The 115,343-nt window shown below is 55.3% G+C and carries 103 protein-coding genes, 1 pseudogene, 1 riboswitch and 1 other annotated feature (2 of these 106 running past the window's edge); of the genes and pseudogenes, 66 read left to right on the forward strand and 38 right to left on the reverse strand.

Annotation, left to right across the window (positions count from 1 at the left end; translation table 11 throughout):
• Together sltY and trpR are read left to right on the forward strand one after the other, a co-directional pair.
• Window positions 1-1,440, forward strand: partial view of a murein transglycosylase gene (sltY, locus tag ACMVME_RS11395; RefSeq protein ID WP_014168547.1) — the 3' portion only. It extends 498 nt beyond the left edge of the window; only the last 1,440 of its 1,938 coding nucleotides appear in the window; its start codon lies off the left edge, out of view; the stop codon is at window positions 1,438-1,440.
• A gap of 55 nt (window positions 1,441-1,495) precedes the next feature.
• Window positions 1,496-1,825, forward strand: coding sequence for a trp operon repressor (gene trpR, locus ACMVME_RS11400; protein ID WP_020885267.1), 330 nt, complete (start codon window positions 1,496-1,498; stop codon window positions 1,823-1,825).
• Here trpR and yjjX read toward each other — a convergent pair.
• The gene (yjjX, locus tag ACMVME_RS11405) at window positions 1,816-2,331 is read right to left on the reverse strand and encodes an inosine/xanthosine triphosphatase (RefSeq protein ID WP_014168549.1); all 516 of its coding nucleotides are present in this window, start codon (window positions 2,329-2,331) and stop codon (window positions 1,816-1,818) included. The two genes, trpR and yjjX, sit on opposite strands and share 10 nt — an antisense overlap.
• 50 nt (window positions 2,332-2,381) lie before the next feature.
• Here yjjX and gpmB point away from each other — a divergent pair, with 50 nt between their 5' ends.
• Window positions 2,382-3,029: a 2,3-diphosphoglycerate-dependent phosphoglycerate mutase GpmB gene (gpmB, locus tag ACMVME_RS11410; RefSeq protein ID WP_014168550.1), complete on the forward strand. Its 648-nt coding sequence runs from the start codon at window positions 2,382-2,384 to the stop codon at window positions 3,027-3,029.
• On the opposite strand, the gene robA is transcribed toward gpmB, so the two are convergent.
• Window positions 3,026-3,895: an MDR efflux pump AcrAB transcriptional activator RobA gene (gene robA, locus ACMVME_RS11415; protein WP_014168551.1), complete on the reverse strand. Its 870-nt coding sequence runs from the start codon at window positions 3,893-3,895 to the stop codon at window positions 3,026-3,028. The two genes, gpmB and robA, sit on opposite strands and share 4 nt — an antisense overlap.
• 211 nt (window positions 3,896-4,106) lie before the next feature.
• Here robA and creA point away from each other — a divergent pair, with 211 nt between their 5' ends.
• The 4 genes from creA to creD are packed head-to-tail and all read left to right on the forward strand — an operon-like array spanning window position 4,107 to window position 8,114.
• Window positions 4,107-4,577, forward strand: a complete 471-nt coding sequence (gene creA / locus ACMVME_RS11420; RefSeq protein ID WP_014168552.1) for a protein CreA — start codon at window positions 4,107-4,109, stop codon at window positions 4,575-4,577.
• A gap of 14 nt (window positions 4,578-4,591) precedes the next feature.
• Window positions 4,592-5,281, forward strand: coding sequence for a two-component system response regulator CreB (creB, locus tag ACMVME_RS11425; RefSeq protein WP_014168553.1), 690 nt, complete (start codon window positions 4,592-4,594; stop codon window positions 5,279-5,281).
• A complete protein-coding gene (creC, locus tag ACMVME_RS11430) occupies window positions 5,281-6,705 on the forward strand; it encodes a two-component system sensor histidine kinase CreC (protein ID WP_068795226.1) in 1,425 nt (474 codons plus the stop codon). Before creB ends, creC begins: the two co-directional genes overlap by 1 nt.
• A 56-nt stretch (window positions 6,706-6,761) precedes the next feature.
• Window positions 6,762-8,114 (forward strand): cell envelope integrity protein CreD, encoded by a 1,353-nt coding sequence (gene creD / locus ACMVME_RS11435; RefSeq protein WP_068795225.1) that lies wholly within the window; start codon window positions 6,762-6,764, stop codon window positions 8,112-8,114.
• Window positions 8,115-8,158: 44 nt separating this feature from the next.
• Here creD and arcA read toward each other — a convergent pair whose 3' ends face one another.
• Window positions 8,159-8,875, reverse strand: a complete 717-nt coding sequence (gene arcA / locus ACMVME_RS11440; RefSeq protein WP_003856501.1) for a two-component system response regulator ArcA — start codon at window positions 8,873-8,875, stop codon at window positions 8,159-8,161.
• A gap of 95 nt (window positions 8,876-8,970) precedes the next feature.
• Between arcA and yjjY the strand changes: the two genes are divergently transcribed.
• The 7 genes from yjjY (at window position 8,971) to ACMVME_RS11475 (ending at window position 15,752) form a co-directional block, all read left to right on the forward strand.
• Window positions 8,971-9,111 carry a protein YjjY gene (gene yjjY, locus ACMVME_RS11445; RefSeq protein WP_001541509.1) on the forward strand — a complete coding sequence of 47 codons (141 nt, stop codon included), beginning with the start codon at window positions 8,971-8,973 and terminating at the stop codon, window positions 9,109-9,111.
• Between the two features lie 399 nt (window positions 9,112-9,510).
• A complete protein-coding gene (locus ACMVME_RS11450) occupies window positions 9,511-10,197 on the forward strand; it encodes a tRNA/rRNA methyltransferase (RefSeq protein ID WP_068795224.1) in 687 nt (228 codons plus the stop codon).
• Window positions 10,198-10,408: 211 nt separating this feature from the next.
• Window positions 10,409-10,477 carry a thr operon leader peptide gene (gene thrL / locus ACMVME_RS11455; protein ID WP_015572623.1) on the forward strand — a complete coding sequence of 23 codons (69 nt, stop codon included), beginning with the start codon at window positions 10,409-10,411 and terminating at the stop codon, window positions 10,475-10,477.
• Window positions 10,416-10,533 (forward strand) — a sequence feature (Thr leader region). (Overlaps the previous gene by 62 nt.)
• Before the next feature lie 24 nt (window positions 10,534-10,557).
• The gene (gene thrA / locus ACMVME_RS11460) at window positions 10,558-13,020 is read left to right on the forward strand and encodes a bifunctional aspartate kinase/homoserine dehydrogenase I (protein WP_014168557.1); all 2,463 of its coding nucleotides are present in this window, start codon (window positions 10,558-10,560) and stop codon (window positions 13,018-13,020) included.
• A gap of 1 nt (window position 13,021) precedes the next feature.
• Window positions 13,022-13,951 carry a homoserine kinase gene (gene thrB / locus ACMVME_RS11465; RefSeq protein ID WP_014168558.1) on the forward strand — a complete coding sequence of 310 codons (930 nt, stop codon included), beginning with the start codon at window positions 13,022-13,024 and terminating at the stop codon, window positions 13,949-13,951.
• A 3-nt stretch (window positions 13,952-13,954) separates the two neighbouring features.
• A complete protein-coding gene (gene thrC, locus ACMVME_RS11470; RefSeq protein WP_025205477.1) occupies window positions 13,955-15,241 on the forward strand; it encodes a threonine synthase in 1,287 nt (428 codons plus the stop codon).
• 211 nt (window positions 15,242-15,452) lie between these two features.
• Window positions 15,453-15,752 (forward strand): DUF2502 domain-containing protein, encoded by a 300-nt coding sequence (locus ACMVME_RS11475; protein ID WP_020882537.1) that lies wholly within the window; start codon window positions 15,453-15,455, stop codon window positions 15,750-15,752.
• A 31-nt stretch (window positions 15,753-15,783) separates the two neighbouring features.
• Here ACMVME_RS11475 and yaaA read toward each other — a convergent pair whose 3' ends face one another.
• Window positions 15,784-16,557, reverse strand: coding sequence for a peroxide stress protein YaaA (gene yaaA, locus ACMVME_RS11480; protein WP_025205476.1), 774 nt, complete (start codon window positions 16,555-16,557; stop codon window positions 15,784-15,786).
• Between the two features lie 66 nt (window positions 16,558-16,623).
• A complete protein-coding gene (locus ACMVME_RS11485; RefSeq protein ID WP_032681687.1) occupies window positions 16,624-18,054 on the reverse strand; it encodes an alanine/glycine:cation symporter family protein in 1,431 nt (476 codons plus the stop codon).
• A 262-nt stretch (window positions 18,055-18,316) separates the two neighbouring features.
• Between ACMVME_RS11485 and tal the strand changes: the two genes are divergently transcribed.
• The 3 genes from tal to ACMVME_RS11500 all read left to right on the forward strand — a co-directional run bounded on the left by tal (window position 18,317) and on the right by ACMVME_RS11500 (window position 21,414).
• Window positions 18,317-19,270 (forward strand): transaldolase, encoded by a 954-nt coding sequence (gene tal / locus ACMVME_RS11490; RefSeq protein ID WP_014168563.1) that lies wholly within the window; start codon window positions 18,317-18,319, stop codon window positions 19,268-19,270.
• A 111-nt stretch (window positions 19,271-19,381) separates the two neighbouring features.
• Window positions 19,382-19,969 (forward strand): molybdopterin adenylyltransferase, encoded by a 588-nt coding sequence (mog, locus tag ACMVME_RS11495; RefSeq protein WP_020882540.1) that lies wholly within the window; start codon window positions 19,382-19,384, stop codon window positions 19,967-19,969.
• A gap of 122 nt (window positions 19,970-20,091) precedes the next feature.
• Window positions 20,092-21,414: an MFS transporter gene (locus ACMVME_RS11500; RefSeq protein WP_068795223.1), complete on the forward strand. Its 1,323-nt coding sequence runs from the start codon at window positions 20,092-20,094 to the stop codon at window positions 21,412-21,414.
• On the opposite strand, the gene satP is transcribed toward ACMVME_RS11500, so the two are convergent.
• On the reverse strand, window positions 21,391-21,957 hold the full coding sequence (gene satP, locus ACMVME_RS11505) for an acetate uptake transporter (RefSeq protein WP_020882542.1): 567 nt from the start codon (window positions 21,955-21,957) through the stop codon (window positions 21,391-21,393). The genes ACMVME_RS11500 and satP overlap by 24 nt on opposite strands.
• Before the next feature lie 297 nt (window positions 21,958-22,254).
• Here satP and dnaK point away from each other — a divergent pair, with 297 nt between their 5' ends.
• From dnaK to nhaR, 4 genes are all read left to right on the forward strand, one after another.
• The gene (gene dnaK, locus ACMVME_RS11510) at window positions 22,255-24,168 is read left to right on the forward strand and encodes a molecular chaperone DnaK (RefSeq protein WP_014168568.1); all 1,914 of its coding nucleotides are present in this window, start codon (window positions 22,255-22,257) and stop codon (window positions 24,166-24,168) included.
• Between the two features lie 87 nt (window positions 24,169-24,255).
• Entirely contained in the window at window positions 24,256-25,401 is a 1,146-nt protein-coding gene (gene dnaJ, locus ACMVME_RS11515) for a molecular chaperone DnaJ (protein WP_020882543.1), read from the forward strand.
• 182 nt (window positions 25,402-25,583) lie between these two features.
• A complete protein-coding gene (gene nhaA, locus ACMVME_RS11520; protein ID WP_014168571.1) occupies window positions 25,584-26,759 on the forward strand; it encodes a Na+/H+ antiporter NhaA in 1,176 nt (391 codons plus the stop codon).
• Between the two features lie 57 nt (window positions 26,760-26,816).
• Window positions 26,817-27,716: a transcriptional activator NhaR gene (gene nhaR / locus ACMVME_RS11525; protein ID WP_014168572.1), complete on the forward strand. Its 900-nt coding sequence runs from the start codon at window positions 26,817-26,819 to the stop codon at window positions 27,714-27,716.
• 59 nt (window positions 27,717-27,775) lie between these two features.
• Here the strand turns inward: nhaR and rpsT are convergent, their stop codons facing one another.
• Window positions 27,776-28,039 carry a 30S ribosomal protein S20 gene (gene rpsT, locus ACMVME_RS11530; protein WP_008502037.1) on the reverse strand — a complete coding sequence of 88 codons (264 nt, stop codon included), beginning with the start codon at window positions 28,037-28,039 and terminating at the stop codon, window positions 27,776-27,778.
• A 102-nt stretch (window positions 28,040-28,141) separates the two neighbouring features.
• Here rpsT and ACMVME_RS11535 point away from each other — a divergent pair.
• The 8 genes and pseudogenes from ACMVME_RS11535 (at window position 28,142) to ACMVME_RS11570 (ending at window position 35,627) form a co-directional block, all read left to right on the forward strand.
• Window positions 28,142-28,360 (forward strand): annotated as a pseudogene (locus ACMVME_RS11535) (DUF2575 domain-containing protein).
• A 7-nt stretch (window positions 28,361-28,367) separates the two neighbouring features.
• Entirely contained in the window at window positions 28,368-29,306 is a 939-nt protein-coding gene (ribF, locus tag ACMVME_RS11540) for a bifunctional riboflavin kinase/FAD synthetase (protein ID WP_014168574.1), read from the forward strand.
• A 34-nt stretch (window positions 29,307-29,340) separates the two neighbouring features.
• Window positions 29,341-32,157: an isoleucine--tRNA ligase gene (gene ileS, locus ACMVME_RS11545; protein ID WP_068795221.1), complete on the forward strand. Its 2,817-nt coding sequence runs from the start codon at window positions 29,341-29,343 to the stop codon at window positions 32,155-32,157.
• The gene (lspA, locus tag ACMVME_RS11550; RefSeq protein WP_020882545.1) at window positions 32,157-32,657 is read left to right on the forward strand and encodes a signal peptidase II; all 501 of its coding nucleotides are present in this window, start codon (window positions 32,157-32,159) and stop codon (window positions 32,655-32,657) included. Before ileS ends, lspA begins: the two co-directional genes overlap by 1 nt.
• Before the next feature lie 92 nt (window positions 32,658-32,749).
• The gene (gene fkpB, locus ACMVME_RS11555; RefSeq protein ID WP_020882546.1) at window positions 32,750-33,199 is read left to right on the forward strand and encodes an FKBP-type peptidyl-prolyl cis-trans isomerase; all 450 of its coding nucleotides are present in this window, start codon (window positions 32,750-32,752) and stop codon (window positions 33,197-33,199) included.
• A gap of 1 nt (window position 33,200) precedes the next feature.
• A complete protein-coding gene (gene ispH / locus ACMVME_RS11560; RefSeq protein WP_020882547.1) occupies window positions 33,201-34,151 on the forward strand; it encodes a 4-hydroxy-3-methylbut-2-enyl diphosphate reductase in 951 nt (316 codons plus the stop codon).
• Window positions 34,152-34,309: 158 nt separating this feature from the next.
• Window positions 34,310-34,864, forward strand: a complete 555-nt coding sequence (locus ACMVME_RS11565; protein WP_068795220.1) for a glucose-6-phosphate isomerase family protein — start codon at window positions 34,310-34,312, stop codon at window positions 34,862-34,864.
• Window positions 34,857-35,627, forward strand: coding sequence for a glucose-6-phosphate isomerase family protein (locus ACMVME_RS11570; protein WP_020882549.1), 771 nt, complete (start codon window positions 34,857-34,859; stop codon window positions 35,625-35,627). The genes ACMVME_RS11565 and ACMVME_RS11570 overlap by 8 nt, the downstream gene beginning before the upstream one ends.
• A gap of 26 nt (window positions 35,628-35,653) precedes the next feature.
• Here ACMVME_RS11570 and ACMVME_RS11575 read toward each other — a convergent pair whose 3' ends face one another.
• From ACMVME_RS11575 to ACMVME_RS11595, 5 genes are read right to left on the reverse strand one after another with little or no spacing between them, the layout of a single operon-like run.
• Window positions 35,654-36,472 (reverse strand): PTS system mannose/fructose/sorbose family transporter subunit IID, encoded by an 819-nt coding sequence (locus tag ACMVME_RS11575; protein WP_040018597.1) that lies wholly within the window; start codon window positions 36,470-36,472, stop codon window positions 35,654-35,656.
• Window positions 36,472-37,269: a PTS mannose/fructose/sorbose/N-acetylgalactosamine transporter subunit IIC gene (locus ACMVME_RS11580; RefSeq protein ID WP_025205460.1), complete on the reverse strand. Its 798-nt coding sequence runs from the start codon at window positions 37,267-37,269 to the stop codon at window positions 36,472-36,474. Before ACMVME_RS11580 ends, ACMVME_RS11575 begins: the two co-directional genes overlap by 1 nt.
• Window positions 37,270-37,279: 10 nt before the next feature.
• Window positions 37,280-37,774, reverse strand: coding sequence for a PTS system mannose/fructose/N-acetylgalactosamine-transporter subunit IIB (locus ACMVME_RS11585; RefSeq protein ID WP_047955032.1), 495 nt, complete (start codon window positions 37,772-37,774; stop codon window positions 37,280-37,282).
• 9 nt (window positions 37,775-37,783) lie between these two features.
• Window positions 37,784-38,212: a PTS sugar transporter subunit IIA gene (locus ACMVME_RS11590; protein WP_068795219.1), complete on the reverse strand. Its 429-nt coding sequence runs from the start codon at window positions 38,210-38,212 to the stop codon at window positions 37,784-37,786.
• A gap of 2 nt (window positions 38,213-38,214) precedes the next feature.
• Window positions 38,215-39,957 carry a class I mannose-6-phosphate isomerase gene (locus tag ACMVME_RS11595; protein WP_068795218.1) on the reverse strand — a complete coding sequence of 581 codons (1,743 nt, stop codon included), beginning with the start codon at window positions 39,955-39,957 and terminating at the stop codon, window positions 38,215-38,217.
• Window positions 39,958-40,145: 188 nt separating this feature from the next.
• Here ACMVME_RS11595 and ACMVME_RS11600 point away from each other — a divergent pair, with 188 nt between their 5' ends.
• The 8 genes from ACMVME_RS11600 (at window position 40,146) to folA (ending at window position 50,414) form a co-directional block, all read left to right on the forward strand.
• Window positions 40,146-41,153 carry a LacI family DNA-binding transcriptional regulator gene (locus ACMVME_RS11600; RefSeq protein ID WP_020882554.1) on the forward strand — a complete coding sequence of 336 codons (1,008 nt, stop codon included), beginning with the start codon at window positions 40,146-40,148 and terminating at the stop codon, window positions 41,151-41,153.
• 133 nt (window positions 41,154-41,286) lie between these two features.
• Window positions 41,287-42,108: a 4-hydroxy-tetrahydrodipicolinate reductase gene (gene dapB, locus ACMVME_RS11605; protein ID WP_047955034.1), complete on the forward strand. Its 822-nt coding sequence runs from the start codon at window positions 41,287-41,289 to the stop codon at window positions 42,106-42,108.
• 454 nt (window positions 42,109-42,562) lie between these two features.
• Complete coding sequence (gene carA, locus ACMVME_RS11610) at window positions 42,563-43,711, forward strand: glutamine-hydrolyzing carbamoyl-phosphate synthase small subunit (protein WP_020882556.1); 1,149 nt, start codon at window positions 42,563-42,565, stop codon at window positions 43,709-43,711.
• Window positions 43,712-43,729: 18 nt separating this feature from the next.
• Complete coding sequence (gene carB, locus ACMVME_RS11615) at window positions 43,730-46,954, forward strand: carbamoyl-phosphate synthase large subunit (RefSeq protein WP_014168589.1); 3,225 nt, start codon at window positions 43,730-43,732, stop codon at window positions 46,952-46,954.
• A gap of 138 nt (window positions 46,955-47,092) precedes the next feature.
• Entirely contained in the window at window positions 47,093-47,326 is a 234-nt protein-coding gene (locus tag ACMVME_RS11620) for a YgdI/YgdR family lipoprotein (protein ID WP_010427047.1), read from the forward strand.
• A gap of 105 nt (window positions 47,327-47,431) precedes the next feature.
• Window positions 47,432-47,962 (forward strand): glutathione-regulated potassium-efflux system oxidoreductase KefF, encoded by a 531-nt coding sequence (gene kefF, locus ACMVME_RS11625; RefSeq protein ID WP_020882557.1) that lies wholly within the window; start codon window positions 47,432-47,434, stop codon window positions 47,960-47,962.
• Entirely contained in the window at window positions 47,955-49,820 is a 1,866-nt protein-coding gene (gene kefC, locus ACMVME_RS11630; RefSeq protein WP_020882558.1) for a glutathione-regulated potassium-efflux system protein KefC, read from the forward strand. The genes kefF and kefC overlap by 8 nt, the downstream gene beginning before the upstream one ends.
• Before the next feature lie 114 nt (window positions 49,821-49,934).
• On the forward strand, window positions 49,935-50,414 hold the full coding sequence (gene folA / locus ACMVME_RS11635; protein WP_008502023.1) for a type 3 dihydrofolate reductase: 480 nt from the start codon (window positions 49,935-49,937) through the stop codon (window positions 50,412-50,414).
• 39 nt (window positions 50,415-50,453) lie between these two features.
• Here the strand turns inward: folA and apaH are convergent, their stop codons facing one another.
• Genes apaH through lptD form a run of 6 tightly spaced genes read right to left on the reverse strand, consistent with a single transcriptional unit; the run spans window position 50,454 to window position 57,183 of the window.
• The gene (gene apaH / locus ACMVME_RS11640) at window positions 50,454-51,302 is read right to left on the reverse strand and encodes a bis(5'-nucleosyl)-tetraphosphatase (symmetrical) ApaH (protein WP_014168593.1); all 849 of its coding nucleotides are present in this window, start codon (window positions 51,300-51,302) and stop codon (window positions 50,454-50,456) included.
• 4 nt (window positions 51,303-51,306) lie between these two features.
• Window positions 51,307-51,684, reverse strand: coding sequence for a Co2+/Mg2+ efflux protein ApaG (gene apaG, locus ACMVME_RS11645; RefSeq protein WP_014168594.1), 378 nt, complete (start codon window positions 51,682-51,684; stop codon window positions 51,307-51,309).
• 3 nt (window positions 51,685-51,687) lie between these two features.
• Window positions 51,688-52,509, reverse strand: coding sequence for a 16S rRNA (adenine(1518)-N(6)/adenine(1519)-N(6))-dimethyltransferase RsmA (gene rsmA / locus ACMVME_RS11650; protein WP_014168595.1), 822 nt, complete (start codon window positions 52,507-52,509; stop codon window positions 51,688-51,690).
• Entirely contained in the window at window positions 52,506-53,492 is a 987-nt protein-coding gene (pdxA, locus tag ACMVME_RS11655) for a 4-hydroxythreonine-4-phosphate dehydrogenase PdxA (RefSeq protein ID WP_047356970.1), read from the reverse strand. The genes rsmA and pdxA overlap by 4 nt, the downstream gene beginning before the upstream one ends.
• Entirely contained in the window at window positions 53,492-54,778 is a 1,287-nt protein-coding gene (gene surA, locus ACMVME_RS11660) for a peptidylprolyl isomerase SurA (protein ID WP_014168597.1), read from the reverse strand. Before surA ends, pdxA begins: the two co-directional genes overlap by 1 nt.
• Window positions 54,779-54,831: 53 nt before the next feature.
• Window positions 54,832-57,183 (reverse strand): LPS assembly protein LptD, encoded by a 2,352-nt coding sequence (gene lptD, locus ACMVME_RS11665; protein ID WP_049023061.1) that lies wholly within the window; start codon window positions 57,181-57,183, stop codon window positions 54,832-54,834.
• 239 nt (window positions 57,184-57,422) lie between these two features.
• On the opposite strand from lptD, the gene djlA reads away from it, so the two are divergent.
• The gene (gene djlA / locus ACMVME_RS11670) at window positions 57,423-58,238 is read left to right on the forward strand and encodes a co-chaperone DjlA (protein WP_014168599.1); all 816 of its coding nucleotides are present in this window, start codon (window positions 57,423-57,425) and stop codon (window positions 58,236-58,238) included.
• A gap of 30 nt (window positions 58,239-58,268) precedes the next feature.
• On the opposite strand, the gene rluA is transcribed toward djlA, so the two are convergent.
• The 6 genes from rluA to araB form a co-directional block, all read right to left on the reverse strand.
• Entirely contained in the window at window positions 58,269-58,928 is a 660-nt protein-coding gene (rluA, locus tag ACMVME_RS11675) for a bifunctional tRNA pseudouridine(32) synthase/23S rRNA pseudouridine(746) synthase RluA (protein ID WP_068795217.1), read from the reverse strand.
• 12 nt (window positions 58,929-58,940) lie between these two features.
• Window positions 58,941-61,847 (reverse strand): RNA polymerase-associated protein RapA, encoded by a 2,907-nt coding sequence (gene rapA / locus ACMVME_RS11680; RefSeq protein ID WP_068795216.1) that lies wholly within the window; start codon window positions 61,845-61,847, stop codon window positions 58,941-58,943.
• Window positions 61,848-61,975: 128 nt separating this feature from the next.
• Entirely contained in the window at window positions 61,976-64,333 is a 2,358-nt protein-coding gene (gene polB, locus ACMVME_RS11685; protein ID WP_068795215.1) for a DNA polymerase II, read from the reverse strand.
• Between the two features lie 74 nt (window positions 64,334-64,407).
• Entirely contained in the window at window positions 64,408-65,103 is a 696-nt protein-coding gene (gene araD, locus ACMVME_RS11690) for an L-ribulose-5-phosphate 4-epimerase (RefSeq protein ID WP_414743438.1), read from the reverse strand.
• Between the two features lie 52 nt (window positions 65,104-65,155).
• Window positions 65,156-66,658, reverse strand: a complete 1,503-nt coding sequence (gene araA, locus ACMVME_RS11695; protein WP_014168604.1) for an L-arabinose isomerase — start codon at window positions 66,656-66,658, stop codon at window positions 65,156-65,158.
• Between the two features lie 10 nt (window positions 66,659-66,668).
• Complete coding sequence (araB, locus tag ACMVME_RS11700; protein WP_044867129.1) at window positions 66,669-68,378, reverse strand: ribulokinase; 1,710 nt, start codon at window positions 68,376-68,378, stop codon at window positions 66,669-66,671.
• 336 nt (window positions 68,379-68,714) lie between these two features.
• Between araB and araC the strand changes: the two genes are divergently transcribed.
• Both araC and ACMVME_RS11710 read left to right on the forward strand, forming a co-directional pair.
• Window positions 68,715-69,560 (forward strand): arabinose operon transcriptional regulator AraC, encoded by an 846-nt coding sequence (gene araC / locus ACMVME_RS11705; RefSeq protein WP_025205437.1) that lies wholly within the window; start codon window positions 68,715-68,717, stop codon window positions 69,558-69,560.
• 128 nt (window positions 69,561-69,688) lie between these two features.
• Window positions 69,689-70,456, forward strand: a complete 768-nt coding sequence (locus tag ACMVME_RS11710) for a DedA family protein (protein ID WP_014168607.1) — start codon at window positions 69,689-69,691, stop codon at window positions 70,454-70,456.
• Between the two features lie 27 nt (window positions 70,457-70,483).
• On the opposite strand, the gene thiQ is transcribed toward ACMVME_RS11710, so the two are convergent.
• From thiQ to sgrR, 4 genes are all read right to left on the reverse strand, one after another.
• Window positions 70,484-71,185, reverse strand: coding sequence for a thiamine ABC transporter ATP-binding protein ThiQ (thiQ, locus tag ACMVME_RS11715; RefSeq protein ID WP_063156939.1), 702 nt, complete (start codon window positions 71,183-71,185; stop codon window positions 70,484-70,486).
• Entirely contained in the window at window positions 71,169-72,779 is a 1,611-nt protein-coding gene (thiP, locus tag ACMVME_RS11720; protein ID WP_063156938.1) for a thiamine/thiamine pyrophosphate ABC transporter permease ThiP, read from the reverse strand. The genes thiQ and thiP overlap by 17 nt, the downstream gene beginning before the upstream one ends.
• On the reverse strand, window positions 72,755-73,738 hold the full coding sequence (gene thiB / locus ACMVME_RS11725; protein ID WP_063156937.1) for a thiamine ABC transporter substrate binding subunit: 984 nt from the start codon (window positions 73,736-73,738) through the stop codon (window positions 72,755-72,757). The genes thiP and thiB overlap by 25 nt, the downstream gene beginning before the upstream one ends.
• Before the next feature lie 31 nt (window positions 73,739-73,769).
• Window positions 73,770-73,870, reverse strand: a riboswitch (TPP riboswitch).
• Window positions 73,871-73,906: 36 nt separating this feature from the next.
• Complete coding sequence (sgrR, locus tag ACMVME_RS11730; RefSeq protein ID WP_047743405.1) at window positions 73,907-75,562, reverse strand: HTH-type transcriptional regulator SgrR; 1,656 nt, start codon at window positions 75,560-75,562, stop codon at window positions 73,907-73,909.
• A gap of 88 nt (window positions 75,563-75,650) precedes the next feature.
• On the opposite strand from sgrR, the gene sgrT reads away from it, so the two are divergent.
• Together sgrT and ACMVME_RS11740 are read left to right on the forward strand one after the other, a co-directional pair.
• Window positions 75,651-75,803: a glucose uptake inhibitor SgrT gene (sgrT, locus tag ACMVME_RS11735; protein ID WP_014168612.1), complete on the forward strand. Its 153-nt coding sequence runs from the start codon at window positions 75,651-75,653 to the stop codon at window positions 75,801-75,803.
• A 119-nt stretch (window positions 75,804-75,922) separates the two neighbouring features.
• Entirely contained in the window at window positions 75,923-77,101 is a 1,179-nt protein-coding gene (locus ACMVME_RS11740; RefSeq protein WP_032679619.1) for a sugar efflux transporter, read from the forward strand.
• Window positions 77,102-77,303: 202 nt separating this feature from the next.
• On the opposite strand, the gene leuD is transcribed toward ACMVME_RS11740, so the two are convergent.
• The 5 genes from leuD to leuL all read right to left on the reverse strand — a co-directional run bounded on the left by leuD (window position 77,304) and on the right by leuL (window position 82,163).
• The gene (leuD, locus tag ACMVME_RS11745; RefSeq protein ID WP_014168614.1) at window positions 77,304-77,909 is read right to left on the reverse strand and encodes a 3-isopropylmalate dehydratase small subunit; all 606 of its coding nucleotides are present in this window, start codon (window positions 77,907-77,909) and stop codon (window positions 77,304-77,306) included.
• Between the two features lie 10 nt (window positions 77,910-77,919).
• Window positions 77,920-79,320: a 3-isopropylmalate dehydratase large subunit gene (leuC, locus tag ACMVME_RS11750; RefSeq protein WP_068795214.1), complete on the reverse strand. Its 1,401-nt coding sequence runs from the start codon at window positions 79,318-79,320 to the stop codon at window positions 77,920-77,922.
• Between the two features lie 2 nt (window positions 79,321-79,322).
• On the reverse strand, window positions 79,323-80,414 hold the full coding sequence (gene leuB, locus ACMVME_RS11755) for a 3-isopropylmalate dehydrogenase (RefSeq protein ID WP_020882572.1): 1,092 nt from the start codon (window positions 80,412-80,414) through the stop codon (window positions 79,323-79,325).
• Window positions 80,414-81,985, reverse strand: coding sequence for a 2-isopropylmalate synthase (gene leuA / locus ACMVME_RS11760; RefSeq protein ID WP_068795213.1), 1,572 nt, complete (start codon window positions 81,983-81,985; stop codon window positions 80,414-80,416). The genes leuB and leuA overlap by 1 nt, the downstream gene beginning before the upstream one ends.
• 91 nt (window positions 81,986-82,076) lie before the next feature.
• Window positions 82,077-82,163 (reverse strand): leu operon leader peptide, encoded by an 87-nt coding sequence (leuL, locus tag ACMVME_RS11765; protein WP_134179374.1) that lies wholly within the window; start codon window positions 82,161-82,163, stop codon window positions 82,077-82,079.
• Between the two features lie 635 nt (window positions 82,164-82,798).
• On the opposite strand from leuL, the gene leuO reads away from it, so the two are divergent.
• From leuO to mutT, 23 genes are all read left to right on the forward strand, one after another.
• Complete coding sequence (leuO, locus tag ACMVME_RS11770) at window positions 82,799-83,743, forward strand: transcriptional regulator LeuO (protein WP_414743444.1); 945 nt, start codon at window positions 82,799-82,801, stop codon at window positions 83,741-83,743.
• A gap of 380 nt (window positions 83,744-84,123) precedes the next feature.
• Complete coding sequence (gene ilvI, locus ACMVME_RS11775; protein WP_068795212.1) at window positions 84,124-85,848, forward strand: acetolactate synthase 3 large subunit; 1,725 nt, start codon at window positions 84,124-84,126, stop codon at window positions 85,846-85,848.
• 1 nt (window position 85,849) lies between these two features.
• Entirely contained in the window at window positions 85,850-86,341 is a 492-nt protein-coding gene (gene ilvN / locus ACMVME_RS11780) for an acetolactate synthase small subunit (protein WP_003856371.1), read from the forward strand.
• A 179-nt stretch (window positions 86,342-86,520) separates the two neighbouring features.
• Window positions 86,521-87,528, forward strand: coding sequence for a catabolite repressor/activator (gene cra, locus ACMVME_RS11785; protein WP_014168621.1), 1,008 nt, complete (start codon window positions 86,521-86,523; stop codon window positions 87,526-87,528).
• Between the two features lie 598 nt (window positions 87,529-88,126).
• On the forward strand, window positions 88,127-88,585 hold the full coding sequence (gene mraZ / locus ACMVME_RS11790) for a division/cell wall cluster transcriptional repressor MraZ (protein WP_025205427.1): 459 nt from the start codon (window positions 88,127-88,129) through the stop codon (window positions 88,583-88,585).
• 2 nt (window positions 88,586-88,587) lie between these two features.
• On the forward strand, window positions 88,588-89,529 hold the full coding sequence (gene rsmH / locus ACMVME_RS11795) for a 16S rRNA (cytosine(1402)-N(4))-methyltransferase RsmH (protein WP_068795211.1): 942 nt from the start codon (window positions 88,588-88,590) through the stop codon (window positions 89,527-89,529).
• Window positions 89,526-89,891, forward strand: a complete 366-nt coding sequence (ftsL, locus tag ACMVME_RS11800; RefSeq protein WP_008501989.1) for a cell division protein FtsL — start codon at window positions 89,526-89,528, stop codon at window positions 89,889-89,891. Before rsmH ends, ftsL begins: the two co-directional genes overlap by 4 nt.
• Window positions 89,892-89,906: 15 nt before the next feature.
• On the forward strand, window positions 89,907-91,673 hold the full coding sequence (locus ACMVME_RS11805) for a peptidoglycan glycosyltransferase FtsI (protein WP_014168624.1): 1,767 nt from the start codon (window positions 89,907-89,909) through the stop codon (window positions 91,671-91,673).
• Window positions 91,660-93,147: a UDP-N-acetylmuramoyl-L-alanyl-D-glutamate--2,6-diaminopimelate ligase gene (gene murE / locus ACMVME_RS11810; RefSeq protein WP_032679622.1), complete on the forward strand. Its 1,488-nt coding sequence runs from the start codon at window positions 91,660-91,662 to the stop codon at window positions 93,145-93,147. The genes ACMVME_RS11805 and murE overlap by 14 nt, the downstream gene beginning before the upstream one ends.
• Window positions 93,144-94,502 carry a UDP-N-acetylmuramoyl-tripeptide--D-alanyl-D-alanine ligase gene (gene murF, locus ACMVME_RS11815; protein ID WP_068795210.1) on the forward strand — a complete coding sequence of 453 codons (1,359 nt, stop codon included), beginning with the start codon at window positions 93,144-93,146 and terminating at the stop codon, window positions 94,500-94,502. Before murE ends, murF begins: the two co-directional genes overlap by 4 nt.
• Complete coding sequence (mraY, locus tag ACMVME_RS11820) at window positions 94,496-95,578, forward strand: phospho-N-acetylmuramoyl-pentapeptide-transferase (protein WP_008501985.1); 1,083 nt, start codon at window positions 94,496-94,498, stop codon at window positions 95,576-95,578. Before murF ends, mraY begins: the two co-directional genes overlap by 7 nt.
• 2 nt (window positions 95,579-95,580) lie before the next feature.
• Window positions 95,581-96,897 (forward strand): UDP-N-acetylmuramoyl-L-alanine--D-glutamate ligase, encoded by a 1,317-nt coding sequence (murD, locus tag ACMVME_RS11825; protein WP_025205419.1) that lies wholly within the window; start codon window positions 95,581-95,583, stop codon window positions 96,895-96,897.
• Complete coding sequence (gene ftsW / locus ACMVME_RS11830; protein ID WP_014168628.1) at window positions 96,897-98,141, forward strand: cell division protein FtsW; 1,245 nt, start codon at window positions 96,897-96,899, stop codon at window positions 98,139-98,141. The genes murD and ftsW overlap by 1 nt, the downstream gene beginning before the upstream one ends.
• A complete protein-coding gene (gene murG, locus ACMVME_RS11835; protein WP_020882577.1) occupies window positions 98,138-99,202 on the forward strand; it encodes an undecaprenyldiphospho-muramoylpentapeptide beta-N-acetylglucosaminyltransferase in 1,065 nt (354 codons plus the stop codon). The genes ftsW and murG overlap by 4 nt, the downstream gene beginning before the upstream one ends.
• A 58-nt stretch (window positions 99,203-99,260) precedes the next feature.
• The gene (gene murC / locus ACMVME_RS11840) at window positions 99,261-100,736 is read left to right on the forward strand and encodes a UDP-N-acetylmuramate--L-alanine ligase (protein WP_014168630.1); all 1,476 of its coding nucleotides are present in this window, start codon (window positions 99,261-99,263) and stop codon (window positions 100,734-100,736) included.
• The gene (locus tag ACMVME_RS11845; RefSeq protein ID WP_068795209.1) at window positions 100,729-101,649 is read left to right on the forward strand and encodes a D-alanine--D-alanine ligase; all 921 of its coding nucleotides are present in this window, start codon (window positions 100,729-100,731) and stop codon (window positions 101,647-101,649) included. The genes murC and ACMVME_RS11845 overlap by 8 nt, the downstream gene beginning before the upstream one ends.
• A 1-nt stretch (window position 101,650) precedes the next feature.
• Window positions 101,651-102,493 (forward strand): cell division protein FtsQ, encoded by an 843-nt coding sequence (gene ftsQ, locus ACMVME_RS11850; RefSeq protein ID WP_014168632.1) that lies wholly within the window; start codon window positions 101,651-101,653, stop codon window positions 102,491-102,493.
• Window positions 102,490-103,746 (forward strand): cell division protein FtsA, encoded by a 1,257-nt coding sequence (gene ftsA, locus ACMVME_RS11855; RefSeq protein ID WP_006173845.1) that lies wholly within the window; start codon window positions 102,490-102,492, stop codon window positions 103,744-103,746. Before ftsQ ends, ftsA begins: the two co-directional genes overlap by 4 nt.
• Before the next feature lie 63 nt (window positions 103,747-103,809).
• On the forward strand, window positions 103,810-104,961 hold the full coding sequence (ftsZ, locus tag ACMVME_RS11860; RefSeq protein WP_008501978.1) for a cell division protein FtsZ: 1,152 nt from the start codon (window positions 103,810-103,812) through the stop codon (window positions 104,959-104,961).
• Window positions 104,962-105,062: 101 nt separating this feature from the next.
• Window positions 105,063-105,980 (forward strand): UDP-3-O-acyl-N-acetylglucosamine deacetylase, encoded by a 918-nt coding sequence (gene lpxC, locus ACMVME_RS11865; protein ID WP_014168633.1) that lies wholly within the window; start codon window positions 105,063-105,065, stop codon window positions 105,978-105,980.
• A 283-nt stretch (window positions 105,981-106,263) separates the two neighbouring features.
• On the forward strand, window positions 106,264-106,767 hold the full coding sequence (gene secM / locus ACMVME_RS11870; protein WP_072126512.1) for a secA translation cis-regulator SecM: 504 nt from the start codon (window positions 106,264-106,266) through the stop codon (window positions 106,765-106,767).
• Between the two features lie 60 nt (window positions 106,768-106,827).
• Window positions 106,828-109,533: a preprotein translocase subunit SecA gene (gene secA, locus ACMVME_RS11875; RefSeq protein WP_014168636.1), complete on the forward strand. Its 2,706-nt coding sequence runs from the start codon at window positions 106,828-106,830 to the stop codon at window positions 109,531-109,533.
• A 57-nt stretch (window positions 109,534-109,590) separates the two neighbouring features.
• Window positions 109,591-109,983, forward strand: coding sequence for an 8-oxo-dGTP diphosphatase MutT (mutT, locus tag ACMVME_RS11880; protein ID WP_414743439.1), 393 nt, complete (start codon window positions 109,591-109,593; stop codon window positions 109,981-109,983).
• Window position 109,984: 1 nt separating this feature from the next.
• Here mutT and yacG read toward each other — a convergent pair whose 3' ends face one another.
• From yacG to coaE, 3 genes are read right to left on the reverse strand one after another with little or no spacing between them, the layout of a single operon-like run.
• Complete coding sequence (gene yacG / locus ACMVME_RS11885; protein ID WP_020882580.1) at window positions 109,985-110,179, reverse strand: DNA gyrase inhibitor YacG; 195 nt, start codon at window positions 110,177-110,179, stop codon at window positions 109,985-109,987.
• A gap of 9 nt (window positions 110,180-110,188) precedes the next feature.
• Window positions 110,189-110,932 (reverse strand): cell division protein ZapD, encoded by a 744-nt coding sequence (gene zapD / locus ACMVME_RS11890; RefSeq protein WP_014168639.1) that lies wholly within the window; start codon window positions 110,930-110,932, stop codon window positions 110,189-110,191.
• On the reverse strand, window positions 110,932-111,552 hold the full coding sequence (coaE, locus tag ACMVME_RS11895; RefSeq protein ID WP_068795208.1) for a dephospho-CoA kinase: 621 nt from the start codon (window positions 111,550-111,552) through the stop codon (window positions 110,932-110,934). Before coaE ends, zapD begins: the two co-directional genes overlap by 1 nt.
• A 228-nt stretch (window positions 111,553-111,780) precedes the next feature.
• Here coaE and ACMVME_RS11900 point away from each other — a divergent pair, with 228 nt between their 5' ends.
• Window positions 111,781-112,824, forward strand: a complete 1,044-nt coding sequence (locus ACMVME_RS11900) for a GMP reductase (RefSeq protein WP_032679625.1) — start codon at window positions 111,781-111,783, stop codon at window positions 112,822-112,824.
• 33 nt (window positions 112,825-112,857) lie between these two features.
• On the opposite strand, the gene hofC is transcribed toward ACMVME_RS11900, so the two are convergent.
• Both hofC and gspE read right to left on the reverse strand, forming a co-directional pair.
• Complete coding sequence (gene hofC, locus ACMVME_RS11905) at window positions 112,858-114,042, reverse strand: protein transport protein HofC (protein ID WP_049023071.1); 1,185 nt, start codon at window positions 114,040-114,042, stop codon at window positions 112,858-112,860.
• Window positions 114,032-115,343, reverse strand: partial view of a type II secretion system protein GspE gene (gspE, locus tag ACMVME_RS11910; RefSeq protein WP_041162424.1) — the 3' portion only. It continues 71 nt past the right edge of the window; 1,312 of the gene's 1,383 nt are visible here — the last part of the coding sequence; the start codon falls outside the window, past its right edge; its stop codon occupies window positions 114,032-114,034. The genes hofC and gspE overlap by 11 nt, the downstream gene beginning before the upstream one ends.

Raw genomic sequence — 115,343 nt, forward strand, 5'->3', positions numbered from 1 at the left:
GATTCCCTCTTTGGCGCATGGCGTGCGTCAGGTAAGCAGGATCCGCTGGCGTACCTTGAACGTATTCGCCTGGCGATGAAAGCCGGAAACACGCGGCTGGTTACCACGCTTGCGGGACAAATGCCGTCTGATTATCAGACGATCTCAACCGCCGTCATCGCCCTGGCGAACGATCCGAACAGCGTACTGACCTTTGCCCGCAGCACCGGCGCGACCGATTTTACCCGCCAGATGGCCGCAGTGGCTTTTGCCAGCGTGGCGCGTGACGACGTGGAAAATGCGCGGCTGATGATCCCGCAGCTGGTGCAGGCGCAGCAGCTCAATGAAGATCAAACTCAGGAGCTGCGCGACATTGTGGCGTGGCGACTGATGAGCACCGATGTAACCGACGAGCAGGCGCGCTGGCGAGACGATGCGATTATGCGTTCGAACTCCACGTCGCTGGTGGAGCGCCGCGTGCGTATGGCGCTGGGGACGGGCGATCGCCGGGGGCTGAACACCTGGCTTGCGCGTCTGCCAATGGACGCCAAAGAGAAAGACGAATGGCGTTACTGGCAGGCGGATCTGCTGATGGAGCGCGGGCGTGACGATGAAGCCAAAGAGATCCTTCATGCGCTGATGCAGCAGCGTGGGTTCTATCCGATGGCGGCCGCACAGCGTTTGGGTGAGGAGTACACGTTCCGCATTGATAAAGCCCCTGCTAACGCCAACCCGGCGTTGACTCAGGGGCCAGAAATGGCGCGCGTTCGCGAGCTGATGTACTGGAACATGGACAATACCGCCCGTAGCGAATGGGCGAATCTGGTGACCAGCCGTACGACCGATGAGAAGGCACAGCTTGCCCGCTATGCCTTTGATAACCACTGGTGGGATCTGAGCGTGCAGGCAACGATCGCTGGCAAGCTGTGGGATCATCTCGAAGAGCGTTTCCCACTGGCCTATAAAGATCTGTTTGAGCGCTACACCAGCGGTAAAGACATTCCGCAAAGCTACGCCATGGCCATTGCCCGCCAGGAGAGTGCGTGGAACCCGAAAGTCCGTTCTCCGGTCGGGGCCAGCGGCCTGATGCAGGTGATGCCGGGAACCGCGACGCACACGGTGAAGATGTTTAACATCCCGGGATACAGCAGCCCGTCACAGCTGCTGGATCCGGAGACCAACATCAATATCGGTACCAGCTACCTGCAGTATGTTTATCAGCAGTTCGGCAATAACCGCATCTTCTCCTCGGCGGCGTATAACGCAGGCCCGGGCCGCGTGCGCACCTGGCTTGGCAACAGCGCCGGGCGCATTGACGCCGTCGCGTTTGTGGAAAGTATTCCGTTCTCGGAAACCCGCGGCTACGTGAAGAACGTATTGGCTTATGACGCCTACTATCGCTATTTCATGGGACAAAAAGATACCCTGATGAGCGATGCTGAGTGGCAGAGACGTTACTGATGGGGGCGGGTTGTGTTATGCTGTACTCGTTAATGAGTACAACAGGCGGCATAACATGACCCAGCATTCCCCGTATTCCTCGGCAATGGCCGAACAACGTCATCAGGAGTGGCTTCGTTTTGTGGAGTTGCTCCGCCAGTCTTATGACCAGGATCTGCATTTGCCTTTATTGCAGCTGATGCTGACGCCGGATGAGCGTGAAGCCCTGGGCACACGCGTGCGGATCATCGAAGAGCTGTTGCGCGGTGAGATGAGCCAGCGTGAGCTCAAAAATGAGCTGGGCGCGGGTATCGCAACGATCACCCGCGGATCGAACAGCCTGAAATCCGCACCGGTGGAGCTGCGTCAGTGGCTGGAGTCTGTGCTGCTGGGCGCTCAGCGATAAATCGCGTTATGGAACGGGCTCAGGGCCAGAATCACCGCCTGGTGGTAAACGCCTGAACGCGTTAGTGCGCCAGCGGTAAAGACGCCAATCGCGCCTTCTTTGCGGCCAATTTCATCGATGCCGGTGTACTGAGACATCACCGGCCCGAGCGCTTCACCCGCGGATACTTTTTCCAGAATGATTTTTGGCAGCGGCAGGGTTGCTGAACGCGCTTCTCCACGCTGTTCACGGTTCTCGATGACCACCCAGCTGAACGTCGCGCCTTCGTCGATACCCGCTTCAATTGCCACCCAGAAGTCAGCATCCGGTGCGGCAGCCCTGGCGTTTGCCACGCGATTTCGTGCGCCAGCGCGCGTTTCCTCGCTGCCAAATGGCTGTTCAGGCACGCCGCTCTCGACGCCGATGGCATCAATATGGCAGGATCCTTCGCCGAAAATCTCTTCGAATGCCCTTAGAATTGCCTGAATTTTGGCAGGATTGGTGGTAGCAGAGACAACATGGTGCATAATTAAGCTCGATTCAAAAAAAACTCATCGCAGTATAACGGAAAAAAAGCATGTTACAGGTATACCTTGTTCGCCACGGTGAGACGCAGTGGAACGCCGAGCGACGTATTCAAGGCCAGTCAGACAGTCCTCTTACTGAAAAGGGTGTGCAGCAGGCGTGGCAGGTGGCAGAACGCGCCAGAACGCTGGGCATTACGCATGTTATCACCAGCGACTTAGGTCGCACACAGCAGACGGCGCGCATCATTGCCGATGCCTGTGGTTGTGATGTCATGATCGAGCCGCGTCTGCGCGAGCTGGATATGGGCGTGCTGGAAAAACGGCATATTGATACGCTGACGGAAACGGAAGAGGGCTGGCGTCGCACGCTGGTCAACGGCACCGAAGATGGCCGTATTCCGGAAGGCGAATCCATGCAGGAGCTGAGCGTGCGTATGCATGCCGCGCTGGCGGAATGCCTGAAGCTTCCGGCCGGGAGCCGTCCGCTGCTGGTGAGTCACGGTATTGCGCTGGGCTGCCTGGTGAGCACGATTCTGGGGTTACCTGCGTATGCAGAGCGCCGTTTGCGTCTGCGCAACTGCTCTATTTCCCGTATCGACTATCAGGAAAGCGCGTGGCTGGCGTCAGGTTGGGTCGTAGAGATGGCAGGGGACATTTCGCATCTTGATGCCCCTGCACTTGACGAACTTCAGCGTTAACGACGTATCGGAATTAAGAATTCCATACGCAGATTGATTGGGCCTTCTTCCGGTTTAGCATCGCTTGCCGGATAGTAGCGCTCAATATCCTGACCTTTACGGCGATTCAGGTTCAGCATTGGCATGCAGGTTCCGTAAACGGTCAGGATAAATTCCTGTACACCCGTTCCCAGCCCTTCATAAGCGAACATCACGTATTCGCCGCCTTCCAGCACCACGGGCTTTGAACCCTGAATATAGCCATTCGCCAGCTCTGGCGTTAACGCGGTGGTGTAGAACACCTCCTGCTCGTCGTCTTTTTCCTGGCTTGGGTGCGTTTCGTTGAGACCATACAGGATGGGCGGGATCGCCGGTGCATGGCTCAGGAAGTCGCGCCAGAACTGAACGCGCATCTGATGACGGAATTCGGAAATCTGCTCCAGCGAACAGGAGTAGCTTTGCGTCGTACCAATCAGGTGCGTTTCTGGCAGGGTGATAAATTCATATTTCGGCATTGCAAACTCGCCCAGACGCAGCGGCGGACGCATGCCAAACGAGCTCCAGTCAGGCGAGCGGCGATAGAGCGCTGGCGTTAACGAGAACTGTTTTTTAAAGGCGCGGGTAAAGGTTTGCTGCGAGTCGAAACGATATTGCAGTGCAATATCCAGAATCGGCCGCGCGGTCAGGCGTAATGCCACCGCTGATTTTGACAGACGACGTGCGCGGATATAGGCCCCGATAGCATGACCGGTGACATCCTTGAACATCCTTTGCAGATGCCACTTGGAATAGCCTGCTTTAGCCGCCACATTATCCAGTGACAAAGGCTGGTCGAGATGACCTTCCAGCCAGGTGAGCAGGTCGCGAATAATTCCAGCCTGATCCATATACTATCCTCATCCTTAAAACAGCAGGTGCCTGATAACAGGTTAGCGGATAATAGCATTTTTTGATGTTTTAGCATTCAGTGTTTTTTTTGCTCATTAATGCCTTTTGTTCCTCGTTTTGGGTGAATATATTCTAATCCTGTGATCTTGCTACATTTTTGTCTACAGTGTTGAATAATCGCTCAGCGTAATTCTTAAAAATGGTAACAATATGAAATACAAGACTTTGATCTTCACTGCCCTGATGTTGACGGTGGGGCACGCCGCGCAGGCGGAACAGATTGGTTCTGTCGATACCGTTTTCAAAGTGTTCGGCCCGGACCACAAGATTGTGGTGGAGGCGTTTGACGATCCGGACGTGAAAAACGTCACCTGCTACGTTAGTCGGGCGAAAACCGGGGGCATTAAAGGCGGGCTTGGGCTGGCTGAAGATACCTCCGATGCGGCAATCTCCTGCCAGCAGGTCGGTCCTGTGGAGCTGAGTGACAAAATCAAAAACGGCAAAGCGCAGGGCGACGTGGTTTTCCAGAAACGGACCTCGCTAGTGTTTAAAAAGCTGCAGGTGGTGCGTTTTTATGATGCCAAACGCAACACGCTCGCCTATCTGGCCTATTCCGACAAAGTGGTTGAAGGTTCACCGAAAAACGCCATCAGCGCCGTGCCGATCATGCCGTGGCACTAATTCAGGGATGAATCATGCAGCAACCTCTGGTCTGGCTGGTTGAGGACGAAATCAGTATCGCCGACACGCTACTCTACATGCTTCAGCAGGAGGGGTTTGCGGTGAAGGCTTTCGGGCGTGGGTTACCGGTACTGGAAGAGGCGCGGCGGCAGGTCCCCGCGCTGGCGATTCTGGATGTCGGGTTGCCTGACATCAGCGGCTTTGAACTCTGCCGTCAGCTTCTGGCGCAGCATCCGTCACTGCCGATCCTCTTCCTGACGGCGCGAAGTGACGAGGTGGATAAGCTGCTCGGGCTGGAGATGGGCGCGGATGATTATGTCGCTAAACCCTTCTCCCCGCGTGAAGTCTGTGCCCGGGTGAGGACTATTCTACGGCGGTTACAAAAATCCACCGCCCCCGCCGAGATCGTGCGTATCGGGCAGTTTGAACTGAACGAACCCGCCGCCAGAATCAGCTGGTATGGGGAGCCTTTACCGCTCACGCGCTACGAGTTCCTGCTGCTCAAAACATTGTTGCAGGCGCCGGGCCGGGTCTTTTCTCGCCAGCAGCTTATGGACAAAGTGTGGGGCGAAGACGGCGATAGCTTCGATCGTACCGTGGATACGCATATCAAAACCTTGCGCGCCAAGCTGCGCGCGGTCAATGACGGGCTTTCGCCCATCAGTACCCATCGCGGGATGGGTTACAGTCTGGGGCTTTATTAATGCGTATTGGCATGCGTCTGCTGCTGGGCTATTTCCTGATTGTCGCTATCGCCGCGTGGTTTGTGCTGTCTATCTTCGTGCAGGAGGTCAAGCCCGGCGTGCGCAGAGCCACCGAAGGCACGCTGATTGACACCGCGACCCTTCTGGCGGAAGTGGGGCGAGACGACCTGCTCGCAGGCAATCCGCAGCAGGGCAAGCTGGCTCAGGCCTTTTCACGGCTCCATCAGCGGCCGTTTCGCGCCAACATTGGCGGCATTCATAAAGTCCGCAACGAGTACCACGTCTACATGACCGACGCCACGGGCAAGGTGGTGTTTGATTCGGCGGGCCTGGCGGTAGGAAAAGACTACTCCCGCTGGAATGACGTCTGGCTGACGCTTCGCGGGGAATATGGCGCGCGCAGCACCCAGAGCAACCCTGACGATCCGGAAAGTACGGTGATGTATGTTGCCGCACCGGTCATGGACAGGGGCAACATTATCGGCGTGCTGTCGGTCGGAAAACCTAACAGCGCCATGGCACCGGTTATTCACCGTAGCGAGCGGCGGATCCTGTGGGCGGGTGGGGCGCTGCTCGGCATTGCCCTGCTGATTGGTCTGCTGGTGGCGGGATGGATCAATCGTTCCATTGGCAGATTGTCGCGCTACGCCGATGCGGTGACCACGGACACGCCTCTCCCGCTGCCTAACCCCGGCAGCAGTGAGCTACGAAAGCTGGCGCAGGCGCTGGAAAATATGCGCATTCGCCTCGAGGGTAAGAATTACATCGAGCATTATGTGCATGCGCTTACTCACGAACTCAAAAGCCCGCTGGCGGCGATCCGCGGCGCGGCAGAGATCCTTAATGAGCAGCCGCCGCCGGCGGTGGCCGCGCGGTTTATCGATAATATTCTGGTGCAAAACGCGCGTATGCAGTCGCTGGTGGAAAAACTGCTCTCTCAGGCGCGTCTTGAAAACCGGGTAGAGATAGAGCCGGAGAGCGTGAGTATCAGCACGCTGTTTTCACGGCTTGCGGATTCACGCTCCGCCGTTATCACGGCGAAAAATATCATCCTGACCTGCCAGCCCACTTCGCTGCAGGTGCAGGGTGACCCCGAGCTGCTTGAACAGGCGCTGGGCAATTTGCTGGATAATGCCATCGATTTTACTCCACAGGGCGGGACGCTTCAGCTGGCTGCCGAGGAGACGCCAACCGAGATTCGGCTTACCGTAAGCGACAGCGGAAGCGGGATCCCGGACTATGCCATGGCGCGTATTTTTGAACGTTTTTACTCGCTCCCTCGCGAGAACGGGTTGAAAAGCAGCGGGCTGGGTCTGGCATTCGTGCAGGAGGTGGCGCGTCTGCATCAGGGGGACATTGCTCTGCATAACCAACCAGAAGGCGGCGTGAAAGCCACGCTGACACTTCACCGTCACTTCACATAACTTCAAACTGGCCCCACATAGCCCCGGTACGCTCTCCTCATCACAAAGGAGACGTAATGATGAAATCCCCCCTGTTCTGGAAAGTAAGCACCCTGCTGGGGTGCATTCTGCTGTTGTTAGTCCCGCTCTTTATGGTCAGTAACCTGATTTCGGAGCGTGAGAGCTACCGTAACGATGTTGAACACTCGCTTCGCCAAAGCACCAGCGGGCCGCAAAAGCTGGTAGGGCCGCTGATTGCCATTCCTGTCACCGAGGTTTTTTACAAACTTGAGGATGAGAAAAAGGTCGAATACAAAAAAAGCTACCTGCACTTTATCCTGCCGGAATCTCTGCTCGTTGAGGGAAATCAGCACGTGGAGTCCAGAAGCATCGGTATTTATGACGGGCAAATCTGGAACACCGATCTCAAAATAAAAGCGCAGTTTTCGACGGAGAAAATGGCGCAGCTGAAGGGCGAAACCATGACGCTGGGGCAACCATTCCTGGTGATTGGCGTGGGTGATGCCCGGGGCATTGGTACGGTGAAGGTCGCAAAAATCAACGGTGAGGCGCTCAGCGTAGAACCGGGAACCGGCGTGTATGGCACACTTGCCGGTATTCATATTCCGCTGAGTGATAAAGCCCTTGAGCCGAAAACGCTCGCCCTTGATATGTCGTTTAACCTGGCGGGGACGGGCAGTTTTGCGGTGGTGCCTGTCGGGCGTAATAGCGAAATGACGCTGAGCAGTAACTGGCCGCACCCGGGATTTATGGGATACTACTTGCCTGTTAAGCATCAGATTAGCGAGTCTGGTTTCCAGGCAAACTGGCAGAGCAGCTGGTTTGCTAACAACATGCAAAGCTGGTTCGCCGAGGGCGAGTCACCGGAGTGGAGTTCTATCCCGGCCTTTAGCGTGACGGTTGCCACGCCAGCGGATCAGTACCAACTAACAGACCGCGCGATCAAGTACGCTATTTTACTGATTGCCCTGACGTTTATGGCCTTCTTCGTGTTCGAAACCCTCACCGGATTGCGTCTGCACCCAATGCAGTATCTGCTGGTGGGGTTGTCGCTGGTCCTCTTCTATCTCGTCTTACTTGCCCTGTCTGAGCATGTCGGGTTTACGCCGGCCTGGATTATGGCAAGCCTTGTCGGCGCGATGATGAATGGTGTGTACCTGCAGGCGGTACTGAAAAGCTGGAGGCGAAGCGGGGTGTTTATTCTGGCGCTGCTGGGGCTGGATGTCGTGATGTGGTTCCTGCTGCGTTCTGAGGACAGCGCGTTGCTGCTGGGAGCTGCCGTACTGGCGATGGCACTGTTTGCGGTCATGTACCTGACGCGTCACCTTGACTGGTATTCACTCTCTCAGCCGAAGCGTCCTGTCCCCCCCGTTGAATCTGATGCGGATACGATGCGAGTCTGGAAATAAAAAACGGCGCGAAAGCGCCGTTTTTTTTTACTTCAGTTGCCGGATTACTCCTGCAGGTCGCCGCAGAAACGATAACCTTCACCGTGAATAGTGGCGATAATTTCCGGCGTATCAGGCGTAGATTCGAAATGTTTACGGATACGACGGATGGTCACGTCTACGGTACGGTCGTGCGGCTTCAGCTCACGGCCGGTCATTTTCTTCAGCAGTTCTGCACGGGACTGAATTTTGCCCGGATTTTCACAGAAGTGCAGCATCGCGCGGAATTCACTGCGCGGCAGTTTATACTGCTCACCGTTCGGGCTAATCAGTGAACGGCTATTGATATCAAGTTCCCAGCCGTTGAACTTGTAGCTGTCTACGCTACGACGCTCTTCGCTGACCGTGCCCAGGTTCATGGTGCGGGACAGCAGGTTGCGTGCACGAATGGTTAACTCGCGTGGATTAAACGGTTTAGTGATGTAGTCATCCGCACCGATTTCCAGGCCAAGGATTTTATCAACTTCGTTATCACGGCCTGTCAGGAACATTAACGCGACGTTCGCCTGTTCACGCAGTTCGCGCGCCAGAAGAAGGCCGTTTTTGCCCGGCAGGTTGATATCCATGATCACCAGGTTGATATCATTTTCAGAAAGGATCTGATGCATCTCTGCGCCATCGGTCGCTTCAAAGACATCGTAGCCTTCTGCTTCGAAAATGCTCTTTAACGTGTTGCGTGTTACCAACTCGTCTTCAACGATAAGAATGTGCGGGGTCTGCATGTTTGCTACCTAAATTGCCAACTAAATCGAAACAGGAAGTACAAAAGTCCCTGACCTGCCTGATGCATGTCGCAAATTAACATGACCGGCCTAACGTGACTAAAGTACGTAATTGCGTTCTTGATGCACTTTCCATCAACGTCAACAACATCATTAGCTTGGTCGTGGGTACTTTCCCTTTGGACCCGACAGTGTCAAAAACGGCTGTCATCCTAACCATTTTAACAGCAACATAACAGGCTAAGTGACACCAGACACCCAATAAAACTACGCTTCGTTGACATATATCAAGTTCAATTGTAGCACGTTAACAGTTTGATGAAATCATCGTAGCCGAATGCTAGCCTTTGTCACAATTTTTCAATAAACCAACTAGTTGCGTACCTTGATTTATAAACGATACGAATCCAATCAGAAAAGAGTATTCATGAGGTCATTACCATTATAAAACATAAGGATAATAGCCTTCTGTTAACATTCTAACTGATTGTTCAGCCACAAAATAGTTTAGCGTTTTTAATTTGTTCTGAAACGCTATTTCGGTGATTTGTGTTGCATTTTTGTAAATTCGCGCCGCGTAATATGTTGAAGTGCATCACATTTTTACCCGCTAACTGATTAAAAAGAGAGCATAAATGCATCTGTCGATTGTACTGGTCGCCCCAGCCAGAGCCGAAAATATAGGCGCTGCGGCGCGTGCCATGAAGACCATGGGGTTTACCGATCTTCGCATCGTGGACAGCCAGGCGCACCTCGAGCCCGCGGCCCGTTGGGTGGCGCACGGTTCAGGGGATATTCTCGATAATATAACCACTTACGACACGCTCGCCGCTGCGCTGCACGACATTTCTTTTACCGTGGCGACCACGGCACGCAGCCGGGCAAAGTTCCACTATTACGCCACGCCGGCGGAACTGGTGCCGATGTTAACGGAGAAAAGCCAGTGGCTGACGAAGGCCGCGCTGGTCTTTGGGCGGGAAGATTCCGGTCTGACGAACGAGGAGCTGGCGTTGGCGGACGTCCTGACCGGTGCGCCGATGGTGGCGGATTATCCGTCGCTAAATTTAGGCCAGGCGGTAATGGTGTATTGCTATCAATTAGCCTCCCTAATACAAATTCCTCAACCCCAGGCTGAAGGGGCAGATGAAAACCAGCTGGCCGCGCTGCGCGCTCGCGTTGACCAACTGTTATTACAACTCGGTGTCGAGGAAGATCAAAAAATGGCGGACTGGCTGCATCAGCGACTTGGGCGTCTTGAGCAGCGAGACACGGCAATGTTGCACCGTTTGCTGCATGATATTGAAAAAAAATTGGCCGAGTAAAATGCTGTCATAAGTTTTTACTATGGCGTATCCGTCTGTCTGGGTGGGGTGCGTCTGGGGGAATCGGATGAAAATAAATCTGCAAGCAGCGGGACGTAAGAGCGTCCCGAATTGTGATCAAATTAAAAATTCATTGACTTAAGGTGCCCAATCCTTTAACCCTAAAAGAATACAGCACAGACAGATAATAATGACAGAGTACACAACATCCATGAAACGCATCAGCATCACCACCATTACAACAACCATCATCATTACCACAGGAAATGATGCGGGCTGACGCGTACAGGAAAAACAGAAAAAAGCCCGCACCCAAACAGTGCGGGCTTTTTTTTCGGCTAAAGGAAACGAGGTAGAACCATGCGAGTGTTGAAGTTCGGCGGTACATCAGTGGCAAATGCAGAACGTTTTCTGCGTGTTGCCGATATCCTGGAGAGCAACGCCAGGCAGGGGCAGGTCGCGACCGTGCTCTCTGCCCCGGCAAAAATCACCAACCACCTGGTGGCGATGATTGAAAAGACCATCGGTGGCCAGGATGCACTCCCGAACTTGAGCGACGCCGAGCGTATCTTCGCTGAGCTGCTGCAGGGACTGGCGGAGGCGCAGCCGGGTTTCCCGCTCGCACAGCTGAAATCCTTTGTTGAGCAAGAGTTCGCCCAAATCAAACACGTGCTGCACGGTATCAGCCTTTTAGGTCAGTGCCCGGACAGCATCAACGCGGCGTTAATCTGCCGTGGTGAAAAATTGTCGATTGCCATCATGGCGGGCCTGCTGGAAGCGCGTGGCCACAATGTGTCGGTTATCGATCCCGTTGAAAAACTGCTGGCAGTGGGTCACTACCTCGAGTCTACCGTTGATATAGCCGAATCAACCCGCCGCATTGCCGCGAGCAAAATTCCGTCTGACCATATGATCCTGATGGCGGGCTTCACCGCCGGAAACGAGAAGGGTGAACTTGTCGTACTGGGCCGTAACGGCTCCGACTACTCTGCTGCCGTGCTGGCAGCCTGTTTGCGCGCCGACTGTTGTGAGATCTGGACTGACGTCGACGGTGTATACACCTGCGATCCGCGCCAGGTACCGGACGCCAGGCTGCTGAAGTCGATGTCATACCAGGAAGCGATGGAGCTTTCCTACTTCGGCGCTAAAGTTCTTCACCCTCGCACCATCTCTCCCATTGCCCAGTTCCAGATCCCTTGCCTGATTAAAAACACCGGTAACCCGCAAGCGCCAGGCACGCTGATTGGTGCCAGTACCGATGAAGACGGCCTGCCGGTGAAAGGCATTTCTAACCTGAACAATATGGCCATGTTCAGCGTTTCCGGCCCGGGAATGAAAGGCATGGTCGGTATGGCGGCCCGCGTTTTCGCGGCCATGTCCCGCAACGGTATCTCGGTTGTGCTGATCACTCAGTCCTCTTCTGAATACAGCATCAGCTTCTGCGTACCGCAGGGGGATTGCCTGCGCGCCCGTCGTGCGCTGGAAGAAGAGTTTTACCTTGAGCTGAAAGAAGAGCTGCTGGAGCCGCTTTCTATCCAGGAACGCCTGGCGGTTATCTCGGTGGTGGGCGACGGTATGCGTACGCTGCGCGGTATCTCGGCCAAATTCTTTGCCGCGCTGGCCAGGGCCAACATCAACATTGTGGCCATTGCCCAGGGGTCATCTGAGCGTTCAATCTCGGTGGTCGTTGACAACGACGATGCGACAACCGGCGTTCGCGTGGTTCATCAGATGCTGTTCAACACCGATCAGGTGATCGAGCTGTTCCTGATTGGCGTGGGCGGTGTGGGTGGCGCGCTGCTGGAGCAGGTGAAGCGTCAGCAGGAGTGGTTGAAGAAAAAGCACATTGATCTGCGCGTGTGCGGTATCGCGAACTCAAAAGCGCTGCTGACCAACGTTCATGGCCTGAACCTGGAAAACTGGCAGGCTGAGCTGAATGATGCCAAAGAGCCCTTTAATCTGGGCCGGTTAATCCGTCTGGTGAAAGAGTATCACCTGCTTAACCCGGTCATTGTCGATTGTACCTCGAACCAGGCGGTGGCCGATCAGTACGCCGATTTCCTGCGCGAAGGTTTCCACGTGGTGACGCCAAACAAAAAGGCCAACACCTCGTCGATGGATTACTATCACCAGCTGCGTCTGGCGGCGAGCAAGTCACGGCGTAAGTTCCTCTACGACACCAACGTGGGCGCGGGCCTGCCGGTGATCGAGAACCTGCAAAACCTGCTGAACGCGGGGGATGAACTGCAGCGTTTCTCCGGCATTCTTTCCGGCTCGCTGTCGTTTATCTTCGGCAAGCTGGATGAGGGCATGAGCCTGTCGGAAGCGACCCGTGCCGCGCGTGAACTGGGGTACACCGAGCCGGATCCGCGAGACGATCTCTCCGGTATGGATGTGGCGCGTAAGTTGCTCATACTGGTGCGTGAAACGGGCCGTGAGCTGGAGCTTTCCGATATCGTGATTGAGCCTGTTCTGCCTGCCGGGTTTGACGACAGCGGTGACGTGAACACCTTTATGGCCAATTTAGCGCAGCTAGACGACGCCTTTGCCGCACGCGTTGCGAAAGCCCGTGATGAAGGTAAGGTATTGCGCTATGTTGGCAATATTGAAGACGATGGTATGTGCCGCGTGAAGATTGCTGAAGTGGATGGCAACGACCCGCTGTTCAAAGTAAAAAACGGCGAAAACGCCCTCGCGTTTTACAGCCACTATTATCAGCCACTGCCGCTGGTGCTTCGCGGCTATGGCGCAGGGAATGATGTTACCGCGGCGGGTGTATTTGCCGATTTGCTGCGTACCCTGTCATGGAAGTTAGGAGTTTAACATGGTGAAAGTTTATGCCCCGGCTTCCAGCGCCAACATGAGCGTCGGATTTGATGTGCTGGGTGCGGCGGTGACGCCGGTGGATGGTTCGCTGCTGGGCGATACGGTAACGGTTGAAGCGGCAGAGAGCTTTAGCCTGAATAACGTGGGCCGCTTCGCCAGCAAACTGCCGACAGACCCGCGCGAGAATATCGTTTATCAGTGCTGGGAGCGGTTCTGTCAGGAGATCGGCAAAAATGTGCCGGTCGCCATGACGCTGGAAAAAAGTATGCCGATTGGCTCTGGTCTGGGTTCCAGCGCTTGCTCCGTGGTCGCCGGGCTGGTGGCCATGAATGAGCACTGCGGCAAGCCACTGAATAATAACCGTCTGCTCGGGTTAATGGGCGAGCTGGAAGGGCGCATCTCCGGCAGCATTCATTATGACAACGTCGCCCCCTGCTTCCTCGGCGGTATGCAGCTGATGATTGAAGAAAATGGCATCATCAGCCAGCAGGTGCCAGGGTTTGATGAGTGGCTGTGGGTGCTGGCCTATCCCGGCATTAAGGTATCCACCGCTGAAGCGCGTGCGATCCTGCCTGCGCAGTATCGTCGTCAGGACTGTATCGCTCACGGACGTCATCTGGCCGGCTTTATTCACGCCTGCTACACCCGTCAGCCGCAGCTGGCAGCAAAATTAATGAAAGACGTTATCGCCGAGCCGTACCGCACTAAGCTGCTGCCTGGCTTTAACGAGGCGCGACAGGCGTCAATGGATACCGGCGCACTGGCGTGCGGTATCTCCGGCTCCGGCCCGACGCTGTTCGCCCTGTGTGATAAGCCAGACACGGCGCAGCGCGTGGCGGACTGGCTCTCTAAACACTACCTGCAAAATCAGGAAGGCTTTGTTCATATTTGCCGTCTGGACACGGCTGGCGCACGAGTACTGGGATAACGAATGAAACTCTACAACCTTAAAGATCATAACGAGCAGGTCAGCTTCGCGCAGGCGGTGACTCAGGGACTGGGCAAAAATCAGGGGCTGTTCTTCCCCCATGACCTGCCGGAATTTCAGCTGACCGACATTGATGAACTGCTGAAGCAGGATTTTGTCACCCGCAGCACTAAAATTCTCTCTGCCTTTATCGGCGATGAAATCCCGCAGGAGCTGCTGGAAGAGCGCGTGCGTGCAGCGTTCGCTTTCCCGGCACCGGTTAAGCAGGTTGAGCCGGATGTCGGCTGCCTTGAGCTGTTCCACGGTCCAACCCTGGCGTTTAAAGACTTCGGTGGCCGCTTTATGGCGCAGATGCTGACTCACATCAGCGGCGACAAACCGGTAACGATTCTGACAGCGACCTCCGGCGATACCGGTGCGGCCGTTGCCCATGCGTTCTATGGTCTGAAGAACGTTCGCGTGGTGATCCTCTACCCGAAAGGCAAAATCAGTCCGCTGCAGGAAAAACTGTTCTGTACGCTCGGGGGCAACATTGAAACCGTGGCGATTGACGGCGATTTCGATGCCTGCCAGGCGCTGGTCAAGCAGGCCTTCGATGATGAAGAGCTGAAAGTGGCGCTGGGTCTGAACTCGGCGAACTCCATTAACATCAGCCGTCTGCTGGCGCAGATCTGCTACTACTTCGAAGCGGTTGCACAACTGCCACAGGAGGCGCGCAATCAGCTGGTCGTCTCCGTACCAAGCGGCAACTTTGGTGACCTGACGGCGGGCCTGCTGGCGAAATCGCTCGGCCTGCCGGTAAAACGCTTTATCGCCGCCACTAACGCCAACGACACCGTGCCGCGCTTCCTGAAAGACGGTAAATGGGCGCCGAACGCCACGCAGGCGACGCTTTCGAATGCGATGGACGTAAGCCAGCCGAACAACTGGCCGCGTGTGGAAGAGCTGTTCCGCCGTAAGGTCTGGCGTCTGGGCGATCTGGGTTATGCCGCGGTGACGGATGAGACCACCAAAGCCACCATGCGTGAGCTGAAAGCGGTGGGGTACACCTCTGAACCGCATGCGGCGATCGCCTACCGTGCGCTGCGCGATCAGCTGAATCCGGGGGAGTATGGCCTGTTCCTGGGAACGGCTCATCCGGCGAAGTTCAAAGAGAGCGTGGAAGTGATTCTGGGTGAAACGCTGCCGCTGCCAAAAGAGCTGGCCGAGCGTGCGGATCTGCCGCTGCTTTCGCATGAACTGCCCGCGGATTTCGCCGCGCTGCGTAAGTTGATGATGACGCGCGGATAACGGTTCTGTCACCCTATGCAGGCCGGGTAAGGTGAAACTTACCCGGCTTTTTTTATGGAGAAATTAAGGAGAAAAATAGCAGTAAAAAAGCAGAAATTCCCAATAAATGCGGTCACTTAGCGATTAGGATTGCAGAGAATAACATCCCCCGTCCTCCTCACGTATTCTCCTTACATCGGCCCACATCGGGTAAATGAATAAGGAGTCACCTATGTCTAAACTGAAACCTGCTCTGCTGGTGCTTTCAATGATGCTGGTCGCTCCGATGGCGGTTCAGGCCTCTGAAATCACCCTCGTCCCTGCGGTAAAACTGCAGATTGGCGATCAGGATAATCGTGGTCACTACTGGGATGGTGGCCGCTGGCGCGACCATGACTGGTGGAAGGCTCACTATGACTGGCGCGATAATCACTGGCGCCCACATGACGAGCATCACGATCGTCATCATGATGACCACCATCACGATCGTCACGACGACCCGCGTCCTGGCCCGGACTGGAAACACCATTAATGCAAAACCCCGCCATCTGGCGGGGTTTGTTTTACTGCTCGTGGCGCTTAAACACCAGTTCGCCTTTTCCCGACGCTTCTTCATCGAAGAAGTAGCCTTCGCTGTTGAAGCCAGTCAGTTGCTCCGGCTTCGTCAGGCGGTTCTGAATGATGTAGCGGCTCATCAGCCCACGCGCTTTTTTGGCGTAGAAGCTGATGACCTTGAACTTGCCGTTTTTCTCATCGAGGAAAACGGGCTTGATAATTTCCGCATCCAGCTTTTTCGGCTTCACCGATTTGTAGTATTCATCGGAGGCCAGATTGATCACCACATTATCGCCCTGAGCACGCAGCGCAGCGTTCAGTTTGTCGGTGATGATATCGCCCCAGAAATGGTACAGATCTTTGCCTTTAGGGTTTTCCAGGCGGATACCCATCTCCAGACGATACGGCTGCATCAGATCCAACGGGCGCAGCACGCCGTACAGACCTGACAACATGCGCAGATGCTGCTGGGCGAAGTCGAAATCGGCTTCGCTAAAATCTTCCGCCTGCAGGCCGGTATACACATCACCTTTAAACGCCAGAAGCGCCTGGCGGGCGTTGTTCGGCGTGAAGTCCGGGTGCCACTCGTGGAAACGGGTCGCGTTAAGATCCGCCAGTTTGTCGCTGATGCTCATCAGCGAGGCAATTTGTGGCGCAGAGAGCTTACGCGCGACGTGAATCAGCTGTTGCGAATAGTCCAGCAGTTCAGGCTGGGTATAGCGCTCGGTGGCGAGCGGGCTCTGGTAATCGAGCGTTTTAGCAGGTGAAATCAGAATCAGCATATCCAGTCCTTGCAGGAAATTTAGAGCGACTTTAGCAAAAAATCGCCCTCAATTGATCGATAGCTGTTATTGCCGTGGCAAATCATCCCAGGTGCCAGGCGCAATTTGCGCCTGGATGTCGGGATAGCGCGAGGCATCAAAGACCGGCGGTACGCCCAGTTTGCGCTGACGAAGATAGTCCCGTGCGATAAGCGTAACCACGGGTGAGAGCAGCAGGATCGCCGTCAGGTTAGTGATGGCCATGAGCGCCATAAAGACATCCGCCAGTTGCCAGACCAGCGGCATGCTGAGCAGCGAACCTGCTAACACCATCAGTATCACCCCGAGGCGCAGCAGCGTGATCATACGGCGGGAGTCCACTTTCAGGAAAATAAGGTTATTTTCGGCGTAGAGGTAATTCACAACAATCGAGCTGAAGGCGAATAACAGCAGGATGAGCGAGACAAACCCGGCTCCCCAGCCGCCCGTCAGATTCACGAGTGCCTGCTGAAGCAGTTGTATGCCGGCTGTTTCCGATGAGTGAGGTACCGGGCCAGCCAGCAGCAGGATCATGGCGCTGGCGGAACAGATAATAATGGTGTCCGTAAAAACGCCAATCATCTGAACAATGCCTTGTGCCGCCGGGTGGGGCGGCCAGGACGCGGCGGCGGCTGCGGCATTGGGCGTTGATCCCATACCGGCTTCATTGGAGAACATTCCGCGCTGAAAGCCCGACATCAGCGCCTGGCTGAACGTATAGCCCAGTGCGCCCGATGCCGCCTCGCGCCAGCCAAATGCGCTTTTGAAGATGGTTGCAATCACTTCCGGCACCTGCTCGATATGCCGTGCGGCGACGAACAGGCTGGCGGCAACCCACAGCAGCGCCATGACCGGTACCAACCACTGCATCAGGCGGGCGACACCTTTTAGGCCGGTCGAAATGGTCAGCAGGATACAGAGGGCTAAAACAAGCCCGGTGATCCACTCCGGACACGCAAAGGCATAGCGCAAGGCATGGGCGACAGAATTCGCCTGAACGGTATTGAAAATCAGACCGTAGGCGAGCAGTAAAAACAGCGAAAACAGCACGCCCATCCAGCGCATTCCTAAGCCACGCGCCATGTACCAGGCCGGGCCGCCGCGAAACTGTCCGTTTTTATCTTTTTCTTTGTAGAGTTGGGCGAGGGCGCTTTCGGCAAAGGAGGTGGCCATCCCGATAAGGGCCGTGACCCACATCCAGAAAACAGCGCCCGGGCCACCGGCGCTGATGGCCAGTGCCACCCCTGCCATATTACCGCTGCCGAGGCGTGCTGCAATGCTGGTGCAGAGGGCCTGGAAAGAGGTTAATCCGCCCGGCTGGGGCGTGACGCTGTTTTTCAGACTTCTGCCAAATTTGCGAATATAACGAAACTGGATAAACCCGCTGCGTAGCGTAAACCAAATACCTGCACCCAGCAGCAGGTATATCATTATCGAACCCCAAAGGACTTCATTAATAAAGAAAAGGAAATCAGGCATTAACGTCCCTCTTGTTGATGCCAAAATGAATATGTAAGCGCTACCACTGATTGGACATGCTGTTACTTAGCAGCCTGTTAATATTCTGAGTTTATCATACTCTGTCTAAGCGCACTGTCTGCGGTTGCGCTACCCCTCCGTCGTGTTATCATCAGGGCAGACCGGTTACATCCCCCTAACAAGTAAACCTGTCATTTTTCCGCTGCAGGCATGCTGTCGGTAGCGTGAATTATCCAGGGCACGTTAAAAGAGAAACACTATCATGACGGATAAATTGACCTCCCTTCGTCAGTTCACCACTGTCGTAGCTGACACCGGAGATATCGCGGCAATGAAGCTGTACCAGCCGCAGGATGCCACCACCAACCCTTCTCTGATCCTTAACGCCGCACAGATCCCTGAGTATCGCAAACTGATTGACGACGCAGTGACCTGGGCGAAAGCACAGAGCAACGACCGCGCGCAGCAGGTTGTTGATGCCACTGATAAACTGGCCGTGAACATTGGTCTGGAAATTCTGAAACTGGTTCCTGGCCGCATCTCTACCGAAGTTGACGCACGTCTCTCCTACGACACCGAAGCGTCTATCGCCAAAGCAAAACGTCTGATCAAAATGTACAACGATGCCGGCATCAGCAATGACCGCATCCTGATCAAACTGGCGTCAACCTGGCAGGGTATTCGTGCAGCTGAACAGCTGGAAAAAGACGGTATCAACTGTAACCTGACGCTGCTGTTCTCCTTCGCACAGGCGCGTGCATGTGCGGAAGCCGGCGTATACCTGATTTCTCCATTCGTTGGCCGTATTCTGGACTGGTACAAAGCCAACACGGATAAGAAAGAGTACGCGGCATCTGAAGATCCAGGCGTCGTTTCCGTGACCGAAATCTACGAATACTACAAACAGCACGGTTATGAGACTGTGGTGATGGGCGCAAGCTTCCGTAACGTAGGTGAAATCATCGAACTGGCTGGCTGTGACCGCCTGACCATCGCCCCGGCACTGCTGAAAGAGCTGGCTGAAAGCGAAGGTGCTATCGAGCGTAAACTGTCCTACACCGGTGAAGTGAAAGCGCGTCCGGAGCGCATCACTGAATCTGAGTTCCTGTGGCAGCATAACCAGGATCCAATGGCTGTAGATAAACTGGCGGACGGTATCCGTAAGTTTGCTATCGACCAGGAAAAACTGGAAAAAATGATCGGCGACCTGCTGTAATCATTCTGCGTGACCGGGTCCCCGGTCACGCTACTTCTTTCGTACTCTGTCTGAATTTCCCCTCTGCGTGTATCATTCCCTTTAATCAGTACTTTTTTGAATGGAATGGATATGAATACCTTACGCATCGGCTTAGTGTCGATTTCTGACCGCGCCTCCAGCGGTGTTTATCAGGATAAAGGCATCCCCGCGCTGGAAGAATGGCTGGGCAGTGCGTTGACAACCCCCTTTGAGATCCAGACCCGCCTGATCCCTGACGAACAGCCAATTATCGAACAGACACTCTGTGAGCTGGTGGATGAGATGAGCTGCCACCTGGTATTGACCACGGGAGGCACCGGGCCCGCGCGCCGGGACGTCACTCCGGATGCCACGCTGGCGGTTGCCGATCGTGAGATGCCTGGCTTCGGTGAGCAGATGCGCCAGATCAGTCTACACTTTGTCCCGACGGCGATCCTCTCCCGTCAGGTCGGGGTAATCCGCAAGCAGGCATTGATTCTGAATTTGCCGGGCCAGCCGAAGTCCATCAAAGAGACGCTTGAAGGACTGAAAGCGGAAGATGGCAGCGTGATCGTGCACGGGATTTTTGCAAGTGTACCGTATTGTATACAGTTGCTTGACGGTCCGTATGTGGAGACCGATGAGAAAGTGGTAGCAGCTTTTCGTCCGAAAAACGCTCGTCGCGAGACAATCTCCTGAAATTAATCAATATGTGACATTAGCTGAAGCGACGGTGGCGTGGTAAGGGTTTTACGGTATAGTAATTTTTTCTTTACGTTTGCTGTAAAAATAAATCCACAACACAAGCCGAATGGTTCGCTATGTCACATAACACCCGACCTCTGAATCGACAGGACTATAAAACCCTCACGCTCGCGGCCTTAGGCGGTGCGCTGGAGTTTTACGACTTTATCATCTTCGTCTTCTTCGCCGCCGTGGTGGGGGAGCTTTTCTTCCCGGCAGATATCCCGGAGTGGTTGCGCCAGGTGCAAACCTTCGGCATTTTTGCCGCCGGGTATCTGGCACGACCGCTGGGTGGCATTGTGATGGCCCACTTTGGTGACCTGGTCGGGCGTAAGAAGATGTTCACGCTCAGCATTTTACTGATGGCCGTGCCGACGCTGGCCATTGGTCTGCTGCCCACTTACGCCTCAATGGGCATTGTTGCTCCGCTGCTGCTGTTGCTGATGCGCATTCTTCAGGGGGCGGCAATTGGCGGCGAAGTGCCGGGGGCCTGGGTGTTTGTGGCGGAGCATGTGCCGGCGCGCCGCATCGGCATCGCCTGTGGAACCTTAACGGCGGGGCTGACTGTCGGTATCCTCCTCGGTTCAGTGGTGGCCACTATCGTGAATACCAGCATGACGCAACAGGCGGTTCACGACTGGGGATGGCGCGTACCGTTCCTGCTCGGCGGGGCGTTTGGCCTGGTGGCGATGTATCTTCGCCGCTGGCTGCAGGAGACACCCATTTTCCTTGAGATGCAGCAGCGCAAGGCGCTGGCGCAGGAGTTGCCGGTAAAAGCCGTGGTGGTGCGCCACCGAAGCGCGGTTGTGGTGTCGATGCTGCTCACCTGGCTGCTGTCGGCGGGCATCGTGGTCGTTATCTTAATGTCTCCGGTATGGCTGCAAAAGCAGTACGGTTTTGCGCCGGCGGTAACGTTGCAGGCAAACAGTATCGCCACCATTATGCTCTGCTTTGGCTGTCTGGCCGCGGGGCTGGCCGTTGATCGTATCGGTGCCGGCCTGACTTTCATCATCGGCAGCCTGCTGCTGGCTGCGTCGAGCTGGGCGTTTTACCACCTGGCAGGCAGCCATCCTCAACAGCTGTTCCTGCTCTACGGTACGGTCGGGCTGTGCGTGGGGGTTGTCGGTGCAGTGCCGTATGTGATGGTGCGAGCTTTTCCGCCAGAGGTCCGCTTCACCGGGATCTCTTTTTCCTATAACGTCTCTTACGCCATCTTTGGCGGGCTGACGCCGATTGCGGTCACGGTGTTGATGGGAGTATCCCCGATGGCACCCGCCTGGTATGTGCTCGCGCTGTCGGTGATGGGGCTGGTGTTAGGCATTTGGCTTCGGCAGAAACAGGGATGTCGTGCCCGCGAGGCGGACACGACAGATGGATCAGTGTTTTTCACCAATCGGTAGAATGGTGCGGTCAAACTGCTCGTTCAGCACTTCACCCATTGCCAGGTAGATAGCGCTTGCGCCGCACACCAGACCAATCCAGCCGGCAATATGCACGATGCTTTCGTTATCCACGAGGTGGCCGATCGCCAGCAGGGCGAACAGCACGGTCAGGCTCAGGAAAACAAACTGCAGTGCGCGGTTACCTTTCAGGGTGCCGAAGAACATAAACAGCGTGAAGACGCCCCACAGACCAAGGTAAACGCCCAGGAAATGTGCGTTTGCCGCGTCTGCCAGGCCCATTTTAGGCATCAGCAGGATCGCGACCAGGGTCAGCCAGAAAGAACCATAAGAGGTAAATGCGGTTAAGCCGAAGGTGTTGCCTTTCTTATATTCCAGCAGGCCCGCGAAGATTTGCGCGATACCGCCGTAAAAAATGCCCATCGCCAGGATAATGCCATCCATCGGGAACATCCCGATGTTGTGCAGGTTCAGCAGGATAGTGGTCATGCCAAAACCCATCAGGCCCAGCGGAGCCGGATTAGCCAACTTAGTGTTGCCCATAAGTCCTCAAAAAAATCATCATTAATATGGTGAAATGGTTAAACCCGCGTCAGTTCTCCCTGACGGGGCGCGGCATCATAATGGGCGCAATCAATGCCGTCTATGATCTCATCAGGGTGAAATTAAAAATTTTTTTTACCGTTCCCCCTTGATGGACGCTGGCGCGACCCCATCTTGTAGTCAACCGCAGTGTGTGGACCTGAAAAAAATCAATTGTGGGCAGTTGAAAAAGCACGTTCTGCCCTTATTACAGGTACACAACCACATGTTGACTGAATTTTAAGTGGAGACGTTTAGATGGGTAAAATTATTGGTATCGACCTGGGTACTACCAACTCTTGTGTAGCGATTATGGATGGCACTACCGCACGCGTGCTGGAGAACGCCGAGGGCGATCGCACCACGCCTTCTATCATTGCTTATACCCAGGATGGTGAAACTCTGGTTGGTCAGCCGGCTAAACGTCAGGCAGTGACAAACCCGCAAAATACCCTGTTTGCGATTAAACGCCTGATTGGCCGCCGCTTCCAGGACGAAGAAGTTCAGCGTGACGTTTCTATCATGCCTTACAAAATCATCGCAGCAGATAACGGCGATGCATGGCTTGATGTGAAAGGCACCAAAACGGCACCACCGCAGATCTCTGCGGAAGTGCTGAAAAAAATGAAGAAAACCGCAGAAGATTACCTGGGTGAACCGGTAACTGAAGCTGTTATCACCGTTCCTGCTTACTTCAACGATGCTCAGCGTCAGGCAACGAAAGATGCTGGCCGTATTGCAGGTCTGGAAGTAAAACGTATCATCAACGAACCAACCGCAGCGGCACTGGCTTACGGTCTGGATAAAGAAGTTGGCAACCGTACTATCGCGGTTTACGACCTGGGTGGTGGTACTTTCGATATCTCTATTATCGAAATCGACGAAGTTGATGGCGAAAAAACCTTCGAAGTTCTGGCAACCAACGGTGATACCCACCTGGGTGGTGAAGACTTCGATACCCGTCTGATCAACTACCTCGTTGACGAGTTTAAGAAAGATCAGGGCATTGACCTGCGTAACGACCCGCTGGCAATGCAGCGCCTGAAAGAAGCCGCTGAGAAAGCGAAGATCGAACTGTCTTCCGCTCAGCAGACCGACGTGAACCTGCCGTATATCACTGCAGACGCGACCGGTCCTAAACACATGAACATTAAAGTGACCCGTGCGAAACTGGAAAGCCTGGTAGAAGACCTGGTGAACCGTTCCATCGAGCCACTGAAAGTCGCTCTGCAGGATGCTGGACTGTCCGTGTCTGATATCAACGACGTTATCCTCGTCGGTGGCCAGACCCGTATGCCAATGGTTCAGAAGAAAGTGGCTGAATTCTTTGGTAAAGAGCCACGTAAAGACGTTAACCCGGACGAAGCAGTGGCTATCGGTGCTGCCGTTCAGGGTGGTGTGTTGACGGGTGATGTGAAAGACGTTCTGCTGCTGGACGTTACCCCGCTGTCTCTGGGTATCGAAACCATGGGCGGTGTGATGACGGCGCTTATCACCAAAAACACCACTATCCCTACTAAGCACAGCCAGGTGTTCTCTACTGCTGAAGACAACCAGTCTGCAGTAACCATCCATGTGCTGCAGGGTGAGCGTAAGCGTGCGGCGGATAACAAGTCACTGGGTCAGTTCAACCTGGATGGCATCAACCCGGCGCCACGCGGTATGCCGCAGATCGAAGTAACCTTCGATATCGATGCTGACGGTATCCTGCACGTTTCCGCGAAAGACAAAAACAGCGGTAAAGAGCAGAAGATCACCATTAAGGCCTCTTCCGGTCTGAACGAAGAAGAGATCCAGAAAATGGTTCGTGAAGCAGAAGCGAACGCGGAATCTGACCGTAAGTTCGAAGAGCTGGTTCAGACCCGCAACCAGGGCGACCATCTGCTGCACAGCACCCGTAAGCAGGTTGAAGAAGCCGGCGATAAACTGCCAGCTGAAGACAAAACGGCTATCGAAGCTGCACTGAGCGCGCTGGAAACGTCTCTGAAAGGCGAAGACAAAGCGGATATCGAAGCGAAGATGCAGGAGCTGGCACAGGCTTCTCAGAAGCTGATGGAAATCGCTCAGCAGCAGCACGCCCAACAGCAGGCTGGCGCTGACGCTTCTCAGAACAACGCGAAAGACGACGACGTTGTCGACGCTGAGTTCGAAGAAGTGAAAGACAAAAAATAATCGCCCTGATGCAGGGTAATTAATCGGCACGGGCGTAGGAGAACTCTCCACGCCCGTGCTCGCATGTTAAGGGGCTTAAAAAAACCAATGGCAAAGCAAGACTATTACGAGATTTTAGGCGTTCCGAAAACTGCGGAAGAGCGTGAAATCAAAAAGGCGTATAAGCGCCTGGCCATGAAATTCCACCCGGACCGCAACCAGGGTGACAAAGAGGCTGAAGCCAAATTTAAAGAGATCAAAGAAGCCTACGAAGTCCTGACCGATGCACAGAAACGTGCGGCCTATGACCAGTACGGCCACGCAGCCTTCGAACAAGGCGGCATGGGCGGCGGTGGATTCGGTGGCGGCGGCTTTGGCGGCGGCGCTGACTTCAGCGATATCTTTGGCGATGTTTTCGGCGACATTTTTGGCGGCGGTCGTGGCCGTCAGCGCGCGGCGCGCGGCGCCGACCTGCGCTACAACATGGATCTGACGCTGGAAGAGGCCGTACGTGGCGTCACCAAAGAGATCCGTATTCCGACGCTGGAAGAGTGTGACGTTTGCCACGGCAGCGGCGCGAAAGCAGGCACCCAGCCGCAAACCTGTCCAACCTGTCACGGTTCCGGTCAGGTGCAGATGCGTCAGGGCTTCTTCGCCGTGCAGCAGGCGTGTCCGCACTGTCATGGTCGCGGTACGCTGATTAAAGACCCCTGCACAAAATGCCACGGTCATGGTCGCGTTGAGAAAACCAAGACGCTGTCCGTTAAAATCCCGGCAGGCGTGGACACGGGCGACCGTATCCGTCTGGCAGGTGAAGGTGAGGCCGGCGAGCACGGTGCACCGGCAGGCGATCTGTACGTTCAGGTTCAGGTCAAGCAGCACGCCATCTTTGAGCGTGAAGGCAACAACCTGTACTGTGAAGTGCCCATCAACTTCGCCATGGCGGCACTCGGTGGCGAAATTGAAGTGCCAACGCTTGATGGTCGCGTCAATCTGAAGGTTCCAGGCGAAACCCAGACCGGCAAGCTGTTCCGCATGCGTGGTAAAGGTGTTAAATCCGTTCGCGGTGGTGCGCAGGGCGACCTGCTGTGCCGCGTGGTGGTTGAAACCCCGGTTGGCCTGAACGACAAGCAGAAACAGCTGCTGAAAGAGCTGCAGGAAAGTTTTGGCGGCCCGACGGGTGAGAAAAACAGCCCGCGCTCCAAAAGCTTCTTCGATGGCGTCAAAAAATTCTTCGACGATTTGACCCGCTGATCCGTTAGCTGGTGTTCATCTCAAAAAGCCCGGAAGCGATTTCGGGCTTTTTCTTTTTGTAGCTGTCCTCATGGCTATCATTCGGTAAAACTGAATATATACTCAACATTAATCTGCTTTTGCCGAGCTGTTTGGCCTGGTATTATGGTTTTACCGAAGTATTGCTGTAAGAGAGAGCCTACGTGAAATTAATACACCGTTTTTTTAGCAGTGAAGCATCAGGCGGCATCATCCTGATTATTGCCGCTGCGGCCGCGATGGCGCTGGCCAATATGGGGTTCACACGCGACTTTTACCACGCGTTTCTGGAAACTCCCGTCGAGCTAAAAGTCGGGGCGCTGGAAATTAACAAGAACATGCTGCTGTGGATCAACGATGCACTGATGGCCGTGTTTTTCCTGCTGGTAGGACTGGAGGTTAAGCGTGAGCTGGTCCTGGGCTCGCTTGCCAGCCGTCAGCGTGCTGCGTTCCCGGTGATTGCCGCATTCGGGGGGATGGTCATTCCGGCGTTGCTCTTCCTGGCGTTCACCTGGCAGGATCCGGTATCGCGTCATGGCTGGGCTATTCCGGCAGCAACGGATATCGCGTTTGCCCTGGGTGTGCTGGCCTTGTTGGGAAGCCGCGTGCCGGTGGCACTGAAAATCTTCCTGATGGCGCTGGCGATCATTGATGACCTGGGCGCGATTGTCATTATTGCGCTGTTCTACACCAGCGACCTGTCGATCCTGTCGTTGAGCGTTGCCGCAGGAGCGATTGCGGTACTGGCGCTGTTGAACATTTGCAACGTGCGTCGCATCGGGATCTACGTGCTGGTGGGGATGGTGCTGTGGACCGCGGTACTGAAATCAGGCGTGCACGCTACGCTCGCTGGGGTCATCGTCGGCTTCTTCGTTCCGCTTAAGCCGCAGGAGGGGAAATCGCCTGCCAAACAGCTGGAGCATGTACTGCACCCGTGGGTCGCCTTTATGATCCTGCCGCTGTTTGCTTTCGCTAATGCAGGCGTTTCGCTGGAAGGGGTAACCCTTGAGGGACTGACCTCAATGTTGCCGCTGGGCATTATTGCCGGACTGTTTATTGGTAAGCCGCTGGGTATTAGCCTGTTCTGCTGGCTCGCGCTGAAGCTGAAGCTGGCGTCACTGCCGCACGGTACCACGTTTAAACAGATCATGGCGGTGGGCGTGCTGTGTGGCATTGGGTTTACCATGTCGATCTTTATCTCAACGCTGGCTTTTGGTGCCCATGCGCCTGAGCTTATCGTCTGGGCGAAGCTGGGTATCCTTATCGGATCGTTACTGGCCGCAGTCACTGGCTATACCTTATTGAAGGTCAAACTGTCCGGACCGGTCGTTCAGGCATAACAGGAAACCGGGAGAAGAACACCTTCTCCCGCTACACGATCAGGGAGCGAAGACACGATGTCTCATTTGAATTACAACCACCTTTACTACTTCTGGCACGTCTATAAGCAGGGCTCGGTCGTGGGGGCGGCAGAGGCGCTCTACCTGACGCCGCAGACCATCACCGGGCAAATCAAAGCGCTGGAAGAGCGGCTGCAGGGCAAGCTCTTTAAGCGCAAGGGCCGTGGGATTGAGCCAAGTGAGCTGGGCGAACTGGTTTTCCGCTACGCGGATAAGATGTTCACCTTAAGCCAGGAGATGCTGGATATCGTTAACTACCGCAAAGAGTCAAACCTGCTCTTTGACGTCGGCGTGGCGGATGCGTTGTCAAAACGGCTGGTCAGCGGCGTGCTGGATGCGGCGGTGGTCGAAGATGAGCAAATCCACCTGCGCTGTTTTGAGTCCACGCACGAGATGCTGCTGGAGCAGCTGAGCCAGCATAAGCTGGATATGATTATCTCGGACTGCCCGATCGACTCTACGCAGCAGGAAGGGCTGTTCTCGGTGAAGATTGGCGAATGCGGGGTCAGCTTCTGGTGCATTAACCCGCCGCCGGAAAAACCGTTTCCTGCCTGTCTGGAGGAGCGTCGTTTGCTGGTGCCAGGCCGGCGTTCCATGCTTGGGCGCAAACTGCTGAACTGGTTTAACTCTCAGGGACTGAAGGTGGAGATCCTCGGCGAGTTTGACGATGCGGCGCTAATGAAAGCCTTCGGGGAGGCGCATAACGCCATCTTCGTTGCACCGACGCTGTACGTGCACGATCTCTATTCAGATAACAAGATTACGGAGATTGGCCGGGTCGATAACGTGATGGAGGAGTATCACGCGATATTTGCAGAAAGGATGATTCAACATCCGGCGGTACAGCGCATCTGTAACCGCGACTACTCGGCGCTGTTTACGCCACCGGCAATCTGAAGATATAAAAAAACCCGCGTTAAGCGGGTTCTTTTAAAACAAGCAACAACAAGTGGCGATTAAGCCAGTTTGTTGATCTGCGCGGTCAGGTTTGCTTTATGACGCGCTGCTTTGTTTTTGTGGATCAGACCTTTAGCAGCCTGACGATCCACGATTGGTTGCATTTCATTAAATGCGTTCTGCGCAGCAGCTTTGTCGCCAGCTTCGATAGCTGCGTATACTTTCTTGATGAAAGTACGCATCATAGAGCGACGGCTTGCATTGTGCTTACGAGCCTTTTCAGACTGGATAGCACGTTTCTTAGCTGATTTGATATTAGCCAAGGTCCAACTCCCAAATATGATCTATGTGGACAATTCAAAGGCCGAGGAATATGCCCTCTATACCTTCTTTTGTCAATGGATTTGTGCAAATAAGCGCCGTTGATTGGCGACGCTACGTTACGTAGTGATGGCGCAGGATTCTACCAGCTTGTCGCTCGTGAATACAGCTTTTCGGCACAAAAAACGCAGTTCACGGGCAGATTTTTTTGCTGTGAAAGGTCAGCCTGATGAAATCATTACGGCTTTCTGTTTTGCGCGAACAATCGCCGGTTAACCTTAACCGCTGTACAAGGTATACTTTGGCGATTTTCACTGTTTTGAGCCAGACATGAAGCTGATACGCGGCATACATAATCTCAGCAGAGCACCGCACGGGTGCGTGCTGACCATTGGTAATTTCGACGGCGTGCATCGTGGTCATCAGGCGCTGCTGCAGGGATTGCGTAAAGAAGGGGAGGCGCGTGGCCTGCCCGTTGTAGTGATGATTTTTGAGCCGCAGCCGCTGGAGCTGTTTGCCGGCGATAAATCACCGGCTCGCCTCACTCGCCTGCGCGAGAAGTTGCGCTACCTGGCAGAGTCCGGGGTGGACTACGTATTGTGCGTGCGTTTCGATCGCCGCTTTGCCGCGCTCACAGCACAAAATTTCGTCAGTGACCTGCTGGTCAGGCGCCTTGGCGTGCAGTTTCTGGCCGTGGGGGATGATTTCCGCTTTGGCGCTGGTCGTCAGGGCGATTTCTTGCTATTACAGAAGGCTGGCCTCGAGTACGGCTTTGATGTCACCAGCGCAATGACCTTTTGCGAAGGCGGCGTCCGGGTTAGCAGCACTGCGGTGCGTCAGGCGCTGGCCAACGATGAACTGGATACGGCGGAAACGCTGCTGGGACATCCGTTTAGCATTTCAGGTCGTGTGGTCCATGGCGATGCGCTGGGCCGCACCATAGGTTTCCCGACGGCGAATATACCGCTACGTCGTCAGGTCTCCCCGGTTAAAGGGGTATATGCGGTGGAAGTGGCTGGTCTGGGCGATAAACCGTATTTCGGTGTCGCCAATATTGGCACACGTCCTACAGTCGCTGGTGTCCGTCAACAATTAGAAGTGCACCTGCTGGACGTTGTAATGGACCTTTATGGTCGCCATATAGATGTGATACTGCGTAAAAAAATACGCAATGAGCAGCGATTTGCTTCGCTGGATGAACTAAAGGCGCAAATCGCGCGAGATGAATTAACGGCCCGCGAGTTTTTTGGGCGAGTAAACCCGGCTTAAATGCCTACGTGAAAAATACGGAACCGAGAATCTGATGAGTGACTATAAATCAACCCTGAATTTGCCGGAAACAGGGTTCCCGATGCGCGGCGATCTCGCCAAGCGCGAACCGGGAATGCTGGCGCGTTGGACCGATGATGACCTGTACGGCATCATCCGTGCAGCCAAAAAAGGCAAAAAAACCTTCATTCTGCATGATGGCCCTCCATATGCGAATGGCAGCATTCATATTGGTCACTCTGTAAACAAGATTCTGAAAGACATTATCGTGAAGTCCAAAGGCCTCGCGGGATATGACTCGCCTTACGTTCCGGGCTGGGACTGCCATGGTCTGCCAATTGAACTGAAAGTTGAGCAAGAGTTTGGTAAGCCGGGTGAGAAGTTCACCGCGGCAGAATTCCGCGCAAAATGTCGCGAATACGCGGCTACGCAGGTTGACGGTCAGCGTCAGGACTTTATCCGCCTGGGCGTGCTGGGTGACTGGTCACGTCCGTACCTGACCATGGACTTCAAAACCGAAGCCAACATCATCCGTGCGCTGGGTAAAATCATCGGTAACGGCCATCTGCACAAAGGCGCGAAGCCGGTGCACTGGTGCGTGGACTGCCGTTCTGCGCTGGCAGAAGCGGAAGTGGAGTATTACGACAAAACCTCTCCGTCTATCGACGTGGCCTTCCACGCGGTCGATCAGGAGGCGGTGAAAGCCAAATTTGGCGTGACCTCTGTCAACGGCCCCATCTCGCTGGTTATCTGGACCACCACCCCGTGGACACTGCCAGCAAACCGCGCGATCTCCCTGTCCGGCGAGTTCGAGTACGCGCTGGTGCAGGTTGATGGTCAGGCGCTGATCCTGGCGAAAGATCTGGTCGAAAGCGTGCTGAAACGCGCGAACATCGCCGACTACACCGTGCTGGGCACCGTGAAAGGTGACGCGCTGGAGCTGATGCGCTTCAAACACCCGTTCCTGGGCTTCGATGTGCCGGCGATTCTGGGCGATCATGTGACGCTGGATGCGGGTACCGGTGCGGTACATACCGCCGGTGGCCACGGTCCTGACGACTACAGCATCAGCCTGAAATACGGTCTTGAAATCGCTAACCCGGTGGGTCCTGACGGCTCTTACCTGCCTGGCACCTACCCGGCGCTGGACGGTATCAACGTCTTCAAAGCGAACGACATCATCGTTGACATGCTGCGCACCAGCGGCGCGCTGCTGCACGTTGAGAAAATGCAGCACAGCTATCCGTGCTGCTGGCGTCACAAATCTCCGATCATCTTCCGTGCGACCCCACAGTGGTTCATCAGCATGGATCAGAAAGGCCTGCGCGAGCAGTCCCTGAAAGAGATCAAAGGCGTGCAGTGGATCCCGGACTGGGGTCAGGCGCGTATCGAATCCATGGTCGCTAACCGTCCTGACTGGTGTATCTCCCGTCAGCGTACCTGGGGCGTGCCAATGTCTCTGTTCGTGCACAAAGAGACACAGGAACTGCACCCGAACACCCTGGCGCTGATGGAAGAAGTCGCGAAGCGTGTTGAAGTTGACGGCATTCAGGCATGGTGGGATCTCGATTCCCGCGACATCCTGGGCGCTGATGCAGACAACTACGAGAAAGTGCCTGATACCCTGGACGTGTGGTTTGACTCCGGTTCAACGCACGCGTCTGTTGTTGACGTGCGTCCGGAATTTGCCGGCCACGCGGCAGATATGTATCTGGAAGGTTCTGACCAACACCGTGGCTGGTTCATGTCATCGCTGATGATTTCCACCGCCATGAAAGGTAAAGCACCGTATCGCCAGGTGCTGACCCACGGTTTCACCGTGGATGGTCAGGGCCGTAAGATGTCTAAATCGATCGGTAACACCGTCTCTCCGCAGGACGTGATGAACAAACTGGGCGCGGACATTCTGCGTCTGTGGGTTGCTTCTACCGACTATACCGGCGAAATGGCGGTGTCGGACGAGATCCTGAAACGTGCTGCCGACAGCTATCGTCGTATCCGTAACACTGCGCGCTTCCTGCTGGCGAACCTGAACGGGTTCGATCCGCTAAAAGATATGGTGAAACCGGAAGAGATGGTGGTGCTGGATCGCTGGGCGGTAGGCTGCGCGAAAGCGGCACAGGAAGATATCCTGAAGGCTTACGAATCTTATGATTTCCACGAAGTGGTGCAGCGCCTGATGCGCTTCTGCTCCATCGAGATGGGCTCGTTCTACCTCGACATCATCAAAGACCGCCAGTACACCGCGAAAGCGGACAGTGTGGCGCGTCGTAGCTGCCAGACTGCGCTGTTCCACATCGCAGAAGCGCTGGTTCGCTGGATGGCACCGATCATGTCCTTCACCGCAGATGAAATCTGGGGTTACCTGCCAGGCGACCGTGAGAAGTATGTCTTCACCGGCGAGTGGTATGAAGGTCTGTTCGATCTCTCCAGCACCGAAGCGATGAACGATGCCTTCTGGGACGAGCTGCTGAAAGTGCGTGGCGAAGTGAACAAGGTTATCGAGCAGGCGCGTGCTGACAAGAAAGTCGGCGGCTCGCTGGAAGCGGCAGTTACCCTGTACGCCGAGCCAGAGCTGGCGGCGAAACTGACGGCGCTGGGCGATGAATTACGATTTGTCCTGTTGACCTCCGGTGCGAAAGTTGCGGATTATGCCCAGGCGTCTGCTGATGCACAGCAGAGCGAACTGCTCAAAGGACTGAAAGTCGCACTGAGCAAAGCCGAAGGTGATAAATGCCCGCGTTGCTGGCATTACACCACTGATGTCGGCCAGGTGGCGGAACACGCAGATATCTGCGGACGCTGTGTCAGCAACGTCGCCGGTGACGGCGAGAAACGTAAGTTTGCCTGATGAGTAAAACTCTCTGTTCAACAGGACTGCGCTGGCTGTGGCTGGTGGTGGTAGTGCTGATTATCGATCTGGGTAGCAAGTTCCTGATCCTCCAGAATTTTGCTCTGGGGGAGACGGTGTCGCTGTTCCCGTCGCTTAACCTGCATTACGCACGTAACTACGGTGCGGCGTTTAGTTTCCTTGCTGACAGCGGTGGCTGGCAGCGCTGGTTCTTTGCAGGTATCGCTATCGGTATCTGTGTGGTGCTATCGCTGCTGATGTACCGTTCGAAGGCAACACAAAAGCTAAATAACATCGCCTATGCGCTGATTATCGGTGGCGCGCTGGGCAACCTGTTTGATCGCCTGTGGCACGGCTTTGTGGTCGATATGATCGACTTCTATGTCGGCGACTGGCACTTCGCGACCTTTAACCTCGCCGACAGCGCAATTTGCATCGGCGCGGCGTTAATCGTGCTGGAAGGCTTCTTGCCGAACGCGGCCGCGAAGAAACAGGCTTAAATGTAAATGCCGGGTGGCGCATGCGCCCCCGGCCTACAGAATGTCTGGCCTGCCGTCTCTTACCGGTGGGTCAAAACAAGCGAGCAATTTGCATGTCTAAATCCGTACAGAGCAACAGCGCGGTTCTCGTTCATTTCACGCTGAAACTGGATGATGGCTCCACGGCTGAATCCACCCGCAATAACGGCAAACCCGCCCTGTTTCGTCTCGGCGACACCTCCCTGTCTGAAGGTCTTGAGCAACAGCTGCTTGGCCTGAAAGAAGGCGAGAAAAAGGCATTTTCGCTGGAGCCGGATGCCGCGTTTGGCGTGCCAAGCCCGGACCTTGTTCAGTACTTCTCGCGCCGCGAGTTTATGGATGCAGGTGAGCCGGAAATCGGGGCGATCATGCTCTTTACCGCTATGGATGGCAGCGAAATGCCTGGCGTGATCCGCGAAATCAATGGTGACTCCATCACCGTTGACTTCAACCATCCGCTTGCCGGGCGCACCGTCCATTTTGATATTGAAGTGCTGGAGATCGATCCGGTACTGGAGGCCTGAAATGCAGATCCTGTTGGCTAACCCGCGCGGCTTTTGCGCCGGTGTAGACCGCGCTATCAGCATTGTTGAAAACGCGCTCGAGATTTACGGCGCGCCGATTTATGTGCGTCACGAAGTGGTGCATAACCGTTATGTCGTCGACAGCCTGCGCGAGCGTGGCGCGATCTTCATTGAGCAGATCAGCGAAGTGCCTGACGGCGCGATCCTGATTTTCTCCGCACACGGGGTTTCTCAGGCGGTGCGTAACGAAGCGAAAAGCCGCGATCTGACCGTGTTCGACGCCACCTGCCCATTAGTGACCAAAGTGCATATGGAAGTGGCGCGCGCCAGCCGTCGTGGTGAAGAGTCGATCCTGATTGGCCATGCCGGCCACCCGGAAGTCGAAGGTACCATGGGCCAGTACAGCAACCCGGAAGGGGGGATGTACCTGGTGGAGTCGCCGGAAGATGTGTTTACGCTGAACGTCAAAAATGAAACGCGTCTCTCGTTTATGACCCAGACGACGCTCTCCGTTGACGATACGTCGGACGTGATTGACGCCCTGCGCCAGCGCTTCCCGAAAATCGTCGGCCCGCGTAAGGACGACATTTGCTACGCCACCACCAATCGCCAGGAAGCGGTGCGTGCTCTGGCTGAACAGGCGGACGTGGTGCTGGTTGTCGGTTCGAAAAATTCCTCTAACTCCAATCGTCTGGCTGAACTTGCGCAGCGAATGGGGAAAGCGGCCTATCTGATTGATGATTCCAGCGATATCCAGGAAGCATGGGTGAAAAACGTGGCCTGTGTCGGGGTAACCGCCGGCGCCTCGGCTCCGGATATCCTGGTGCAGAACGTGATTTCCCGTCTGCAGGAACTGGGCGGCGGCGAAGCGGTCCCGCTGGAAGGACGCGAAGAGAATATTGTTTTCGAGGTCCCGAAAGAGCTGCGTATCGACGCACGCGAAGTCGAGTAAGTTTCCTCGCGCATGACCCGAATGCCGGCCACGTCAGTGGCCGGCATTTTTATTGCTGATTAACTGTGATTCACCTGACACATTGCGCCTTTGATGCGCAGGTTAATCATTTAAATTGTTATGCTGGGCGGGTTGTTCTCCTCGGGCCGGAGAAGACGATGACTTCAGATATTATCCTGCCGCCTCTGGTGGCCTGGGCCAGTGGAACACTTGCCCGCGGCGCACTTATTCTTAAATCCACACGCCTTGCCGATCTCAATGGTTTGTTTGCCGATCGAGACGCCTGGGCACAATGCGATCCGCATCAGACGGTGTATGACGTCGAAATGCTGGAATCGCCTGCACAGGAAGGGGCGTTGTTTGTCGGCGTTACCCATTTACTTGCAGGTAAAATTGGCCGGGAATTCTTTATGACCCGCGGCCATTTTCATCAACGTCGTGAACAGGGCGAAGTCTATTTTGGACTGCGGGGAAGTGGCCTGCTTTTACTCCAGACGACATCCGGCGAAACCCGTCTGGAGTGCGTGATGCCGGGATCCGTCCATATTATTGCGCCTTTTACCGCCCACCGTTTAATCAATACCGGTGAGACCACGCTCTCTTCACTCGCGGTCTGGCCCGCCGTCGCCGGACACGACTATGCCGCGTTACCCCACGGTTTTGCCGTGCGGGTATTGGCCACTGACGGTGGCTGGGAGGTTCAGAATGGATAACTTTGGGCTCGACATGACCATCACCCGGCACCCGCTGGGGTTCAGCTACGGTGAGGACGTCACTGGCCCGATGCCAGAGATCCGTAAGCTTGATGAGATCCGCGCGTCGTTACGGGACCCTGACTGCTCAGGGCCGGAAGACGTTTATGCTATCGCGATGGATGTCGCCCGTCTGGCAGACCGGCAGGAGCTGAAAAAACGCATGCTGCTGTTTGGGGTCGTGACTTACGCGACGGGAACGCTGGGTGAAGAGCCGATCCGCAGCCAGGGGCATGTTCACCGTAAAAGCCGTCACAGCGGCTGGTCTCCGCCCGAGCTGTATGAAATCTGGCAGGGGCGCGCCATTATCTATATGCAGGAGTATGTTGCGGACGATCCCGGGCGCTGTTTCGCCGTACTGGCCGGGCCGGGCGAAAAGGTGCTGGTTCCGCCTGGCTGGGGGCATGCCACTATCTCTGCCTCGCCGGATGAACCGCTGACTTTCGGTGCGTGGTGCGACAGGGAATATGGTTTTGAATATGATGCCGTGCGGGCGCGTAAAGGACTGGCCTGGTATCCGCTGCTGCAGGGGAGCCATATCATCTGGCAGCACAACACGCATTATCTGCCGGGGCGGCTACAGATGATCACACCGCGTCGCTACAGCGAATTCGGCCTGACGGATGAGCCTGTCTATACGCAATTTATTGCCGATCCTGCTCGCTTTCAGTTTATCTCTCGCCCGGATAAAGTGGCCGAACTGTGGCATAACTTCCACCCATAAAAAACCGGGGCATTGCCCCGGCTGTCTTATCCGGCAAACAGACCTGATGCGACGCCCAGCGCCGCCAGCGCAAGCAACACAATCATGGCCCTGACCGGGGAGACGCCACGTTTTGCCATCAGATACCAGGTGCCCAGAACCACCAGAAGCGGTAATAACTGCGGGAAGATACCGTCAAGCATCTGCTGAACATGGATGTTAACCCCGTCACGGGTGATAAATTCCAGTCCGGTGCCCAGCTTAACGTAGCTTGCCGCCACGCCGCCCATCACAAATACACCCAGCAGAGACAAAGCTTCGCGCAGTCGCGTTGACTTGCTGCTCACCAGCATCTCGACCGATCCTGAGCCCATCTGGTAGCCTTTCAGAAACAGAAACCAGGATCCCGGGATAATGATGGCCAGCCAGGCGACGGTGTAGAACAACGGGCCAAGAACATTTCCTCCGGCGGCAAGCGCCATACCGATGCTCAGTAAAATGGGGATCAGCATGCCGGGGATCATTGAGTCACCAATCCCCGCGATTGGTCCCATCAGCCCCACCTTCAGGGTATTGATCGTTTCGCCATCAATGGGCTCGCCGTTGGCTTTTTTCTCTTCCAGCCCAAGCGCCATACCGTTTACGATGGCACCGATCTGCGGCTCCGTGTTGTAAAACGAGGCGTGTCTGCGCAGCATCTCGGTGCGCTGGGCGGCATCCGGGTAGAGTTTTTTGGCGACCGGTAACATGCTCAGACAGAAGCCGAACGATTCCAGACGCTCGAAGCTCATCGAAGAGAGGTTATGCATCATCCACGCTCGCCAGCAGCGGCGCAGATCTTTTCGGGTCAGTTTACGGTCTTCCATCAGAATTCATCCTCATCGTCGGCGGGCCTACCCGGCGTGACAGCCTGCGGCGCTTCCGGCTTGTAGTTGTAATGAATTAACGCCAGCAGGGCGCCCACAATCACCAGTGCCACCATGTTGAGCTTCAGGAACACAATGCATATGAAGCCCACCAGGAAGTAGATCAGCATGCTGTAGCTTTTGATGATCTGCTTAAGCAGGATGGCGATCCCAACGGCCGGTAAGATGCCCCCCAGCACGTTCATGGTCGAAAGCACGATGCCGGGCAGACTGTCCATAAACCCGCTGATGTACTGCGCGCCAAAATAGACGGCGATAAACGTCGGCACAAAGCGCAGAACAAAGTTCATCACCTGCGGCCAGACCGCGCTGTTAAGATAAATTCCGCGCTCATCCCCGAGCTCAAGCGCCACGTCGGCGCGGTGGTTCCAGAATGAGTTCAATACCATCATGGCGTTAAACAGGATCGTTCCGGCAATGCCAATGGTCGCCGCCAGCGCCACGGCCACCTCTGGCCCTTTGCCCGACAGAATCCCCAGCGCGATAGCAGGATAAGCGACAAAATTGAGATCGGCAGGCATTGAACCGCCGGGGGTGACCATCGCGATATAAACGGCCTGCACCGCCACACCAATCATGATCCCGGTTTTAACGTCGCCCAGAATCAGGCCCACCAGCATCCCCGAAACCAGCGGGCGGGAGATGAGATACCAGCCGCCCGTCAGGCCAAACAGCCAGGGACTACTGAGTGCACCGAGATAGCAAAGCAGACCGATGAGAGAAGCTTCGAAAATCATCATGCGCTCCTTATTTCAGTTTTTGCCGGGCGTCCTGCCAGCTGTAAAAACTGGCATCGGGCACCAGACGAAACTCGATGGCATGCCCCTGTTCAGTCAGCCAGTCAAAGGCTGCTGCCTCCTCTGGCGTTACGGACTGATTAGGGCCAATGGTGATGGTGTTGGCGCGGGCACTCATTGGCCCGACGTTAATTTTGCCATTGCCGCTCTTCAGGCTTATGCCTGCCTGTTCAAGACGTTGCAGGGTGACAGGCGATTTGCCAATCACGAAGTAGCGCTTATCGCTGGCAATCACTTTCGGCAGCTTTTCGATGGCGGTCAGGGTATCGAACAGCCACACTCTGGTATCTGACACCGCGCCTTTCATTACCGACGAGAGCAGCGGATCGGCCGCGACGGCATCGTCAATTGCCACGATGCCATCACAGGGCAGCTCTTTGGCCCAGCGTGTGACGAGCTGCCCGTGGATCACCCGGTCGTCAATACGTACAAACGAAATGCTCATATAAGCTCCTTAGAAATCGTCGTTCTGGGCGGATTCCACCCGTTTTGCCTGAACCAGGGTGGGCTGCGTTAATGCGATGAGCTGCGCGGCGGCGGCATGGACATCCCGGGCCATCAGAATGTCGTCGGTGAGCAAGAGCATGGGGAAGTTGACTCCTGCCACCACGGCGACCGGCGGATGCGTCTGGGGATTAAACGCGTATTCACAGGCCACATTCCACGGCGTTCCGCTCTGCATATCGCACAGGACGACGATGCCGTCTGCGCCCGCACCTGCGCGGTGGTATGCCGCAGCGAAATCATGGCGAAACCCCGCTATGCCAGCCTGTGCATTCAGACATACCGCCTGTCGATGAGGAAGATCGCCATACACCATTTTTCCGCTTTCCAGCAGGGCGGTGGCCAGCGGGCCGTGTGTCGCCACAATAATGTGAATCATGGTTAACCTCTTACCCAGGCTTTAATGGTGGCAATGGATTTACCGCAGCTCGGCCCTGACGGAGAAATACGGTATTCGCCTGCGTCAGCGGGGACGATAAACGTTTCTGCGTAGTGCACGACGAACGGGGCGAATGCGCCGCCGGGGCTGTCTACCGTCGCCTCTTCACCTTCAACAAGATTAAGGACATTCACGCCTCCGTGGGGGGAGTGCGTCACCGGTTCACTGAACCAGTGGCGACGCGTTTCGATGAATTCACGCTCGTGAAGCCCGGTCCGCTCTTCGCGCCAGCCGGTGCCTTCGCCGAGGGGTTCACACTGATTCACAAGATGCTGTTCTATCCACTGCGTATCGCGTTGCCAGTCGATCACCTTTTCGCCATGCGCCAGATGAACCGGGCGGGGCTGCCCATCCATTCCCAGCCGACCCCAGTCCCAGAGCTTGAAGGTGAAAATGTAAGGCGTGGCGCTGATCTCAAGTACCACGGTTCCTGCTCCAGAACAGTGAACCGTACCGGCGGGGATCAAAAAATGATCGTGCTTGTTCGCCGCAAGATGATTGACGAAGCGGGCGTCGTCGAACGGCTTTTCACCGCGGCTGGCCCGTCTGAGGTCGTCCATCATCGCTTCGGGCCGGGTACCCGTTCGGGTCCCCAGATACACCTGAGCCCCTGGCTCTGCCTCAAGGATGTAATAGCTCTCATCCTGGGTGTAATGCATACCAAAATGCTGCTGTATGTACTCCGTGGTCGGATGCACCTGAAAACTCAGGTTCTGCCCGCCGAGGGTATCTAGCAGATCAAAGCGGATGGGAAATTCCGCACCAAAACGGGCATGCACTTTTTCACCCAGCAGCGCCCGGGGATGCAGCAGCACCAAATCCTGAGAGGGGATCTCGATCCGCACCGCGCCGTAACGAAGCAACAGGCTGTTTTCCTCGGGCACGCAGTCAAAACACCATGCGTAGTTAGGCGCAGAGGGATCGAGATCGAATTTCTGTTTCATCCATTGTCCGCCCCAGACGCCGGGGTCGAAAAAGGGCACCACACGAAAAGGACGTTGGGTGGTATGTTGCAACCCGGCGCGCAGCGCATCGCCGCCGACCATCGCCGGATTATCCGCCTGGGTGGTATCGAGGAGATAATCAGTACGCCGTAGCAGCGGGGTTTTGTGACGATCGAATACGCGCCATTCAATGAAAAAGGCGCGTTTGTAGCGACGCAGAATATCCTCGTGTTGGTTCGCCGCGCCCCAGTTAGCCAGTTCACCGCTGCGCATGCGCTGCTGGATCTCCCAGCGCGGTAAATCGGCGTAGACCAGAATATCGCCTGCATTAACCAGCGCGGCACCCGGCCCGTAAATAACGATTATCCCTTCGCGGCACAGTTCGACCTGCGCCTGCAACGCCTCGCGTTTCACCGGGTCGATGAATTCCTCGAGCTGGTGGCAGGAGAGCACGCCGAAGACGCGGTCGTCAGTGAGATGTCGGGCCAGCAGCCGGCTTAAAGCGTGTTCGTCGAGACGCATCTGTTCGGCATTGAGCGTCAGCGTGGCCCCCAATGCTGGCAGCAGTTTTGTCTCCAGTTCCTCCAGCCTGACGCCAGGGTAGCAGTCAATGACCAGCACGGTGCGTGTATATTGACCCGCTCTGTGGGTAAGCTCGCGCACAATCGCGTCCCAGCCCTGCCAGGCACAATCGTCATACCCCTCTACTGCGACTTCCGGGAATTTATCGTAAGTTGCCATCTTTTCTCTCCGTCTTCGTTGCTTAAGGTTATTCGATTAACCTTGTTTGGGAAGGGTGATTAACGCGATTAACCCGCCAGTTCTGGCGATAAGTGGCGAAAAGGGGGCCATTATGTGAAGAGGCTCACGCGCAAAAGTGCAAAATTGAGGTTATTCGATTAATCTGATGTGAACGACAAGGAGCGATCATGACGGGTATCACGCTGGCTGATGTGGCAAAACGCGCCGGGGTTTCAACCGCCACCGTATCAATGGTGCTGTGTAATAAAGGGCGGATCTCGCAACGGACCCGGGAGCGCGTACTTCAGGCGCTGGATGAATCGGGCTATGTTTACAATCAGACGGCAGCCAACCTGCGAAACCGCAGCAGTAATCAGGTGGGACTCCTGTTGCATGACATCACGAACCCTTTTTATGGCGAAATGACGGCAGGTCTAAGCCATGAGATGGAACGCCACGACCTTCTGCTGTTTCTGGCAAACAGCGAAGAGTCGTCCGAGCGACAGCAAAAGTTTGTGGATTCGCTGATGCGTAACAACGTCTGTGGCATGGTGCTGTGTGCCGCGCGAGAAACCCCGCAGGCCTTTTTCGATGGTCTTAAGCGACGCAATATTCCGGCAATTATGGTCGTGCGACCGCTAAACGATCCGGACTTTGATTTTGTGGGAACCGATAACTTCCTTGGCACGCAAATGGCGACAGAGCATCTTCTGAGGATGGGGCATCGTCAGATTGCCTTTATCGGCGGTAGCCTGAATTCGGGGTCTCGCGCTCAGCGTATCGGCGGATTTACCAGTAAATTACTGGAGTATGGTGTGACGCCGAATCCCGAATGGATCGTCACCTCACAGGCAAGCCAGAGTGATGGCGCGCGCGTGGCGGAAGCGTTGTTGATGAACCATCCGCAGATTACCGCGGCAGTGTGTTATCAGGACATTGTTGCCCTTGGCGTTATGCAGTGTTTACGCAAAATGGGACGCGAGCCGGGACGCCATTTTGCCCTGGTGGGCTTTGACGATATTACCGAGGCCGGGCTGGTACAGCCTGCACTGACTACCGTCTCCGTTGCCGCGAAGGAGATAGGGCGTAAGGCCGGCGAGCTGCTTTTCAGCCGGATACAGGGGAACCGGGAGCCGGCGAAACGCATTATTTTACCGCCCGCGCTGGTGGTCCGCGAATCATGCGGTTTTCGCTGAAGATTATGCCTTTTGCTGATATTTCTTCCTGTTTATCATTAAATTCTAATTATCGTCGTTTTCAGTTGGCAGCATCTGCAAAGGCTGGTTAATCTGAAAACGGTTTACATCATTTTAACGTAAGAGAATAACTATGCATGATGCACAGATCCGTGTCGCCATTGCGGGCGCGGGTGGACGTATGGGTCGCCAGCTGATTCAGGCGGCACTACAGATGGATGGCGTGGCACTGGGCGCGGCGCTGGAGCGTGACGGCTCATCGTTGCTTGGCGCTGACGCGGGTGAGCTGGCGGGCGCGGGTAAGACAGGCGTTACCGTGCAGAGCAGCCTGGAGGCGGTAAAAGATGACTTTGATGTGTTCATCGATTTTACCCGTCCGGAAGGCACGCTCACGCATCTGGCATTTTGCCGTCAGCACGGTAAAGGAATGGTGATCGGCACCACCGGTTTTGATGATGCCGGGAAGCAGGCCATTCAGGATGCCTCACACGAGATTGCGATTGTCTTCGCCGCAAACTTTAGCGTGGGGGTGAACGTCATGCTGAAGCTGCTGGAGAAGGCAGCGAAGGTCATGGGCAGTTATACCGACATTGAGATTGTTGAAGCGCACCATCGTTATAAAGTCGACGCGCCATCCGGTACGGCGCTCGCGATGGGGGAAGCGATTGCTCATGCACTGGATAAAGATTTGAAAGACTGCGCGGTCTACACCCGTGAAGGGCACACCGGTGAACGTGTTCCCGGCACGATTGGTTTTGCTACCGTCCGCGCGGGCGATATCGTCGGCGAACATACGGCGATGTTCGCCGATATTGGGGAACGCGTCGAGATTACGCATAAGGCATCCAGCCGGATGACGTTTGCAAATGGCGCTGTACGCTCCGCCTTGTGGTTAAAAGGCAAGGGAAATGGTCTTTTTGATATGCGAGATGTGCTCGATCTCAACAATTTGTAACCGTTATTACCCATCGTGATGTGGTTATTGCAGTCGTAATGCTTTGATTGCATAGGGCAATATTTTATTGCCCTTTTATTTTATGTATTTCATGATGATTTCCTGAATTTACACACTAAAGTTCATCTTTTCTTCATGTTTTGTGTTATCTGAATGTAAATTTTGACCGTCTGGTCCACTTTTTGATACCACGAAGCGGTCTTTCCCATTAAACTTGCCGCGCAAGCGTTTCCCGCAGTGATTTACCTGATCTTTTTGCCGCTTAAGCTCTCCTTGCTCTCTCAGGCTCGCAAAAGAATATGACAAATCTCCGTTTTAAGTTGACTTTTAGCTACCAAATCCCCAGAATGCCGCCGTTTGCCAAAAATCCGCTGGCAACACATTTGCATTGATTCATGACGCGGTTATGAATTAATATGCAAATAAAGTGAGTGAATATTCTCTGGAGGGTGTTTTGATTAAGTCAGCGCTATTGGTTCTGGAAGACGGAACCCAGTTTATCGGTCGGGCCATAGGGGCAACGGGTTCGGCGGTTGGGGAAGTCGTTTTCAATACTTCAATGACCGGTTATCAAGAAATCCTCACTGATCCTTCCTATTCTCGCCAAATCGTTACTCTTACTTATCCTCATATCGGCAATGTCGGCACCAATGCTGCTGACGAAGAATCCTCTCAGGTACATGCGCAAGGCCTGGTCATTCGCGACCTGCCGCTGATTGCCAGCAACTACCGCAATACCGAGGACCTCTCTTCCTACCTGAAGCGCCATAACATCGTGGCGATTGCTGATATCGATACCCGTAAGCTGACGCGTCTGCTGCGCGAGAAGGGTGCACAAAACGGTTGTATCATCGCAGGAGATAACCTCGATGCAGCCCTGGCGCTGGAAAAAGCGAAAGCTTTCCCGGGTCTGAACGGCATGGACCTGGCGAAAGAAGTGACCACAGCAGAAGCCTACAGCTGGACGCAGGGAAGCTGGACGCTGGCGGGAGACCTGCCGGAAGCGAAAAAAGAGAGCGACCTGCCATTCCACGTGGTGGCGTACGATTTTGGTGCCAAGCGCAACATCCTGCGTATGCTGGTCGACCGCGGCTGCCGCCTGACGGTCGTCCCGGCGAAAACCTCTGCTGAAGAGGTACTGAAGATGAATCCGGACGGTATCTTCCTGTCCAACGGTCCTGGCGACCCGGCACCGTGCGATTACGCTATCGACGCCATCAAATCCTTCCTGGAAACCGATATCCCGGTATTCGGCATTTGTCTGGGTCATCAGCTGCTGGCGCTGGCGAGCGGTGCTAACACAGTGAAGATGAAGTTCGGTCACCACGGTGGGAACCACCCGGTGAAAGATATCGATAACAACACGGTAATGATTACGGCACAGAACCACGGCTTCGCAGTGGATGAGGCGTCAATGCCTGCTAACCTGCGCGTGACCCACAAGTCTCTGTTCGATGGCACCCTGCAGGGGATTCATCGTACCGATAAGCCAGCGTTCAGCTTCCAGGGCCACCCTGAAGCCAGCCCGGGCCCGCACGATGCCGCGCCGCTGTTCGATCACTTCATCGAACTTATTGAGCAATACCGTAAGACCGCTAAATAATCAGGAGCCGAGAAGACCATGCCAAAACGTACAGACATAAAAAGCATCCTGATCCTTGGCGCTGGCCCGATTGTGATCGGCCAGGCCTGCGAATTCGACTACTCCGGTGCCCAGGCGTGTAAAGCCCTGCGCGAAGAGGGTTACCGCGTTATCCTGGTGAACTCTAACCCGGCCACCATCATGACCGACCCGGAAATGGCAGATGCAACCTACATCGAGCCGATTCACTGGGAAGTGGTACGCAAAATCATCGAAAAAGAGCGTCCGGACGCGGTTCTGCCTACCATGGGCGGCCAGACGGCGCTGAACTGCGCGCTGGAGCTGGAGCGTCAGGGCGTGCTGGAAGAGTTCGGCGTGACCATGATTGGTGCGACAGCCGATGCCATTGATAAAGCTGAAGACCGTCGTCGCTTCGACGTGGCGATGAAGAAAATCGGCCTCGACACCGCGCGTTCCGGTATCGCACATACCATGGAAGAAGCGCTGGCCGTGGCGGCTGACGTTGGTTATCCGTGCATCATCCGTCCATCCTTCACCATGGGTGGCACCGGCGGCGGTATCGCCTACAACCGCGAAGAGTTCGAAGAGATTTGTGAACGCGGTCTGGATCTCTCCCCCACCAAAGAGCTGCTGATTGATGAATCGCTGATTGGCTGGAAAGAGTACGAGATGGAAGTGGTGCGTGATAAAAACGACAACTGCATCATCGTCTGCTCCATCGAAAACTTCGATGCGATGGGTATCCACACCGGCGACTCCATCACCGTAGCGCCAGCCCAGACGCTGACCGACAAAGAGTATCAAATCATGCGTAACGCCTCGATGGCGGTACTGCGTGAAATCGGCGTAGAAACGGGTGGCTCTAACGTTCAGTTTGCGGTGAACCCGAAAAACGGTCGCCTGATTGTTATTGAAATGAACCCGCGTGTTTCTCGCTCCTCCGCGCTGGCCTCGAAAGCCACCGGCTTCCCGATTGCGAAAGTGGCCGCGAAACTGGCGGTAGGATATACCCTCGATGAGCTGATGAACGACATCACCGGTGGCCGCACTCCAGCGTCCTTCGAGCCGTCCATCGACTACGTTGTGACCAAGATCCCTCGCTTTAACTTCGAGAAGTTCGCCGGCGCAAACGACCGTCTGACCACGCAGATGAAATCTGTTGGCGAAGTGATGGCGATTGGGCGTACTCAGCAGGAATCCCTGCAGAAAGCGCTGCGTGGCCTGGAAGTGGGGGCCACGGGTTTTGACCCGAAAGTGAGTCTGGAAGACCCTGAAGCGCTGACCAAAATTCGCCGCGAGCTGAAGGACGCAGGCGCAGAGCGTATCTGGTACATCGCCGATGCGTTCCGTGCGGGCCTCTCTGTTGATGGCGTGTTCAACCTGACCAACATCGACCGCTGGTTCCTGGTGCAGATTGAAGAGCTGGTACGTCTGGAAGAAAGAGTCGCGGACCTGGGTATCAATGGCCTGGATGCTGACTTCCTGCGCGTACTGAAGCGTAAAGGCTTCGCCGATGCGCGTCTGGCCAAACTGGCGGGCGTACGTGAAGCGGAAATCCGCAAGCTGCGTGACCAGTATGACCTGCACCCGGTCTACAAACGCGTGGATACCTGTGCAGCGGAGTTCGCGACCGACACCGCTTACATGTACTCCACGTATGAAGATGAGTGTGAAGCGAATCCGTCCGTCGACCGCGACAAGATTATGGTGCTGGGCGGCGGTCCTAACCGTATCGGCCAGGGCATCGAGTTTGACTACTGCTGCGTTCACGCCTCCCTGGCACTGCGCGAAGACGGTTACGAGACCATCATGGTCAACTGTAACCCGGAAACCGTGTCGACCGACTACGATACCTCCGACCGCCTCTACTTTGAGCCGGTAACGCTGGAAGATGTGCTGGAAATCGTGCGTATCGAGAAGCCTAAAGGCGTAATCGTGCAATACGGTGGCCAGACCCCACTGAAACTGGCGCGCGCGCTGGAAGCCGCTGGTGTGCCGGTAATCGGTACCAGCCCGGATGCAATCGACCGTGCAGAAGACCGTGAACGTTTCCAGCAGGCGGTTGACCGTCTGAAGCTGAAACAGCCGGCCAATGCCACCGTCACCGCTATCGAGATGGCTGTTGAGAAGGCGAAAGAGATTGGCTACCCGCTGGTGGTACGTCCTTCGTACGTGCTGGGCGGCCGCGCGATGGAAATCGTCTACGACGAAGCTGATCTGCGTCGTTACTTCCAGACGGCAGTGAGCGTGTCCAACGATGCGCCGGTTCTGCTCGACCGCTTCCTCGACGATGCCGTTGAAGTGGATGTGGATGCCATCTGTGACGGCGAAATGGTGCTGATTGGCGGTATCATGGAGCACATCGAACAGGCAGGCGTTCACTCCGGTGACTCCGCATGTTCCCTGCCAGCGTACACCCTGAGCCAGGAAATTCAGGACGTGATGCGCCAGCAGGTGCAGAAGCTGGCCTTCGAACTGCAGGTTCGCGGTCTGATGAACGTCCAGTTCGCTGTCAAGGACAACGAAGTCTACCTGATTGAAGTGAACCCGCGTGCAGCACGTACCGTACCGTTCGTCTCTAAAGCTACCGGTGTTCCGCTGGCGAAAGTGGCGGCGCGCGTGATGGCGGGCCAGACGCTGGCACAGCAGGGCGTGACGAAAGAAATTATCCCACCGTACTACTCGGTGAAAGAAGTGGTACTGCCGTTCAACAAATTCCCGGGCGTCGACCCGCTGTTAGGGCCAGAAATGCGTTCTACCGGGGAAGTGATGGGCGTGGGCCGCACCTTCGCAGAAGCGTTTGCGAAGGCGCAGTTAGGCAGTAACTCCACCATGAAAAAATCTGGCCGTGCGCTGCTCTCTGTTCGCGAAGGCGATAAAGAGCGCGTGGTTGACCTGGCGGCTAAGCTGCTGAAACAGGGCTTCGAGCTGGATGCAACCCACGGCACGGCCATTGTGCTGGGTGAAGCGGGCATTAATCCGCGTCTGGTGAACAAGGTGCATGAAGGTCGTCCGCACATTCAGGATCGCATCAAGAATGGCGAATACACCTACATCATTAACACCACCGCAGGTCGTCAGGCGATTGAAGACTCCAAGCTGATTCGCCGCAGCGCGCTGCAGTACAAAGTGCATTACGACACCACCCTGAACGGTGGTTTCGCCACCGCGATGGCACTTAACGCTGATGCCACCGAGAAGGTGATTTCCGTTCAGGAAATGCACGCCCAGATTAACAAGTAAGCCAACATACCCGGCAGTATTCGCTGCCGGGTATTATTCCCACCTTCAGAACCTTCTGGTTTTCCAACCGCATTCAGTCAGTTAGCCTAAAATGGTTAGGTCGATAACGAAATTCAACTGAGAGCAGGGGAAAACACCATGCAAAATAAACTACTGATTGCGTCCGTTCTGGCTGCCACCGCCATGTTTACCGTTGCGGGCTGTTCATCTAATCAGGCAGTAAAAACCACGGATGGCCGTACGATAGTGACTGACGGTAAGCCGCAGGTCGATGATGACACCGGTCTGGTTTCCTATAAAAACGCCGAAACGGGTCAAACTGAACAGATCAACCGTGACCAGGTGAAATCCATGGGCGAACTGGATAACTAGTTCAGATTTCTGACGTTAGCCCGTCAATAATATTCACTATTAGCCTGTTGAATTACTGACTACACTCTTTTGGTAAAAGAAGGCAGTAAAACAACAGGCTAATTAATGATTCTGATAATTTACGCACATCCGTATCCGCATCACTCGCATGCAAATAAACGGATGCTTGAGCAGGTAAGGACGCTTGATAACGTAGAGATACGTTCCCTCTATCAACTTTATCCCGATTTTAATATCGATATCGCCGCCGAACAGGAGGCGCTCTCTCGTGCCGATTTAATTATCTGGCAGCATCCGATGCAATGGTACAGCACCCCTCCGCTCCTCAAACTGTGGATCGATAAAGTCTTTTCCCACGGCTGGGCGTATGGCCACAACGGTCACGCGCTTAAAGGCAAAAGCCTGATGTGGGCCGTGACCACCGGCGGGGGAGAAAGCCACTTCGATATTGGTGCTTTCCCGGGCTTTGAGGTGCTGTCACAGCCGCTGCAGGCGACGGCGCTCTATTGTGGGCTGAACTGGCTCCCTCCTTTTGCGATGCACTGTACGTTCGTTTGCGATGATGAGACGTTGCAGGCGCAGGCACGCCATTATAAACAACGGTTACTTGAGTGGCAGGAGGCGAACAATGGATAGCCATACGCTGATACAGGCGCTGATTTACCTCGGCGCGGCTGCGCTGATTGTGCCCGTGGCGGTACGTCTGGGGCTGGGTTCGGTGCTGGGTTACCTGATTGCCGGCTGTGTCATTGGACCGTGGGGCTTCCGTCTGGTGACCGATGCCGAGGCGATTCTCCATTTTGCTGAGATCGGCGTCGTGCTGATGCTGTTTGTAATTGGCCTGGAGCTGGATCCCCGGCGGTTATGGAAACTGCGCGCTTCGGTATTTGGTGGGGGAGCGTTGCAGATGGTGGCCTGTGGTCTGCTGCTGGGTGGGTTCTGTATCCTGCTGGGCATGGACTGGAAAGTTGCGACACTCATCGGCCTGACGCTGGCACTCTCCTCAACGGCCATTGCCATGCAGGCAATGAACGAGCGTAACCTGACGGTCTCTCAGATGGGGCGCAGCGCGTTTTCGGTGCTGCTGTTCCAGGATATTGCCGCCATCCCGCTGGTGGCGATGATCCCGCTGCTGGCCGCAAGCGGTGCTTCAACGACCATGGGGGCTTTTGCGCTTTCTGCGCTGAAAGTGGTTGGTGCCCTGGCGCTGGTTATTCTGCTTGGCCGCTACGTGACCCGACCACTGCTGCGCTTTGTCGCTCGCTCCGGCCTGCGTGAAGTTTTCAGTGCCGTTGCGCTGTTCCTGGTGTTTGGCTTTGGTTTGCTGCTCGAGGAAGCCGGCCTATCGATGGCTATGGGGGCGTTCCTGGCAGGGGTGCTGCTGGCCAGCTCTGAATATCGCCATGCGCTGGAAAGTGATATCGAGCCGTTTAAGGGATTATTGCTGGGGCTGTTTTTCATCGGCGTTGGGATGTCTATCGACTTTGGCACGCTGGTAACGCATCCGCTGCGGATCCTCATCCTGCTGGTCGGTTTCCTGGTCATTAAGATGGGCATGCTGTGGCTGATAGCGCGTCCATTAACGGTGCCCAACAAGCAGCGTCGTTGGTTTGCCGTACTGCTGGGGCAGGGGAGTGAGTTTGCATTCGTGGTCTTTGGCGCGGCGCAGATGGCCAACGTACTGGATGCTGAGTGGGCGAAAGCGCTGACGCTTGCCGTCGCACTGTCGATGGCCGCAACGCCTGTTCTGCTGGTGGTGCTGGCGCGTCTGGAAAAAACGGGGAGCGAGCAAGAACGCGAAGCCGACGAGATCGACGAGGAGCAGCCACGGGTGATCATCGCCGGGTTTGGTCGCTTCGGGCAGATCGTGGGCCGTTTGCTGTTGTCGAGCGGGGTCAAAATGGTGATCCTCGACCACGATCCCGACCATGTTGAGACCCTGCGGAAATTCGACATGAAAGTGTTTTACGGGGATGCAACGCGTGTCGATCTTCTGGAGTCCGCCGGGGCGGCGAAAGCCGAAGTGTTGATTAACGCAATCGACGATCCGGAGACCAGCATGCAGATGGTGGAGCTGGTCAAGGAACACTTCCCCGAGCTGACCATTATCTCTCGCGCCCGCGATGTGGATCACTACATCCGGCTGCGTCAGGCAGGGGTGGAGGCGCCAGAGCGTGAAACGTTCGAAGGTGCGCTCAAGTCTGGCCGGATGGCGCTGGAAAATCTGGGGCTAGGGGCCTATGAAGCCCGTGAACGTGCGGACCTGTTCCGCCGCTTTAACACCGAGATGGTGGAAGAGATGGTGGCGATGGCGGGCAGCACAGCCACCGAGCGTGCAGCGGTGTTTAAACGCACCAGCGCGATGCTGACGGAAATCATTAACGAGGACCGCAATCACCTTTCGCTTATCCAGCGTCACGGCTGGCAGGGCACGGAAGAGGGCAAGCATACTGGCGATCCGGCGGACGAACCGGAGAGTAAACCTTCCGCGTGAAGTGGAGTTGCCAGCAATATTAAAAAATTTCTCTATCTTTACTCAGCCGCCAGTCGACGAAAGATTAAGCTTTCCGTATAGTGGCGGCAATTTTTTGCATCCGGGAAATTTTCAATGATCAGTCTGATTGCAGCGCTGGCGGTGGACCGTGTTATCGGTATGGAAAATGCCATGCCGTGGAACCTGCCTGCCGATCTCGCATGGTTTAAACGTACTACGTTAAACAAGCCGGTAGTGATGGGCCGCCTGACCTGGGAGTCGATTGGTCGTCCATTACCGGGCCGTAAAAATATCGTTATCAGTAGCCAGCCTGGCACTGACGATCGCGTCGAATGGGTGAAGTCCGTAGACGAGGCCATTGCCGCATGCGGTAATGCCGAAGAGATCATGGTGATTGGCGGTGGGCGTGTGTACGAACAGTTCCTGCCTAAAGCACAGAAGCTGTATCTGACCCACATTGATGCGGAAGTGGAAGGGGATACGCATTTCCCGGACTACGATCCTGATGAGTGGGAATCTGTCTTCAGTGAATTCCACGACGCGGATGCGCAGAACTCCCACAGCTACTGCTTCGAAATTCTGGAACGTCGCTAAGTGAATGTCCCTCTCCCGTCCGGGGGAGGGAAATCCTCATCAGGAAGCAACGGCCTCGTCTTCCCCTAAGTCCAGCTGTCGGTTGGATGGCTGAACAAAGTACGTTTTATCTTCCCAGCGCAAGCAGGTTAACTCTCCACCCCAGCAGCAGCCGGTATCGAGACCGTAGATCCCCTCCGGTGTGCCTTTTCCTTCAAGCGACGCCCAGTGGCCAAACACCACGTTATAGGCGTTGGTCACCGGACCGGGAATGGCAAACCACGGTTTAAGAGGCGCAGGGGCGCTTTCCGGTGTCTCTTTGCAATACATATCTAGCTGCCCGTTCGGGAAGCAAAAACGCATGCGGGTGAAAGCGTTCGTAATAAAGCGCAGGCGGGCCAGACCGCTAAGATCTTCGCTCCAGTGATTCGGCATATCGCCGTACATCGCGTCGAGGAAGAAAGGATACGAGTCGCTTGCCAGCACCGCTTCAACGTCACGCGCACAGGTTTTCGCCGTCTCAAGATCCCACTGAGGGGTGATCCCGGCATGCGCCATGACCAGTTTTTTCTCTTCATCGATCTGCAGCAGCGGCTGGCGGCGTAGCCAGTTGATGAGAACATCCGCGTCCGGGGCATCCAGCAAAGGCGAGAGACGATCTTTGGGTTTGTTGCGACTGATCCCGGCAAAGACGGCCAGCAAATGCAGATCGTGGTTGCCCAGTACCATGCGCACGCTGTCGCCCAGTGATTTGACGAAGCGTAGAACGTCCAGCGAGCCAGGGCCACGCGCCACTAAATCGCCCGTCAGCCAGAGCGTATCTTGTCCAGGCGTAAAGTCGACCTGTTTTAACAATGCGATCAGTTCATCGTAGCAACCGTGAACGTCGCCAATCAGATATGTAGACATTAGATTAATGAATGAGTGTTGTAACGGCGAGACGGAACACAGGAATAGCAACGCGGAACACATTGCCATCGACGTCGACCATTTCGTAATGGCCCTGCATGGTGCCCAGCGGCGTTTCGATCACGGCACCGCTGGTATATTGATACTCTTCGCCAGGGTCGATGTGGGGCTGTTCACCAACCACACCTTCACCCTGAACTTCGATTTCGCGACCGTTGCCATTGGTGATAAGCCAGTAGCGCCCAAGCAGTTGCACAGGCATCCGCCCCAGATTGCGAATGGTCACGGTGTAAGCGAAGACAAAACGTTCTTCATCCGGTGAGGACTGGGATTCAACATAAACGCTTTGTACATGGACACATACGCGGGGCGAATCAATCATGGCTTAACTCTCCTTCGGCGGCGCATTTTCGCTGATGTAATTAGCCAGCTTGCAGTACTGTTCTACGGAAATATTTTCTGCACGCATTGCCGGGTCAATACCCAACTCAGTCAGCACTTCAACGGTAAACAGATTGCCCAGGCTGTTACGGATCGTTTTACGGCGCTGGTTAAAGGCTTCCGTAGTAATGCGGCTTAGCACGCGCAGGTCTTTCACCGGGTACGGCATTATTTTATGCGGTACAAGACGCACTACCGCAGAGTCCACTTTTGGTGGCGGCGTAAAGGCGGTTGGCGGTACTTCGAGCACCGGGATCACGTTGCAGAAATATTGCGCCATCACGCTCAAACGACCATACGCTTTACTGTTCGGCCCTGCAACCAGACGGTTAACCACCTCTTTTTGCAACATGAAGTGCATGTCGGCAATGGCATCAGTATAGCTAAACAGGTGGAACATTAGCGGTGTGGAAATGTTGTACGGCAGGTTACCGAACACGCGCAGCGGTTGGCCCATTTTTTCCGACAGCTCACCAAAGTTCATGGTCATGGCATCCTGCTGATAAATCGTCAGCTTTGGCCCCAGGAACGGATGAGTTTGCAGGCGTGCGGCGAGATCGCGATCGAGTTCGATAACGGTCAGTTCGTCCAGGCGTTCGCCTACGGGTTCAGTCAGAGCGGCAAGACCCGGGCCGATTTCGACCATAGCCTGACCTTTCTGCGGATTAATGGCAGACACGATACTGTCGATCACGAACTGATCGTTGAGGAAGTTTTGCCCGAAGCGTTTTCGGGCTAAGTGGCCCTGATGGACTCGATTAGTCATTGAGTATTAACAATCATTTTGATGGCGAGATTAAGCGCCGTAATAAAACTGCCGACATCCGCTTTCCCCTGGCCTGCCAGATCCAGCGCAGTACCGTGGTCAACGGACGTTCGAATAAAAGGTAAACCGAGGGTGATATTCACCCCGCGGCCAAAGCCCTGGTATTTTAGCACGGGCAGGCCTTGATCGTGGTACATCGCGAGCACGGCGTCCGCATTATCCAGGTATTTTGGCTGGAAAAGGGTATCGGCAGGCAACGGCCCGCTTAAGTTCATCCCTTTTGCCCGCATTTCTTCAAGCACCGGAATAATGGTGTCAATCTCTTCGGTACCCATATGTCCGCCTTCACCGGCGTGCGGGTTCAGCCCGCAGACCAGCACATGCGGCTGTTTGATGCCGAATTTGGTTTGCAGGTCGTGATGCAGGATCCCGATGATCTCCCGTAAAAGAGACGGAGTAATGGCATCCGGAATGGCCCTGATGGGCAAATGGGTCGTCACGAGGGCAACGCGCATTGCTTCTGTCGCCAGCATCATAACCACTTTCGGGCTGTGCGAGCGCTCTTCAAAGAACTCCGTGTGCCCGGTAAACGGTATCCCCGCCTCGTTGATAACGCCTTTGTGCACGGGACCGGTGATCAGGGCGGCAAATTCGCCCTTCAGGCAACCGTCGCAGGCACGCGCCAGCGTCTCTACAACATAGTGGCCGTTTTCGGTACTGATCTGACCCGGGATGACGGGAGTACGAAGTGGAACAGGAAGAAGCGTAAGCGTGCCGGCTTGCTGTGGTGCAGGCTGCTGGCCTTCAACGTAGGGGATGAGCGTTAAAGGCAGACCGAGCAGCGTTGCCCGGTCTTGTAACAGTGTTGCATCAGCGCAGACAACCAGTTCCACCGGCCAGCTGCGCTGGGCGAGCTGGACAACGAGGTCAGGCCCAATCCCGGCAGGTTCGCCGGGAGTGATCACAACACGATGCTGTTTCATTAGTTGCTCAGTACTTTCACATAAGCGCTGGCGCGTTGTTCCTGCATCCAGGTTGCTGCTTCTTCAGAGAACTTACGGTTAAACAGCATGCGGTAGGCTCTGTCTTTCTGCGCCGCGTCCGTTTTATCAACATTGCGGGTATCCAACAGTTCGATCAGATGCCAGCCGAAGGAGGAGTGCACCGGGGCGCTCATCTGGCCTTTGTTCAGCTTCATCAGTGCGTCACGGAACGCAGGATCGTAGATATCCGCGGCCGCCCAGCCCAGATCGCCGCCCTGATTAGCAGAGCCGGGATCCTGAGAGAACTCTTTCGCGGCATTCGCAAACGAGGTTTTTCCGCTCTTAATGTCTGCAGCAATCTGTTGCAGTTTCACGCGCGCCTGATCGTCAGTCATGATAGGTGACGGCTTGAGGAGAATATGGCGAGCGTGAACTTCGGTAACCGAAATGTTCTGACTCTGACCGCGCAGATCGTTCACTTTCAGGATGTGGAAGCCCACGCCTGAACGGATGGGACCCACGATGTCACCTTTCTTCGCCGTGCTCAGCGCCTGGGCAAAGATGGAAGGCAGCTCCTGGATACGTCCCCAGCCCATCTGGCCGCCTTTCAGCGCCTGTTGGTCAGCGGAGTAGGTGATGGCCAGTTTGCCAAAGTCACCGCCGTTACGTGCCTGCTCGACAATCGAACGCGCCTGGCTTTCAGCTTCCGCAGCCTGGTCGGAGGTTGGGTTCTCTGGCAGCGGGATCAGAATGTGGCTCAGGTTCAGTTCGGTGCTGGCGTCGTTCTGGTTACCCACCTGTTTTGCCAGCGCGTCCACTTCCTGAGGCAGGATCGTGACGCGGCGACGGACTTCATTGTTACGCACTTCCGAAATCAGCATCTCTTTACGGATCTGATTACGGTACGTTGCATAGCTGATGCCATCATAGGCCAGACGGCTGCGCATCTGGTCCAGGCTCATGTTGTTCTGCTTCGCGATGTTAGCAATGGCCTGATCGAGCTGCTCGTCAGTGACCTTCACACCCATTTTCTGACCCATTTGCAGGACAATCTGATCCATGATCAGACGTTCCAGGATCTGATGGCGCAGGGTAGCGTCATCCGGAAGTTGCTGACCTGCTTCACCCGAATTGAGCTTCACAGATTTCATCAAACCGTCAACGTCGCTTTCGAGCACGACGCCGTTGTTAACCACAGCGGCGACCTTATCAACAACCTGGGGGGCCGCGAAGCTGGTATTCGCAACCATAGCGACACCGAGCAGCAGCGTTTTCCAGTTCTTCATACTTTTTCCATTTCAATTAACCGCAAAGCGGATTACGTTGCAAATTAAGCACATTACAAGGAACTGCGGTACGGCAGAATGTTCGAGCGCAGCATCTGCTGCGTGCCCAGGCCGTAGTTGGAGCTCAGGCCGCGCAGTTCGACATTAAAGCCAATCACGTTATCGTATTTGCCCTGTTCATTCTTGGTATCCCAGCCGTTAAGCTTACGTTCGTAACCGACACGTAGCGCGTAGCAGCAGGAGTTATATTGCAGACCAACCATCTGGTCAGCAGGTTTACTGGTGTTGGTGTCAAAGTAGTAAGCACCGACGATTGACCAGCGATCGGCGATTGGCCAGCTCGCTGCGCCACCCACCTGCGAGATGCCGTCTTTGTACTGATCCGTATTCGCATAGTTTGGCAACGTGGCCTGAATATATTCCGGGCTGGCGTAACGATAGGTCAACTGCAGCATACGGTCTTCATCACGACGGTATTCAATCGCCGCACTGCTTGTCGCAACGTTGTTGAGACGCGTATCGTACTGCACACCCCCGCGTAAACCCCAGCGATCGGTCATACGCCAGTAAGTATCACCCGCCCACACCAGAGAACCCGTTTTGTTGTCTTTTTCCCAGTTAATGTCGTCATCACCGGTCCGGGACTCGGTGAAATAGTAGATTTGACCAACAGAAACGTTAAAACGTTCAACGGCGGCATCATCATAAACGCGCGTTGTGACGCCGGTCGTTAACTGGTTTGCTGACGCAATACGGTCGAGGCCACCGTAGGTACGGTCGCGGAACAGACCGCTGTAGTCAGACTGCAGGAATGAGGAGTCATAGTTCTGAATGTTGCTCTGATCGCGATACGGGACGTACAGATACTGCATACGTGGCTCAAGCGTCTGGGTATAACCCTCCGCCAGAAGACCCATATCGCGTTCGAAGATCAGTTTGCCGTCCATTTTGAACTGCGGCAGGACGCGGTTCACGGATTCTTCGAGATCGGTGCCGTAACGGTTGTTATACCAGTCGAGATTCTTCTGCTGGTAATGGGTGGCCATCAGTTTGGCCTCGGTATTCAGGCTCGACCAGTCATTTGACACCGGCAAATTGATGGTTGGCTCGAGGTGAACACGCGTGGATTCCGGCATATCCGAGTTGGTGTTAACGAAGTGCACGGCCTGGGCGTACACGCGGGTGTCAAACGGACCAACATCGTTCTGGTACCAGTTAACGTCCAACTGCGGTTCTGCACCGTAAGTACTTGTGTTCTGGCTGCTAAAGACCTGGAACTGCTTGGTAGAGACCGTAGCGTCGAAGTTCTGAATAGCGTACCCCACGCTGAATTTCTGCGTGGCGTAGCCATCGGTACTGGACCCGTATTTGGAGTCAAAGTCGTTGAAATAGTAAGGGTCGCTGACTTTGGTGTAGTCGACGTTAAACCGCCAGACCTGGTCCATCACCCCGGCATGTTTCCAGTAGAACAACCAGCGATGTTTATCACCTTCTGTTGGATGCTCATCCTGGAAGACTTTATCCGACGGCAGATAATCCAGTTCCATCAGGCCAGTACCCGCCTGCGTCAGGTAGCGGAACTCGTTTTCCCACATAACGTTGCCGCGCTTATGGATATAGTGCGGCGTGATCGTGGCGTCCATGTTGGGCGCGATGTTCCAGTAATACGGCAGATAGAACTCAAAGTAGTTCGTGGTGCTGTATTTGGCATTCGGGATCAGGAAACCTGAGCGGCGTTTGTCACCCACAGGAAGCTGCAGGTAAGGGCTGTAGAAAACGGGTACCGGACCGAGCTTGAAGCGGGCGTTCCAGATCTCGGCAACCTGCTCTTCACGGTCATGGATGACTTCACTTCCGACCACGCTCCAGGTATTAGACCCGGGCAGACAGGACGTGAAGGAGCCGTTTTCGAGAATCGTATAGCGGTTTTCGCCGCGCTGTTTCATCAGGTCTGCATCACCGCGCCCCTGGCGACCTACCATCTGGTAATCACCTTCCCAGACGTTAGTGTCTTTGGTATTCAGGTTTGACCAGGCTTTCGGACCTTTCAGGATGACCTGATTGTCGTCATAGTGCACATTACCCAGCGCATCCACCGTTCGTACCGGCTCGGCCGCACCTTCCGGCTGCTTCTGGTGTAATTGCACTTCATCTGCCTGCAGACGGCTGTTGCCCTGGTTAATATCCACATTGCCAGTAAATGTCGCATTGTCAGGATATGTGCCTTTAGAGCTATCGGCAGTAATGGTTACCGGCAAGCTATTCGTATCGCCCTTTACCAGTGGACGATTATAACTTGGGACGCCAAGCATACACTGCGAGGCGAGATCGGCCGCCAGTCCCTGTTGGCTGTACAGGGCGGTGCCAATCATTGTGGCCAGGAGGGTGGGGATACGTTTTTTCATACGTTGTATTTTATTGTTCCGTCATCAGTGGCTACGGCTTACAAACGCTCAGAGACTATCTTACTCATCAGCGCAGTACCAGCGTTAATCCTGCCCGTTTGCGCGCCAGAGTGTTAGGCTCGCTATCGAATGACGAGTATGATAAAGCAAATTATAGGCGATGTCCTTCAATTGACCGTGGCTTGAACACTGTGATGATGACGTTGCGTCGGCCAGGAACATGACTAACCGGGGAGTATATGCAGTATTGGGGTAAAATAATCGGCGTTGCGTTCGCCATCATCATGGGTGCCGGGTTCTGGGGGATCGTACTGGGGCTTATTATCGGCCATATGTTTGATAAGGCTCGCAGCCGCAAAATGGCCTGGTTTGCCAATCAGCGTGAGCGTCAGTCCCTCTTTTTCTCCACCACGTTTGAGGTGATGGGGCACTTAACCAAATCAAAAGGGCGTGTGACGGAAGCCGATATTCAGATAGCCAGCGTCTTTATGGACCGCATGAATCTGCATGGTGACTCCCGTCTCGCGGCACAAAATGCGTTTCGCATCGGCAAAGCGGATAATTATCCGCTGCGCGATAAAATGCGTCAGTTCCGCAGCATCTGCTTCGGCCGTTTTGATTTAATTCGGATGTTTCTGGAGATCCAAATCCAGGCGGCGTTTGCCGATGGTTCACTTCATCCTAATGAACGCGATGTTTTATACGTTATTGCGGAAGAACTGGGCATCTCCCGTATGCAGTTCGACCAGTTCCTGCGCATGATGCAGGGCGGTGCGCAGTTTGGCGGCGGCTATCACCAGCAGTCCTCTGGCGGTGCCTGGCAGCAGGCGCAGCGGGGTCCGACGCTGGAGGATGCCTGTAACGTGCTGGGGGTGAAGCCATCGGACGATGTGACCACCATCAAGCGTGCCTATCGTAAGCTGATGAGTGAGCACCACCCGGACAAACTGGTCGCGAAAGGCTTACCGCCGGAGATGATGGAGATGGCGAAGCAAAAAGCGCAGGAAATTCAGAAAGCGTACGAGTTGATTAAAGAGAAGAAAAGTTTCAAATAAAAATAGGCCCGACACTGTCGGGCCTTTTTTTCAGAAGTCGACTGGGGCTTTAAACGTCATTGCATTGCCAAAAACCGGATGGGTGATGGTGAGCGTCTGCGCATGCAGCTGCAGGCGTGGCGCCAGCGCCAGTGCATCGGGCGGCGCGTAAAATCTGTCCCCCAGAATCGGGTGCCCCAGCGCAAGCATATGGACACGCAGCTGGTGCGAGCGCCCGGTAATCGGTTTAAGCAGCACGCGCGCAGTGTTATCTGGCGCGTACTCCAGCACTTCATACTCGGTTTGTGCTGCTTTGCCGGTTTCGTAACAGACCTTTTGTTTTGGTCGGTTCGGCCAGTCGCAGATCAGCGGTAAATCCACCAGCCCTTCCGCCGGCTGAGGATGCCCCCAGACACGTGCGACATACTGCTTTTTCGGCTCGCGATCGCGGAACTGGCGTTTCAGCTCGCGTTCCGCCGCTTTATTCAGCGCCACTACAATCACACCGCTGGTGGCCATGTCCAGACGATGGACAGACTCCGCCTGAGGATAATCACGCAGAATACGCGTCATCACACTGTCTTTGTGCTCATCCAGACGCCCTGGCACGGACAACAAGCCGCTGGGCTTGTTGACCACCATAATGTGCTCATCCTGATAAAGCACCACCAGCCAGGGATCCTGAGGTGGATTGTAAGGCTCCATCACCATCTTGCGCTCCGTTTACTGATGCGTCACAACGATAAGACGCAGGGCATCCAGACGCCAGCCTGCCTGATTAAGGCTTTCCAGCACCTGCTGACGGTTGCTCTCGATCGCTGCCAGCTCGTCATCGCGGATGTTTGGGTTTACCGCTTTCAACGCTTCCAGACGGGAGAGTTCCGCGGACAGTTTGTCGTCGGCTTCTTGACGTGCGGCATCAATCAGCGCCCGGGCCGCTTTTTCGATCTGCGTTTCACCCAGCTGCAGAATAGCGTGTACATCCTGCTGTACCGCGTTGACCAGCTTACTGCCGGTATGGCGGTTCACCGCGCTCAGCTGGCGGTTAAAGCTCTCAAATTCAACCTGAGCGGCGAGGTTCGTGCCGTTTTTGTCCAGCAGCAGACGCACAGGCGTTGACGGCAGGAAGCGGTTGAGCTGCAGCTGTTTCGGCGCCTGCGCTTCGACAACGTAAATCAGTTCCAACAGCAGGGTACCCACTGGCAGCGCTTTGTTTTTCAACAACGAGATGGTGCTGCTGCCGGTATCGCCTGAGAGGATCAAATCCAGACCGTTGCGGATCAGCGGGTGCTCCCAGGTGATGAACTGCGCATCTTCGCGCGACAGCGCCACATCACGTTCAAAGGTGATGGTGCATCCATCTTCCGGCAGGCCAGGGAAATCCGGGACCAGCATATGGTCGGACGGGGTCAGGACAATCAAATTCTCGCCACGATCGTCCTGATTTATGCCAACGATGTCGAACAGGTTCATGGAGAAGCTGATCAGGCTGGTGTCATCATCCTGCTCTTCAATGCTTTCAGCGAGCGCCTGGGCTTTTTCACCGCCGTTGGAGTGGATCTCCAGCAGGCGGTCACGGCCCTGTTCCAGCTGAGATTTCAGCGCTTCATGCTTATCACGGCAGGCTTTGAGCAGTTCATCAAACCCGTCGGTGTTCTCTGGCGCGGCCAGATAGCCGATCAGATCGGCGTGCACCTGATCGTAAATCGGGCGGCCGGTCGGACAGGTATGCTCAAACGCATCCAGACCTTCGTGGAACCAACGCACCAGTACGGACTGGGCGGTTTTTTCCAGATAAGGAACGTGGATCTGAATATCATGCGCCTGGCCAATACGATCCAGACGGCCGATACGCTGTTCCAGCAGATCCGGGTTGAACGGCAAATCGAACATCACCAGGTTGCTGGCAAACTGGAAGTTACGGCCTTCAGACCCGATTTCAGAGCACAGCAGAACCTGGGCACCGCTGTCCTCTTCTGCAAACCATGCCGCGGCACGGTCACGCTCGACGATGGACATCCCTTCGTGGAACACGGCGGCGCGAATACCTTCGCGTTCGCGCAGGACCTGCTCCAGCTGCAGCGCGGTGGCTGCTTTGGCGCAGATCACCAGCACTTTCTGAGAACGGTGCGCGGTCAAATAGCCCATCAGCCACTCAACACGCGGGTCGAAGTTCCACCAGGTGCCGGTATCGCCTTCAAATTCCTGGTAAATCTGTTCCGGGTAGAGCATGTCGCGTGCACGCTCTTCAGCAGTTTTGCGCGCGCCCATAATGCCGGAAACTTTAATGGCCGTCTGGTACTGCGTCGGCAGTGGCAATTTGATGGTATGCAGTTCGCGTTTCGGGAAACCTTTCACCCCGTTACGGGTGTTACGGAACAGGACGCGGCTGGTGCCGTGGCGATCCATCAGCATATCGATCAGTTCTTTACGCGCGGAATCCGCGTTGTCACTGTCGCTGTTGGCCGCCTGCAGCAGAGGCTCAATATCCTGCTCGCCAATCAGATCGCTCAGGGTGTTGAGCTCGTCATTCGAGAGATGTTTACCCGCCAGCAGCAGGGCAACGGCATCGGCGACCGGACGGTAGTTATTCTGCTCTTCAACGAACTGCTCAAAGTCATGGAAGCGGTTTGGATCGAGCAGGCGCAAACGGGCGAAGTGGCTCTCCAGACCTAACTGCTCCGGCGTTGCGGTCAGCAGCAGGACGCCTGGCACGCGCTCGGCAAGCTGTTCGATAGCCATGTATTCCCGGCTTGGTGCGTCTTCGCTCCAGACCAGATGGTGCGCTTCATCGACCACCATCAGGTCCCATTCGGCGTCGCACAGATGCTCAAGACGCTGCTTGCTGCGGCGTACGAAATCCAGAGAGCAGATCACCAGCTGTTCCGTTTCAAACGGGTTGTCCGCATCGTGCTGGGCTTCTGCATAGCGCTCGTCATCAAACAGAGCGAAACGCAGGTTAAAGCGGCGCAGCATCTCGACTAGCCATTGATGCTGCAGGGTTTCGGGTACCACAATCAGCACGCGCTCGGCTGCGCCGGAAAGCAGCTGTTGATGCAGGATCATGCCCGCTTCAATGGTTTTCCCCAGGCCCACTTCATCTGCCAGCAGTACGCGAGGTGCGTGACGGCGGCCCACGTCATGGGCGATGTTCAGCTGGTGGGGGATAAGGCTGGTACGCTGACCGCGCAGGCCGCTCCACGGCATACGGTACTGTTCACTCTGGAACTTGCGTGCGCGATAGCGCAGGGAGAAGCGATCCATACGGTCGATTTGCCCGGCAAACAGGCGATCCTGCGGCTTACTGAATACCAGTTTGCTGTCGAGCAGCACCTCACGCAGGATGACATTGGCCTCGTCGGTGTCCAGGCGAGTCCCGATGTAGGCGAGCAGTCCATTCTCTTCTTTTACGTCTTCGACCTTTAGCTGCCAGCCGTCGTGGCTGGTCACGGTGTCACCCGGGTTGAACATCACGCGGGTCACAGGGGAATCATTGCGGGCGTACAGGCGGTTTTCACCGGTAGCAGGGAAAAGGAGGGTAACCATTCGTGCATCCACGGCAACCACGGTTCCTAATCCAAGTTCGCTTTCTGTATCGCTGATCCAGCGTTGACCAAGTGTAAAAGGCATATTTGTTCGGCTCTAATCGTAAATTGCAGGCAATAGTTCAACCACCGTCAAAAAAGACAGTCATTGAAAAATGGGTCCGGGAATGGAAAGGGCGCTATGGTACTGGATGGCAGCCATTTCGTCACGTGTCAAAATAGGCCAAGTTGCCCTGTCACTAGTGTAGCAAAGTCGTCGTCGATGAAGGGCAAAATTCCGTCCGCGACCGGCTGAAGCTGACGCGTAAGATAGTGCTCGTAATCCAGAGGCGAATGCTGGTAATCCACGGGTTCCGGGCCGCTGGTGGTCCAGAGGTATTTGATAGTACCCCGGTTCTGATACTGCGGGGCACGCCCCCGGCGCACGTTCTCCTCATCCGCCAGACGCGCGGCGCGGACGTGCGGCGGAACGTTGCGCTGGTATTCCGCCAGCGGGCGGCGCAGGCGCTTGCGGTACACCAGCTGGGCGTCGAGTTCACCGGCCATCAGACTGGCAATTGTTTCACGCACGTAGTCCTGATAAGGCTCGTTGCGAAAGATACGCAGATAAAGCGTTTGCTGAAACTGCTGTGCCAGCGGCGTCCAGTCGGTGCGTACGGTTTCCAGCCCTTTAAAGACCATTCGCTGCTTGTCACCTTCCTGAATAAGACCGGCGTAGCGCTTCTTACTGCCCTGGTCGGTACCGCGAATGGTGGGCATTAAAAAGCGGCTGAAATGGGTTTCAAACTCCAGTTCTAACGCGCTGCTTAACCGCTCTTTTTGCAAACTTTCCTGCCACCAGGCGTTCACAAAAGTCACCAGTGATTTGCCGATTCGCGCGGCATCCTCTTCTGAATGCGCGCCCTTAAGCCAGACAAAGGTGGAATCCGTATCGCCATAAATAACGTCATAACCCTGGGATTCAATCAACGCTTTGGTCTGGCGCATGATGTCGTGCCCGCGCATGGTGATAGATGACGCCAGTCGTGGGTCGAAGAAGCGGCAGGCGCTGGTCCCCAGAACCCCGTAAAACGCGTTCATGATAATTTTCAGCGCCTGAGAAAGGGGCTTGTTGCCATGACGCTTAGCCTCGTCGCGACCGTGCCAGATGTTTCCCACGATTTCCGGCAGACAGTGCTTTTCCCGTGAGAAGCGGGCCCCGAGAAAACCTTCTGTGCTGTGCAAATCGTCAGGCTGCGCCATCCCTTCCACCAGCCCGACGGGATCGATCAGGAAGGTGCGAATAATGGACGGATAGAGGCTTTTGTAGTCCAGCACCAGCACGGAGTCATACAACCCGGGCCGGGAATCCATCACGTAACCCCCCGGGCTTGCCTGCGGCGGCACGTCACCGAGGTTGGGGGCGACATAGCCCGCCCGGTGCATACGCGGGAAATAGAGGTGGCTAAAGGCGGCCACGGAGCCACCGTGCCGGTCAGCGGCGAGGCCGTTCACCGTCGCGCGCTCGAGCAGGAAGGGCATGATCTCCGTTTTGTGGAAAATCTGCGTCACCAGTTCACAATCTTTCAGGTTGTAGGTGGCGAGCGCCGGTTTGTCTTCGTTAAAGCGCCGGTCGATTTCATCCATCCTGTCCCACGGATTGTCGATGGATTTCCCTTCGCCGAGCAGCTCCTGCGCCACTGCTTCCAGAGAGTAAGAGGAAAAATTCCAGAAGGCAGATTTGAGCGCCTCAATGCCGTCGATAATCAGGCGGCCATTGGCCTGCGCGAAAAACACACCGTTTTTAAAACCGTGCTCGCGCCATTCCAGCTCGCTGTTTCCGCGCCCCAGCATCAGGGGGATGCGGTAACGTTCAGCATGTTTTTGCAGCACGCGCAGATCGAACTGCACCACGTTCCAGCCGATCAACACATCGGGATCGCGATCGGCAAACCACTGGTTTAGCTTTTCCAGAAGCTGTGGCCGGCTGTTGACATACTCCAGCCGGAAATCCAGCGCGGACGCGTTGCCATTCGGGGGGCCAAGCATATAAACAACCCGATCCCCGCAGCCTTCAAGGCCGATACAGTACAGCTCACCGTGGCGAGTGGTTTCGATATCCAGCGAGACCCATTTCAACGGCGGCCGGTAGGTGGGGTTGGGTTTGAGACGGGCGTTAATAAGGCTGCCGTTTTGCGCGGTGCCGTCGACCCAGACGGGGGCAGTAATAAACCGCTCCATCAGAAAACGTTCTGGCGGGCGGATATCGGCTTCGTACAGCGTCACGCCAGCGTCGCGCAGCAGTTTTTCATAACGCATCAGCTGGCGATGGGCGCGGCAGTAAAGGCCATGTACGGGCTGACGGTGGAAATCTTTCAGTTCAAGCGGCGTCAGGCGCCAGCCATTTTCACCGCGCAGCAGTTGCTTTACTTTCTCAACATGATCGTTCGGGATAAAAGCCACGGACTCCTGCGGCGGCAGGGTCACGTGCAGCGGGCCGTTGTCCGTCGCCAGCCAGAATGCCACCTCGGTGCCCTGAGGAGTATCCCGCCAGTGTCGGGTAAGTAAAAAACCTTCTTGCGCCTGCGCCACGCCGCTATCCCATAAAACAAAACCAGGCTTGATTATAGCCTGGTTGAATATTTTATGCTGGGTATATATACAGTTTACTGCCCGTAATAGGCTTTTGCGCCATGTTTACGCAGGTAGTGTTTATCCAGCAGGGTTGGCTGCATATCCGGAAGCTGCGGTGCCAGCTGGCGGCAGAAGATGCCCATATACGCGACCTCTTCCAGCACAATCGCGTTATGTACCGCATCTTCGGCGTTTTTACCCCAGGCAAAAGGTCCATGGGAGTGCACCAGCACGCCGGGCATTTGCGCAGCGTCGATACCCTGTTTTTCAAACGTTTCGACGATAACGTTGCCGGTTTCCCACTCATACTCGCCGTTGATCTCTTCATCAGTCATCAAACGGGTGCAGGGAATGGTGCCGTAAAAGTAGTCTGCGTGCGTGGTTCCGGTCGCTGGAATGGACTGGCCGGCCTGCGCCCAGATGGTCGCATGACGCGAATGGGAGTGCACAATACCGCCAATGGTCGGGAAGGCCTGGTAGAGCAGGCGATGCGTTGGCGTGTCCGAGGAGGGTTTTTTCTTTCCTTCCACCACTTCGCCCGTGGCGATGCTGACGACAACCATATCTTCCGCGGTCATTACCGTGTAATCCACCCCTGACGGTTTTATCACGAAGACACCGTGCTCGCGGTCAACGGCGCTGACGTTGCCCCAGGTCAGCGTCACCAGATTGTGTTTGGGCAGCGCCAGGTTGGCTTCAAGTACCTGACGTTTGAGATCTTCTAACATGCAATCCTCCAGGAAAAGAGGCCCGCCCTGCGGCAGGCCAAAGGTTCCCCTGTTAACGTTTTGAACCGTAATAGACTTCGTTCCAGCGCAGCGCGTCTTTGAACGCGGGCAGGCGGGTATCGTTATCAATAACGGTCAGTTCGATATCGTGCAGTTCGGCGAACTGACGCATGTCGTTCAGATCCAGCGCATGGCTGAAGACGGTGTGGTGCGCGCCACCGGCCAGGATCCAGGCTTCCGAGGCGGTTGGCAGGTCAGGCTGCGCTTTCCACAGGGCGTTGGCGACCGGCAGTTTTGGCAGAGAATGCGGGGTTTCAACCGCATCCACACAGTTCACCAGCAGGCGGAAACGGTCGCCCAGGTCAATCAGGCTGGCGTTGATGGCAGGACCGGTACGGGTGTTGAAGATCAGACGTGCCGGGTCGGCTTTTCCGCCAATGCCAAGGTACTGCACGTCGAGGATCGGTTTCTCTTCAACGGCAATGGAAGGACACACTTCCAGCATATGCGAGCCCAGTACCAGGTCGTTGCCGTTTTCGAAGTGGTAGGTGTAGTCCTCCATAAAGGAGGTGCCGCCCTGCAGACCGGTTGACATCACTTTCATAATGCGAAGCAGAGCGGCAGTTTTCCAGTCGCCTTCGCCGGCAAAGCCGTAGCCCTGCTGCATCAGACGTTGTACCGCCAGGCCGGGCAGTTGTTTCAGACCGTGGAGGTCTTCAAAGGTGGTGGTAAAAGCATGGAAGCCACCCTGTTCCAGGAAGCGTTTCATGCCCAGTTCGATACGTGCTGCATCCAGCACGTTCTGGCGTTTGTCACCGTGAATTTGTGCCGCAGGGGTCAGACGGTAGCTGCTTTCGTATTCGTCGACCAGCGCGCTTACGTCGCCATCGCTGATTTCATTCACCACCTGCACCAGGTCGCCCACGGCCCAGGTATTCACCGAGAAACCAAATTTAATTTGTGCGGCAACTTTATCGCCGTCGGTGACCGCCACTTCACGCATGTTGTCGCCGAAACGCACCACTTTCAGGTGGCGAGTATCTTGTCGGGACACCGCCTGGCGCATCCAGGAGCCGATACGTTTTTGCGCATGCTGATCCTGCCAGTGGCCGGTGACGACCGCATGTTGCTGGCGCATACGTGCGCCGATAAAGCCGAACTCGCGGCCGCCGTGCGCGGTCTGGTTCAGGTTCATAAAGTCCATATCAATGCTGTCCCACGGCAGGGACGCGTTGAACTGGGTATGGAACTGCATCAGTGGTTTATTGAGGATGGCCAGACCGTTGATCCACATTTTGGCCGGTGAGAAGGTGTGCAGCCACACTACCATGCCGGCGCATTTATCGTCGTAGTTCGCGTCGCGGCAGATGTTCGTGATCTCATCCGGGGTCGTGCCGAGCGGTTTGAGCACCAGTTTGCACGGCAGTTTAGCCTCTGCATTGAGCGCGTTGACCACGTGCTCAGCATGTTTCGTCACCTGTTGCAGCGCTTCCGGCCCGTACAGATGTTGGCTGCCAATGACAAACCACACTTCATAATTATTAAAAATGGTCATTATTGTGTCCTTAATGTGTCAGGGTTGCCGTAGTGTCCGCGGTGTGTTTGGCCGGGGCGGCGACAGGGAGATAGTGAAGTTCGGCGCTTTTTGCCCATTGCTGATAGCGCTGATAAAGCTGTTCAAAACGCTGCGCCTGCTGAGCACGCGGCTGGAGGGTATTTTCGACAGCGCTCGCCATGTGCTGCTGCGCGGTCGGGATATCGGCATGAACGCCTGCCGCAACGGCCGCGAAGATCGCTGCACCGAGGGCGCAGCACTGATCGGAGGCGACAATCTGCAGTGGACGGTTCAGCACGTCACAACAGGCCTGCATGATTACCGGGTTTTTACGGGCGATGCCGCCCAGTGCCATCACGTTGTTGACGTCGATGCCCTGCTCGGTGAAGCACTCCATAATGGCGCGCGCCCCAAAGGCAGTTGCGGCAATCAGGCCGCCAAACAGCGCTGGCGCGTCGGTGGCGAGGTTAAGATCGGTGATCACCCCTTTCAGGCGCTGGTTGGCAAATGGCGTACGGCGACCGTTGAACCAGTCGAGCACCACCGGCAGGTGATCGAGAGAAGGATTCTTTGCCCACGCGGCGGTGAGCTGCGGCAAAAGCTGCTTTTTACTTTCGGCAATCTGGGTCTTCAGCTCAGGATGCGCCGCCGCCAGCTGATCCAGCGGCCAGCCCAGCACGCGGCCAAACCAGGCGTAGATATCGCCAAAGGCGGACTGACCCGCTTCCAGACCGATAAACTCCGGTACGACGCTACCGTCAACCTGGCCGCAGATGCCTTTTACCGCCCGATCGCCTACGCTGGCTTTATCCGCGGTGAGAATGTCGCAGGTGGAGGTGCCGATAACCTTCACCAGCGTGTTTGGCTGGGCACCAGCGCCCACCGCGCCCATGTGGCAGTCAAACGCCCCGCCGGAGATGGCCACGTTTTGCGGCAGACCCAGGCGCGTCGCCCACTCTTCACAAAGCGTACCCACCGGAATATCGGCGGTGAAGGTGTCGGTGAACAGCGGGTATTGCAGACTCTTGTTGATGACGGGATCGAGTTCATCGAAGAACGCCGCCGGTGGCAGGCCACCCCAGCTTTCATGCCACAGGGATTTGTGTCCGGCGCTGCAGCGGCCGCGGCGGATATCCTGCGGACGCGTGGTACCGGAGAGCAGGGCTGGTACCCAGTCGCACAGTTCAATCCACGATACCGCGGCCTGCGCAACGGATGCGTCCGCGCGGGTTACGTGGAGGATCTTGGCCCAGAACCATTCACTGGAGTAAATACCGCCGATGTAGCGCGAGTAGTCCGTTTTACCGGGCTGGTGACACAAGCGGGTAATGGCCTCGGCCTCTTCAACGGCGGTGTGATCTTTCCACAGCACGAACATGGCGTTCGGGTTATCTGCAAACTCCGGACGCAGCGCCAGGACATGGCCTTCGGCATCCACAGGGGCAGGCGTTGAGCCGGTACTGTCGACGCCAATCCCGACGATTTCTGCCCGCTGGGCGTCGGTCAGTTCAGTCAGTACGGTTTTGATTGCCGCTTCCATCGACTCAATGTAGTCACGTGGATGGTGACGGAACTGGTTATTTGGCGCATCGCAGTAGCGCCCCTCTTGCCAGCGCGGGTACCACTCAACGCTGGTTGCTATTTCCTGGCCGCTTGTACAGTCCACTGCCAGAGCGCGAACCGAGTCGCTGCCAAAATCGAGGCCAATCGCAATTGCCATGGTGTTGCTCCATCAAAAAACAGGTATGAGAGAACATTAGAGACTGGAGGCGAAAATCGTCAGGCAGGATCCGCTAATCTTATGGACTAAATTGCTGTTGCAATAGAAAGTGTGACGCCGTGCAAATAATCAATGTGGACATTTCTGCCGCACTTATAGACACTTTTGTTACTGCTGATCTGCCCCCGTGGGCGGAGAAATCAGGGGGAAGGGCTGAAACATGGCGGACGTAAAAGAGGCGTGATGCTTTTTGGATCTTTTCGCGGGCCATTTTTATACTGCTTTTATCGATATGGACAATTGGTTTCCTTCAGGACCCTTGGGAGAACTGAATCTATGGCCGAAACGCAAAACGATCCCTTATTACCGGGCTACTCGTTTAATGCTCACCTGGTGGCGGGGCTGACCCCTATTGAGGCTGAGGGATATCTCGATTTTTACGTCGACCGACCGCTCGGGATGAAAGGGTATATTCTGAACCTGACGGTGCGTGGGGAAGGGATTATCAAAAATAACGATCAGCAGTTTGTCTGCCGTCCGGGCGATATGCTGCTGTTTCCGCCGGGGGAGATCCACCACTACGGGCGCCACCCGGAGGCCAAAGAGTGGTATCACCAGTGGGTCTACTTCCGCCCGCGCGCCTACTGGCAGGAGTGGCTCTCGTGGCCGGCTATTTTTGCGCACACCGGTTTTTATCGCCCGGACGAGGTTCATCTGGCTCAGTTCCGCGAACTCTTTGCCCAAATTATTGAAGCGGGGCAGGCGGGTGGCCGGTATGCCGAACTGCTGGCGATTAACCTGCTTGAACAGGTGCTGTTGCGCCGGATGGAGGCGATAAACGCGTCACTTAATCCTCCGCTGGACAACCGCGTGCGCGACGCCTGCCAGTACATCAGCGACCATCTGGCCGACAGCCAGTTCGATATCGCCAGCGTCGCCCAGCATGTGTGTCTCTCACCGTCGCGGCTGTCACATCTGTTCCGTCAGCAGCTGGGCGTTAGCGTCCTGAGCTGGCGTGAGGACCAGCGTATCAGCCAGGCGAAGCTCCTGCTCAGCACCACCCGCATGCCCATTGCCACCGTGGGGCGCAATGTGGGCTTTGAAGACCAGCTCTATTTCTCCCGGGTATTTAAAAAATGCACCGGTGCCAGCCCCAGTGAATTCCGGGCAGGATGTGAATAAACGGTAAAAAAAGATAAACAAGCAGGTGAACTGTGGAAGCAACCTGTAAACTATTCAGACAATTGTTGTCTTGACGCGGTGCAGGGCGCTAAGCAGAATCCCTGATTCGTTTTCTGACCGGAATAGTTATGCAGGCATTGCTGGAACATTTTATCACCCAGTCCGTTATGTATTCGCTTATCGCCGTTGCGCTGGTGGCGTTTCTGGAATCGCTTGCACTTGTTGGGTTGATCCTCCCCGGCACGGTGATGATGGCGGGGCTGGGCGCGTTGATTGGCAGCGGTGAAGTGAATTTCTGGCAGGCGTGGATGGCGGGGATTATCGGCTGTTTGCTCGGCGACTGGATCTCCTTCTGGCTGGGCTGGCGCTTTAAGAAACCGCTGCACCGCTGGTCGTTCATGAAAAAGAACAAAGCCTTGCTGGATAAAACCGAACACGCGCTGCATCAGCACAGCATGTTCACGATCCTCGTGGGTCGCTTTGTTGGACCAACGCGTCCGCTGGTGCCGATGGTCGCGGGGATGCTGGATCTGCCGGTTGCGAAATTCGTGGTGCCGAACATCATCGGCTGTGTTTTCTGGCCGCCGTTCTATTTTCTGCCGGGGATCCTGGCAGGGGCCACCGTTGATATTCCTGACGGAATGCAAAGCGGTGAATTTAAGTGGTTGTTGCTGGCTACGGCCCTGCTGTTGTGGATCGCTGCCTGGTTGTGCTGGCGACTGTGGCGCAGCGCGAAAGCGAATGTTGATCGCCTGACGCGTTATCTGCCACGCTCGCGCCTGCTGTGGCTCGCGCCGTTAATGCTGGGGGTTGCCGTGGTGGCGCTGGTCGCCCTGATTCGCCACCCGCTGATGCCGGTGTACGGTGAAATCCTCTTGAAGGTGGTGAGCCGTTAATCTGTTTCCCTCTCCCGTGGGAGAGGGTCAGCCCGCACTGATGCCTAACAATGAAGACGCCCCTGCGTGACCACTGAGCAGTTCCTCTGTGCCGCCATCCCAGGCAATTCGCCCTTCTGCAATGACCACCGATCGTGGCGCAATCCGCGCGGCATCCTCGATGCTGTGCGAAACCATCAGCATTGTCAGTTGCTGACGCTGGCACACGTCCTGCACCAGGGTAAGCATCTCCTGGCGCAAGGCAGGATCGAGTGCAGAGAAGGGCTCATCCAGAAGCAGTATGGGCTGCTCGCGCACCAGGCAGCGCGCCAGCGCCACCCGCTGACGCTGCCCGCCGGAGAGGGCTTCGGGGAGGCGGTCAATAAACGCGGTAATGCCCATCTGAGCGGCAATCAGCTCCAGCTTCTGGCGCTGGCCGTCGTTGAGTTTCAGGCCAGGATCCATACCCAGGGCGATGTTTTGCCGCACCGTCAGATGCATGAACAGATTGTTTTCCTGGAACAGCATCGACACCGGACGTCGGGCGGGTGGCGTGCGCGTATGGTCGCGGTTTTCAATCACTATCGACCCGCTCGCCGGTTGCAGAAAACCGGCAATCAGATTGAGCAAAGTACTCTTTCCGGCCCCGCTCGGACCCAGAACCGCAATCATCTCTCCCTGACGAACCGAAAGGGAGAAGCTCATTGGCAGATGCTGGTAGAGCCAGGTTACATCAGTCAGTTTTAACATTACGCCCCGGAAGTTTTTCGATAACGGTAAATAAGGCAAAGCAGAGCATCAGTAACAGCAGCGCCGTGACGGCTCCCTCCTGGCTACGATAGGAGCCAATTTGCTGGTACAGCCAGTACGGCAGGGTGCGGAAATCTTCATTACCGAAGAGCGCCACGACACCAAAATCACCAATTGAGAGCACACAGGCGAAGGCCAGGGCCTGGGCCAGCGGGCGTTTCAGCGCACGCAGTTCGATAATCTTTAGCCGCTGCCAGCCTTGCAGACCGAGCGACTGGCACAGCAGCGCGTAGCGGCTGTTGATGTCTCGCATCGGATTTTCCAGCACCTTCAGCGCGTAGGGGATCGCCATCAGGGCATTGGTGAAAATCACGATGCCGTCGGCGTTTTCCGGCAGGCCAATGGTGCTGTTGAACAGTAAAAAGAACCCCGTCGCCAGTACAATGCCGGGCATCGCCAGGATCAGCATGCCTGTCAGCTCCAGGGCGTGCCCGGCTTTACGGGCCTGACGCGCATAAAGCTCGCGGCTGCTCCATAAAAGCATCATGGTCAGCATGACACACAGCAGCCCGGCGGTCAGCGCGATCCGTAACGAGGTCCACGTTGCCTGCCAGAGAACGGGCTGCTGCAACACGGTAACGAGATTCAGGTTCAGGCCATCGACGATGACGGCCATCAGCGGCGGAAGCAGAAGCAGCAGCGCCAGCGTGATAAGCAGCAGATCAGCGATCCGGCTATGCATGCTGTCCTGCGGGTTGCGCCAGCCGGTTATCTGATTACTGCCCGGCGGGATGGCTTTGCTCAGACGCTGGCTCAGCAGCACAAGGCACAGGCAGCAAACCATCTGTACCATCGCCAGCAGCGCGGCGCGGCCGGGGTCATAGTCGTAACTGAGCGCCTGGTAAATTGCCAGTTCGATGGTGGTGGCCTGCGGGCCGCCGCCGAGTGAAAGCACGGTGGCAAAACTGGCGAAACAGAGCATAAAGATCAGAGCCGCAACCGGCGGGATCTGACGACGCAGCCACGGCCATTCGACCAGGCGGAAGAAGGACATACCGCGCATGCCCAACTGAGCGGCAAGCTGGCGCTGTTCACCGGGGATGTTTTCCAGTGCCTGTAAAAAGAGTCTGGTCGCCATCGGCATATTGAAAAAGACGTGCGCCAGCAGAATGCCCTTCAGTCCGTAGGGCGAGAAGCGCCACTCCAGACCCAGCAGGCCGAATAGTGAAGCCAGCCACCCCTGACGACCATAGACGCTCAGGATGCCAAACACGGCCACCAGGACCGGCAGGATCAGCGTCATGGCGCACAGGCGCAGCAGGGCCTGCCTGCCGGGGAAACGGCGGCGATAAAGCGCGCGTGCCAGGAAAATGGCGGGGATAACCGACAGCAGCGCAGAGAGAAAGGCCTGCCAGAAAGAGAAACGGATAACGTGCCAGAGATAACTGTCGTGCCAGAGCGCGAACAGGTCGCTCTCTGGCGCGTTAAACCACAAGGCAAGGAATGCGCCCAGACTGACCGCCACCATCAATACGGCGGCGAGCAGCCCAGGAATTAACCAGCCGGGAATTAACGGCTGACGGCGCGTTGCCATTCACTTACCCATGCTGCTCGCTGCGCGGCAACCTGCTGAGGCGTAAACTCCAGCGAGGTTTGCGGTTTGGTCAGTTTCTCAAAGCCCGCTGGCAACGCCACGCTGGTCACGGGGTACATCCAGTTACCCGCTGGAATCGCGTTCTGGAATGCCGGGGAGACCATAAATTTCAGGAACTTCTCGGCCAGTTCGGGCTGTTTGCTGGATGCCGTGCGGGCTGCCACTTCGACCTGCATATAGTGCCCTTCAGCAAAACTGGCGGCGGCGTAATTGTCTTTTTTCTCGGCGATGATGTGATAAGCCGGGGAGGTGGTGTAGCTCAGAACCAGATCACTTTCCCCTTTCAGGAACAGACCGTAGGCTTCGCTCCAGCCTTTTGTCACGGTGACGGTTTTGGCGGCCAGCTTCTGCCACGCTTGCGGAGCGTCATCGCCGTAGACTTTCTGCATCCACAGCAGCAGCCCCAGGCCTGGCGTACTGGTGCGAGGATCTTCATAAATAACGCGCCATTTTTGCTCGCTTTCGACCAGTTCCTTCAGACTTTTCGGCGGGTTTTTAAGCTTGTTTTTGTCGTAAACAAACGCGAAGTAACCGTAATCGAACGGCACAAAGGTGTCGTTCTGCCAGCCGCCCGGGACGCTGACGGCATCGGTGGCGACGCCGCTTTTGGCAAACAGTTTGGTTTTCGAGGCGGCCTCCAGCAGGTTGTTATCCAGCCCAAGCACCACATCGGCTTTACTGTTTTTGCCTTCCATGCGCAGGCGGTTAAGCAGCGAGACGCCATCTTCCAGCGCCACGAACTTCAGTTCGCACTGACAGTCAGCTTCAAAGGCTTTTTTCACCACCGGACCCGGACCCCAGTCGGCTGAGAAGGAATCGTAGGTGTAGACCGTCAGGACGGGCTTCGCGACAGCAGGCAGCGCAAACAGCGCCAGAAGGGGGAGAACTTTTTTTAACACTTTGCACCTCAAGGTTGAGTGGCAAAGGATTTTGAGTGACAGCCTCAAATCCCTTCGCCGGCGTTATCCGGATCAGGTTCGACGGGTATTATCTCAGCGCACATCAGTGATGCAGCACCCCGTTGAGAACGGCGCTATTGTAATGATTTGGCAAATATTACGAAAGTGTTATGGCTCCGGCGGCGAAAACCAGGCGGATTTAAAATCAAACCAGCCCAGCGTATTCATTCTGACACCGCGCATACTACGCTGCCCCTGGATCATCAGCCAGTGGTGGATCAACGGCACGATCGCTTGTTCAGCCAGCAACTGCTGGCACCATGAGGCCAGGTTCATGTCGCCGGCGCGCCAGAGGGCCGCGTCCTGCTGCCAGTCCCGGTCTATGCAATGCTGGATAAGCGGGACCTCATACAGGTGAGAGAAGAGCGAGAAATCAAGCGGCAGGGTAAAGTTTGCGCTGTTGAGCCAGATGTCGCTGACGATCTCTCCCTGATGCCATTCATCGTAATCCACCTCTTTGACATCCAGCCTCACCCCAACGGCGGCCAGCAGTCGGGTCATGATTCTGGCGATAAAGCGGTGCTCAACGTGCTCGCGATAGTAGGTCAGGGTGATGGACTCCAGCCCGGCGGGCTTGTCGCAGTATGTCGGACGGGCGTGATGCCAGCGAGGAAGCAGACCATACGCCGGGAACCAGTAGGTCTGGTACTGCTCCTCCGCATGATAAATCAGGCTGGAGGGCGACAACACGTGGCTTATCCATTTGCGCACCTCATGGTTTGCCCCGCGATGGGTACGGCTGTCGAACAGCAGGTAGTAGCACCCTTCTTCGAGCCGGCTCTCCACGGCCTTTTCGCCCGTGGTAGGCCCTTCCAGCGTCAGCCCGGCGCTCAGCTCTTCGTTGAGATCCGGTAATACCCACACGTTCACTTCGTCGATCAGCGCCCGGTAGCCAAAATAGTCATCAAAAGCGCGGATTTTCAGCTGGTTGTTGTTATTGCGCGATACAGAGTAGGGGCCGGTGCCAATCGGCAGGCTGGCAAAATTATTCATCGACTCCCATTCACCGGGCAAAATCATCGACGGTACATAGCCCAGCAGCCACGGAAGCCATTTGTCCGGCTGAGACAGTTCAACATCCAGTGTCCATGCCGTAGGGGAGTGAACGCGTGAAATATGGGAATAGAGCGGTAGCGTGCAGGCGCGCTCTAAAGAGGCAATTACATCGACCATCTCCAGCTCGCGGCCGTGGTGGAAATGAATACCAGGACGTAGAAAGAAGCGCCAGTGAAGAGGAGAAAGTTGCTGCCAGTGGTGCGCAATATCCGCTTCCAGTTCCCCATTTTCCTCATTTATGCGCGTCAGGCCGCTGAATATTTGTCGGGCCATATGGGTTTCAGAGCGGCGTAACGCCGTGCCGGGCAACAGGTTTTTCATCGGTCGATAGTAGAGCACCCGCAGAATGTGGCGACCCTGACGAAAGCTGCGCCCGAGATGCGACACCAGCATCTGGCGTACTGCCGCTTTGTCCCCCACCAGCTGCACCAACTGGTCGATGCGGTCCTGTTCCAGCAGGTCTTCCGCTCGCTGCTGCTGCAACGCCAGCCCGGTATACAGGAAGGTCAGGCGGGAGCGTTTTCCGCGACCCGCCTCGGCCTCCCAGTTGAGCCAGCCCTGCTGCTGCATGGTATTAAGCAGCGTGCGCATGTGCCGGCGCGAACAGCTGAGCAGGTCCGCCAGCTCGTTCAGCGTGGTCTCCTGCGATCGCCCCTCGCAGCATTGCCAGAGGCGGATAAATTGTTGTTGCAGACGACCAGAGGGCATAAAAGGGGAACTCCTGACAAAAAATCAGCAATTTATTAATCCCTATATTAGGCCAATAATTCTTCCCGATGAAGTGAGGAGGTAAATTATGAAGAGGTCTACCGCACGTCAGTTTTATCAGCGTTATTTTTCAGCGACGCAGGGAGCGTCCTGGCTGGCCCGCCAGTGTGCAGAGCAACGGTTGAAAATCCTGGAAGATCTGATGCAGTGGGACGTTACGAAACCGACCTCTTCTTGCTAACTCGCCTCGATCATGTGTGACTGAGTATTGGTGCTTATCACCCGCCAGCAAAATGTTTTTGCTGGCTTTTTTCGTTTACTATTCACCCACTTTCGATTCGCTTTCACAAGGACTTGCGCATGCTCTGGTTGATGACGATGGGGCGACGCCTGAACGGCGTGTATGCCGCTTTTATGCTGGTGGCCTTTATGATGGGCGTGGCGGGGGCATTGCAGGCTCCGACGCTGAGTCTGTTTCTCAGCCGTGAGGTGGGGGCGCAGCCGTTTTGGGTGGGGCTGTTTTATACCGTGAACGCCATCGCCGGGATCCTGGTCAGTCTGGCACTGGCAAAACGATCGGACAATCGGGGCGATCGTCGCAAACTGATCCTCTTTTGCTGCGCCATGGCCGTGGGTAACGCGCTGCTGTTTGCCTTCAATCGCCATTACCTGACGCTGATTACCTGCGGCGTGCTTCTGGCGTCGCTCGCCAATACCGCCATGCCGCAGCTGTTCGCGCTGGCCCGTGAATACGCGGATAACTCGGCGCGGGAAGTGGTGATGTTCAGCTCGGTCATGCGTGCGCAGCTCTCTCTGGCCTGGGTGATCGGCCCGCCGCTGGCGTTTATGCTGGCGCTGAACTATGGCTTTACCACCATGTTTTCCATCGCTGCCGGCATCTTTGTCATCAGCCTGATACTGATTGCCTTTGCGCTACCCTCAGTGGCGCGAGTGGAGCTGACGACGGATAAACCCATCACCCAGGTGAGCGGCTGGCAGGATAAAAACGTCCGCATGCTGTTTATCGCGTCCATGCTGATGTGGACCTGCAACACCATGTACATCATTGATATGCCGCTGTGGATCAGCAGCGATCTGGGGTTGCCGGACAAGCTTGCGGGGATCCTGATGGGGACGGCTGCCGGCCTGGAAATTCCGGCGATGATCCTGGCGGGTTATTACGTTAAGCGTTTTGGAAAGCGTCGCATGATGATCGTCGCCGTGGCGGCGGGAGTGCTTTTTTATCTGGGGCTGATCGTCTTCCATTCGCGCGAAGCACTGCTTGCGCTACAGCTGTTTAACGCCGTGTTTATTGGCATCGTGGCCGGGATTGGGATGCTCTGGTTCCAGGACTTAATGCCGGGACGGGCAGGCTCTGCCACTACGCTCTTTACCAACAGCATTTCAACGGGCGTTATTCTGGCAGGGGTGATTCAGGGGGCGTTGTCGCAAACCTACGGCCACGCGTCAGTGTACTGGATGATTGCGGCCATTTCCGTGGTGACGCTGGTGCTAACCTGCCGGGTAAAAGATGTGTGATTCTGAAAGGCGGCTTCACGCAATAAAACGATTTTCTGACAGGGTCTGAGAAGGCGCATAGCGCGCGTGGCGTCAGCCGAGGCTGTTTGCCTCAGGCTGACGCAAGAGGCAAACAGTGGTGAGTCCCACATCAATTAACACTGAGGGTGTACTGCACCCATTATGTTGGACGATGTTGATCTTCACCGGGATGGTACGCAGCCTACCCCATAAACGCAGGCTGTTTTTGCTCATAGGCGGAGATAGCATCTTCGTGCTGCAGCGTCAGGCCAATACTGTCCAGGCCATTCAGCATGCAGTGACGACGAAAGGCGTCAATGCTGAAGCTGTAGGATTTATCACCCGCTTTCACCACTTCCGCTTCCAGATCCACTTCAAACGAAATCCCAGGATTTGCCTTCACCAGGGCGAACAATTCGTCCACCTGCGCATCGCTCAGCGTCACCGGCAGCAGCTGGTTATTGAAGCTGTTGCCGTAGAAGATATCGGCAAAGCTTGGGGCGATAACCACTTTGAACCCGTAGTCGGTGAGCGCCCAGGGTGCATGTTCACGGGAAGAGCCGCAGCCAAAGTTTTCACGCGCCAGCAGAATCGATGCGCCTTTAAATTCCGGGAAGTTCAGCACGAACTCGGGATTGGGCACTTCGCCTTTGTCGTCCAGGAAGCGCCAGTCGTTAAACAGATGCGCGCCAAACCCGGTACGGGTCACCTTCTGCAAAAACTGCTTTGGAATGATGGCGTCAGTGTCGACGTTAGCGGCGTCCAGTGGGACAACCCGGCCCGTATGTTGGGTAAATTTCTCTGCCATGATTGTCTCCTTATTTCAGGCTGCGAATATCGGCGAAATGACCGGTCACTGCCGCAGCGGCGGCCATTGCCGGGCTGACCAGGTGAGTACGCCCACCGCGGCCCTGACGGCCTTCAAAGTTACGGTTACTGGTGGAGGCACAACGCTCGCCAGGATTCAGGCGGTCATTGTTCATGGCCAGGCACATGGAGCAGCCAGGCAGGCGCCATTCGAAGCCCGCTTCGATAAAGATCTTATCCAGGCCTTCGGCTTCCGCCTGGGCTTTCACCGGGCCAGAGCCCGGCACAACCAGCGCCTGAACGCCCGGTGCCACTTTGCGGCCTTTGGCAATCTCGGCCGCCGCGCGTAAATCTTCGATACGGGAGTTGGTGCAGGAGCCGATAAACACTTTATCAATGGTCACGTCAGTCAACGGAATGCCTGGCTTCAGACCCATATAGGCCAGCGCTTTTTCCGCACTGGCGCGCTCGACCGGATCGCTGAAAGAGGCCGGGTCAGGAATATTATCGTTAACGGAAATCACCTGGCCCGGGTTGGTTCCCCAGGTGACCTGTGGCGCAATGTCTTCCGCCTGCAGCGTAACCACGGTGTCAAACGTCGCACCATCGTCGGTTTTCAGGGTTTTCCAGTACGCAACCGCCTCAATAAAATCATGGTCTTTCGGCGCGTGCAGACGGCCCTTCACATAGCTGAAGGTTGTTTCGTCTGGCGCAACCAGGCCCGCTTTTGCCCCCATCTCAATGGCCATGTTGCAGAGCGTCATACGGCCCTCCATGCTCAGTGCCTGGATGGCTTCACCGCAGAATTCAACCACGTGACCGGTGCCGCCTGCGCTGCCGGTTTTACCGATGATGGCCAGCACGATGTCTTTGGCGGTAATGCCCGGGGCCGCTTTGCCTTTCACTTCAATCTTCATGGTTTTGGCGCGGCCCTGTTTCAGGGTCTGCGTCGCCAGAACATGTTCAACTTCAGAGGTACCAATACCGAACGCCAGGGCCCCAAACGCGCCGTGGGTGGCCGTGTGGGAGTCACCGCAGACAATGGTCATGCCTGGCAGGGTGATGCCCTGTTCTGGCCCCATCACGTGGACGATACCCTGATACGGGTGGTTCAGATCGTAGAGCTCGACGCCAAATTCGTTGCAGTTTTTGATCAGCTCCTGCATCTGGATACGCGCCATTTCGCCCGACGCATTGATATCTTTGGTTTGCGTGGAGACGTTGTGATCCATTGTCGCGAAGGTTTTACCTGGCTGGCGCACCGGGCGCTTATGCGCACGCAGTCCGTCGAATGCCTGAGGGGAGGTAACCTCGTGCACCAGATGGCGATCGATATACAACAGTGGGGTTTCGTTTGGTGCCTCGTAAACTACGTGCGCATCAAACAATTTTTCATATAACGTTTTCGCCATGATTACACCCCTTCAGCGACATAGCGGGCAATAATGTCGCCCATTTCATCGGTACTGACTGCCGCCGTGCCGCGTGCTAAATCACCGGTACGGACACCTTCTTCTAACGCACGGTTAATGGCGTTTTCAATTGCGGTTGCTGCATCACCGGCATCAAGGCTGTAGCGCAACAGCAAGGCCAGAGAGAGGATCTGCGCAATCGGGTTGGCAATGTTTTTGCCGGCGATATCGGGCGCGGAGCCGCCTGCAGGTTCGTACAAGCCAAATCCCTCTTCATTGAGGCTGGCTGATGGCAACATCCCCATAGAGCCTGTGATCATTGCGCACTCGTCCGAGAGAATATCGCCGAACAGGTTGGAACACAGCAGAACGTCAAACTGCGACGGATCTTTAATCAGCTGCATGGTCGCGTTGTCGATGTACATATGGGACAGTTCGACATCCGGGTACTGTTTCGCGACTTCACTGACGATTTCACGCCACAAAATAGAAGACTGCAGAACGTTCGCTTTATCGATAGACGTCACTTTATGACGGCGTTTGCGCGCCGACTCAAAGGCGATATGGGCGATACGTTCAATTTCAAAACGGTGATAGACCTCGGTATCAAAGGCTTTTTCATGCTGACCGCTGCCTTCGCGCCCTTTAGGCTGCCCGAAGTAGATCCCGCCGGTCAGTTCACGCACGCACAGGATGTCAAAGCCGTTAGCCGCGATATCTGCACGCAGCGGACAGAACGTTTCCAGACCCTGGTACAGCTTCGCCGGACGCAGGTTGCTGAACAATTTAAAATGTTTACGCAGTGGCAGCAGCGCGCCGCGCTCAGGCTGCCCGGCGGGCGGCAGGTGTTCCCATTTAGGGCCACCTACGGAGCCAAACAGCACTGCATCCGCATTTTCACACCCTTCAACGGTCGCTTTTGGCAGCGGAGTACCGTGATTATCGATGGCGATACCGCCCACATCATAGTGGCTGGTGGAGATTTTCATCGCAAAACGCGAACGAACGGCTTCCAGTACTTTCAGCGCCTGTGCCATCACTTCCGGGCCAATACCGTCACCCGGTAACACAGCAATATGGTAATTCTTCGACATTACACGGTTTCCTTGTTGTTCTCTTTATTCTGAGCTTTGCGTTGCAACTCTTTTTCAACTTCAGCGGCGCGCCAGATGTTGTTCAGCACGTGGACCATCGCCTTCGCGGAGGATTCAACAATATCCGTCGCCAGGCCCACACCGTGGAAACGACGGCCATTGTAGGTGACCACGATATCAACCTGACCCAGGGCATTCTCACCGTGGCCCTTGGCCGTCAGGTCATATTTCACCAGCTCTACGTCGTACTCGGTGACGCGGTTAATTGCGCGGTAAATGGCATCAACCGGGCCATTGCCGTTTGCCGCTTCGGCCTTAATGTCTTCGCCACAGGCCAGTTTGACCGAGGCAGTCGCAATGTCGCTGGAGCCTGACTGCACGCTGAAGTAATCGAGGCGGAAGTGCTCAGGCTCTTCCTGCTGTTTATTGATGAAGGCCAGCGCTTCCAGGTCATAGTCGAATACCTGACCTTTTTTATCGGCCAGCTTCAGGAAGGCGTCGTACAGCTGATCCATGTTGTAATCGCTGTCCTTATAACCCATCTCTTCCATACGGTGTTTCACCGCCGCACGACCGGAACGGGAGGTCAGGTTCAACTGAACCTGGTTCAGGCCGATGGATTCCGGGGTCATGATTTCGTAGTTTTCACGGTTTTTCAGCACGCCATCCTGATGAATACCTGAGGAGTGCGCAAAAGCGCCGGTACCCACAATCGCCTTGTTAGCCGGGATGGGCATGTTGCAGATCTGGCTGACGGTCTGGCTGGTACGCCAGATTTCGTTGTGATTGATGCGGGTATGCACATTCATGATGTCTTTGCGCACTTTGATCGCCATGATCACTTCTTCCAGTGAACAGTTACCTGCACGTTCACCGATGCCGTTCATCGCGCCTTCTACCTGACGTGCACCGGCGTGCACCGCAGCGATGGCGTTGCCAACGGCCAGCCCCAGGTCGTCGTGGGTATGTACGGAGATAATCGCTTGATCAATGTTTGGTACGCGTTCATACAGACCGGTAATGATGTTGGAGAACTCAAACGGCATGGTGTAGCCGACAGTGTCCGGGATGTTGATGGTTTTAGCGCCCGCATTGATGGCAGCTTCCACCACGCGCGCCAAATCTTCAATCGGCGTACGGCCTGCATCTTCACAGGAGAATTCAACGTCATCCGTGTAGTTACGGGCACGTTTGACCATGTAGACCGCGCGCTCAATGACCTCATCCAGCGTGCTGCGCAGCTTGGTGGCAATGTGCATAGGAGAGGTAGCAATAAAGGTATGAATACGGAATGCTTCGGCAACCTTCAACGACTCGGCTGCAACATCGATATCTTTTTCCACACAGCGTGCCAGGCCACAGACGCGGCTGTTCTTGATGGTACGCGCTATGGTCTGCACGGATTCGAAGTCACCCGGAGAAGAGACAGGGAAACCGACCTCCATCACGTCGACACCCATACGTTCGAGAGCCAGCGCGATCTGCAGTTTCTCTTTCACACTCAGGCTTGCCTGTAATGCCTGTTCACCGTCACGTAAAGTTGTATCGAAAATAATGACTTGCTGGCTCATGGGTTAGGTCCTTGTCAGTCTTAGGGCGCCTTGCTACGAGCATAAAAAAACCCGCGCAGTGGCGCGGGTTTTTAGTCTTACTGGTGACGATTCAACGCTGAATTTCGCCCGCCAGTCTACCGCGCAAAGTGGATGCGTTTAGTAGTAGTAGACCGGTGAAACGAATGGTGCGAATCATGAATCGTGCTCCGTTAAATTCAATATGCTTTTAGTGGTACTGGATACGACTGTGCATGTCAACCCCTGCAGGCAAAAACGCACCCGGCTGGCCAGGTTGACAGGATATGTGCTTTAGCTAATTGTGCTGGGTTTTGCTTTTCCGACCCTACGAATTGTCTAATTTTGGACTGAGAAAAAGGTTGCAGAAATAATTGAATATAATTGTGATGAATAACTTAAAAGTTCGCTACTCAATTGTGTGGGGTGCAAATGGGTTTGATATCATTAAGTTATAAATGCGGTGAATGTTTTTTATCACTTCGGATGTCTTATGGTTATTACAGATTGTTAACTTATTTAATCGGGGTTGCAATAACAGTTTAATAATACTTAAGACATCATTAACCCGCTGGCGATTGTATATTGGTCTGGTTTATGGTTTCATTCAAATCCTAAAGTGAATCATATCATTTGCAGTGGTGTTTATTTTATCGTTTGTCAGCGGCGAAAAGTCATTTTCGCTAAACTGTTCTTTATATTTTCCGAATTTAAAATAATTCTCTTTCGCTGATCGTATATGCATGGTAAATCATATTCTTCGGAATTATTACAGTACGTTGGCAAAGGGAGTGTAGCGTGACAGTGGAGTCAGAAGTGCCAGAAATTAATATTAAACAACCTCAAACTACTGATGGGATTAAACCGCAGTTACGTACGGTGGACCTTAATCTGCTCACGGTATTTGATGCTGTCATGCAGGAGCAGAATATCACCCGGGCGGCCCATACGTTGGGGATGTCTCAGCCCGCGGTCAGTAATGCTGTTGCCAGACTTAAGGTTATGTTTAACGACGAGTTATTCGTTCGTTACGGGAGAGGAATACAGCCTACCGCACGGGCATTCCAGTTATTCGGCTCTATCCGTCAGGCGTTGCAGCTGGTTCAAAACGAGCTGCCAGGGTCAGGCTTTGAACCTTTAAGCAGTGAGCGTGTATTCAATCTTTGTGTTTGCAGTCCGTTAGATAATTATTTGACGTCGATTATTTATAATAAAGTTGAAGAGATCGCTCCCAATATCCATCTGGTTTTTAAATCATCCTTAAATCAAAACACAGAGCATCAGTTACTCTACCAGGAGACTGAGTTCGTTCTGGGATATGAAGAATTTCGACGTCCTGAATTTTCTTGCGTTCCGCTCTTTAAAGATGAAATGGTGTTGGTCGCCAGTAAAAAACACCCCCGACTCAATTCTCCGCTTCGGGAAAGTGACGTTTATAGTGAGCAGCATGCTGTTGTTGCGCTCGACAGATATGCTTCCTTTAGCCTGCCGTGGTATGACACGGCGGATAAACAGGCAAGCGTTGCTTATCAGGGAATGGCAATGGTCAGCGTATTGAACGTGGTCTCGCAGACACATCTGGTGGCTATTGCACCACGCTGGCTGGCTGAGGAGTTTTCCGGTCAACTACAACTGCAAATGTTGCCGTTGCCGCTCAAGCTGAATAGCCGTACCTGCTATCTCTCCTGGCATGAAGCCGCCGGTCGGGATAAAGGGCACCAGTGGATGGAAGAGTTGCTGATCAGTATTTGCCGTCGATAAGCGCATCAGGATAAATTGCATTTTCGCGTGTGATTTATCCTGGTTTTTTCTCTGTTATTGTTATTTTATTCTGTTGTGAATTTTTTCTTGCTGCTCTCTGGCTCGCAAAAATAGATGATTTCCTGAATCGACGCGCTTTTCAGCGATGATTAATCATCTCATCCTCTAATACCAGATGAATTGACCATATCCTTCCTTAATACCTGTTTTTTCTGCTTTGCGAACCGTTTAGCTCACCCGGTCTGCTAATTGCCTGCCTCATAACGAGCGGTTAAGGTAACGATCACTCTGCAAAATATAAGATTGGTTTAACCCAGTCGTAAGACGGTGCGGAAATGAATTCTGCAACTCGTCTATAACAAAATGCCTGGAGGCAAAGCATGGAGATGTTGTCTGGCGCGGAAATGGTCGTCCGATCGTTAATCGATCAGGGCGTGAAGCAAGTGTTCGGTTATCCCGGCGGCGCAGTCCTGGATATTTATGATGCGCTTCATACGGTAGGCGGCATTGACCATGTTTTAGTACGCCACGAGCAGGCGGCGGTACATATGGCTGACGGGCTGGCCCGCGCGACAGGTGAAGTAGGCGTGGTATTAGTGACGTCAGGTCCCGGCGCGACAAACGCCATCACCGGCATTGCCACGGCGTATATGGACTCTATCCCGCTGGTTATTCTTTCCGGCCAAGTGGCGACGTCACTGATCGGCTACGACGCATTTCAGGAGTGCGACATGGTGGGGATTTCGCGTCCCGTTGTGAAGCACAGCTTCCTGGTTAAGCAAACTGAAGACATCCCGGGGATATTGAAAAAAGCCTTCTGGCTGGCAGCAAGCGGGCGTCCCGGCCCGGTGGTGGTCGATCTGCCGAAAGATATCTTGAACCCGGCGAACAAGCTTCCTTATGTCTGGCCGGAGTCGGTGAGCATGCGCTCATACAACCCAACGACGCAGGGCCACAAGGGGCAGATCAAACGTGCCTTGCAAACGCTGCTGGCCGCCAAAAAACCGGTAGTCTATGTCGGTGGTGGGGCAATCAATTCTGCCTGTGAAGGGCAGCTTCGGGAGCTTATCGAGAAACTCAATCTTCCCGTTGCGTCGTCGCTGATGGGGCTGGGCGCTTTCCCGGCAACTCACCGTCAGGCTCTGGGGATGCTGGGTATGCACGGTACCTATGAAGCCAACATGACGATGCACCATTCCGATGTGATCTTTGCCGTCGGCGTGCGCTTTGACGATCGCACCACCAACAATCTGGCGAAATACTGCCCGAACGCCACCGTGCTTCATATTGATATCGATCCCACCTCTATTTCGAAAACGGTGTCTGCGGATGTGCCGATCGTCGGTGATGCCCGCCAGGTGCTGGAGCAAATGCTGGATCTGCTGGCACAGGAGCCGCCTTCCCAGCCGCTGGATGAGATCCGTGACTGGTGGCAGCAGATCAAACAATGGCGTGCGCGTCAGTGCCTGAAGTATGACACGCAAAGCGACAGCATTAAGCCGCAGGCGGTGATCGAAACTATCTGGCGGCTGACGAAAGGCGAGGCATACGTGACGTCTGACGTGGGTCAGCATCAGATGTTTGCCGCCCTTTATTATCCGTTTGATAAACCGCGCCACTGGATTAACTCCGGAGGGTTAGGAACGATGGGCTTTGGCTTGCCTGCCGCACTGGGCGTCAAGCTGGCTCTGCCTGACGAAACCGTCGTCTGCGTGACGGGAGACGGCAGTATTCAGATGAACATCCAGGAGCTGTCGACGGCCCTTCAGTATGAGCTGCCGGTACTGGTGCTGAACCTGAATAACGGTTATCTCGGGATGGTGAAGCAGTGGCAGGACATGATCTACTCTGGTCGTCACTCTCAGTCCTACATGACGTCACTGCCTGACTTTGTTCGTCTGGCTGAAGCTTACGGCCATATTGGGATGCGAGTGACCGATCCGGCAGAGCTCGAAACGAAGCTCGGTGAAGCGCTTGAGCACGTTAAAAATAACCGCCTCGTTTTTATGGATGTCATTGTTGATGGCACCGAGCACGTATACCCGATGCATATTCGCGGTGGTGGTATGGATGAAATGTGGTTAAGCAAAACGGAGAGAACCTGATATGCGCCGGATATTATCTGTTTTACTGGAAAACGAGTCTGGCGCACTGTCGCGCGTCATTGGCCTTTTTGCACAGCGCGGCTATAACATTGAAAGCCTGACCGTTGCGCCGACTGACGATCCGACGCTGTCGCGCATGACCATCCAGACCGTCGGCGATGCCAAAGTGCTTGAGCAGATCGAGAAACAGCTGCATAAGCTGGTCGATGTTCTGCGCGTCAGCGAGCTGGGGCAGGGTGCCTACGTTGAGCGAGAGGTCATGCTGGTGAAAATCCAGGCCAGCGGTTACGGGCGTGAGGAAGTGAAACGTAACACGGATATCTTCCGTGGGCAGATTATAGACGTCACGCCTTCTATATATACGGTTCAGCTGGCCGGAACGAGTGACAAGCTGGATGCCTTCCTGGCATCTGTACGGGATGTGGCAAAAATTGTTGAGGTTGCGAGATCGGGGGTTGTTGGCCTGTCACGCGGCGATAAGATCATGCGTTAGTTGTCTAAAAGGTTCGCCTCTTTCTGCCCGGTCACCAAAGCCGGGCTTTTTTTTGTGTAATCAGACGACAACAGAGATAAAAGCGGTTGCCGCGAAGGCTATTCTGCGTTTAGATGTTAAAAGATTTAACCATAACCTTGCCAAGGCCATGGACTCTTTTCATTTTTTAAGGGGCAATTGTGAAACTGGATGAAATCGCCCGGCTAGCCGGCGTGTCACGAACAACGGCCAGCTATGTGATTAACGGTAAAGCAAAGCAGTACCGTGTCAGCGATAAGACCGTTGAAAAAGTTATGGCGGTGGTTCGTGAACATAACTACCATCCGAATGCTGTCGCAGCTGGCCTGCGTGCCGGACGCACCCGCTCTATTGGCCTGGTGATCCCGGATCTGGAAAACACCAGCTATACCCGTATCGCCAACTATCTTGAACGTCAGGCGCGCCAGCGTGGCTATCAGTTGCTGATTGCCTGCTCGGAAGACCAGCCCGACAACGAGATGCGCTGTATTGAGCATCTGCTCCAGCGTCAGGTCGATGCCATCATCGTCTCCACCTCTTTACCGCCTGAACACCCATTCTATCAACGCTGGGCGAACGACCCATTCCCGATTGTGGCGCTGGATCGTGCGCTCGACAGGGAGCATTTCACGAGCGTCGTCGGTGCCGATCAGGATGATGCCGAGATGCTGGCGGCAGAGCTGAGAACCTTCCCGGCTGAAACGGTGCTGTATCTGGGGGCGCTGCCTGAACTGTCAGTCAGCTTCCTGCGTGAACAGGGGTTCAGAACCGCCTGGAAAGACGATCCCCGTGAGGTACACTACCTCTATGCCAACAGCTATGAACGTGAAGCGGCCGCACAGCTTTTCGAGAAATGGCTGGAAACGCACCCGATGCCGCAGGCGTTATTCACCACCTCATTTGCTCTGCTGCAGGGGGTGATGGATGTGACCTTACGCCGTGAGGGTAAGCTGCCTTCCGACCTGGCCATCGCGACCTTCGGTGATAACGAGCTGCTCGACTTCCTCCAGTGCCCGGTTCTGGCGGTGGCTCAACGCCATCGTGATGTGGCTGAACGCGTGCTGGAAATTGTGCTGGCAAGTCTGGACGAGCCGCGTAAACCGAAGCCGGGTCTGACGCGTATTAAACGTAATCTTTACCATCGCGGAATTTTGAGCCGCCATAAATGAAATGACGGGGCGGAGAAATCTGCCCCCTTTTGACGAAATAATTCGCCGGGATAATTCCCGTAGAGAAATTAGGATAATTCTTGCGAATTTACCTTCTGCTATTTTTCTTAATTCATTTTGGCGTTTAAGGGTTCCTTTAAAGGACGTTTAAACGATTTTAAATGCCTGTCTTTGTATTATTTTGTTACAAACCCTCTTCCGGCGATGAATATTCAGACGTTTTTCCTTCTGCTGTGCCAGCTTGCACGGCAACCGCCGCGTTTAGCGAGCCCTGGGGTGAATCTGGCGCTGTTATCCCCTGAGAATCTGTCATAAAATGCTGCCCGCGTCGCAAACTGACACTTTATATTTATCTGCGATGATATTGAGTGAGCCTTAACGCTAGTGTGCATATTCGGTTTTTTTCTTACAAATATTCATAACGTTAATTTTGCCTCGCCAGTTGTGCAGTTATTAACCAGGACTGTTTATCTCTGTAAATAGAGGCCTTTCGGGCCTGTATAGGGAGAGTCCTGGCTTGACAAGCTTTTCCCTCGCTCCGTAAACTCCTTTAGGTGGGAATTTGTGGGTTAAAGTGGTGAGGAGGGGTGAGACTGGCATGTTCCGTGGAGCTACGTTAGTCAATCTCGACAGCAAAGGGCGTTTATCGGTACCAACCCGATACCGCGACCAGCTGATTGAGAACGCTACGGGTCAAATGGTTTGCACCATTGACATCAACTCCCCCTGCTTGCTGCTTTACCCCTTACCTGAATGGGAAATTATTGAGCAAAAGCTGTCGCGACTGTCGAGCATGAACCCGCAGGAACGCCGCGTGCAGCGGTTGTTATTGGGACATGCCAGTGAATGTCAGATGGATAGCGCAGGCCGGTTACTGATTGCCCCTGTGTTACGGCAACATGCCGGTCTGACCAAAGAAGTGATGCTGGTCGGGCAGTTCAACAAGTTTGAACTGTGGGATGAAACGACCTGGTATCAACAGGTCAAGGAAGATATCGACGCTGAGCAGTCTGATTCCGCGACATTATCGGAACGGCTGCAGGACTTGTCTCTATAAATATGATGGAAAATTACATACATAAAACGGTGCTGCTGGATGAGGCCGTTAACGGCCTGAATATTCGTCCGGACGGCATCTACATTGATGGCACTTTTGGTCGCGGTGGCCACTCGCGCTTAATCCTCTCCCAGCTTGGAGCGGAAGGGCGTCTGCTGGCAATCGATCGCGATCCGCAGGCGATTGCCGTTGCGCAAACCATCGATGACCCACGCTTTTCCATCGTGCATGGACCTTTCTCTGCGCTCGCTGATTATGTTGCCGAGCGCGGCCTGACGGGCAAGATCGACGGAATCCTTCTCGATCTTGGCGTCTCTTCACCCCAGCTTGATGATGCTGAACGCGGCTTCTCCTTTATGCGCGATGGTCCACTGGACATGCGCATGGATCCTACTCGCGGTCAGTCTGCCGCCGAGTGGTTACAGACCGCGGACGAAGCGGATATTGCCTGGGTGATCAAAACCTTCGGCGAGGAGCGTTTTGGCAAGCGTATCGCGCGCGCCATCGTTGAGCGTAACCGCATCGAGCCGATGACCCGCACGAAAGAGCTGGCCGAGGTGATCGCGGCGGCGACGCCGGTGAAGGATAAGCACAAACATCCCGCGACCCGTACCTTCCAGGCGGTTCGTATCTGGGTAAACAGTGAACTGGAGGAAATAGAGCTGGCGCTAAAAAGCTCGCTCGACGTGCTGGCCCCGGGTGGGCGGTTATCCATCATCAGCTTCCATTCGCTGGAAGACCGCATTGTGAAGCGCTTTATGCGTGAACAAAGCCGCGGTCCACAGGTTCCAGCGGGGCTGCCGATGACGGAAGAACAACTCAGGAAGCTGGGTGGCCGTCAGTTGCGAGCATTAGGCAAGTTGATGCCGGGCGAAGAAGAAGTGGCACAGAATCCACGCGCCCGTAGTTCAGTGCTGCGTGTTGCAGAGAGGACGAACGCATGATCGGCAGAGTGACAGAGACCCTAAGCAAAGTTAAGGATTCGTTAGGAAGCAACGAGCGCCATGCCTTGCCTGGCGTGATCGGCGACGATCTTTTGCGGTTTGGGAAACTGCCACTCTGTCTGTTCATTTGCATCATTGTCACGGCCGTCACGGTGGTCACGACTGCCCACCACACACGCTTATTAACTGCGCAACGCGAGCAGATGGTACTGGAACGCGATGCGCTGGATATTGAATGGCGAAACCTGATCCTTGAAGAAAATGCGCTCGGCGATCACAGCCGGGTTGAACGGATCGCAACGGAAAAGCTGCAATTGCAGCATGTTGATCCTTCTCAGGAAAATATTGTAGTACAAAAATAAGGGAAAACGCGACGCATGAGAGCAGCGGCAAAAACGCTTAAACCAAAACGTCAGGAAGAACAGGCCAACTTTATCAGTTGGCGTTTTGCGTTGCTTTGCGGCTGCATTTTACTGGCGCTGGGTTTCCTGCTGGGACGCGTGGCATGGTTGCAAATCATCGCCCCTGACATGCTGGTTCGACAGGGCGACATGCGTTCCCTTCGCGTTCAGGAAGTGTCGACGTCCCGCGGGATGATCACCGACCGCTCAGGCCGTCCACTGGCCGTGAGCGTACCGGTTAAAGCCATCTGGGCCGATCCGAAAGAGCTGCACGATGCGGGTGGCATTACGCTTGATAACCGCTGGAAGGCGCTCTCTGATGCCCTGAAAATGCCGCTGGATCAGCTCGCTTCCCGCGTCAACGCCAATCCAAAAGGGCGTTTTATCTATCTGGCGCGTCAGGTCAACCCTGACATGGCGGACTATATTCGTAAGCTGAAGCTGCCGGGTATTCACCTTCGCGAAGAATCCCGCCGCTACTATCCTTCTGGCGAAGTAACCGCTCACCTCATTGGCTTTACCAACGTTGATAGCCAGGGGATTGAGGGCGTTGAAAAAAGCTTCGATAAGTGGCTCACCGGCCAGCCTGGCGAGCGAATTGTTCGTAAAGACCGCTACGGCCGCGTTATCGAAGATATCTCTTCCACGGACAGTCAGGCGGCACACAACCTGGCGCTGAGTATTGATGAGCGTCTGCAGGCATTGGTCTACCGCGAGCTGAACAACGCCGTCGCCTTCAACAAGGCGGAATCCGGCAGCGCCGTGCTGGTGGACGTCAGTACGGGCGAAGTGCTGGCGATGGCCAACAGCCCGTCCTATAACCCGAACAACTTTACCGGCACCGCAAAAGATGCGATGCGTAACCGGGCGATTACCGACGTGTTCGAACCGGGCTCCACGGTGAAACCGATGGTGGTCATGACGGCGCTCCAGCGTGGCATCGTCAATGAAAACACGGTTCTGAACACGATCCCTTACCGTATTAACGGCCACGAGATTAAAGACGTGGCGCGCTACAGCGAATTGACCCTGACCGGGGTTTTACAGAAGTCGAGTAACGTTGGCGTTTCAAAGCTGGCGTTAGCGATGCCGTCCTCAGCGTTAGTAGAGACTTACTCACGTTTTGGGCTTGGAAAGGCGACCAATTTGGGGTTGGTCGGAGAACGCAGTGGCTTATATCCTCAAAAACAACGGTGGTCTGACATAGAGAGGGCCACCTTCTCTTTCGGCTACGGGCTAATGGTAACGCCGTTACAGTTAGCGCGAGTCTACGCAACGATTGGCAGCTATGGCGTCTATCGTCCGCTGTCCATTACCAAAGTTGATCCACCGGTTCCAGGTGAGCGTATCTTCCCGGAATCCATCGTTCGTACCGTCGTTCATATGATGGAAAGCGTGGCGCTGCCTGGCGGCGGCGGCGTGAAGGCGGCGATCAAAGGCTATCGCATCGCCATCAAAACCGGTACCGCGAAAAAAGTGGGGCCAGACGGCCGTTACATCAACAAATACATTGCCTATACCGCAGGCGTTGCGCCTGCCAGTAATCCGCGTTTTGCGCTGGTGGTCGTCATTAACGATCCACAGGCGGGTAAATACTACGGCGGCGCCGTTTCCGCGCCTGTGTTCGGGGCCATCATGGGCGGCGTGTTGCGCACCATGAACATCGAACCGGATGCGCTGGCAACGGGCGAGAAAAGTGAATTTGTAATTAATCAAGGCGAGGGTACAGGTGGCAGATCGTAATTTGCGCGACCTTCTCGCTCCGTGGGTGCCTAATGCACCGGAGCGAGCACTGCGAGAGATGGTACTGGACAGCCGTGCGGCTGCTTCTGGCGATCTTTTTGTGGCGGTGGTCGGTCATCAGGCGGACGGGCGTCGTTATATCCCGCAGGCGATTGCGCAAGGTGTTGCTGCCATTATTGCTGAGGCCAAAGATGAGGCAACCGACGGTGAAATCCGTGAAATGCACGGGGTGCCGGTCATCTATCTCAGCCAGTTAAACGAGCGTCTCTCTGCGCTGGCCGGACGTTTCTATCACGAACCGTCCGATCGGCTGCGTCTGGTGGGCGTGACAGGTACAAACGGCAAAACCACGACCACGCAGCTCATGGCGCAGTGGGCGCAGTTGCTGGGTGAAACCGGTGCGGTCATGGGAACTGTCGGTAACGGTCTGTTGGGCAAAGTGAGCCCGACCGAAAACACCACCGGCTCCGCAGTCGACGTACAGCATGTGCTGGCCGGCCTGGCAGGGCAGGGGGCAACCTTTGCCGCGATGGAAGTCTCTTCACACGGTCTGGTGCAGCACCGCGTGGCGGCGCTGAAGTTTGCCGCCTCGGTATTCACTAACCTGAGTCGAGATCACCTTGATTATCATGGTGATATGGAGCATTACGAAGCAGCGAAATGGCTGCTCTACTCCACCCACCATAGCGGACAGGCCATCATCAACGCTGACGACGAAGTCGGTCGCCGCTGGCTGGCGAAGCTGCCGGATGCGGTTGCGGTGTCGATGGAAGACCATATCAACCCGAACTGCCACGGCCGCTGGCTGAAGGCGGTTGCGGTGGATTATCACGACAGTGGCGCCACCATTCGTTTTACCTCCTCATGGGGTGACGGTGAAATTGAAAGCCGTCTGATGGGCGCGTTTAACGTCAGCAACCTGCTGCTGGCGCTGGCGACGCTGCTGGCGCTGGGTTATCCGATGAACGCGCTGCTGGAAACGGCTGAGCGTTTGCAGCCGGTATGTGGCCGTATGGAAGTGTTCAGCGCACCGGGCAAACCGACCGTGGTGGTCGATTATGCCCACACGCCGGACGCACTGGAAAAAGCGCTGGAAGCGGCGCGTCTGCACTGTACCGGTAAGCTCTGGTGTGTGTTTGGCTGCGGTGGCGACCGTGATAAGGGCAAACGTCCACTGATGGGTGCCATTGCTGAACAGTTCGCGGATATTCCGGTTGTAACCGATGACAACCCGCGTACTGAAGAGCCGCGCGCCATTATTAACGACATTCTGTCGGGCATGCTGGATGCAGGCCGCGCCCGCGTGGTGGAAGGCCGTGCGGAAGCCGTGACCAACGCCATCATGCAGGCTCAGGAAAACGACGTTGTGCTGCTGGCCGGGAAAGGCCATGAGGATTATCAGATTGTTGGCAACCGTCGTCTCGATTATTCGGACCGCGTCACGGCCGCGCGTCTGCTGGGGGTCGTGGCATGATTAGCCTCACCTTAAGTCAGGCCGCTGCGGTACTGCAGGGCGAGCTGCTGGGTCACGATCTGACCATCGAGGCCGTGACGACCGATACCCGCAAAGTGACCCCGGGTTGTCTGTTTGTGGCGCTGAAGGGCGAACGTTTTGACGCGCATGATTTTGCACAACAGGCCAGGGAGAATGGTGCAGGGGCGCTGCTGGTCAGCCGTAAACTCGCGGTCGATCTGCCGCAGATCGTGGTGAAAGATACCCGTCTGGCATTCGGCGAGCTGGCGGCCTGGGTTCGTCAGCAGGTACCGACGCGCGTCGTCGCGCTGACCGGTTCATCAGGCAAAACCTCTGTGAAAGAGATGACTGCGGCCATCCTGAGCCAGTGCGGAAATACGCTTTATACGGCAGGCAACCTTAACAATGATATCGGCGTGCCGATGACATTACTTCGCCTGACCAAAGAGCATGAATTTGCCGTGATCGAGTTAGGGGCAAACCACCAGGGCGAAATCGCCTGGACCGTGAGCCTGACGCGCCCGGAAGCAGCGCTGGTGAATAACCTGGCCGCTGCACATCTGGAAGGTTTTGGTTCGCTGGAAGGCGTGGCGAAAGCTAAAGGCGAGATCTATACCGGCCTGCCGGAAGATGGTATCGCCATTATGAATGCCGACAACAATGACTGGCTGAACTGGCAACAGATCATTGGTTCCCGCAAGACCTGGCGCTTCTCGCCGAACGCGGCCAACAGTGATTTTACCGCGACCAATATTCATGTGACTTCGCATGGCACGGAATTCACCCTTAATACCCCAACCGGGGGCATTGAGGTGCTTCTGCCACTGCCGGGTCGTCATAATATCGCCAATGCGCTCGCGGCAGCGGCGCTGTCGATGGCGGTTGGTGCGTCGCATCAGGCGATTAAAACCGGTCTGGCAAATTTAAAAGCCGTGCCGGGGCGTCTGTTCCCGATCCAGCTTGCGGAAAACAAACTGCTTCTGGATGACTCCTATAACGCGAACGTCGGCTCAATGACCGCGGCGGTGCAGGTGTTGTCTGAGATGCCAGGTTATCGCGTGCTGGTGGTGGGCGATATGGCTGAGCTGGGTGATGAAAGCGAAGCGTGTCATGTCCAGGTGGGGGACGCGGCGAAAGCGGCAGGTATTGATTGCGTGCTGAGCGCCGGAAAACTGAGCCAGGCGATTAGCCATGCCAGTGGTGTTGGCGAGCACTTTGCCGATAAAGCCGCGCTGATTGAACGCCTTAAGGCATTGATGACAGAAAAACAAATTGTGACTGTGTTAGTGAAAGGTTCACGTAGTGCCGCCATGGAAGAGGTTGTGCACGCATTACAGGAGAACGGGACATGTTAGTTTGGCTGGCCGAACATTTGGTCAAATATTATTCAGGCTTTAACGTCTTTTCCTATCTGACGTTTCGCGCCATTGTCAGCCTGCTGACTGCGCTGTTCATCTCTTTGTGGATGGGCCCGCGCATGATTGCCCGTCTGCAAAAACTCTCCTTCGGTCAGGTTGTGCGTAACGACGGTCCGGAGTCGCACTTCAGCAAGCGGGGTACGCCGACCATGGGCGGGATCATGATCCTGACCGCGATCGTTGTTTCCGTACTGCTGTGGGCTTATCCCTCTAACCCGTACGTCTGGTGCGTACTTACCGTGCTGGTGGGCTACGGCATCATTGGGTTTGTTGATGATTACCGCAAGGTCGTGCGTAAAGACACCAAGGGCCTGATCGCCCGCTGGAAATACTTCTGGATGTCGGTGATTGCGCTGGGCGTGGCCTTCGCGCTGTATCTGGCAGGAAAAGACACCCCCGCCACCGAGCTGGTGGTGCCGTTCTTTAAAGACGTGATGCCGCAACTGGGGCTGTTCTACATTCTGCTGGCCTACTTCGTCATCGTGGGCACCGGTAACGCCGTAAACCTGACCGACGGTCTGGATGGCCTGGCGATTATGCCAACCGTCTTCGTCGCCGCCGGTTTTGCGCTGGTGGCGTGGGCCACCGGTAACATGAACTTTGCTAACTATTTGCACATTCCATACCTGCGACACGCAGGCGAACTGGTTATCGTCTGTACGGCGATTGTCGGGGCGGGACTGGGCTTCCTGTGGTTCAACACCTACCCAGCGCAGGTCTTTATGGGTGACGTCGGTTCACTGGCTCTGGGCGGCGCGCTGGGCATTATTGCCGTACTGCTGCGCCAGGAGTTCCTGCTGGTGATTATGGGTGGGGTGTTTGTGGTTGAAACCCTTTCAGTGATTTTGCAGGTCGGGTCCTTCAAGCTGCGCGGTCAGCGTATCTTCCGTATGGCACCGATTCACCATCACTATGAACTGAAAGGCTGGCCGGAACCGCGCGTGATTGTGCGCTTCTGGATTATTTCGCTGATGCTGGTGCTGATTGGCCTGGCAACGCTGAAGGTACGTTAATCATGGCAGATTACCAGGGCAAAAAAGTCGTTATCATCGGGTTGGGGCTGACAGGCCTCTCCTGCGTGGACTTTTTCCTCGCGCGCGGCGTGACGCCTCGCGTAATGGATACGCGTGTTTCTCCGCCGGGTCTGGATAAACTGCCGGAACAGGTTGAACGCCACCTTGGTGGTCTGAATGATGACTGGCTGCTGGCAGCCGATCTGATTGTCGCCAGCCCCGGTATGGCGCTGGCGCATCCTTCACTCAGCGCCGCGGCCGATGCGGGCGTTGAGATTGTCGGTGATATTGAGTTGTTCTGCCGTGAAGCGCAGGCACCCGTTATCGCGATTACCGGCTCTAACGGTAAAAGCACCGTCACCACCCTTGTGGGTGAGATGGCGAAAGCGGCGGGCATGAACGTGGGCGTTGGAGGCAATATTGGCCTGCCAGCGCTAATGCTGCTGGATAAGGGCTGTGAATTGTACGTCCTCGAGCTTTCCAGCTTCCAGCTGGAAACGACCTCCAGCCTTCGTGCGGCCGCGGCGACGATCCTTAACGTTACTGAAGATCATATGGATCGCTATCCGTTTGGTCTGCAGCAGTACCGCGCCGCCAAACTGCGCATTTATGAAAATGCGAAGGTCTGCGTCGTCAACGCGGATGACGCCCTGACCATGCCGGTGCGCGGGGCGGACGATCGCTGCATTAGCTTTGGCATCACCATGGGTGACTATCATCTTAACCGTCAGTTGGGCGAAACCTGGCTGCGCGTGAAGGGTGAGAAAGTGCTGAACGTGAAAGAGATGAAGCTTACCGGCCAGCATAACTACACCAATGCTCTGGCGGCGCTGGCGCTGGCGGATGCCGTAGGGCTGCCGCGTTCGTCCAGCCTGCAAGCATTGACCACCTTTACCGGCCTGGCGCACCGTTTCCAGCTGGCGCTGGAGCACAACGGTGTGCGCTGGATTAACGACTCAAAAGCCACCAACGTCGGCAGTACCGAGGCCGCCCTGAACGGCCTGCACGTTGAAGGGACCCTGCATTTACTGCTGGGCGGCGACGGTAAATCGGCGGATTTCTCCACGCTGAAACCGTATCTCGCCGGGAATAATATCCGCTTGTACTGCTTTGGTCGCGACGGCAGTGAGCTGGCTGAGCTGCGTCCTGACATTGCCGAGCAAACCGAGACCATGGAGCAGGCGATGCGGCTGATTGCCCCTCGCGTGAAGCCGGGTGATATGGTCCTGCTCTCCCCGGCCTGCGCCAGCCTCGATCAATTCAAGAATTTCGAACAGCGTGGCGATCTCTTTACCCGTCTGGCGAAGGAGTTAGGCTGATGCGTTTATCTCTCCCTCGCCTGAAAATGCCGCGCCTGCCAGGATTTGGCGTTCTGGCGTGGGTGTTTGCGGCACTCAAAGGCTGGGTGATGGGCTCTCGTCAAAAAGATAACGACAGCCTGGTCATGTACGACCGTACGCTCTTCTGGCTCACGCTGGGACTGGCGGCGGTTGGTTTTATCATGGTGACCTCGGCGTCAATGCCTGTCGGGCAGCGGCTGGCGAACGATCCATTCCTGTTTGCGAAACGTGATGGCCTGTACATCATCCTGGCGTTCTGTCTGGCGCTGGTGACATTACGTCTGCCGATGGAGTTCTGGCAGCGGCACAGTACCGCGATGCTGATCGCCTCCATCATTATGCTGCTGATCGTACTGGTGGTGGGGAGCTCCGTAAACGGGGCATCGCGCTGGATTGCCTTTGGCCCACTGCGTATTCAGCCCGCGGAATTTACCAAGCTCTCCCTGTTCTGCTACCTGGCTAACTACCTGGTACGTAAAGTGGATGAAGTGCGTAATAACCTGCGCGGCTTCTTAAAACCCATGGGCGTTATTCTGGTGCTGGCGGTCTTACTGCTGGCGCAGCCTGACCTTGGTACCGTGGTCGTGCTGTTTGTCACCACGCTGGCAATGCTGTTCCTGGCCGGGGCGAAGCTGTGGCAGTTCATCGCCATCATCGGAATGGGTATCTCAGCGGTTGTGCTGCTGATCCTCGCCGAGCCTTACCGTATCCGCCGTGTGACCTCATTCTGGAACCCGTGGGAAGACCCGTTTGGCAGCGGTTATCAGCTGACGCAGTCGCTGATGGCTTTTGGTCGCGGTGAAGTCTGGGGGCAGGGCCTGGGCAACTCGGTACAGAAACTGGAGTATTTACCCGAAGCGCACACTGACTTCATCTTCTCCATTATTGGGGAAGAACTGGGTTATATCGGTGTGGTATTAGCGCTATTAATGGTATTCTTCGTCGCTTTCCGCGCCATGTCGATTGGGCGGAAAGCGCTGGAGATCGATCACCGCTTTTCAGGTTTCTTAGCCTGCTCAATAGGTATCTGGTTTAGTTTCCAGGCATTGGTTAACGTCGGGGCCGCAGCGGGTATGCTGCCGACCAAAGGCCTGACGTTGCCGTTGATCAGTTATGGTGGTTCCAGTCTGCTGATTATGTCGACGGCCATCATGATGTTGTTACGCATAGATTATGAAACGCGTCTGGAAAAAGCCCAGGCGTTTACACGAGGTTCACGATGAATCAACCGAAGCGGTTAATGGTGATGGCAGGCGGTACCGGTGGACATGTGTTCCCGGGGCTCGCAGTTGCGCACCATTTAATGGATCAGGGCTGGCAGGTACGCTGGCTGGGAACCGCGGACCGCATGGAAGCCGACCTGGTACCGAAGCACGGTATCGAGATCGACTTTATTCGCATTTCCGGCTTACGCGGAAAAGGCATTAAGGCCCAGCTTCTGGCACCGGTGCGTATTTTCAACGCCTGGCGTCAGGCGCGCGCCATCATGAAGCGTTTTAAGCCTGATGTGGTGCTGGGGATGGGCGGCTATGTTTCTGGCCCGGGTGGGCTGGCGGCCTGGTCATTGGGCATCCCCGTGGTGCTGCATGAGCAGAACGGCATTGCCGGTCTGACCAATAAATGGCTGGCGAAAATTGCCACCAAAGTGATGCAGGCTTTCCCGGGAGCCTTCCCGAAGGCGGACGTGGTGGGTAACCCGGTGCGCGTAGACGTGCTGGCGCTGCCATTACCGGATGCGCGCCTGCCTGGTCGTGAAGGGCCGGTCCGTGTGCTGGTCGTTGGCGGTTCTCAGGGCGCACGCATTTTAAACCAGACGATGCCGCAGGTTGCAGCAAAGCTGGGGGATGCGGTGACAATCTGGCACCAAAGCGGAAAAGGTGCTCAGCAGATGGTTGAGCAGGCTTACGCCGATGAAGGCCAGCCGCAGCATAAAGTGACGGAATTTATCGACGACATGGCCGCAGCGTATGCCTGGGCCGATGTCGTGGTCTGCCGCTCTGGCGCATTGACGGTGAGCGAAATTGCCGCCGCCGGGTTGCCGGCTCTGTTTGTGCCGTTCCAGCACAAAGACAGACAGCAGTACTGGAATGCGCTGCCGCTTGAGAAAGCCGGCGCCGCGAAAATATTTGAACAGCCACAATTTACCGCCGATGCGGTCGCCACCACCCTGGCGGGCTGGAACAGAGAGGCATTACTGGAGATGGCGCAACGCGCACGCGCGACCGCTATTCCTGATGCAACGGAACGGGTGGCAAAAGAAGTGAGCCTGGCAGCCCAGGCTTAACCCTCGCAGCGCGTGTTGCGCTGCACGAATTTTTTAAGTAGTCGATGGCGTTTAGAGAATGAATACACAACAACTGGCAAAACTGCGTTCTATCGTGCCCGAGATGCGTCGCGTCCGGCACATTCACTTTGTTGGCATCGGTGGTGCTGGCATGGGCGGTATTGCCGAAGTGTTAGCTAACGAAGGCTATCAGATCAGCGGGTCTGACCTGGCGCCAAACCCTGTTACGCAGCAGCTGGCGTCGCTTGGGGCGACTATCTATTTCAATCATCGCCCGGAAAACGTGCGCGATGCGAGCGTGGTGGTCGTGTCGAGCGCCATCTCCTCTGATAACCCGGAAATCGTGGCCGCGCACGAAGCGCGTATTCCGGTGATCCGCCGTGCGGAAATGCTGGCGGAGTTGATGCGTTTTCGACATGGCATTGCGATTGCCGGAACCCACGGCAAAACCACCACCACGGCGATGGTCTCCAGCATTTATGCAGAAGCGGGCCTCGATCCGACGTTCGTCAATGGTGGTCTGGTAAAAGCGGCAGGCGTGCATGCGCGTCTCGGACACAGCCGTTATTTAATTGCCGAAGCGGATGAGAGCGATGCGTCGTTCCTGCATCTGCAGCCGATGGTCGCCATCGTCACCAATATCGAAGCCGACCATATGGATACTTACCAGGGTGACTTCGAGAACTTAAAGCAGACCTTTATTAATTTCCTGCACAACCTGCCGTTCTATGGACGCGCGGTAATGTGTGTAGACGATCCGGTGATTCGCGAGCTGTTGCCGCGCGTCGGACGTCAAATCACGACTTACGGCTTCAGCGAAGACGCTGATGTCCGCGTGGAAGATTACAAACAGCTGGGTGCGCAGGGGCATTTCACCCTGGCGCGTCAGGACAAAGAACTGCTGCATGTCACCCTGAATGCACCAGGGCGTCACAACGCCCTGAATGCCGCAGCGGCAGTGGCCGTGGCGACAGAAGAAGGCATTGATGACGAAGCCATTCTTCGTGCACTGGAAAGCTTCCAGGGAACCGGGCGTCGCTTCGACTTCCTCGGTGAATACCCGCTGGAGGCGGTGAACGGTAAACCCGGTACTGCCATGCTGGTTGATGACTACGGTCACCACCCGACGGAAGTGGACGCGACGATCAAAGCCGCGCGTGCAGGCTGGCCAGAAAAAAATCTGGTCATGATCTTCCAGCCGCACCGTTTCACGCGTACCCGTGACCTGTATGACGATTTCGCCAGCGTCCTGTCACAGGTGGATACGCTCCTGATGCTGGATGTTTATGCAGCGGGCGAAACTCCTATTCCTGGTGCAGACAGCCGTTCTTTATGTCGTACCATCCGCGGACGCGGTAAAGTAGACCCTATTTTGGTTTCCGATCCTGCCCAGGTGGCTGAAATTCTGGCCCCGGTGCTGACCGGCAACGATTTAATTCTGATTCAGGGCGCGGGAAATATCGGCAAAATCGCCCGTACCTTAGCTGAAATCAAACTGAAGCCGCAAACTCAGGAGGATGAGCATCATGGCTGATAAGATTGCTGTCCTGTCTGGCGGCACATCCGCCGAGCGCGAGGTTTCCCTGAATTCAGGTGCCGCTGTACTGGCGGGCCTGCGTGAAGGGGGTGTGGATGCGCACCTGGTCGATCCGAAAGAGACTGACGTAACCCAGTTAAAGGCGATGGGCTTCGATAAAGTCTTTATCGCGTTACATGGCCGTGGTGGCGAAGACGGCACCCTTCAGGGGCTGCTGGAACTCACCGGCATGCCGTACACCGGCAGCGGTGTGATGGCCTCCGCCATTTCTATGGATAAACTGCGCAGCAAACTGCTGTGGCAGGGCGCGGGTTTACCCGTTGCTCCCTGGATTGCCCTGACGCGTCGCGAATTTGAAATGGGCCTCTCCGATAGCGTTAATGCACGCATTGCTGAGCTGGGCTTACCGGTTATTGTAAAGCCCAGCCGCGAAGGGTCGAGCGTTGGCATGTCCAAAGTTGAGAAAGCTGAGGATTTATCTTCCGCTTTAGCCCTGGCATTTCAACATGATGAAGAAGTTCTGATTGAAAAATGGCTCAGCGGGCCGGAATTTACCGTCGCGATGCTTGGCGAAGAAATTTTACCGTCAATTCGTATCCAACCGGCCGGAACCTTCTATGATTATGAGGCGAAGTATCTCTCTGATGAGACGCAATATTTCTGCCCAAGTGGTCTTGAAGCTGAGCGTGAAACCGATTTACAGTCCCTGGTGGTTAAAGCCTGGCATGTTCTGGGTTGCCGTGGATGGGGCCGGATCGACGTGATGCTCGACAGTGATGGACAATTTTATCTGCTGGAAGCAAATACTTCTCCGGGAATGACCAGCCACAGCCTTGTGCCGATGGCAGCGCGTCAGGCGGGGATGAGCTTCTCGCAATTAGTCGTACGTATTCTGGACCAGGCGGGCTGATATGTCTCAGGCTGCATTGAACACGCGCAACCGCGATGACGAAGAAGAATACTCTTCTTCACGCCGGAGTAATGGAACGCGTCTTGCAGGTATTATTTTCCTGCTCGGGGTGCTGTGCACCGTGTTTATCAGCGGCTGGATGGTTCTGGGCTGGATGGAAGATGCGCAACGGTTGCCGCTTTCGAAGCTGGTGGTCACCGGTGAGCGTCATTACACCCGTAACGATGACATTCGCCAGACAATTCTGGCGCTGGGATCGCCTGGCACCTTTATGACGCAGGACGTCAATATTATCCAGAGTCAGATTGAACGTCTGCCATGGATAAAACAGGCGAGTGTCAGAAAGCAATGGCCTGATGAATTGAAGATTCATCTGGTTGAATATGTGCCCATTGCGCGTTGGAATGATCAGCACATGGTTGACGTAGACGGAAATTCCTTCAGCGTCCCGGCCGATCGTGTCAACAAGCAAAATTTACCGATGTTGTATGGCCCGGAAGGTAGCGAAAACGAAGTGTTACAAGGTTTTCGTGAAATGGGGCAGGTGCTGGCGAAGGACAGGTTTACGCTAAAAGATGCTGCAATGACGGCGCGCCGCTCCTGGCAACTGACGTTAACGAATGGCATTAAGCTCAACCTGGGTCGCGGGGACACAATGAAACGTCTGGCGCGATTTGTAGAACTTTACCCGGTTTTACAGCAGCAGGCACAGACTGACGGCAAACGGATAAGCTACGTTGATTTGCGCTATGACTCAGGCGCAGCAGTCGGTTGGGAGCCGGCTCCGGTCGAGGAACCTAATCAGCAACAGAATCAGGCACAGGTACAGGCAGAACAACAATGATCAAGGCGACGGACAGAAAACTGGTAGTTGGACTGGAGATTGGCACCGCGAAGGTTGCCGCTTTAGTAGGGGAAGTTCTGCCCGACGGTATGGTCAATATCATTGGCGTGGGCAGTTGCCCGTCCCGTGGTATGGATAAAGGTGGGGTTAACGATCTTGAGTCGGTGGTGAAGTGCGTACAGCGCGCCATCGATCAGGCTGAATTGATGGCAGATTGCCAGATTTCCTCTGTTTATCTGGCGCTTTCGGGCAAGCACATTAGCTGCCAGAACGAAATCGGCATGGTGCCGATTTCCGAAGAAGAAGTGACGCAGGAAGACGTTGAAAACGTTGTGCATACGGCGAAATCCGTGCGCGTTCGCGATGAGCATCGCGTGCTGCACGTGATCCCGCAGGAGTATGCGATCGACTACCAGGAAGGGATCAAAAACCCGGTCGGTCTTTCCGGCGTACGTATGCAGGCAAAAGTGCACTTGATCACATGTCACAACGATATGGCGAAGAACATTGTAAAAGCCGTTGAACGTTGTGGCCTGAAAGTTGACCAACTCATTTTCGCCGGTCTTGCAGCGAGCTATTCCGTGCTGACCGAAGATGAACGTGAACTGGGTGTCTGTGTGGTCGATATTGGTGGTGGTACAATGGACATGGCCGTGTATACCGGCGGTGCGCTGCGCCACACCAAAGTGATCCCGTATGCCGGGAACGTTGTGACCAGCGATATTGCTTACGCTTTTGGTACGCCCCCGAGTGATGCAGAAGCGATTAAAGTACGCCACGGCTGTGCGCTGGGGTCTATCGTTGGCAAAGATGAGAGCGTTGAAGTGCCGAGCGTGGGCGGACGTCCACCGCGCAGCCTGCAGCGCCAGACGTTGGCAGAGGTCATTGAGCCGCGTTATACCGAGCTGCTTAACCTGGTCAACGAAGAGATTTTGCAGTTACAGGAACAGCTTCGCCAGCAGGGCGTGAAACATCATCTTGCAGCGGGGATTGTATTAACCGGCGGGGCAGCGCAAATTGAAGGTCTTGCGGCCTGCGCTCAGCGCGTGTTCCATACGCAAGTGCGTATCGGTGCTCCGCTGAATATCACCGGTTTAACGGATTATGCTCAGGAGCCGTACTATTCAACGGCCGTGGGCCTGCTCCACTACGGGAAAGAATCTCATCTCAGTGGTGAAGCAGAAGTGGAAAAACGCGTCTCAGTTGGGTCGTGGGTCAAACGACTGAACAACTGGTTGCGAAAAGAGTTTTAATTTTTTTAAGAGACCGGAGAGAATTAGCGGTCTCGGGCGACAGGCACAACGGAGAGAGAAATTATGTTTGAACCTATGGAACTGACCAACGACGCGGTGATTAAAGTCATCGGCGTCGGTGGCGGCGGCGGTAACGCCGTAGAGCATATGGTGCGTGAACGCATTGAAGGTGTTGAGTTCTTTGCAGTTAACACCGATGCACAGGCACTGCGTAAGACGGCTGTAGGCCAGACTATCCAGATCGGCGGTGGCATCACCAAAGGGCTGGGCGCTGGGGCTAACCCGGAAGTCGGTCGTAATGCGGCTGAAGAAGATCGTGAGGCCTTGCGCGCTGCACTGGAAGGTGCGGACATGGTCTTTATCGCAGCGGGTATGGGTGGCGGTACGGGTACCGGCGCAGCACCTGTTGTGGCTGAAGTAGCGAAAGATTTAGGTATCCTGACTGTTGCTGTCGTGACCAAGCCTTTCAACTTTGAAGGCAAGAAGCGTATGGCTTTCGCGGAGCAGGGTATCACTGAACTGTCCAAGCACGTGGACTCGTTGATTACCATCCCGAACGACAAACTGTTGAAAGTTCTGGGTCGCGGTATCTCTCTGCTGGACGCTTTTGGCGCAGCCAACGACGTGCTGAAAGGCGCGGTGCAGGGTATCGCTGAACTGATTACCCGTCCTGGTCTGATGAACGTTGACTTTGCAGACGTTCGTACCGTGATGTCCGAAATGGGCTACGCGATGATGGGCTCTGGCGTGGCAAGCGGTGAAGACCGTGCAGAAGAAGCGGCTGAAATGGCTATCTCTTCTCCACTGCTGGAAGATATCGACCTGTCTGGTGCGCGCGGCGTGCTGGTCAACATTACCGCTGGCTTCGACCTGCGTCTGGATGAGTTTGAAACCGTGGGTAACACTATCCGTGCGTTCGCCTCTGACAACGCTACCGTGGTAATCGGTACTTCCCTTGACCCGGAAATGAACGACGAGCTGCGTGTTACTGTTGTTGCTACCGGTATCGGTATGGACAAGCGTCCTGAGATCACCCTGGTGACCAACAAACAGACTCAGCAGCCGGTTATGGATCGTTACCAGCAGCACGGTATGTCTCCTCTGACTCAGGAGCAGAAACCGGCCGCGAAAGTGGTTAACGACCCCACTCCGCAAACGGCGAAAGAGCCAGATTATCTGGATATCCCGGCGTTCCTGCGCAAGCAAGCTGACTAAGAATTGGCTGGAATTTGGGGATTTTCGCTCTTTGTGCTAAACTGGCCCACCGTCAGTGATATACACTTTCGGTTGGATAGTTAATTTGGCGAGATTATACGATGATCAAACAAAGGACACTTAAACGTATCGTTCAGGCGACTGGTGTCGGTTTACATACCGGCAAGAAAGTCACACTGACGTTACGCCCTGCGCCGGCCAATACCGGGGTCATCTATCGTCGCACCGACTTGAATCCACCGGTAGACTTTCCGGCCGATGCCAAATCTGTGCGTGATACTATGCTCTGTACTTGTCTGGTGAACGAGCATGACGTGCGGATTTCTACCGTAGAGCACCTGAACGCCGCCCTGGCGGGTCTGGGTATCGACAACATTATGGTTGAAGTCGATGCGCCAGAAATCCCGATCATGGATGGTAGTGCTGCTCCGTTCGTCTATCTGTTGCTGGATGCCGGCATCGAAGAACTGAACTGCGCGAAAAAATTTGTTCGTATCAAAGAGACCGTTCGCGTCGAAGATGGCGACAAATGGGCTGAATTCAAACCGTACAATGGTTTCTCGTTGGACTTTACCATCGATTTTAACCATCCGGCGATTGATGCCAGCACCCAACGCTATGCGATGAACTTCTCTGCTGATGCGTTTATGCGCCAGATCAGCCGTGCCCGTACGTTTGGCTTCATGCGTGATATCGAATATCTGCAGTCCCGCGGCCTGTGCCTGGGCGGCAGCTTCGATTGTGCCATCGTTGTTGACGATTATCGCGTACTGAACGAAGACGGTCTGCGTTTTGAAGATGAATTCGTTCGTCACAAAATGCTGGATGCTATCGGCGACCTGTTTATGTGTGGTCACAACATCATTGGTGCATTTACCGCGTTTAAATCCGGTCATGCACTGAACAACAAACTGTTGCAGGCAGTCCTGGCAAAACAGGAAGCCTGGGAATATGTGACCTTTGAAGACGAAGCTGAGCTGCCGCTGGCCTTCAAAGCACCAAACACGGTACTGGCGTAACGGTTAAAGCCGTTTCGTAAAAAATCGACTGGTTAACCTGGTACTCTCTCCGACCAGGGAGACCAGTCGTTTTTATTTTTACCCCTCTTCATTTATTTGCCCCAGCGTCACTTCTCGTTTGCCCGGTGCAGAAAATCTGTGCGTTAGCTGCATTCTTGACCGTTTTTCCCCGCAGCAATACGTCATTCCTGCTGCTGTGTATTGGCTTTAGTGGTAATATCTGGGCGCTTAAAAGAATAATTGAATTCAGCCTGTTGAAGGCTGGCTTAATGTGGTGGAGCAAGTGAGCGGAATACTGACGCGCTGGCGACAATTTGGCAGACGTTACTTCTGGCCGCATCTCTTATTAGGGATGGTCGCGGCGAGTTTCGGCTTGCCTGCGCTCAGCAACAGTGCGGAAGCGGCGACGCCGACGAAGACCTCCACAACCAAACACGATCTCAACACGCGGGTTAATTTTACTAACCTGGCGTGGCTTGAAGCCAATCGCCGCCCGAATTTCTCGGTGGATTACTGGCACCAGCATGCGATCCGTACCGTTATTCGCCATCTGTCATTTGCGATGGCTCCGCAGGCACTGCCTGTTGCTGAAGAGACGCTGCCGGTACAGGCGCAGCATCTTGCTCTGCTGGACACGCTTAACGCGCTGCTTACGCAGGACAGTCAGCCACCCGTCATGGTGCGTCAGACCACGCAAATCGCGCACGTTCCTCCTGCGACCTTCTCCGTTTCGACATGGATTAGCCAGGCCCACGGCATCCGCGCCGGGCCTCAACGCCTCAGCTAAATTAACCTTTTTTCAATACCTTAATTTATCTGCCCAACCTGGGGCGTTTGAGAATTTATTATGCTAATCAAATTGTTAACAAAAGTTTTTGGTAGTCGTAACGATCGTACCCTGCGCCGTATGCGCAAAGCTGTTACCGTCATCAATGGCATGGAGCCGGCGATGGAGAAGCTCTCTGATGACGAGCTGAAAGCGAAAACCGTAGAATTCCGCGCGCGTCTTGAAAAAGGCGAAACGCTGGAAAGCCTGATCCCGGAAGCCTTCGCCGTTGTGCGTGAGGCCAGTAAACGTGTGTTTGGCATGCGTCACTTCGACGTTCAGCTGCTGGGTGGTATGGTGCTTAACGAGCGCTGCATCGCGGAAATGCGTACCGGTGAAGGTAAAACCCTGACCGCAACGCTGCCCGCCTACCTGAACGCACTGACCGGTAAAGGCGTTCACGTCGTTACCGTCAACGACTATCTGGCACAGCGTGATGCCGAAAACAACCGTCCCCTGTTCGAATTCCTGGGCATGACCGTTGGCATCAACATGTCCGGTCTGCCGGCACCCGCCAAACGTGAAGCCTATAACGCGGATATCACCTACGGTACCAACAACGAATACGGCTTCGACTACCTGCGTGACAACATGGCGTTTAGCCCTGAAGAACGCGTCCAGCGTAAACTGCACTATGCGCTGGTGGATGAGGTGGACTCCATCCTGATCGATGAAGCGCGTACCCCGCTGATCATCTCCGGCCCGGCTGAAGACAGCTCCGAGATGTACCGTAAAGTCGATAAAATCATTCCGCACCTGCTGCGTCAGGAGAAAGAAGATTCCGACACCTTCCAGGGTGAAGGCCACTTCTCTGTCGATGAAAAAGCGCGCCAGGTGAACCTGACCGAACGCGGTCTGGTGAAAATTGAAGAGCTGCTGGTGGCTGAAGGCATCATGGAAGAGGGCGAGTCTCTGTACTCTCCGACGAACATTATGCTGATGCACCACGTTACTGCCGCGCTGCGTGCCCATGCGCTGTTCACCCGCGATGTCGACTACATCGTGAAAGACGGTGAAGTTATCATCGTTGATGAGCACACTGGCCGTACCATGCAGGGACGTCGCTGGTCTGACGGTCTGCACCAGGCCGTTGAGGCCAAAGAAGGCGTTGATATTCAAAATGAAAACCAGACGCTGGCCTCTATTACCTTCCAGAACTACTTCCGTTTGTACGAGAAGCTGGCGGGGATGACCGGTACTGCAGATACCGAAGCATTTGAATTCAGCTCCATCTACAAACTGGATACCGTGGTCGTTCCAACCAACCGTCCAATGATCCGTAAGGATATGCCGGACCTGGTGTACATGACCGAAGCGGAAAAAATTCAGGCGATCATTGAAGATATTCGCGATCGTACCGCTAATGGCCAGCCGGTGCTGGTGGGGACAATCTCCATCGAGAAATCCGAAGTGGTTTCCAATGAGCTGACCAAAGCGGGCATCAAACACAACGTACTGAACGCCAAATTCCACGCCAAAGAGGCCGATATCGTTGCGCAGGCGGGTTACCCGGCAGCGGTAACAATCGCCACCAACATGGCGGGTCGTGGTACCGACATTATGCTGGGTGGTAGCTGGCAGGCAGAGATTGCCGAGCTGGAAAACCCAACGCCGGAGCAGATTGCTCAGATTAAAGCGGACTGGCAGGTACGCCATGACGCGGTGCTGGCATCCGGTGGTTTGCATATCATTGGTACCGAACGTCACGAATCTCGTCGTATCGATAACCAGCTGCGCGGCCGTGCGGGTCGTCAGGGCGATGCCGGTTCTTCCCGCTTCTACCTGTCTATGGAAGATGCGCTGATGCGTATTTTCGCCTCCGACCGTGTTTCTGGCATGATGCGTAAACTGGGTATGAAACCTGGCGAAGCCATTGAACACCCGTGGGTCACCAAAGCGATTGCTAACGCCCAGCGTAAAGTGGAAAGCCGCAACTTCGATATTCGTAAGCAGCTGCTGGAATATGATGATGTGGCCAACGACCAGCGTCGTGCCATCTATACCCAGCGTAACGAACTGCTGGACGTGTCCGACGTGAGCGACACCATCAACAGCATTCGCGAAGACGTATTCAAAGCGACTATCGACGCGCATATTCCACCGCAGTCTCTGGAAGAAATGTGGGATATCGAAGGTCTGCAGGAACGCCTGAAAAACGACTTCGACCTCGAACTGCCAATCAAAGAGTGGCTGGACAAAGAGCCTGAGCTGCACGAAGAGACCCTGCGTGAACGTATTTTCGAAACCGCGCTGGACGTATACAAGCGTAAGGAAGAAGTCGTTGGCGCTGAGATGATGCGTCACTTCGAAAAAGGCGTGATGCTGCAAACGCTGGACTCCCTGTGGAAAGAGCACCTGGCGGCGATGGACTACCTGCGTCAGGGTATCCACCTGCGTGGTTACGCGCAGAAAGATCCGAAGCAGGAGTACAAGCGTGAATCCTTCGCCATGTTTGCGTCCATGCTGGAGTCACTGAAGTATGAAGTGATCAGCACCCTGAGCAAAGTTCAGGTACGCATGCCAGAAGAAGTGGAAGCAATGGAGCAACAGCGCCGTGAAGAAGCTGAGCGTCTGGCACAGATGCAACAGCTGAGCCACCAGACTGACGAGAGCGAAGCTGCGGCAGCGATCGCGGCCCAGACTGGCGATCGTAAAGTTGGCCGCAACGATCCGTGCCCGTGTGGTTCCGGTAAAAAATACAAGGCGTGCCACGGTCGTCTGAGCTAAATTCATAACAAAACAAAAAGGCGCAGAAATCTGCGCCTTTTTTATGGAAGTGACAATATGAAAATACTGCAAATTTCCGTCGGGATTATTCGCAACCCGCAAAACCAGTTCTTTATCACCCAGCGCGCCGCCGACGCCCATATGGCGAACAAATGGGAATTTCCGGGCGGGAAAATCGAGTCAGGCGAAACGCCGGAACAGGCGCTGATCCGTGAGCTTCAGGAAGAAGTGGGGATCACCCCGCTTGGCGCAACGCTGTTTGACAAGCTCGAATACCAGTTTCCCGACCGTCACATTACGCTTTGGTTCTGGCTGGTGGAAAACTGGGAGGGGGATCCCTGGGGCAAAGAGGGGCAACCGGGTAACTGGGTTGAACTGCAGGCAAGCGATGCCGACAAATTCCCGCCGGCAAATGAACCTGTGATTACCCGGTTAGTGCAGGGCGTTTAATTTACTGCTGTTCTTCACTCCAGTCATCGCTGTCCGAAAGAGTGCCTTCACTCGGAATGCGTTTCTCTTCCGCCGCCCATTCGCCCAGGTCAATTAACTGACAGCGTTTACAGCAGAATGGGCGGTATGGGCTCACTTCGCCCCAGACAACACTTTTGCCACAGGTTGGGCAGTTTACGATGGTTACGTCAGACATTGGCACTCCTTAACAACAGGCCAGTTCAAAATCGAGGCGTTCCGGCACGGTGCCATTTTCACTGTCCAGCGGCATAAAGCGAATCGCAAAACGGCTCTTATGCCCGGAGATTTGCGGGTAAAGCTGCACGTCGAGCGAAAGATTCAGTCGCAGCAGATCGGCATCGTCCCCGTTATCCTGGTAAAAACCGTTCAGGCTGGTCTGCTTGCGGAACGGCGCAGAGTTACGGATAAGATCGAGGATCAGCGATAACGTCCGGTGCATCGGCTCCAGGCTTTCCAGCCAGATATTCACCTGCGCATCACGCTGCGTTTGCGGCATGTGCAGCCACATATGAAGCGTCGGCAGGTCAAAGCTGCAGCATCCACCGGGAATACTCAGACGCTGGCGTACCAGGGCAATCAAGCGATCTTCACGCAAAAACTGGCCAACGCGAGGGGCTGCCATTAACGTGCTGCTACTGCTTTTTAACTGCTGACGCAGGGAATCGATACGGCTTTGATCAACACCCGGGACTTCCGCCCATGCCTGCAGTTTACGCTGCTGACGCTCGAGTTCTTTCAGTAATTCGGTGCGGACATCTCCACGTTCAATCACATCCAGCAGGTCGCCCACATTGCGGAAGAAGTGCAACGCAGTGGCGTGATCGTTGACAGGCAGATGTTGCGAGAGTTGTTGAATAAGAAATTCGATACGCAGCCAGGTACGCATTTTTTCGTTAAGCGGATGCTCAAAAAGGATGTGAGTCGACATTATGGTTTTTCCTGTGCAACGGCCTGCGCGGCGAAGGTCAAATACTGCGCGTGCAGACGGGCAACATCCGATGCAATGGCATCTGGTGCGCCGTTATTATCAATAACATCATCCGCAACGGCCAGGCGCTGATCGCGCGTGGCCTGAGCGGCAAGAATTCGTTCGGCATGTACGCGCGAGACGCGATCGCGCGTCATGGTTCGCTGGATTTGCGTTTCGGGAAGGACATCAATGACCAGAACCCGATCGGCTTTCTTCTGCAGCTGATTTTCTACCAGCAACGGAACTACCCACAGCACATACGGTGAGCGGGCGGCGGCAATCTGACGCTGAGTTTCCTGGTGGATAATGGGGTGGAGCAGGGCATTAAGCCAGACCTTTTCCGCAGAATCGGAAAAAATGCATTCGCGAAGCTGTCGGCGATTTAGCGTGCCGTCCGCATTGATGATGGCCGGGCCAAAATGTTCTTCAATGGCCTTTAACGCGGGTGTATTCGGTTCTACCACCTGACGGGCAATGATATCGGCATCGATAATCGCGATACCCAGGCGAGCGAAAGCGTCCGCAACGGTACTTTTGCCACTACCGATGCCGCCGGTTAATGCGACGGTATACCCCATTAAATCAAATCCTGGGAATTATTCATTATTAAAATCAGTTGGTTGAAATTCAAACGTGTGCCAGCCAATGTTTAGCTCTCTTTACCGGCTTTTTACCAGGTAAATTTATAGGATTGTAGCGTAAAAAAAGAGAATTTCGCAGTCTTGCGGAGCAGGTATTAGTGCGTATGATAACGTCACTGGAGTTGTGCTTTTAACATATTTGCCTCTAACCCCAGGAATCCGCACATGCGTATCGAAGAAGATCTGAAGTTAGGTTTCAAAGACGTTCTTATCCGCCCTAAACGCTCTACACTGAAAAGTCGCTCAGACGTTGAACTCGAACGTCAATTCACCTTTAAACATTCCGGTCAGACCTGGTCTGGCGTGCCGATCATCGCTGCCAATATGGATACCGTGGGAACCTTCGAGATGGCAACCGCGCTGGCACAGTTCGACATCCTCACGGCAGTTCACAAACACTACAGCCCTGAAGAGTGGAACGCCTTTGTGGCATCCGCTTCTGCTGAGGTCGTGAAGCATGTGATGGTCTCTACCGGAACCTCAGATACCGATTTCGAAAAGACCAAACAAATCCTCAAGAGTAACCCCGCGCTGAACTTCGTCTGTATTGATGTAGCGAATGGTTATTCCGAACACTTCGTGCAGTTCGTGAGCAAGGCGCGTGAAGCCTGGCCGAACAAAACCATCATTGCGGGTAACGTAGTGACCGGCGAGATGTGTGAGGAGCTGATCCTCTCTGGCGCAGATATCGTCAAAGTGGGCATTGGCCCGGGTTCCGTGTGCACCACGCGTGTGAAAACCGGTGTCGGTTATCCGCAGCTTTCTGCGGTTATTGAATGTGCCGATGCTGCGCACGGCCTGGGCGGCCAGATCATCAGTGACGGTGGTTGTACTACCCCGGGTGATGTCGCGAAAGCTTTCGGCGGCGGAGCAGACTTCGTGATGCTTGGCGGTATGCTGGCAGGTCATGAAGAGAGTGGCGGTACCGTGGTGGAAGAGAACGGCGAGAAATTTATGCTGTTCTACGGTATGAGCTCTGAATCGGCGATGACCCGTCACGTGGGTGGCGTTGCAAAATACCGTGCGGCAGAAGGCAAAACCGTGAAGCTGCCGCTGCGCGGCCCGGTTGAGAATACCGCACGTGACATTCTTGGTGGCCTGCGTTCGGCCTGCACCTATGTGGGGGCATCCCGCCTGAAAGAGTTGACGAAACGCACGACCTTTATCCGCGTTCAGGAACAGGAAAACCGCGTTTTCAATAGCCTGTAATCGCGTAAGCTGGCGCACATCCGTGTGCCAGCGTTATCCCGCACTCATCGCATCTCCGAGATGGAAGATAGGCAGATACATTGCCACCACCAGAGTGCCGATAATCACACCCGTCACGATCAGCAGCACAGGCTCCAGCACGGCAGCCAGGTTATCTGCTGACTGAAAGGTTTGCTCCGTGTGGTGACGCGCCAGGTTTACCAGCATGATATCGAGCGCACCTGACGTTTCACCGGTTCGTAATAGCTGAATACACAGCGGAGTAAAAACCGCCGCCTTTTGAAAGGATGCCCAAAGGGGATAACCCTTTTCAATGTCTTCCCGGATGGCGCGGAGTATCCCCTGCCAGTACCTGCTCTCAACCGTCTCTTCTGCACTCTCCAGACCCTTTAAAAAAGCGATGCCCGCCTGCTGCGTGAGCGACAGCACGGTAAAAATTTGCCCCAGCTTTTGTCCTTTAGCCAGCGCGCCCATGACGGGGATATGCAGCAGTACGTGTTGCCAGCGTGGATCCTGCCGCCAAGCCCAGGCGATGCTCACAGGAAGGAGTAGCCCCGCGAACAGCGCGAGGGCATAGGACTGTATAAACGTTGCCATTCCCATGACTATTTGTGTCAGCATCGGGAGCGGGGTATTAAACGTTTTGTAGATGGCGGCGAATTCGGGCAAGACCAGAGTGACCATGGCCAGCACCACGAGTACCGCCAGAGCCAGGATTACCATCGGGTAACGCAGTGCCTTTTTCACTTTCGCACTGAGTTGCTGCTGTGATTTTTGTTGCTGGGCAAGCTCACGGCAGCACGTCTCCAGCTTCCCGGTTAGCTCGCCGGTCTTCACCATCGACACATACAGTGGGCTAAATACCGCGGGCCAGCGCTTCAGCGCCTCAGAAAAAGGGCATCCTTCACTCAGCTCATCGGCAAGGCTTTGCAGGAGTGCCTGCCAGGGTGTTATCGGATGCTGGTCCGCCAGCATCTGCAGGCTGTCAGACAGTGTCAGGCCCGCCTGCAAAAGCGTGGCGAGCTGGTGAAATACCTCGTAACGGTGATGTGGTCGCCAGCGATACCTCTGCGTGCAGCGGGTGATTGTCAGAGGATGCAGCGCTTTGCGCATCAGCCTGTCGAAAGCCGCATTGCGGTCAGTTGCCCACAGAGCCCCGCTTCGGGGCTCTCCTTCAACGGATAGCGCACGCCAGCGCCAGAGGTGATTAGCAGCCATCGGGCATTCCCAGGATACGCAGCAACTCTTCGAGCGTGGTCAGTCCCTGTTCAACAGCCATACAGCCATGTTCGAAAAGGGATGTCATTCCTGCCTGACGGGCGCTGGCCTCAATCACCTCTGACCCCGCTCCGCTGGCAATGGCCTGCCGGAGTGTCTGGTCAATGACGAGCACTTCAAAAATGGCGACGCGACCATAAAAACCGTGATAACAGCGCTCACAGCCGGTGGGTTGCCAGCGCGGCAGCGGCCGGGGCCAAACGGAGCGAGGCAGTTCTGCCCGCTTGTCGGTTTCCTGGCGGCAATGGGGGCATAAACGGCGCACCAGTCGCTGGGCGATGACCAGCGAGAGGGCGGAAGAGATCATCCATCGCGCCACCCCCATCTGCTGCAGGCGGATCAGGGTTTCCGCCGTCGAGTTGGTGTGTAGCGTCGACAACACCAGATGCCCGGTTTGTGCGGCATTAATGGCAATCTCTGCCGTTTCGCCATCACGAATTTCGCCGACCATAATGATGTCAGGATCCTGACGTAGCAGCGCTCTCAGCACCGTCTGGAAGGTAAGGCCCGCACGCGGGTTTATCTGCGTCTGGTTTAATCCTGCAAGCGGGATCTCTATCGGGTCTTCCACGCTGCAGATGTTCACATCCGGCGTGTTTCGAGCCTGCAGCGCGCTGTACAGCGTTACGGTTTTACCGCTGCCGGTGGGGCCGGTAACCAGAATCAGCCCCTGCGGCTGGTGGAGCACTTCGCTAAAGCCGGCCAGCTGTTTAGTATTCATCCCCAACGTTTCCGGCTCAAGAGATTGCTGAACCTGATGCAGCAGGCGCAGTACAATTTTTTCACCCCCGCTGCAGGGAAGCGTGGCGATGCGAAATGAGACCGGCTCGTTTGCCAGCTCAATCGTAAACTGACCGTCCTGCGGTAAACGGCGTTCCGCAATATCGAGGTTACCCAGCACTTTTAACCGGGCGCTGAGCATGGTGGCCAGCGCGGCTGAAAGTGGGGGCTGCGGGCAAAGCACGCCGTCGATGCGCAGGCGAATCTGGCAAGTCTGCTCCATCGGTTCAATATGAATATCAGAAGCGCGTTGGTTTATCGCCTGCTGCAGCGTGTGGTTAAGAATATCCACCGCTGAGTGTGTCGGCGTAACGACGGGCAGATGCGTTTGTGTGGTTAACTGCCGGTGCTTTTCCATGCGCTCGGCGCTCCAGCACTCGATATCAATCCGTTTCTGGGTAGCGAAACGCAGGGCTTCCATCAGTTCAGGGCCGGGGTTTCCCACGACGGCAATGCTAATC

The sequence above is a fragment of the Enterobacter cloacae complex sp. 2024EL-00711 genome (assembly GCF_047529885.1).
Classification (GTDB): Bacteria; Pseudomonadota; Gammaproteobacteria; order Enterobacterales; family Enterobacteriaceae; genus Enterobacter; species Enterobacter ludwigii.

Bases quoted from the DNA above. Each gene is read 5' to 3' on its own strand.
- trpR (WP_020885267.1), top strand. From the start codon at position 1,496: ATGACCCAGCATTCCCCGTATTCCTCGGCAATGGCCGAACAACGTCAT.
- yjjX (WP_014168549.1), bottom strand. From the start codon at position 2,331: ATGCACCATGTTGTCTCTGCTACCACCAATCCTGCCAAAATTCAGGCA.
- gpmB (WP_014168550.1), top strand. From the start codon at position 2,382: ATGTTACAGGTATACCTTGTTCGCCACGGTGAGACGCAGTGGAACGCC.
- robA (WP_014168551.1), bottom strand. From the start codon at position 3,895: ATGGATCAGGCTGGAATTATTCGCGACCTGCTCACCTGGCTGGAAGGT.
- creA (WP_014168552.1), top strand. From the start codon at position 4,107: ATGAAATACAAGACTTTGATCTTCACTGCCCTGATGTTGACGGTGGGG.
- creB (WP_014168553.1), top strand. From the start codon at position 4,592: ATGCAGCAACCTCTGGTCTGGCTGGTTGAGGACGAAATCAGTATCGCC.
- creC (WP_068795226.1), top strand. From the start codon at position 5,281: ATGCGTATTGGCATGCGTCTGCTGCTGGGCTATTTCCTGATTGTCGCT.
- creD (WP_068795225.1), top strand. From the start codon at position 6,762: ATGATGAAATCCCCCCTGTTCTGGAAAGTAAGCACCCTGCTGGGGTGC.
- arcA (WP_003856501.1), bottom strand. From the start codon at position 8,875: ATGCAGACCCCGCACATTCTTATCGTTGAAGACGAGTTGGTAACACGC.
- ACMVME_RS11450 (WP_068795224.1), top strand. From the start codon at position 9,511: ATGCATCTGTCGATTGTACTGGTCGCCCCAGCCAGAGCCGAAAATATA.
- thrA (WP_014168557.1), top strand. From the start codon at position 10,558: ATGCGAGTGTTGAAGTTCGGCGGTACATCAGTGGCAAATGCAGAACGT.
- thrB (WP_014168558.1), top strand. From the start codon at position 13,022: ATGGTGAAAGTTTATGCCCCGGCTTCCAGCGCCAACATGAGCGTCGGA.
- thrC (WP_025205477.1), top strand. From the start codon at position 13,955: ATGAAACTCTACAACCTTAAAGATCATAACGAGCAGGTCAGCTTCGCG.
- ACMVME_RS11475 (WP_020882537.1), top strand. From the start codon at position 15,453: ATGTCTAAACTGAAACCTGCTCTGCTGGTGCTTTCAATGATGCTGGTC.
- yaaA (WP_025205476.1), bottom strand. From the start codon at position 16,557: ATGCTGATTCTGATTTCACCTGCTAAAACGCTCGATTACCAGAGCCCG.
- ACMVME_RS11485 (WP_032681687.1), bottom strand. From the start codon at position 18,054: ATGCCTGATTTCCTTTTCTTTATTAATGAAGTCCTTTGGGGTTCGATA.
- tal (WP_014168563.1), top strand. From the start codon at position 18,317: ATGACGGATAAATTGACCTCCCTTCGTCAGTTCACCACTGTCGTAGCT.
- mog (WP_020882540.1), top strand. From the start codon at position 19,382: ATGAATACCTTACGCATCGGCTTAGTGTCGATTTCTGACCGCGCCTCC.
- ACMVME_RS11500 (WP_068795223.1), top strand. From the start codon at position 20,092: ATGTCACATAACACCCGACCTCTGAATCGACAGGACTATAAAACCCTC.
- satP (WP_020882542.1), bottom strand. From the start codon at position 21,957: ATGGGCAACACTAAGTTGGCTAATCCGGCTCCGCTGGGCCTGATGGGT.
- dnaK (WP_014168568.1), top strand. From the start codon at position 22,255: ATGGGTAAAATTATTGGTATCGACCTGGGTACTACCAACTCTTGTGTA.
- dnaJ (WP_020882543.1), top strand. From the start codon at position 24,256: ATGGCAAAGCAAGACTATTACGAGATTTTAGGCGTTCCGAAAACTGCG.
- nhaR (WP_014168572.1), top strand. From the start codon at position 26,817: ATGTCTCATTTGAATTACAACCACCTTTACTACTTCTGGCACGTCTAT.
- ribF (WP_014168574.1), top strand. From the start codon at position 28,368: ATGAAGCTGATACGCGGCATACATAATCTCAGCAGAGCACCGCACGGG.
- ileS (WP_068795221.1), top strand. From the start codon at position 29,341: ATGAGTGACTATAAATCAACCCTGAATTTGCCGGAAACAGGGTTCCCG.
- lspA (WP_020882545.1), top strand. From the start codon at position 32,157: ATGAGTAAAACTCTCTGTTCAACAGGACTGCGCTGGCTGTGGCTGGTG.
- fkpB (WP_020882546.1), top strand. From the start codon at position 32,750: ATGTCTAAATCCGTACAGAGCAACAGCGCGGTTCTCGTTCATTTCACG.
- ispH (WP_020882547.1), top strand. From the start codon at position 33,201: ATGCAGATCCTGTTGGCTAACCCGCGCGGCTTTTGCGCCGGTGTAGAC.
- ACMVME_RS11565 (WP_068795220.1), top strand. From the start codon at position 34,310: ATGACTTCAGATATTATCCTGCCGCCTCTGGTGGCCTGGGCCAGTGGA.
- ACMVME_RS11570 (WP_020882549.1), top strand. From the start codon at position 34,857: ATGGATAACTTTGGGCTCGACATGACCATCACCCGGCACCCGCTGGGG.
- ACMVME_RS11575 (WP_040018597.1), bottom strand. From the start codon at position 36,472: ATGGAAGACCGTAAACTGACCCGAAAAGATCTGCGCCGCTGCTGGCGA.
- ACMVME_RS11580 (WP_025205460.1), bottom strand. From the start codon at position 37,269: ATGATTTTCGAAGCTTCTCTCATCGGTCTGCTTTGCTATCTCGGTGCA.
- ACMVME_RS11585 (WP_047955032.1), bottom strand. From the start codon at position 37,774: ATGAGCATTTCGTTTGTACGTATTGACGACCGGGTGATCCACGGGCAG.
- ACMVME_RS11590 (WP_068795219.1), bottom strand. From the start codon at position 38,212: ATGATTCACATTATTGTGGCGACACACGGCCCGCTGGCCACCGCCCTG.
- ACMVME_RS11595 (WP_068795218.1), bottom strand. From the start codon at position 39,957: ATGGCAACTTACGATAAATTCCCGGAAGTCGCAGTAGAGGGGTATGAC.
- ACMVME_RS11600 (WP_020882554.1), top strand. From the start codon at position 40,146: ATGACGGGTATCACGCTGGCTGATGTGGCAAAACGCGCCGGGGTTTCA.
- dapB (WP_047955034.1), top strand. From the start codon at position 41,287: ATGCATGATGCACAGATCCGTGTCGCCATTGCGGGCGCGGGTGGACGT.
- carB (WP_014168589.1), top strand. From the start codon at position 43,730: ATGCCAAAACGTACAGACATAAAAAGCATCCTGATCCTTGGCGCTGGC.
- ACMVME_RS11620 (WP_010427047.1), top strand. From the start codon at position 47,093: ATGCAAAATAAACTACTGATTGCGTCCGTTCTGGCTGCCACCGCCATG.
- kefF (WP_020882557.1), top strand. From the start codon at position 47,432: ATGATTCTGATAATTTACGCACATCCGTATCCGCATCACTCGCATGCA.
- kefC (WP_020882558.1), top strand. From the start codon at position 47,955: ATGGATAGCCATACGCTGATACAGGCGCTGATTTACCTCGGCGCGGCT.
- folA (WP_008502023.1), top strand. From the start codon at position 49,935: ATGATCAGTCTGATTGCAGCGCTGGCGGTGGACCGTGTTATCGGTATG.
- apaH (WP_014168593.1), bottom strand. From the start codon at position 51,302: ATGTCTACATATCTGATTGGCGACGTTCACGGTTGCTACGATGAACTG.
- apaG (WP_014168594.1), bottom strand. From the start codon at position 51,684: ATGATTGATTCGCCCCGCGTATGTGTCCATGTACAAAGCGTTTATGTT.
- rsmA (WP_014168595.1), bottom strand. From the start codon at position 52,509: ATGACTAATCGAGTCCATCAGGGCCACTTAGCCCGAAAACGCTTCGGG.
- pdxA (WP_047356970.1), bottom strand. From the start codon at position 53,492: ATGAAACAGCATCGTGTTGTGATCACTCCCGGCGAACCTGCCGGGATT.
- surA (WP_014168597.1), bottom strand. From the start codon at position 54,778: ATGAAGAACTGGAAAACGCTGCTGCTCGGTGTCGCTATGGTTGCGAAT.
- lptD (WP_049023061.1), bottom strand. From the start codon at position 57,183: ATGAAAAAACGTATCCCCACCCTCCTGGCCACAATGATTGGCACCGCC.
- djlA (WP_014168599.1), top strand. From the start codon at position 57,423: ATGCAGTATTGGGGTAAAATAATCGGCGTTGCGTTCGCCATCATCATG.
- rluA (WP_068795217.1), bottom strand. From the start codon at position 58,928: ATGGTGATGGAGCCTTACAATCCACCTCAGGATCCCTGGCTGGTGGTG.
- rapA (WP_068795216.1), bottom strand. From the start codon at position 61,847: ATGCCTTTTACACTTGGTCAACGCTGGATCAGCGATACAGAAAGCGAA.
- araD (WP_414743438.1), bottom strand. From the start codon at position 65,103: ATGTTAGAAGATCTCAAACGTCAGGTACTTGAAGCCAACCTGGCGCTG.
- araA (WP_014168604.1), bottom strand. From the start codon at position 66,658: ATGACCATTTTTAATAATTATGAAGTGTGGTTTGTCATTGGCAGCCAA.
- araB (WP_044867129.1), bottom strand. From the start codon at position 68,378: ATGGCAATTGCGATTGGCCTCGATTTTGGCAGCGACTCGGTTCGCGCT.
- araC (WP_025205437.1), top strand. From the start codon at position 68,715: ATGGCCGAAACGCAAAACGATCCCTTATTACCGGGCTACTCGTTTAAT.
- ACMVME_RS11710 (WP_014168607.1), top strand. From the start codon at position 69,689: ATGCAGGCATTGCTGGAACATTTTATCACCCAGTCCGTTATGTATTCG.
- thiQ (WP_063156939.1), bottom strand. From the start codon at position 71,185: ATGTTAAAACTGACTGATGTAACCTGGCTCTACCAGCATCTGCCAATG.
- thiP (WP_063156938.1), bottom strand. From the start codon at position 72,779: ATGGCAACGCGCCGTCAGCCGTTAATTCCCGGCTGGTTAATTCCTGGG.
- sgrR (WP_047743405.1), bottom strand. From the start codon at position 75,562: ATGCCCTCTGGTCGTCTGCAACAACAATTTATCCGCCTCTGGCAATGC.
- sgrT (WP_014168612.1), top strand. From the start codon at position 75,651: ATGAAGAGGTCTACCGCACGTCAGTTTTATCAGCGTTATTTTTCAGCG.
- ACMVME_RS11740 (WP_032679619.1), top strand. From the start codon at position 75,923: ATGCTCTGGTTGATGACGATGGGGCGACGCCTGAACGGCGTGTATGCC.
- leuD (WP_014168614.1), bottom strand. From the start codon at position 77,909: ATGGCAGAGAAATTTACCCAACATACGGGCCGGGTTGTCCCACTGGAC.
- leuC (WP_068795214.1), bottom strand. From the start codon at position 79,320: ATGGCGAAAACGTTATATGAAAAATTGTTTGATGCGCACGTAGTTTAC.
- leuB (WP_020882572.1), bottom strand. From the start codon at position 80,414: ATGTCGAAGAATTACCATATTGCTGTGTTACCGGGTGACGGTATTGGC.
- leuA (WP_068795213.1), bottom strand. From the start codon at position 81,985: ATGAGCCAGCAAGTCATTATTTTCGATACAACTTTACGTGACGGTGAA.
- leuL (WP_134179374.1), bottom strand. From the start codon at position 82,163: ATGATTCGCACCATTCGTTTCACCGGTCTACTACTACTAAACGCATCC.
- ilvI (WP_068795212.1), top strand. From the start codon at position 84,124: ATGGAGATGTTGTCTGGCGCGGAAATGGTCGTCCGATCGTTAATCGAT.
- ilvN (WP_003856371.1), top strand. From the start codon at position 85,850: ATGCGCCGGATATTATCTGTTTTACTGGAAAACGAGTCTGGCGCACTG.
- mraZ (WP_025205427.1), top strand. From the start codon at position 88,127: ATGTTCCGTGGAGCTACGTTAGTCAATCTCGACAGCAAAGGGCGTTTA.
- rsmH (WP_068795211.1), top strand. From the start codon at position 88,588: ATGATGGAAAATTACATACATAAAACGGTGCTGCTGGATGAGGCCGTT.
- ftsL (WP_008501989.1), top strand. From the start codon at position 89,526: ATGATCGGCAGAGTGACAGAGACCCTAAGCAAAGTTAAGGATTCGTTA.
- ACMVME_RS11805 (WP_014168624.1), top strand. From the start codon at position 89,907: ATGAGAGCAGCGGCAAAAACGCTTAAACCAAAACGTCAGGAAGAACAG.
- murF (WP_068795210.1), top strand. From the start codon at position 93,144: ATGATTAGCCTCACCTTAAGTCAGGCCGCTGCGGTACTGCAGGGCGAG.
- mraY (WP_008501985.1), top strand. From the start codon at position 94,496: ATGTTAGTTTGGCTGGCCGAACATTTGGTCAAATATTATTCAGGCTTT.
- murD (WP_025205419.1), top strand. From the start codon at position 95,581: ATGGCAGATTACCAGGGCAAAAAAGTCGTTATCATCGGGTTGGGGCTG.
- ftsW (WP_014168628.1), top strand. From the start codon at position 96,897: ATGCGTTTATCTCTCCCTCGCCTGAAAATGCCGCGCCTGCCAGGATTT.
- murG (WP_020882577.1), top strand. From the start codon at position 98,138: ATGAATCAACCGAAGCGGTTAATGGTGATGGCAGGCGGTACCGGTGGA.
- murC (WP_014168630.1), top strand. From the start codon at position 99,261: ATGAATACACAACAACTGGCAAAACTGCGTTCTATCGTGCCCGAGATG.
- ACMVME_RS11845 (WP_068795209.1), top strand. From the start codon at position 100,729: ATGGCTGATAAGATTGCTGTCCTGTCTGGCGGCACATCCGCCGAGCGC.
- ftsQ (WP_014168632.1), top strand. From the start codon at position 101,651: ATGTCTCAGGCTGCATTGAACACGCGCAACCGCGATGACGAAGAAGAA.
- ftsA (WP_006173845.1), top strand. From the start codon at position 102,490: ATGATCAAGGCGACGGACAGAAAACTGGTAGTTGGACTGGAGATTGGC.
- ftsZ (WP_008501978.1), top strand. From the start codon at position 103,810: ATGTTTGAACCTATGGAACTGACCAACGACGCGGTGATTAAAGTCATC.
- lpxC (WP_014168633.1), top strand. From the start codon at position 105,063: ATGATCAAACAAAGGACACTTAAACGTATCGTTCAGGCGACTGGTGTC.
- secA (WP_014168636.1), top strand. From the start codon at position 106,828: ATGCTAATCAAATTGTTAACAAAAGTTTTTGGTAGTCGTAACGATCGT.
- mutT (WP_414743439.1), top strand. From the start codon at position 109,591: ATGAAAATACTGCAAATTTCCGTCGGGATTATTCGCAACCCGCAAAAC.
- yacG (WP_020882580.1), bottom strand. From the start codon at position 110,179: ATGTCTGACGTAACCATCGTAAACTGCCCAACCTGTGGCAAAAGTGTT.
- zapD (WP_014168639.1), bottom strand. From the start codon at position 110,932: ATGTCGACTCACATCCTTTTTGAGCATCCGCTTAACGAAAAAATGCGT.
- coaE (WP_068795208.1), bottom strand. From the start codon at position 111,552: ATGGGGTATACCGTCGCATTAACCGGCGGCATCGGTAGTGGCAAAAGT.
- ACMVME_RS11900 (WP_032679625.1), top strand. From the start codon at position 111,781: ATGCGTATCGAAGAAGATCTGAAGTTAGGTTTCAAAGACGTTCTTATC.
- hofC (WP_049023071.1), bottom strand. From the start codon at position 114,042: ATGGCTGCTAATCACCTCTGGCGCTGGCGTGCGCTATCCGTTGAAGGA.